Raw genomic sequence first — 114,402 nt, 5'->3', positions numbered from 1 at the left:
CTTACAGGGCGACAGGGGTTCTTGATGGCCGGAAGCAGTTTCTTCGCGTTGTTCGACGATATCGCCACCATCCTGGATGACGTTTCCGTCATGACGAAGGTGGCCGCCAAGAAGACGGCGGGCGTGCTGGGCGACGACCTGGCGCTCAATGCCCAGCAGGTCAGCGGCGTGCCGGTCAACCGCGAGCTTCCCGTGGTCTGGGCGGTGGCCAAGGGCTCCTTCATCAACAAGCTGATCCTCGTGCCCGCGGCGCTGCTCATCAGCGCGTTCGCGCCTTGGGCCATCACGCCGCTCCTGATGCTGGGCGGCGCGTTCCTCTGCTACGAGGGCGTCGAGAAACTGGCGCACAAGTACCTGTCTCACGGCGAATCCCCCGAAGGCCACCACGCTGCGCGCGCCGAGGCGCTGCAGAACCAGTCCGTCGACATGGTGGCGTTCGAAAAGACCAAGATCAAAGGCGCGGTGCGCACCGACTTCATTCTGTCGGCGGAAATCATCGTCATCAGCCTGGGCGCCGTGGCCGGCGCCGACTTCACGCGGCAGGTCGCAGTGCTGTCCATCATTGCCATCGGGATGACGGTGGGCGTCTACGGCCTGGTTGCCGGCATCGTCAAGCTGGATGACCTGGGCCTGTACCTCAGCCAGAAATCGTCGCGCGCGCTGGCCTGGATGGGCGAGCGCATCGTGGCTGCGGCGCCTTATCTGATGAAGACGTTGTCGGTGGTGGGCACGGCCGCGATGTTCATGGTCGGCGGCGCCATCCTGACCCACGGCATCCCGCCGGTGCATGCGGCCGTCGAACACGCCGCTGCGGCGGTTGGCGGGGGCGGCGTCGTTCACGCGCTGGTGTCCACGCTGCTCAATGCCTTGTTCGGCATCGTCGCTGGCGTGGTGGTGCTGGGCGTGGTCAGCCTCGTCAAGCGCCTGTTCAAGAAGGGCTGACAGGCAGCGGGGTCCGGCGCGCCGGGCAGGCGGGCGTGACCGGGCAACGGGGGCGCCCGGAAGACCGCCACGCCGAAAAGGCCGTGGCGAACCGCTACCGCTACTTCTATCGACTGCTACTGCTACTTCTACCGACCGGGACCGCTACTGCTGCGGCGGGGCGCTCGCCGGCGAGCCCATCGCCTGGAACAACGCCGCCGTTTCCGTCATGCGGGCGTTGGCGTATTCCAGTTCACGCAGGCGCGCCGCCACGTAATGCTGCTCAGACGCGTACTGGGTGTAAGGCGCCAGCGCACCCAGCCGAACGCGCTTGGCCGTGTTCTGATAGGACAGCTCCGCCGAGCGCCGTGAGGCTTCGGCTGATGCCAGCGCCTGTCCGCCGGCATCCAGCCGTGACAGCGTGTCGGCCACGTCGCGGAACGCGGTCAGCACGGTTTGCTTGTACTGCAACACGGCAGCCTCGTAACGCGCCTTGGCGGCGCTGCGCTCGGCAAGCAACTGCCCGCCGTGGAAGATCGGCTGCGTCAGCGACGCGCCGATGGCCCAGATGGAACCGGCGCCCGACAAGGCATCCGCCCACGCAAACCCGCCCTTGCCCATGGAAGCCGTCAGCGACAGGCTCGGAAAGAGCTGCGCGGTCGCCAGGCCCACGTCCGCCGCGGCTGCCACCAGCGCCGCCTCGGCAACCAGCACGTCCGGGCGGGAAGCCAGGAGTTCCGACGGCACCACCACCGGCACCGTATCGGGCACGGCGATCGTGCTGAAGGCCAGATCCGGCGGCGCCTGATCGGGGCTGCGGCCCAGCAGCACGGCCAGCGCGTGACGCGTCGCATGCCACCGCGCGCGCAGGCCGGGCAGCGATGCCTCCAGCGTGGCGGCATCCTGATCCGCGTCCAGCGCGTCGTTCTGCGACGCCGCGCCCAGTTCGTACCGGCGCTGCGTATCGCGCGCGACCTGCCGCAACAGCACCACCTGCTTTTCCGTCAACGCCACCTGTTCGGCCAGCGAGGCCGAGGTGATCGCACCCGTGACGATGTTGGCCGCCAGCGAACGCCGCGCGGCTTCCAGCTGATAGGCCTGCTGTTCCACCTGCGCGGCGAGCGACGTGTTGGCAAAGCGCGCCGCGCCAAAGAGGTCCAGGTTGTAGCTGGCCTGCACCTGACCTGTGAAGACATTGAAGAGCGCAGTGGGCTGCGGCAGGTTGGGCATCGTCAGCGCACGGTTGCGCGTGGCGCTGACGCCCGCGTCCACCGTGGGCAGCAGCGACGAATTGACCTGTCCGCGCAATTGCTCGCGCGCACCGGCCAGATTGCGTTCGGCGGCGGCCAGGTCCGGGCTGTTGGCCAGGCCTTCTTCAACCAGCGCATTCAGCGCGTCGGACTGGTAACGCGTCCACCATTGCGGCACCGGATGCGCGCCGCGTTCGAAGCGCTGCGCCACGCCCTGCGCGGCGGCGCCGGCGGCAGGGGCGGCCTCGACCCCGTATTGCGCGGGTTCGGCCATCGCGGGCGGCCTGCTGTCCGGCCCAAAAGCGCAGGCGCCCAGCGCCAGCACCAGCGGCAGCGCGGCAAATCGCAGGCAAACGGAAGGGATGGTGTGTTGCATCGTCAGGCTCCTCGTTCCACCGTGTCGCCCGCGTTGGCGCCGGGCGGCACGCCTTCAGGTTCGTCGCGTTCATCGTGCTTCACGCGGAACCACGCGGCATACAGCGCCGGCAGGAAGAACAGCGTCAGCACCGTGGCGCTGGTGATGCCGCCCATCAGGGCCGTCGCCATGGGGCCGAAGAAGTTGCTGCGCAACAGCGGAATCAGCGCCAGCACGGCGGCGGCCGCCGTCAGCGTGATCGGCCGGAAACGCCGGACCGTGGCGCCGACGATGGCGTCCACGCGTTTATGGCCCGCGCTGATGTCCTGATCGATCTGATCCACCAGGATGACCGAGTTGCGCATGATGATGCCGAACATGGCAATCACGCCCAGCATCGCGACAAAGCCGAAGGGCTTGCCGAACAGCAGCAGGGCGGCGACCACGCCGATCAGACCCAGCGGCGCGGTCAGCACCACCATCAGCACGCGGGCGAAGCTTTGCAGTTGCACCATCAGCAGCGTCAGCACGGCCACCGCCATCAGCGGCATCTGCGCATTGATGGACGTCTGGCCCTTGGCGCTTTCCTCCACCGGGCCGCCGACTTCGATGCGGAAACCGACCGGCAGCTCGGCGCGCAGCGTGTCCAGCTTCTTGTCGATGGCGCGCGTGACGTCGATGCCTTGCGCGCCGCCAATCACGTCGGCCTGGACGGTGATCGTGGGTTGGCGGTCGCGTTCCCAGATGACGCCGTACTCCAGGTCGTACTTCACCTGGCCGATGCTGCCCAGCGGCACGGGACCGTTCGCCGTGGGCATTGCCAGCGTGGCAAGGCGGGCGGGGTCGACGCGCTCTTCGCGCGGGGCGCGCAGGCTGACGTTGATGAGCTTGTCGCGTTCGCGGTACTGCGTCACGGTGTAGCCGGACAGCGTCATCGCCAGGAAGTCGGAAATGTCGCTGGAGCTGATGCCCAGTTCGCGCGCCTTCTGCTGGTCGACTTCGAAGCGAACCGAGCGCTCGGAAGGCTCGTCCCAGTCGAACTGCACGTTGGCCGAACGTGTGTCGGCGCGGACTTCGGCGGCCACCTTCTCGGCCACCGCTCGCACGTCCGGGATCTTGTCGCCGCTGACGCGGAACTGCACCTGATAGCCGACCGGCGGCCCGTTCTCCAGCCGCGACAGACGGCTGCGGATGGCAGGGAAGGCGCTGCGCAGCATTGGTTCCATCCACTGCGCGAGCTTTTCGCGATCTTCCACCGAGTGTGTCGTGATGACGAGCTGGGCGAAGTTGGGCGTGGCCAACTGCTGGTCCAGCGGCAGGTAGAAGCGCGGGGCGCCCGTGCCCACAAAGCTGACCGAATGCGCGATTTCGGGGCGGCCCTCGATCGCCTTTTCCAGACGCTCGACCTGGCGCAGCGTCGCCGCAAACGACGCGCCTTCCTGCAGCCGCACGTCGACCAGCAGCTCGCTGCGGTCCGAGCTCGGAAAGAACTGCTGCGGCACGAACTTGAAGCCCGCCATGGCCACGGCAAAAACAATTGCCGTGCCGGTCAGCACCAGAAAGCGGCGGTCCACGCACCACGCCACCCAGCCGCGCAGGCGCTGGTAGAAGCGGGTGTTGTAGATGTCGTGTTCGTGGTCGTGCGGCAGATGCGCCTCGCGCTTGCGCTCGGGCAAGAGGCGGTAGCCCAGCAACGGAATCAGCACCACGGCCGCGAACCACGAGGTGATCAGCGCAATGGCGGACACCTGGAAGATCGAGCGCGTGTATTCGCCCGTGGCGGACTTGGCCAGCGCAATCGGCAGAAAGCCCGCCACGGTGACCAGCGTGCCGGTCAGCATCGGAAACGCGGTGCTGGTGTAGGCGAACGCGGCGGCGCGTGTGCGGTTCCAGCCTTGTTCCAGCTTCACCGACATCATCTCCACCGCAATGATGGCGTCGTCCACCAGCAGGCCCAGCGCCAGCACCAGCGTGCCCAGCGACACCTTGTGCAGGCCGATGCCGAACATCTCCATGAACAGCGCCGTGATGGCCAGCACCACGGGGATGGAAATCACCACCACCATGCCCGTGCGCAAGCCCAGCGACACCAGACTCACGGCCAGCACGATCGCCACGGCTTCCGCGACGGAGCGCAGGAATTCGTCGACTGAATGCGACACGGCCGTGGGCATGCTGGAGACTTCCTTCAGCGTGAGGCCCGCGGGCAGTTGCGCCTGCAATTCCTTGAACTTCGCGTCCAGCGACTTGCCCAGGCGCACCACGTCCTGGTTCGGCTGCATGGTGATGCCGATGCCCAGCACGGTTTCCCCGCTGAACCGCATCTGCTGCGCGGGCGGATCGTCATAGCCCCGATGAATGGTGGCGATGTCGCCCAGCCGGATCGACTTGTCGTTCACGCGGATCAGCGTGTCCGCCAGCGCCCGGCTGTTGGGAAACTGCCCCGAAGGCCGCACGAAGATGCGGTCGTCTGCCGTGGTCAGCGTGCCCGCGCCCTGCACGGCGTTCTGGCTGTTGATGGCCTGCGCGATCTGTTGCGGCGACACGCCCAGCCGGGTGAGCTGCGTGTTCGTGATCTCGATATAGATGTGTTCGGGCTGATCCCCGAAGTAATCCACCTTGGCCACGCCGGGCACGCGCAGCAGCACCGTGCGCAGCTTGTCCGCGTAGTCGTGCAGCTGCGCCGGCGAAAAGCCGTCGCCCTGCAAGGTGTAGATGTTGGTGTAGACGTCACCGAACTCGTCATTGAAGAACGGCCCCTGCACGCCTTGCGGCAGCGTGGCCCGCATGTCGCCCACCTTCTTGCGCACCTGGTACCACTGGTCGGCCACCGTGTTGGCGGGCGCCGAGTCCTTCATCGTGTAGAAGATCAGCGATTCGCCGGGCCGCGAGTAGCTGCGCAGGAAGTCCGTATTGGCGGTTTCCTGGAGTTTCTTGGCGATGCGGTCGGTGACCTGCTCCTGCACCTGCTGCGCGGTTGCGCCCGGCCACAGGGTCTGGATCACCATGACACGGAAGGTGAAGGGCGGGTCTTCGGACTGCGCCAGCCGCGAATACGACAGCACGCCGAACAGCGTGACGAGCGTGATGATGAAGATCACCAGCGGTTGATGCCGCAACGCCCAGGCCGACAGGTTGAACCGGCCTTCCTCGTGGCGATGGGCGTCCTGGCTGGCTTGCTTGCCCCCTTCCTGGCCGGGGGCGCTCATGACGCGAAGTCCTCGGGATGCAGCGGCGGCACCGGGCGCACCTTCTCGCCCGCCGACACGGTGTGCACGCCTTGCCACACCACGCGCTCGCCGGCCTGCAGGCCTTGCGACAGCGTGACGGTGCGCGCGTCGTATCGAAGCACCTGCACGCGGCGCAGTTCCAGCGTGTCGGCATCGGGCTTGACGATCCACACCGCGGGCTCCCGGCCTTCATGGAACAGGGCGGTGGCCGGCACGGTAAAGGTGGTCTGCCCGTTGGCCGAGCGGTTGTCGAAGCTGATGTTGGCCGTCATGCCCAGCCGGACGTCGGGCGAGGGCGATTCCAGCGTGAGCTTGGCGCGGTAGGTGCGGCTTTGCGGATCGGCGGCCGGTGCAATCTCGCGCAGCACTGCCGTGAAGGTCTGGCCGGGCAACGGACCCAGCGTGACGCTGGCGCGTTGGCCGATCGCCAATCCCGCCAGCACGCTTTCGGGCACGTCGCACAGTGCGTCGATGTCGCCCGACCAGGCCAGTTGGTAGACCGGGGTGCCCGCCGCCACGTTCTGTCCGGTGTCGGCCTGTTCTGCCGTGATCACGCCAGCGTGGTCGGCCGTGAGGGTGGTGTAGTTGAGCTGGTCGGCCGCCAGCGCCGCCTGCTGCGCGGCCTGGTCCCGCTGCGCAAGCGCGGAGGCATAGGCGTTGCGGGTTTGTTCAAGCTGCGTCGCGGCAATCAGGTTTTCACGTGCCTGGGCGCGGTCGCGGTCCAACTGCTGCCGCGCGTAGTCCAGCTGGTGCTGCGCCGCGGACAGCGAGGCGCGCGCCGCCGCGGCGTTCTTGGCCGCGTCGGCCGGATCCAGCTTGGCGAGGACCTGGCCGGGCGCGACGGTGTCGCCCAGCCGCACCTTGCGCTCGATGATCTTGCCGCCCACGCGGAACGACAGCGGCGTGCTGTAGCGGGCCTGGACTTCGCCGGGCAACGTCCAGGCGGGCAGGGCTTCGTCCGCCTGCGCGGGCATGGCGACCACGGGACGCGGCGCCGGGGCGGGCGCCTCCTCGCGGCCGCAGCCGGCCACGGCGGCAGCCAGGGCAAGCACGGCAGACAATGCCATCAGGCGTGTCCGGCGGTGGGGCAGGGAAACGGGAGGTAGCGGCGCTGCATCCGCAGCGGCGTGGCGCGCGGTGGAACGCGCGGCCGGGCCAAGACAATTCACGAAACACCTCGCGGCGCGGAAAAGGGCAGGAAAAGGGCGAGTCGGACTCGATACGGACTGGATTCTAATACAGTCATGTATCCGGATTCAATGTTGAATCTGAAACCGTCGCCGGTGCTAAACTCCGCCCATGTCAAAAGTGCGCCTAACCCGAGAGCAGAGCCGTGACCAGACGCGTCAGCGCCTGCTCGACGCTGCCCAGTCGATTTTTCTGTCCAAGGGTTTCGTGGCGGCCAGCGTCGAAGACATCGCCGAGCAGGCGGGCTACACGCGCGGGGCGTTCTACAGCAACTTCGGCAGCAAGTCCGAACTGTTTCTGCAACTGCTCAAGCGCGACCATGAAAACGTCATGGCCGACATGCGCGCCATCTTCGAAGCCGGCGAGACCCGGCAACAGATGGAAGCGCGCGTGCTCGATTACTACAGCACGCACTATCGCGAAAACGACTGTTTCCTGCTGTGGATGGAAGGCAAGCTGCAGGCCGCGCGCGATCCGGACTTCCGCGTGGGGTTCATCGCCTGTCTGCGCGAACTGCGCGCCGCCACCACCGAATACATCCGCCAGTTTTCGGCTCTCGTCGGCACACCGCTGCCGCTGCCGGCCGAGCAGCTTGCGCTGGGCCTCCTGGCTCTGTCCGACGGCATGCAGTTCAGCTATGCCTTCGATCCCCAGGCCGTCACGCCCGAGATGACCGAGGCCGTGCTGGCCGGGTTCTTCCGCCGCGTGGTCTTCGGCGACGCAACGCCCGAATAAGACCGTGGCGCCGATCTGATAACTTCCGATTCCTGACTCAGGTGATTGTCAGCTTGGGTGCGCCCGTGATAGTAATACCGGCGGTGCACCGGTCGTGCTGAGGGGGCCAGCGCCATGTTCCGCGACCCTCGGGCACAAGGAGTGCATCCATGACTTCGGAATCCCGATCCGGCACGACGATCCATCGGCCCGTCTTCTTTTCCGCAGCCCTATTCACCGTGCTGCTCGTCGCCTTTGCCATCATTGCGCCCAAGGCGGCGCAGGACCTGTTCGGCGCGATGCAGGCCTGGATCATCAGCAACGCCAGCTGGTTCTACATCCTGGTCGTCGCGATCATTCTGCTCTCGGTCGCGTTCCTGGCGATCAGCCGGTACGGCGACATCAAGCTGGGCCCGGACCACAGCGAGCCCGATTACCGTAATTTCACCTGGTTCGCCATGCTGTTCTCCGCCGGCATGGGCATCGGGCTGATGTTCTTCGGCGTGGCCGAGCCCGTCATGCACTTCGTGTCGCCACCGGTGGGCGAGGGCGGCACGGTCGAGGCGGCGCGCGAGTCCATGAAGATCACCTTCTTCCATTGGGGCCTGCACGCCTGGGCGATCTACGCGGCGGTGGCGTTGACGCTCGCGTTCTTCAGTTTCCGTCACGGCCTGCCGCTGACCCTGCGGTCCGCGCTGTATCCGCTGATCGGCAACCGCATCCATGGCCCGATCGGCCATGCGGTCGACATCTTCGCCATCATCGGCACCGTGCTGGGCGTGGCGACCTCGCTGGGCCTGGGCGTGGCGCAGATGAACAGCGGGCTGAATCACCTGTTCGGCATTCCGGTCGGCGTGGTGCCGCAGATCATCCTGATCGTCATCACCTGCAGCCTGGCGACGATGTCGGTGGCCAGCGGGCTGGACAAGGGCATCCGCATCCTGTCTGAAGCCAACATGGTGCTGGCCGTGATCCTGCTGCTGTTCGTGCTGATCGCCGGCCCCACGGTGTTCCTGTTCCAGACCTTTGTGCAGAACACCGGCGCCTACCTGTCCGACATCGTCAACAAGACCTTCAACCTGTACGCCTACGAGCCGACCGACTGGCTGGGCGGGTGGACGCTGTTTTATTGGGGCTGGTGGATCGCGTGGTCGCCGTTCGTGGGTCTGTTCATTGCCCGCATCTCGCGCGGCCGCACCATCCGCGAGTTCGTCTGCGGCGTGCTGCTGGTGCCCGCCGGCTTCACGCTGTTCTGGATGACGGTGTTTGGCGACACGGCCATCTACTACATCCTGGTGGGCGGCGACCAGGGCCTGGCGCAGGCAGTGGATAAGGACAGTTCCCTGGCGCTCTTCGCATTTCTTGAGTTATTGCCCTGGAGCAGCGTGATATCGGTCTTTGCGATTGCAATGGTGGCCGTGTTTTTCGTCACGTCCGCCGACTCGGGGGCGCTGGTCGTGGACCTGCTGGCCTCGGGCGGCGCGGACCGCACGCCGGTGTGGCAGCGGATCTTCTGGTCGCTGTCCATGGGGGCGGTGGCTATTGCGCTGCTGCTGGCCGACGGCCTGACCGCGCTGCAGACCGCCACCATCGCCAGCGCGCTGCCGTTCTCGATCATCCTGCTGCTGTCGCTATGGGGGCTGTTCAAGGCGCTCAAGCTTGACGCGACCAAGCGGGGCATCCGCTACCAGTCGCTGACGCTGTCGCGCCCCGCGCGCGGCGGCCAGTCCTGGGAACGGCGCCTGCGCAACATGGTCATGATGCCGCGCCGCGCCCACGTGCTGCGCTTCATCTCGGACGTGGTGCGGCCGGCCCTGGAAGACGTGGCCGATGAATTGCGCAAGCAGGGCTACGCGGTTGAGGTGCGTGAAGACGAAGACGACGGCGGCGCGATCCTGGAAGTCTCGCACGGCGAACATCTGGACTTTTCCTACGCCGTCCAGCCGCAGGCCTTCGTGCGGCCCAGCCTGACGCCAGACGAGGCGGCCGACGAAGACGAGCGCAAGTATTTCCGCGCAGAAGTCCATCTGCGCGAAGGCGGCCAGGACTACGACATCATGGGCTGGAGCCGCGACGCGGTGATCGGCGACATTCTGGATCAGTACGAGCGGCATCGCCATTACCTGCACATGGTGCGCGGGTGAGCCGATTGCGCTGATCCGCCCGTTCCGCATTCCTCTTAGGCCACGCGCATCGCGTGGCCTTTTTTTCGCCCATAGGCCGCCGCTATCCCCTTCATTGCTTTCGCTGCTTTGACGAATCCCCGCGATTCGTGGATTATCCAAGCAAATTCTTGTTTAAATAAAAAGTGAGCGAAAAATGAAGGCGAAGGCAGGAGCTTGGGCGGTTGTCGCCCTGGCCGTGGCGGCGGTGGCCGGCGGGGCGATGTACTGGAAATCCAAAGCAGCAACGCAGGGCGGCGGATGGTCGATGCCGCCCGCCAAGGTCGCGGTGGCCGCCGCGGTGCAGGCGGATTTTCCGGTCGTCCTGGCCGGCATCGGCTCGCTGGAGGCTACGCGCCAGGTGCTGGTGCCCGCCGAAGTCGATGGTCGTGTCGCGCAGATCCTGTTCACGCCGGGCGAGTCCGTGAAGGCCGGGCAGTTGCTCGTGCAACTGAACGACGCGCCCGAGCAGGGCGAGCTGGCGCGGCTGCAAGCGCAGGCGCGCAACGCGCGGGCCTTGCTGGACCGCACGCGCCGGCTGGTGCCGCTGCAGGCCGCGACGCGCGAACAGCTCGATCAGGCGCAGGCCGACCATGAGCAGGCCGCTGCCGACGTGCGGCGCGTGCAGGCGCTGATCGACCAGAAACGCATCAAGGCGCCGTTCGATGGGGTGCTGGGCGTGCGCCGCGTGAACCTGGGCCAGTTTGCCCGCGCTGGCGATCCGCTGGTGTCGCTGACGGATGCGTCCTCCGTGTACGCCAACCTCACGCTGCCCGAACAGGCGCTGGGCACGCTGCGCGTGGGCCAGCCGCTGGCTGTGACGGTGGACGCCCACGCCGGCCGTGTCTTCCAGGGCAAGGTCACGACCGTGGAGCCGCAGGTCGACCCGGGGACGCGCACGGTCCGTGTGCAGGCGTTGCTGGCCAATCCGGACGGCGCGCTGTCCGCCGGCATGTATGCGCAGGGCAGGATCAGCCTGCCCGACCGCCCGAACGTCATCACCGTGCCGGAGACGGCCGTGAGCTACAGCGCCTATGGCGATTCGGTCTATGTCGTGGCCGCGCCGGAATCCGGCACGGCCAGCGCGGCGCCCACCGTCCGCCAGGCCTATGTGAAGACCGGCGAACGCCTGCGGGGCCGCGTGGTGGTGACCGAAGGGCTCAAGGCCGGCGACCAGGTCGTCACGTCGGGCCAACTGCGCCTGCATAACGGCGCCGCCGTCGAAATCCTGCCGAACGACACCGTCGCGCTGACCGCGCCAGGGCAGACCGTGGCGCAAGCCCGGTAAGGCACGGAGGCTCCCATGAAGTTCACCGATCTTTTCGTGCGCCGCCCCGTGCTGGCGCTGGTGGTCAGCACGCTTATCCTGCTGCTGGGCATCAAGGCGCTGAGCGGGCTGCCCGTCCGGCAGTACCCGCTGACCGAAAGCACCACCATCACCATCACCACGCAGTACCCGGGCGCCTCGCCCGACCTGATGCAGGGCTTCGTGACGCAGCCGATCGCGCAGTCCGTCGCCACGGTCGAAGGCATCGATTACCTGTCGTCGTCGTCCACGCAGGGCCGCAGCGTGATTACCGTGCGGATGAAGCTGAACGCCGATTCCAACAAGGCCATGACCGAGGTGATGGCCAAGGTCAACGAGGTCAAGTACCGCCTGCCGCAGGACGTCTACGATCCGGTGCTGGTCAAGTCCGCGGGCGAGGCGACGGCCGTCGCCTACGTGGGCTTTTCCAGCACGAATCTGTCGCTGGCCGCGCTGACCGACTACCTGTCGCGCGTGGTGCAGCCGCAGCTCTCGTCCATCGACGGCGTCGCAAGTGTCGAGCTGTACGGCGGGCAGAAGCTGGCGATGCGCGTGTGGCTGGACCCGGACCGCATGGCGGCGCGCGGCATTTCCGCCGGCGAGCTGGCTGACGCGCTGCGCCAGAACAACGTGCAGGCGGCGCCCGGACAGGCAAAGGGCCTGTACGTGGTGTCCAACATCCAGGTCAACACCGATCTCGTCAATGTGGCCGAATTCCGCGACCTGGTCATCAAGCAGGAAGGCGGCGCCATTGTCCGGCTGGGCGACGTGGCCACGGTGGAACTGGGCGCGGCGTCCTCGGACTCAAGCGGTCTGATGGACGGCGAACCGGCCGTGTACTTCGGCCTGAACGCCACGCCCGTCGGCAATCCGCTGGTCATCGTGAAGCGCCTGAACGACCTGTTGCCCAACATCAAGCAGAATCTGCCGCCCGGCACCAGCGTGCAGGTGCCGTTCGAGTTGGCCCGCTTCATCAGCGCGTCCATCGACGGCGTGACGCAGACGCTGCTGGAGGCCATCGTCATCGTGGTGGCGGTGATCTTCCTGTGCCTGGGCTCGCTGCGCGCGGTGCTGATTCCGGTGGCGACCATACCGCTGTCGATGCTGGGCGGCGCGGCCATCATGGCCCTGTTCGGGTTCAGCGTGAACCTCTTGACGTTGCTGGCGATGGTGCTGGCCATCGGGCTGGTGGTGGACGACGCCATCGTCGTGGTCGAGAACGTGCACCGCCATATTGAAGAGGGCAAGTCGCCCGTGCGCGCGGCGCTGATCGGCGCGCGCGAGGTCGCGGGGCCGGTGATCGCCATGACCATCACGCTGGCGGCGGTCTATGCGCCGATCGGGCTGATGGGCGGACTGACCGGCTCGCTCTTCAAGGAGTTTGCGTTCACGCTGGCGGGGGCGGTGGTGGTGTCGGGCGTGATCGCGCTGACGCTGTCGCCGGTGATGAGCTCGTTTCTCTTGAACGGCCGGGTGGCCGACGGCTGGATGGCCCGCAAGGCGGAACACTTCTTCGGCCGCTTGGGCAATGCCTACGGCCGCGTGCTGGACGTGTCGCTCCATCATCGCTGGGTCACCGGCGTGCTGGCCGTGGCCGTATTGGCCAGCCTGCCGTTCCTGTACAACGCCGCGCAGCAGGAACTGGCGCCCGTCGAGGACCAATCCACGGTGCTCACCGCCATCAAGTCGCCGCAGCAGGCCAACATCGACTACGTCGAGAAGTTCGGCAAGAAGTGGGACGACGTCATGAAGACGCTGCCCGAGCAGAACGGACGCTGGCTGATCAATGGATCCGACGGCGTGTCCAACAGCATCGGCGGCGTGAACTTTGTTGACTGGCAGGACCGCAAGCGCTCGGCCGACGAGATCCAGGCCGACATGCAGGCGATGGCCAATGGCGTGGAAGGCAGCAACATCTTCGCGTTCCAGCTGCCGTCCCTGCCCGGCTCCACCGGCGGGCTGCCCGTGCAGATGGTGCTGATGAGCGCGTCGGACTATGCCGTGGCCTATGACGCCATGGAGAGCCTGAAGAAGGCCGCGCGCGAAAGCGGCCTTTTCATGGTGGTGGACAGCGACCTGGACTACACCAATCCGGTTGTGCAATTGAAGGTGGACCGCAGCAAGGCGAACAGCCTGGGCGTCACCATGAAGGCCATCGGCGACACGCTGGCGGTGCTGGTGGGCGAAAACTACGTCAACCGCTTCGGCATGGACGGGCGTTCGTATGACGTCATTCCGCAAAGCCTGCGTGAACAGCGCATCTCGCCGCAGGCGCTGGCGCAGTACCACGTGAAGAGCGCCTCGGGCGCGCAGGTGCCGCTGTCCAATCTGGTGTCGGTGTCGATGGGCGTGGAGCCCAACAAGCTCACGCAGTTCAACCAGTTGAACGCCGCCACGTTCCAGGCCATTCCCATGCCGGGCGTCACCATGGGCGACGCGGTGCGGTTCCTGACGCGTGAGGCGCAATCGCTGCCGGCAGGCTTCAGCTACGACTGGCAGTCCGACGCGCGCCAGTTCACGCAGGAAGGCTCGGCGCTGATGATCACCTTCATCTTTGCCATCATCGTCATCTACCTGGTGCTGGCCGCGCAGTACGAAAGCCTGCGCGATCCGTTCATCATCCTGGTGAGCGTGCCCATGTCGATCTGCGGTGCGCTGATTCCGTTGGCGCTGGGCATGGCCACCGTCAACATCTACACGCAGATCGGGCTGGTGACGCTGATCGGGCTGATCAGCAAACACGGCATCCTGATGGTGGAGTTTGCCAACGAAATGCAGGTCAGCCACGGGCTGGACCGGCGGGCCGCGATGGAGCAGGCCGCCCGCATCCGCCTGCGTCCCATCCTGATGACCACGGCCGCCATGGTCATGGGGCTGATCCCGCTGCTGTTCGCCACCGGCGCCGGCGCGCACAGCCGCTACAGCCTGGGGCTGGTCATCGTGGTGGGCCTGCTGGTCGGCACGCTGTTCACGCTGTTCGTGCTGCCCACCGTCTACACCGTGTTTGCCCGCGATCACCGGGCGGCCAACGACACGCCGCGTGCCCGTGAACTGGCGCAGGCTGACGCCGAGGACGCGCGCGCCGCGGCCTCGCATTGAGGAATCGAACATGAATAAGCTGCACCGCTATCCCCGGCTGAGCCGCAGTGCCGTCGTGCTGCTGGCTGCCCTGGCCTTGGCCGGCTGCGCCGTCGGGCCGGATTACCAACAGCCGAACCCGGCGCCTGTCGTCCTGGCCAGCCCCGAACAGGCGCTCTTTTCCACCGACCAGGTCCAGCGCGAATGGTGGAAGCAATTGCAGGACCCGCAGCTCGATCGCCTGATCGACATGGCGCTCGCCCGCAACCTGGATATCCGCATCGCCCAGGCGCGCCTTGCCGAATCGCGCGCGGTGCTGGACGAAAGGGAATTGGACAAGCTGCCCGCCGTGACCCTGGGCGGCGGTTACGCGCGCAGCCTGTCGCAGGCGAACCCCGGCGTCGCCGGCCAGCGCAATCTGGCCGAAAGCTATCGCGCGGGCTTCGACGCGACCTGGGAGCTGGATCTGTTTGGCCGGCTGCGCCGCGCGGCCGAGGGCGCGGCTGCCCGCAGCGAGGCGCAGGCGGCCGACCTGGCGCAGGCGCGCATCGTGGTGGCGGCCGAGGTCGCGCGCAACTATTTCGAGCTGCGCGGCGCCGAGCAGCGGCTGGCCGTGGCGCGCGCCAACCTCGCCAGCCAAGAGGACAGCCTTCGCGTGACCCAGGCCATGGTGTCGGCCGGCCGCGGCGACGAGGGCGACCTGGCCAGCGCGCGGGCGGAGCTGGAGACCGTGCAGGCCAGCATCCCTGTGCAGGAGACCGCGCGCCGGCTGGCGCTGTACCGGATCGCGGTGCTGGCGGCCCTGCGACCGGTCGAACTGGGTGCGCTGGATGCCGCGACGCCGCTCGCGCCGTTGACGGCGCGGCTGCCCATCGGCGATGTGGGCGCCTTGCTGTCGCGGCGTCCGGACGTGCTGGCCGCCGAGCGCAACCTGGCCGCCGCCAATGCCGACGTGGGCGTGGCGACGGCCGAGCTCTACCCGCGCATCGACCTGGGCGGATTCCTGGGCTTCGTTGCGCTACGCGGCGCGGACTTCGGCTCGGCGGCCAGCCGCGGGTTCAGCGTGGCGGCGGACGCCGGCTGGCCCGCCTTCCATCTGCCCACGGCGCTGGCCCGCAAGCGTGGCGCCCAGGCGCGCCTGGAAGGCGAGGCGGCGCGCTACGAGCAGGCGGTGCTGCGGGCGGTGCAGGAAGTGGAGGAGGCGCTGGCCGAGTACGGACAGACGCAGCAGCGCCTGGGCAGTCTGGTGCAGGCCGCCGCGCACAGCGGACGAGCCGTGGAACTGGCCCGGCTGCGCTACCGCGAAGGCAGCACGGCCTATTTGACCGTGCTGGACGCGCAGCGTACGCTTTTGCGCGCCCAGGACGCCGTGGCCGTCGCCGAAGCCGAGTCCTACACGCGCCTCATTGCGCTGTACAAGGCGCTGGGGGGCGGATGGCAGGCCCATCCCGCCGACGCGGTGGCGGTGAGCCAGCCCGGCGCCGGCTGACCACTGCGAGCCGTCCGTGGCACCATAGGAACCTTCTTCCGGAGCATCGATACCTCTCATGTCTGACAGCTTGTCCCACCCGGCCGCCGCGACCCCGCACCAGCCTGCGGACCGCGTGCTCATGACCCTGAAGACGCGCGGACCGCAATCCATCGCGGTCATCGCGCGCGCCATGGACGTGACGGCCGAGGCGGTGCGCCAGCAGATGACGCGCCTGCATGCCGACGGGCTGGTCGACTTCGAAAGCCAAAGCGCGGGCCGCGGCCGGCCCACCCAGATCTGGTTCCTGACCCAGGCCGGCCATGGGCGCTTCCCGGACACGCACGCCGAGATGACGGTGCAGATGATCGCGGCCGTGCGCCAGGTGTTCGGCGACGATGGCATCGACAAGCTGGTGCAAGTGCGCGAAGGCGCCATGCTCAATGTCTACCAGCAGGCGATGCAGGACGCGCCGGACTTGAAGGCGCGGCTCGCGCGCCTGGTCGACGTGCGCAGCGCCGAGGGCTACATGGCGGAACTGCGTGAAGACGGCGCGGATTTCGTCTTCATCGAGAACCATTGCCCCATCTGCTTCGCGGCCAAGGCCTGTATGGGCTTTTGCCGCAGCGAGCTGGAACTCTTCCGCAAGGTGCTGGGCGAGGGCGTGCAGGTCGACCGCGAAGAACACATCCTGGCCGGCGCGCGGCGTTGCGCCTACCGCGTCAGCCAGCGGCCATGACGCTCAAGCAGCTCGAGGCCTTCTACTGGGCCGCCACCTGCGCCAGTTTCGCCGTGGCGGCCGAGCGGCTGCATCTGTCGGTGTCTTCGCTGTCCAAGCGCATCACGGAACTGGAAGAGGGGCTGGGCCAGCCCCTCTTTGACCGCAGCGGCCACAAGGCCGTGCTGACCGACGCAGGCCAGCGCCTGCTGCCGCAAGCGCGCGGGCTGCTTGCCACGGCCGACCAGATCCGCGCCTCCATGACCGAAATGCCGGGTCTGCGAGGCCGTTGCCGCTTCGGCGTCGGCGAGCTGACGGCGCTGACCTGGCTGCCGGGGTTGATACGCGCCGTGCGCGCGGCCTACCCGGAGCTGGTGCTGGAGCCGTACGTGGACATCGGCCAGGTGCTGGAACAGCGCGTCGCGGACGGCGAACTGGACTTTGCCGTGATCGCCGGCCGGTCTTCCCGCGCCGGCATTGCGTCATCGCCCATCGGCGAGGCGCACTTCTCCTGGGTCGCCGCGCCCTCGGTGCTGCAACCGGCCGACACCGGCATGACGATGGCCTTGCTGGCCCGGCTGCCGCTCGTGACCCTGCCCGAAGGCGCGGGCACCACGCGCATCATCGACGACTGGCTCGGCGGACGCGAATCCGCGGGCGAGCGCCTGTGCTGCAACAACTGGGGCGCGATCGTCGGGCTGCTGATCGAGGGCACGGGCGTGGGGTTGCTGCCCAGCCATTGGGCCGAAAAGCTCCAGGCCGAAGGCAGCCTGCGCGTCCTGCACGGCGAGCCCGAACTGGCCGCCTTGCCCTATGCCTTCCAGTACCGGCGCGACGACGCCCGGCCGCTGGTCGCCATGCTGCGCGACACGGTCGCCGCGTCGGCCGATTTCTCGGCCCCTTGCCGCCTGCCCTGAGCCATTCGTCCGCAAGGCGGCCGCCACGGGCGTATAGTGGGCGGCGCGTCACCCGCCGGTCTATACAATCGCCGCGCGCCTGGCGCAGAATCCAACAACAAACAGCGTGCGCACGAGGGGGATGGGCCCGGCGATGCGGCGCGTCCCGGGGTCTGTTGCTCCCAGCCAGGCGGTGCCTCCGCGCACGAGACGACAGATCCTGACGGAATCGACGGAGATCATTCATGCGTAAACTTTGCCTCGCCATCGCCATGGCGGGAATGCTGGCCACCGGATTGGCGAACGCCCAGTCCACGCTGCGTATCGGGCTGCAGGACGACCCGGACGTGCTGGACCCGGCGCGCGCCCGCACCTTTGTCGGCCGCATCGTGTTCGCCTCGTTGTGCGACAGGCTGGTCGACATCACCCCAGATCTGAAGATCGTGCCGCAGCTTGCGCAATCCTGGACCGTCGGCCCGGACAACAAGAAGCTGACCTTCAAGCTGCGCACGGATGCCGTGTTTCACGATGGCACCCCCATCAACGCCGCCGCCGTCAAGGCCAACCTCGACCGCGCCCGCACGCTGCCCGACAGCAACCGCAAGAGCGAGCTGGCCACCGTTGCCAGCGTGGACGCGCCCGACGAGCACACCGTGGTGCTGAACCTGTCGGAGCCGGACGCCTCGCTGCTGTCGCAGCTGTCCGACCGCGCCGGCATGATGATTTCGCCCGCCAGCTTCGACAAGGACCCCGGCGGCAAGCCCGTGTGCTCGGGCCCGTACCAATTCAAGGAGCGCGTGCAGAACGATCGCATCGTGCTCGAGAAATTCCCCAAGTACTGGGATGCGGCCAATTACCACTTCGACCGCCTCGTCTACACGCCGATTCCGGACAACACCGTGCGCCTGAACAACCTGCGCGCCGGCGATCTGGACATCATCGAACGCGTGGCGCCCAGCGACGCCAAGGCCGTCAAGGATGACGCCAGCCTGCGACTGGCGCCCGTCACCGGCCTGGGCTTCCAGTCCATTTCCGTGAACCTGGCCAACGGCGCGCGCGCCGACCATCCGCTCGCCAAGGACAAGCGCGTGCGCCAGGCGCTGGATCTGGCCATCGATCGCGACGTCCTGAACCAGGTGATCGGCGAAGGCATGTTCCAGCCCGCCCACCAGCCGTTCCCGCCCGCCAGCTTTGCGTACAACAAGTCCTTCGACCGCCCGGGCCGCGACCCCAAGAAGGCGCAGGCGCTGCTGAAGGAAGCCGGCTACGACCGCGTGAAGGTCGAAATCACCTTCGGCAACAACACCACCATGCAGCAGGTCTTCGAGCTGGTGCAGGCCATGGGCGCCGAAGCAGGCTTCGACATCTCGCTGCGCCCAGTCGAGTTCGCCTCGCTGCAATCCTCGCTGGCCCGCGGCGACTTCCAGATCGGCCAGAGCGGCTGGTCGGGCCGGGTCGATCCCAGCGGCAACATCCACCAGTACCTGAGTTGCAAGGGCAACCTGAACGACGGCAAATTCTGCGACCCCGCCGTCGACAAACTGCTCAACGACGCCCGCGCCGAAGCCGACACGACCAAGCGCCGCGCCATGTACGACCAGGTCCTGGCCGCGATGCAGGACCAGCGTCCGATCATCTACCTGTTCTACCTGCCGTGGACGTTCGGCGTGCAGGCCAAGGTGGACGGCTTCGTCCCGTACCCCGACGGTCTGATCCGCCTGAAGGGCGTAAAGAAATAAGCCCACCCCGTACCCGCTGACGCGGGCCCCCTCAAGGGGGCGACACCAGCGGACCGGCGGAGCCGGATCCGCGGTGTCCCGGATGGCGTCACTTGCTGCTGTGGGGCGTCTCGGTGTCAGACACCCGAATCGGTCTTACATCCCAACATCAGGACCCACCATGTTTACGACTCGCCCGGAAATCCTCGGCACCTTCGGTGTCGTGACGTCCACCCATTGGCTGGCCAGCTCAGCCGGCATGTCGCTGCTGGAGCGCGGCGGCAATGCGTTCGATGCCTGCGTCGCCTCGGCGTTCGTGCTGCAGGTGGTCGAACCCCATCTGGTCGGCCCGGCCGGCGAAGTGCCGGCCGTGTTCTATTCGGCCCGCACCGGCAAGGTCGAGGTCTTGTGCGGGCAGGGCACCACGCCCGCCGCGGCCACGCTGGAACGCTACCGCGCCGAAGGCCTGAAGCTCATTCCCGGCAACGGCCTGCTCGCCACCGTGATCCCCGGCGCGTTCGATGCCTGGATGCTGCTGCTGCGCGACCACGGCACGATGCGCGTGCGGGACGTGCTCGAACCCGCCATCTATTACGCGGAACACGGCCATGCGCTGATGCCGCGCATCTCCAACACCATTGCCGGCCTGAAGGCCTTCTTCGAAACCCACTGGCCGACGACCGCCCAGGTCTACGTGCCGGGCGGGCAGGTGCCGCAGGCCCGCAAGCTGTTCCGCAATCCGGCATTGGCCCGCACCTGGACCCGCGTGCTGCAAGCCGCCGAAGGGGCCGGCGCCGACCGCGAGCGCCAGATCGAGGCCGCGCGCGACGCGTTCTACCGAGGTTTCATCGCCGACGAGATCGACCGCTTCGCCCGCAACACCGACGTCATGGACGAAAGCGGCGCCACCCATCGCGGCGTCATCACGGCCGACGACCTGGCCGGCTGGTCCGCCAGCTACGACGAGCCGCTGACCTACGACTATCACGGCTACACGGTCGCCAAGGCCGGCGCCTGGAGCCAGGGGCCGGTCTTCCTGCAGACGCTCGCCATCCTGAAAGACATGGACCTGGCGGGCGTCAGTCCCACCAGCGCCGAGTTCATCCACCGGGTGACCGAGGCCATGAAGCTCGCCTTTGCCGACCGCGAAGCCTATTACGGCGACCCGGCCTTCATCGACGTGCCGCTGGCCCATCTGCTGTCCGACGCGTACAACGCCGAACGCCGCCAACTGATCGGGGAGGGCGCGTCGCACGACCTGCTGCCCGGCCAGGTGCCCGGCTTCGAGGCGCAGGTCGCGCGCGTCATGGACACGCTCGAGCGCCTGTCGCCCGTCACCGCGCCCGGCAGCGCCACGAACGAACCGACCCTTGCCGACATGCGCGCGTCGGCCAAGCGCGGCGACACCACGCACGTGGACGTGATCGACCGCTGGGGCAACATGATCTCGGCCACGCCGTCCGGCGGCTGGTTCCAGTCCTCGCCCGTCATTCCGGAGTTGGGCTTCGGCCTGAACACCCGCGCCCAGATGTTCTGGCTGGAAGAAGGCCTGCCTGGCACGCTGGCGCCGGGCAAGCGCCCGCGCACCACGCTGACCCCGTCGCTCGCGCTGCGCGATGGCAAGCCGTACCTGGCCTTCGGCACGCCGGGCGGCGACCAGCAGGAACAATGGCAGCTGCTGTTCTTCCTGCGACACGTGCACCACGGCCTGAATCTGCAGGAAGCCATCGACCTGCCCATGTCGCACACTATGCACTTTCCCACGTCCTTCTACCCGCGCGACCGCAAGCCCGGTCATCTGGCGCTGGAGGCCAGCTTCGGCGCCGAGGTCATTGCGGCCCTGCGCCAGCGCGGCCACCAGATCGAAGAACTGCCCGAGTGGTCGGTCGGCCGGCTGACCGCCGCCTCGCGTGACGCGGACGGACTGCTGCATGCGGCCGCCACCCCGCGCCTGATGCAGGCGTACGCCGTCGGCCGTTGAACGGACGGCGCACGCTTTCTTACAAAGCGTGCGCCGTGCGGCGTCTTGCGGCGGTTTACCCGCTTAGGGTATGTTTGTCGCATGACGCCATCCGAGCAGAGCCCGGCAACAGCGGCTCGACCCCTCACGGGAACAGAACCCTTATTCATCGTCCTCAATAAAGGATCGGGACGCGGCGATGCGCAGGTCTTGCAGGACACCATCCGGACAATCCTCGACGAGGCCGGGCGGCGCTACGAACTCATGCCGGTCGGCGATCCGTCGCGGCTGATGGACGTGGCGCGCCAGGCGGTCAAGCGCGCCCAGGACGAGCAGGGCGTCGTCATCGCCGCGGGCGGCGACGGCACGCTCAATGCCGTTGCGTCCACGGTGCTCGGACAGGGCGTGCCGTTCGGCATCCTGCCGCAAGGCACCTTCAACTACTTCGGCCGCACCTACGGCATTTCGCAGGAAACCGAGGTGGCGCTGCGCGGCTTCCTGCAAGGCACCATCCGGCCCGTTCAGGTCGGCCTGCTGAACGGCCGACTGTTTCTCGTCAACGCCAGCCTCGGCCTGTATCCGCAACTGCTCGAAGACCGCGAGGCCTACAAGCAACGCTACGGGCGCAGGCGCTGGGTTGCGCTGTGGTCAGGCCTGGTCACGCTCTGGCGCCAACCGCGCCAGCTGGGGTTGCAGCTCGAATTCGAGGGCAAGTCGCGCAGTCTGCGGTCGCCGACGCTGGTCGTGGGCAACAACAAGCTGCAACTGGAACACATCGGCATCGAGCACGACGAGCTCGACCGCAATCGGCTGATCGCCATGGCGGCGCGGCCGGTGGGCACGCTGGCCCTGTACGGCCTGCTAGTGCGCGGTTTGCTCAGCCGGATGGGCGACGCCGAGAACGTCATCAGCTTCGCCTTCGACAAGCTGACGGTCGGTGTGCGCGGGCGCCGCCGGGTCAAGGTGGCGATGGACGGCGAGATATCCTGGATGGACACGCCGCTTGAATTCAAGGTGGCCAGCGATCGCCTGCCCCTGGTGGTGCCGGCGGACCCCGAGCTTCTGGACCGCTCATGACGCGTATCCTGCATTTGTCGGACACCCATTTCGGCACGGAGCGCAAGGCGGTCGTCGAAGCCGTGCTGGACCTGGCGCGGCAGTTGTCGCCCGATCTGGTGGTGCTCAGCGGCGACATCACCCAGCGTGCGCGCCGCAGCCAGTTCGCCGCCGCGCGCCGCTTCATCGAGCGTCTGGCCCTGCCCGTGCTGGCGGTGCCCGGCAATCACGACATCCCGCTGTACAACGTATTCGCACGCGCCCTCAATCCCTACGGCAACTACAAGCGCGCGCTGGGCCCGATCCTCGAGCCCGTGTTCGAAAACGATGGCGTGCTCGCCATCGGGGTGAACACCACGCGGCCAAAACGCCACAAGGATGGCGAGATCTCCGATGCCCAGATCGCTCGCGTCGCCCAGCGGCTGCGGCAAGCCCGGCCAGGCCAGTTGCGCCTCGTCGTGGCGCACCACCCGGTGCGCGCCAAGGTCGAATCGGACCTGTCCAATCTGCTGATCGGCCGGGAGCGTGCGCTGTCGGCCTGGGCCCAGGCGGGTGTCGACCTGGTGCTGGGCGGTCACATACACTTGCCCTACGTGCTGCCGCTGACCGCGCCCACCGGACCGGCTGGCTGGATCGTCCAGGCCGGGACGACCTGCTCGCACCGGGTGCGGGGCACCGTGCCCAACTCGCTGGGCGTGATCACCCGCTCTGAAGAGGAAGGCCAGCAGGTCTGCCACGTCGAGCGGTGGGATTACGCGGCGGGCGCGCATGCCTTCGCGCCGGTCGACAAGACGCTGGTCTCGTTGTAGCAGGGCGCGCGGCCCACGCGCACCTTTCTTTTTGATGGCGCATACATGACCGATGTCTACGCGGCATGGGCCGCAGCCCATGCCCTCTCTTTGTTTGTCGCGCTGCCGCTGGTCGCGGGCGGCGTGGCGCTGCTCTTCATGCGCTGCCACGGCCGCCTGTCCGGCAACGGCCGTGCCGCGCTCTTCGCCGCGACGGCGGGCATTTCCTTTGCGTTGTTTCTGGCGCTGGCCTTGGCCGTCGAAAGCCGCGGGACGATCGTGGCGTTCGACAGCGCGCTCGCCAATGCGCTCAGCATGTCCATGTCGACGTCCATGCTTTGGTTGCTGTCCTGGATCACGTATCTAGGTGACCGCAACTTGCTCACGGTCGTCGCCGTGTTGATGACGATTGCGCTGCTATGGCGCGGGTCGTGGCAGCTCGCGCTCTTCTGCGCGGTCGCGACCGGCCTGAACGGCGCGCTGAACTGGCTGTTCAAGCACACGTTCGAGCGCGTGCGGCCCGACCACGATCACGGCTACGCCATGGCGACCGGCTGGAGCTTCCCCAGCGGCCACTCGTCGGCGGCAATGGCTGTGTACGGCACGGCCTGCTACCTGATGTGGCGATTCGCGCCACCCGCGTGGCGTCTGCCCTGCGTGGCGTTCATGGCCGCGCTCATCATGGCCATCGGTCTCAGCCGCATTCTGCTGCAGGTGCATTTTGCGAGCGATGTCGTAGCCGGATTCGCGGTCAGCCTGGGATGGCTGGTCCTGTGCGTGGCGGCCGTCGAACGGCTGCACGTGTCAGGCAGGACGGTTCAGCGCGTCCAGTAGGCGCGCCTCGATGCCGTCCGCGGCGGGCGCCTGCATGGGCGCGCAGGTGTAGCGCCCGCCCGCGCAGGTGATGGCGCGGTCAAGCTGCCGCATCCGGTCGGCGGGTGGCGGGTCCAGATCGATGATCAGCTTGCCGGCAATGGGCGCAGTGACCTGTCCGTCGCTGAAGCGCTCCAGCGTGCGATCGATCTCGCGCTCCCGGGGCAGGGCCAGCACGATGGTGTCTGACTCCGCCAAGGCTTCGCGCGCCGAGGTCGCCAGCGTCGCGTTACCACGGAAATCTTCGCACCGCTCCGCCTCGATGTCATAGAGGGTCAGCGCAATGTCGGGCTCGGCGGCCAGCAGCCGCCGCGCGGCCATCGTGCCGATCCTGCCCATGCCGACGATGCTGACGCGCGGGCTCATGGCTTGGGTACCGACCACGTGCTCACGATATGCGCGACCGGCTCGTCCGAGCCTTCGCCGGTCAGCACGACTTCGCCCGCGGAAAGCCGGCCCACCTTGAGCAGCCGGGCATGCGCATGGATGGCGCCTGCCGGACTTTTGCGCAGGAAATTGATGGTCAGGCTGGCCGTGACCGCGTGGGCCTGCCCGGTGGCGCCCACGACTGCCGCATACATGGCCAGGTCGGCCAGTCCCATCAGCATCGGTCCGGCAACAATGCCGCCCAGCCGCTGGTGCGTGTCCCGGGCGGGCAGTACGGCGTGCGCCGTGCCGTGGCCGATGTGCAGCACATCGATCCCCAGCAGCATCGAGAACGGATGCTGGTCGGCAAGCAGCACGTGAAAGTCGGCAAGGCTGATCTGCGGCGCGTGCGCATCGGCGGCGAGGGCGGTTGCGGTCATCGTTGTTCCAGGGCGTGGCAATAGTTGTCCAGCAGCGCATCGGCCTGCTGGCCCAGCGACTTGAGGCGGCGGGTGTGCACCAGCAGCAACAGTCCCATCAAATAGGTGAACACGTTCATCTGCTCGGCCTGAACGGTCTCGTCCCGCCAGCCTTTCGTGCGCGACAGCGCCTGGCCGATCAGATCGATGCATTGCCGCAACCGGCCATTGAGCTTTTCGTCCATGTCCCGGCCGAGCCCCCGCGGGCCCAGTCCCTGGAACAGATACATCCCCAGCGAAAAATCCGTGCGCCGCTGCGCGTAGTAGGCAAAAAACGCCCCTATCACGCCGCGCGCGGCCGACTGCGGCGTCTCGGCATCGCCCGCCTGCGCCAGATGCGCGTGCAGCCGTTGCAGCGATCCGTCCAGCAGTTCCCCGTAAAGCGCCTCCTTGCCCGCAAACCAGGGATAAATGGCGCCCGTCGTGCAACCAGCCTCTTTGGCGATGGCCCGGATCGTCGTCTTTTCCAGACCATCCCGTTCAAACACGCGCTGCGCGGCGTCCAGGATGATCTGCCTGCGCAGGGCGCTCAGGCGTTCGTTGCGGTCGGCACGAGGGGATGGGGTGGGCATGGCGCTCGGCGGCTATACGGTGCCAACGATCATATCGACGATTTTTATTAATAACAACGTTATTCGCGCCGCACGTGATTACGATGATTTTCAGTGCCGGCATCATCCCGGCCGCTCCGGTTTAGCGCTGCATGGCAGCCGGAGCCACGAAGAAAGTAGCGTGACGAATGGGTTTTGGAATTGCCCGGAAAATTGGGGGCAGGGCCGAAAGTCGCGTGGTTGCGCGCTCGGGCAGTTCGGTAAGGGAAAGCCCTAGCGTTGCGCGGCAAGCATCAGCGGGATGTTGCAACTTCCCAACAAGCCTGTCGCAAACCTGCACTTTTCTGATGCCGACCATAGCCAGTCCCCCCGATTTTTGATGCAATAGCGTCAACTTCCCTTCGCGGAGTTAGGGGGGCGGCAGGCTGGTTTGCTGGATTGCTGCTCTTGTCACTCAAATCAACGGAGATTTCTTAAATGAAAAAGACTCTGCTCGCTGCCGCCCTGCTCGCCGGTTTCGCCGGTGTCGCCCAGGCAGAAACGTCTGTCACCCTGTACGGCATCATCGACACGGGCCTCGGCTACAACCGTATCAGCGGTGCTAGCGATGCCAAGAACGGCAGCCGCTTCGGCATGATCAACGGCGTCCAAAACGGTTCGCGCTGGGGTCTGCGTGGTTCGGAAGATCTGGGTGACGGCCTGCGCGCTGTTTTCCAACTGGAATCGGGCTTTGATTCGGGCAACGGCCGTTCGGCTCAAGATGGCCGTCTGTTCGGTCGCCAAGCTACCGTCGGTCTGGCCAGCGACAGCTGGGGTCAGCTGGACTTCGGCCGTCAAACCAACATCGCCTCGAAGTATTTCGGTTCGATCGACCCGTTCGGCGCCGGCTTCAACGTCGCCAACATCGGTACTGGCATGAGCGCTGCCAACACGCAACGCTACGACAACATGGTCATGTACCAAACCCCGTCGTTCAGCGGCTTCCAGTTTGGTGCTGGTTACTCGTTCTCGGCTGATAATGGCGGCAACACCTCGCCCACCGATCGCAGCGGCTTCAAGACTGCTGACAACCTGCGCGCTATCACCGCTGGTCTGCGTTATGTCAACGGTCCTCTGAATGTTGCTCTGGCGTATGACCAACTGAATGCTGCCAACACCCAAGGTGTTGATCGCAACGGCAATCCCCAGACCGATGCTACGCCCCGTTCGTACATGATCGGTGGTTCGTATGACTTCGAAGTCGTCAAGCTGGCTCTGGCTTACGCTCGCACTACCGACGGCTGGTTCGCTACTTCGAACCCGGCTGGCGCAACGGGCACCATCACCGTTGATGGTACCTTGCGCTCGATCGCCTTCGGTAACAACCAGTTCGCTGACGGCTTCAAGGCCAACTCGTACATGGTCGGTTTGTCGGCCCCGATCGGCGGCGCTTCGAACCTGTTTGGTTCGTGGCAGCGCGTTGATCCGTCGAACGACCGTCTGACGGGCGACGACGCCAACATGAACGTGTACTCGCTGGGTTACACGTACGACCTGTCCAAGCGCACCAACCTGTACGCTTACGGTTCGTACTCGACCAACTACGCGTTCAACGACGACGTCAAGGCCACTGCTGTTGGTCTGGGTGTGCGTCACCGCTTCTAATCCAATGCGGGGCGCAAGCCCTGTGTGGATTTAAAGCAAAAGCGAACGGGCCTCGGCCCGTTCGCATGAACCACCCTTTTCGGGGTGGTTTTTTTTCGTCTGCTGACTGAATTCAGGCATACTACGGCTTCGTGTCGTTCGAGCCGCACATGCTCGACATGCACCGACGAAAGCTGCAATTGTTCCATTTAAGGAATGCAGTCTTTCGCCTGCTATTCAAGCTACAGAGTTCAGCCGGAAGTAACCGCGCGAATGCTACAATCCTAAGGTTTGCGCATTTGACGGACGCCTGAATGAACCTGCAACAGTATTTTCCCGTCCTGCTGTTTATCGTAGTGGCCACCCTTATCGGGTTCGCGCTTCTAACGGCCGGCTCCCTCCTTGGCCCGCGGCGTCCTTACGCTGAGAAGCTCTCGCCTTACGAGTGCGGCTTCGAAGCGTTTGAAGATGCACGCATGAAGTTTGACGTGCGCTACTACCTCGTGGCGATTCTGTTCATTCTTTTCGACCTGGAAATCGCGTTCCTGTTCCCGTGGGCCATTGCCCAGGGCACCGTCGGACTCGTCGGTTTCTGGACGGTCATGGTTTTCCTCGCCGTGTTGACCGTCGGCTTCATCTACGAATGGAAAAAGGGCGCGCTGGATTGGGAGTGACCTTCGGGTTCATTTCACAGCACGTTATCAGAGACGAATATGGCTATAGACGGCATTCTCAAGCAAGGGTTCATCACCACCAGCGCCGACAAGTTCCTGAACTGGGCGAAGACCGGTTCGATGTGGCCCATGACCTTCGGTCTGGCCTGTTGCGCGGTTGAGATGATGCACGCGGGCGCAGCCCGCTATGACCTGGACCAATTCGGCATCATCTTCCGGCCCAGCCCGCGCCAGTCCGATCTTATGATCGTTGCCGGCACGCTGTGCAACAAGATGGCGCCCGCGCTGCGCAAGGTCTACGACCAGATGCCCGAGCCGCGCTGGGTGGTTTCCATGGGCTCCTGTGCCAATGGCGGCGGCTACTACCACTACTCGTATTCGGTGGTGCGTGGCTGTGATCGCATCGTACCGGTAGACGTCTACGTGCCGGGCTGCCCGCCCACGGCCGAGGCGCTGGTCTACGGCTTGCTGCAAATGCAGAACAAGATCCGTCTGACCAACACGATTGCGCGCTGATGCTTCGTCAGGTCCGACGGCAGGCCTCAGCCGCCTCGAACCTGCGAAACCAGCGTATCGGTTCACCTAAGCGTACAAGATGATGACCAGGCTCGAATCCCTGAAAAACAATTTGCAGACCACCCTCGGCGCGGACATTGCGCTGACCGAGGCGCTGGGCGAGCTGACGCTCGAAGTGCCCGCGGAGCAGTGGTTCTCCGTCTGCAACAAGCTGCGCACCGAAGCCGGCCTGCGCTTTGAAACCTGTATCGACCTCTGCGGCGTTGACTACCTGACCTGGGGCAACGGCACGCGCCAGATGCCCGAGGAAACCAACGTCCGCATCCACCGCTCGCGTTATGCCGTGGTGGCGCACCTGCTCTCCCTCGAGAACAACTGGCGGCTGCGCGTGCGCACGTGGGCGCCTGACGACGAGTTCCCGATGGTCGCCTCGCTGATGGAATGCTGGCCCACGGTCGGCTGGTTCGAGCGAGAAGCCTTCGATCTGTACGGCATCGTCTTCGAAGGCCATCCGGACCTGCGCCGCATCCTCACCGACTACGGCTTCATCGGCCATCCGTTCCGCAAGGACTTCCCGCTGTCGGGCACCGTCGAAATGCGCTACGACCCCGAGCAGCGACGCGTCATTTACCAGCCGGTCACGATCGATCCGCGCGAGATCACCCCGCGCGTGGTGCGCGAAGACACCTACGGCATGGGGCGTTGAATCATGGCAGACATCAAGAACTACACCCTGAACTTCGGTCCTCAACACCCGGCCGCGCACGGCGTGCTGCGCCTGGTGCTCGAGCTTGACGGCGAAGTCATCCAGCGCGCCGATCCGCACATCGGCCTGCTGCACCGCGCCACTGAAAAGCTGGCCGAACACAAGACCTACATCCAGGCGCTGCCCTACATGGACCGCCTGGACTACGTGTCCATGATGTGCAACGAGCACGCCTACGTCATGGCCATCGAAAAGCTGCTGGGCGTCGAAGCCCCGCTGCGCGCGCAGTACATCCGCGTGATGTTCGATGAAATCACGCGTCTGCTGAACCACCTGATGTCGCTGGGCTCGCACGCCCTGGACGTGGGCGCGATGGCGGTGTTCCTTTACGCCTTCCGTGAACGCGAAGACCTGATGGACTGCTACGAAGCGGTCTCGGGCGCGCGCATGCACGCGGCCTACTACCGGCCGGGTGGCGTCTATCGCGACCTGCCGGATTCCATGCCGCAGTACGGCGACTCCAGCAAGTTCCGTGGCGACAAGGAAATGCGCGTCATGAACGAAGCGCGTTCGGGTTCGCTGCTGGACTTCATCGAAGACTTCACCAACCGCTTCCCCGGCTGCGTCGACGAGTACGAAACCCTGCTCACCGACAACCGCATCTGGAAGCAGCGTCTGGTCGGCATCGGCGTGGTCGATCCCGAGCGCGCCAAGGCGCTGGGCTTCACCGGCCCGATGCTGCGTGGTTCGGGCGTCGCCTGGGACCTGCGCAAGACGCAGCCCTACGAAGTCTACGATCTGCTTGATTTCGACATCCCCGTGGGTGTCAACGGCGACTGCTACGACCGCTACCTGGTCCGCATCGCCGAGATGCGCCAAAGCAATCGCATCATCCGCCAGTGCGTGGAATGGCTGCGCAACAATCCCGGCCCGGTCATGATCGAGAACCACAAGATCGCCCCGCCGTCGCGTACCGCCATGAAGACCAACATGGAAGAGCTGATCCATCACTTCAAGCTCTTCACTGAAGGTTTCCACGTGCCCCCGGGCGAGGCGTTCGCCTCGGTGGAGCACCCGAAGGGCGAATTCGGCATCTATCTGGTGTCCGACGGCGCCAACAAGCCTTACCGCCTGAAGATTCGGGCGCCTGGCTTTGTCCACCTGCAAGCGCTGGATGAAATGTCGCGTGGCCACATGATCGCCGACGCCGTCACCATCATTGGCACGCAGGACATCGTTTTCGGCGAGATCGATCGCTGATCCGCCCAGACAGTCACGAGCACGCCCGCATAACCCGGATTCAAACTATGCTGCTTTCCGAACAGGCCTACCAGAAAATCGACCGTGAACTGGCCAAGTTCCCGGCCGACCAGCGGCAGTCCGCCATCATGGCCTCGCTTGCCATCGCGCAAGAAGAGAAGGGCTGGTTGGCTACCGAAGTCATCGAAGACGTGGCCAACTACATTGGCGTTCCGCCCATCGCGGTCCAGGAAGTCGCCACGTTCTACAACATGTTCGACGTCAAGCCCGTCGGCAAGAACAAGATCGCCGTCTGCACGAACCTGCCCTGTGCCTTGCGCGACGGCGACCGCGCCGGCGAATACCTCAAGCGCAAGCTGGGCGTCGACTATCGCCAGACCACCGAAGACGGCCAGTTCACGCTGGTCGAAGGCGAGTGCATGGGCGCCTGCGGCGACTCCCCCGTGCTGATCGTGAACAACAAGCATATGTGCGTGCGCATGACCGACGAGAAGCTGGACGCGCTGGTCGCGGCCCTCAAGCAGCAAGGAGAGTCGGCATGAACGCGCCTGACCTGTACAAGCAGTTCGCGCAGGGGCTGGATCCCAACCCTCTGAACGACCTGTCCAACTCGATGGCCCTGCACGGCCGCCACCTGCAGCCGCAGATCATGGCCGACGTCGACGGCGCCAACTGGCGCCTGGCCGACTACGTCAAGCGCGGCGGCTACGAAGCCCTGAAAAAGATCCTGACCACCGGCATGAAGCCGGAAGACGTGATCGCCGAAGTCAAGGCGTCGGGTCTGCGCGGCCGTGGCGGCGCGGGCTTCCCGACCGGCCTGAAGTGGAGCTTCATGCCGCGCGCCTTCCCGGGCCAGAAGTACCTCGTCTGCAACTCCGACGAAGGCGAGCCCGGCACGTTCAAGGACCGCGACATCCTGCGCTTCAATCCGCACATCGTGATTGAAGGCATGGCGATCGCGGCCTACGCCATGGGCATCAGCGTCGGCTACAACTACATCCACGGCGAAATCTTCGAAGTCTACGAGCGCTTCGAAGAAGCGCTGGAAGAGGCGCGTGCCGCCGGCTTCCTGGGCGACCGCCTGTTCGGTTCCGACTTCAGCTTCCAGCTTCACGCTTTCCACGGTTACGGCGCCTACATCTGCGGCGAAGAAACCGCGCTGCTGGAATCGCTGGAAGGCAAGAAGGGCCAGCCGCGCTTCAAGCCGCCGTTCCCGGCCAGCTTCGGCCTGTACGGCAAGCCCACCACCATCAACAACACGGAAACGTTCGCGGCGGTGCCGTGGATCATCCGCAACGGCGGCCAGGCCTACCTGGAAGTCGGCAAGCCGAACAACGGCGGCACCAAGCTGTTCTCGATCACCGGCGACGTCGAGCGTCCCGGCAACTACGAGATCCCGCTGGGCACCCCGTTCTCGACGCTGCTGGAACTGGCTGGCGGCATGCGCGGCGGCAAGAAGCTGAAGGCGGTCATCCCCGGCGGCTCGAGCGCCCCGGTCCTGCCCGCCGACATCATGATGGAATGCACGATGGACTATGACTCCATCGCCAAGGCCGGCTCGATGCTCGGCTCTGGCGCTGTGATCGTCATGGACGAGACGCGCTGCATGGTGAAGTCGCTGCTGCGTCTGTCGTACTTCTATTTCGAGGAAAGCTGCGGCCAGTGCACGCCGTGCCGCGAAGGCACCGGCTGGCTCTACCGCATGGTGCACCGCATCGAAAACGGTCAAGGCCGTCCGGAAGATCTGGAGCTGCTGGACAACGTGGCGCTCAACATCATGGGCCGCACCATCTGCGCCCTCGGTGACGCCGCCGCCATGCCCGTCCGTGGCTTCCTCAAGCATTTTCGCGACGAATTCGCGCACCACATCGAGCACAAGTCTTGTGTGGTCCCGCAATATCTGTAGGTCTCAGGAACAGCAATGGTTGAACTAACCGTCGACGGCAACAAGGTCGAAGTGCCCGAAGGCAGCATGGTCATGCATGCCGCCCAGAAAGTCGGGCTTTACGTGCCGCATTTCTGCTACCACAAGAAACTGTCCATCGCGGCCAACTGCCGGATGTGCCTGGTTGAAGTGGAAAAAGCGCCCAAGGCGCTGCCCGCCTGCGCCACGCCCGTGACCAACGGCATGGTCGTCCACACCTGCTCTGAGAAGGCTCGCGCCGCTCAGAAGTCGGTGATGGAATTCTTGCTCATCAATCACCCCCTCGACTGCCCGATCTGCGATCAGGGCGGCGAATGCCAGCTGCAGGATCTGGCCGTGGGCTACGGCGGCTCTTCCTCGCGTTACCAGGAAGAAAAGCGCGTCGTGTTCCACAAGGACCTGGGCCCGCTGGTTTCCGCCGAGGAAATGTCGCGCTGCATCCACTGCACCCGCTGCGTGCGCTTCGGCCAGGAAATCGCCGGCGTCATGGAACTGGGCATGCTGGGCCGTGGCGAGCACTCCGAAATCACCACCTTCGTGGGCCGTTCGATCGAGTCCGAACTGTCGGGCAACATGATCGACATCTGTCCGGTGGGCGCGCTGACCTCCAAGCCCTTCCGCTACAGCGCCCGTACCTGGGAACTGGCTCGCCGCCGTTCGGTCAGCCCGCACGACAGCCTGGGCGCCAACTTGGTCGTCCAGGTCAAGGGCGACCGCGTGATGCGCGTGGTCCCGTTCGAAGACGAAGCCGTCAACGAATGCTGGATCAGCGACCGCGACCGTTTCTCGTACGAAGGCCTGAACAGCGACGACCGCCTGTCCGCCCCGATGATCAAGGGCACCGACGGCAAGTGGCAGGAAGCCTCGTGGGCCGACGCCCTGCAAGCCGTGGCCCAAGGCCTGTCGCGTGTGCGTGACAGCTTCGGCGCCGGTCAGATCGGCGCGCTGGCGTCCGAATACGCCACCACCGAGGAATACGCGCTGCTGGGCCGCCTGGTCCGCTCGCTGGGTTCCGAGAACATCGACTTCCGTCTGCGCCAGACCGACCCGGCCTTCGACGCCGCGCTGACCGGCGCGCCGTGGCTGGGCATGCCCATCGCCGAACTCGACAACCTGGACCGCGTCCTGGTCGTCGGCTCGTTCCTGCGCAAGGATCATCCCCTGATGGCCCAGCGTCTGCGCCAAGCCGCCAAGCGTGGCACGCAGATCCTGATGGTCGACAGCGCCGCCGACGATCCCCTGATGCCCGTCACCGCGCGCATCACCGTGGCCCCGTCGGAACTGGCGCGCGCGCTGGCCGAAGTGGCCGTCGCGCTGGCCCAGGCCAAGGAACAGGCCGTGCCGGCCGAGTTCGCCTCGGTCGCGCCGGGCGAAAACGCCAAGCTCATCGCCGCCAGCCTTGCGTCCGGCGCCAACACCGCCGTGCTGATGGGCAACCTGGCTGTCGCCAGCGCTCAGGCCACCACGCTGGCCGCCAACGGCCGCGCCGTGGCTGACCTGTCCGGCGGCAAGTTCGGCTTCCTGACCTCGGGCGGCAACACGGTCGGCGGTTACCTCGCCGGCGCCATCCCGGGCAAGGGCGGCAAGACCGCCGCGGCCATGCTCGCCGAACCGCTCAAGGCCTACATCGTCCTGCACGCCGAACCGCTGCTCGACGCCGACAATGGCCAGCAAGCCATCGCCGCGCTGCGCGGCGCGCAGTTCGCCGTCGCGCTCACGCCTTACCGTTCGGCCGCCGCTGAATGGGCCGACGTGATGCTGCCGGTGTCGCCGTTCACGGAAACCTCGGGCACGTTCGTCAACGCCCAAGGTCTGGCGCAAAGCTTCAAGGGCACGGTCACGCCGTTCGGCCAGACCCGTCCGGGCTGGAAGGTTCTGCGCGTCCTGGGCAACGTCCTGCACCTGGCCGGCTTCGATGACGAGACCTCCGAGTCCGTGCGCGACGCCGTGCTGGCCAGCGGCGTCGAAGGCCGTCTGTCCAACGACGTCAAGGCCCCGCTGGGTCTGGGCCAGGCGCTCTCCGGCCTGGAACGCGTCGCCGATGTGCCGATCTACCGCACGGACGCCATGGTGCGCCGTTCGGAACCGCTGCAGGCCGCGCCGGCTTCGAAGAAGCCCGCCGCCGCCATGAACGGCCGCACCCTCACCAGCTTGGGCCTGACGGCCGGGGTCAAGGTGCGCGTGTCGGCCGGGCAGGGCGCCGTCGAACTGGAAACCGTGCAGGATGATGCCGTGGCCGATCGCGCCGTGCGCATTTCCGCCGCCTTCGAAACTACCGCTGCCCTGGGTGGCGCATTTGGTCAAATCAGCGTGGAGCGTGCCTGATGGAATGGCTCAATGTTCTTGAAAGCCACGGTCAGGCATTGCTGGGTCCGACGGTCTGGATGGTCCTCTGGACCCTCGTCAAGATCGTCATCATTGCGGTGCCCATCATCCTGTGCGTGGCCTACCTGACGTACTGGGAGCGCAAGATGATCGGCGCCATGCACGTGCGCATGGGCCCGAACCGCGTCGGTTTCAAGGGGCTGCTGCAGCCGTTTGCCGACGTCTTCAAGCTGCTGACCAAGGAAGTCGTGGTCCCCAGCCAAGCCAACAAGGTGCTGTTCATCGTGGCCCCCGTGGTCACGCTGATGCCGGCGCTGGCGGCCTGGGCTGTCGTGCCCTTCGGTCCCGACGTCGTGCTGGCCAACGTCAACGCCGGCCTGCTGTACATCATGGCCATCACGTCCATCGGCGTGTACGGCGTGATCGTCGCCGGCTGGGCATCCAACTCCAAGTACGCGTTCCTGGGCGCGCTGCGCGCCTCGGCCCAGATGCTGTCCTATGAACTGGCCATCGGCTTCGTGCTGGTGACGGTGCTGCTGGTGTCGGGCAGCCTGAACATGTCCGAGATCGTGCACGTGCAGAACCGCGGCTGGTTTGCCGAAAAGGGCCTGACGTTCATGTCCTGGAACTGGCTGCCGCTGCTGCCGCTGTTCGTGATCTACGTGATCTCGGCCGTTGCCGAAACCAACCGTCACCCGTTCGACGTCGTGGAAGGCGAATCCGAAATCGTGGCCGGCCACATGGTCGAATACTCGGGCATGGCATTCGCGCTGTTCTTCCTGGGCGAATACGCCAACATGATCCTGCTGTCGTGCATGGCATCGATCATGTTCCTGGGCGGCTGGGCTTCCCCGATCGATATCGCGCCGCTGACCTGGATTCCGGGTTGGATCTGGCTGGGTCTCAAGACGTTCTTCGTGGTCTCGTTGTTCGTGTGGTTCCGGGCCTCGTTCCCGCGCTACCGCTATGACCAGATCATGCGCTTGGGTTGGAAAATCTTCATCCCGCTGACCGGCGTCTGGCTGGTCGTGGTGGCGATCTGGATGCAGACGCCCTGGAACATTTGGCGCTAAGCGCCAAGCAGAGGCAGGATATGGAAGCGATCAAGGATTTCTTCGGCAGCCTGATGCTGACCGAGTTGCTCAAGGGCATGCGCCTCACGGGCAAGTATTTTTTCAAGCGCAAGGTCACCTTGCGCTACCCCCAGGAAAAGACCCCTGCGTCGCCGCGTTTCCGCGGCCTGCACGCGCTGCGCCGCTACCCCAACGGGGAAGAGCGCTGCATCGCGTGCAAGCTGTGCGAAGCCGTGTGCCCGGCGCTGGCGATCACGATCGAGTCCGACCAGCGCGACGACGGCACCCGCCGCACGACGCGCTACGACATCGATCTGACCAAATGCATTTTCTGCGGCTTCTGTGAGGAAAGCTGCCCCGTGGACTCCATCGTGGAAACGCACATCCACGAATACCACGGCGAAAAGCGCGGCGACCTGTATTTCACCAAAGACATGCTGCTCGCCGTGGGCGACCGCTACGAAGCCGACATCGCCCGCCGCCGGGCCGAAGACGCGCCTTACCGCTGAAGCCCAGGGTCTGATCCATGACTTTTACCACTGTCCTTTTCTACATACTGGCCGCCGTGCTGGTGATCGCGGCGTTCCGCGTGATCACCGCGCGCAGCGCGGTCACCGCCGTTCTGCATCTGATCCTGGCGTTCGCCAACGCGGCCATGCTGTGGATGCTGCTGGGCGCCGAGTTCCTGGCGCTGCTGCTGGTGCTGGTGTACGTGGGCGCCGTGATGGTGCTCTTCCTCTTTGTCGTGATGATGCTCGACATCCGCATGGACACCTTGCGCCAGGGCATGAAGACCTACCTGCCGCTCGGCCTGGTCATCGGCGTCGTGCTCGTGCTGGAAGTGTCCTTCGTGCTGGGCACCATCTGGTACGGTTCCGGTCCCCAGGCGCAACTGCCCGCCGACTACAACAACGCCCGCGCGCTCGGCGAAGCGATGTACACGCAATACATCTACGCCATTGAAGTCGGCGCTGCGTTGCTGCTGGTTGGCATGGTTGCCGCGATTGCGCTGACCCTGCGCCGCCGCCGCGACGTCAAGTACAACGACCCGGTCGCCGCTGTCCGCGTGCGTTCGAAGGACCGCTTCCGCATGGTGAGCATGCCCGCCCAGAGCGAGCGCGCCCAGGCCAAGCGTGACGCCTCGAACGGTGCCGCGCCCCAAGGAGAAAAACAATGACGCTGACGCTGGCCCACTATCTGATCCTTGGCGCGATCCTGTTCGCGATCGGGATCTTCGGCATCTTCCTGAACCGCCGCAACCTGATCATTCTCCTGATGTCCATCGAGCTCGTGCTCCTGGCCGTCAACATGAACTTCGTGGCGTTCTCCAGCTGGTTCGGCGACACCGCCGGCCAGGTGTTCGTGTTCTTCATCCTGACGGTGGCCGCCGCTGAAGCGGCGATCGGCCTGGCCATTTTGGTGCTGCTGTTCCGCAACCTGAACACGATCAACGTTGACGAACTCGATCGCCTGAAGGGCTGACGGGGTATTGGAAGAAAATGTCTAGCTCACCCAATCTCTACCTGCTCATCGCGCTGGCGCCGCTGGCCGGAGCAATTCTCGCGGGCCTCTTCGGCACCGGGTTCCTTGGCCGGCCCATCGGCCGCCGCGCCTCGCACGTCATCACCATCCTGGGCGTGCTCATCTCCGCCATCGGTTCGGTGGTGGTGCTGGGCGACGTGCTGAACGGCCTGCGTTTCGACGGCGCCGTCTACACCTGGAGCCTCATCGGCCAGACCAAGCTGGAAATCGGCTTCCTGATCGATCCGCTGTCGGCCATGATGATGGTCGTGGTGACTTCCGTGTCGCTGATGGTGCACATCTACACCATCGGCTACATGGCTGACGATCCCGGCTACCAGCGCTTCTTCTCGTACATCTCGCTGTTCACGTTCTCCATGCTGATGCTGGTGATGTCGAACAACATGGTGCAGCTGTTCTTCGGCTGGGAAGCGGTGGGTCTGGTGTCCTACCTCCTGATCGGTTTCTGGTACACCCGTCCGACGGCGATCTTCGCCAACATGAAGGCGTTCCTGATCAACCGCGTCGGCGACTTCGGCTTCGTGCTCGGCATCGGCCTGCTGTTCGCCTACGCCGGCACCATGCACTACGGTGAAGTCTTCGCGCAGGCCGACAAGCTGGCCGGCATGACGCTGCCCGGTTCCGACTGGATGCTGCTGACCGTGGCGTGTATCTGCCTGTTCATCGGCGCCATGGGTAAATCGGCCCAGGTTCCGCTGCACGCCTGGCTGCCCGACTCGATGGAAGGCCCGACCCCGATCTCCGCGCTGATCCACGCCGCCACCATGGTGACGGCCGGCATCTTCATGGTCGCGCGTTTCTCGCCGCTGTTCGAACTGTCGGACACCGCGCTGTCGTTCATCATCGTGATCGGCGCCATCGGCGCGCTGTTCCTGGGCATCCTGGGCATCATCCAGAACGACATCAAGCGCGTCGTCGCGTACTCCACGCTGTCGCAGCTGGGTTACATGACCGTGGCACTGGGTGCGTCGGCCTACTCGGTCGCGATCTTCCACCTGATGACCCACGCGTTCTTCAAGGCGCTGCTGTTCCTGGGCGCGGGTTCGGTCATCATCGGCATGCACCACGACCAGGACATCCGCAACATGGGCGGCCTGCGCAAGTACATGCCCATCACCTGGATCACCTTCCTGCTGGGTACGCTGGCGCTTGTCGGCACGCCGTTCTTCTCGGGTTTCTACTCGAAGGAAAACATCATTGAAGCCGCCGGCCAGGCCAACGTCTGGGGCGCGAGCTTTGCCTACTATGCCGTCCTGATCGGCGTGTTCGTCACCTCGCTGTACTCGTTCCGCGTGTACTTCCTGGTCTTCCACGGCAAGGAACGCTTCGACACCAGCGATCACGGTCACGGCCACGGTCATGATGCGCATGGCCATGACGACCATGGTCACGACGACCACGGCCACGGCCATCACGGCGGCAAGCCGCACGAGTCGCCCTGGGTGGTTACGCTGCCGCTGATCCTGCTGGCGATTCCGTCGGTGTTCATCGGCGCCTGGGCGGTCGATCCCATGCTGTTCGGCAAGTTCTTCGACGGCGTCATCAAGGTCCTGCCGCAGCAGCATCCCGCGATGCACGTGCTGAGCGAGGAATGGCACGGCTGGGTCGCCTATGGCCTGCATGCCTTCCAGACCCTGCCGTTCTGGCTGGTCGTGGCTGGTTTCGTGATCTCCTGGTACTGCTACCTGATCAACCCGAAGGTGCCGGCCGCCATCAAGGCCAACCTGTCGGGCGTGAACAAGATCCTCGAGAACAAGTACTACGTGGATTGGGTGAACGAGCAGGTCATTGCGCGTGGTCTGCGCTGCCTGGGCCGTGGCCTGTGGCAGACCGGTGACCGCGGCATCATCGACGGCATCCTGATCAACGGCAGTGCCCGCGTCGTGGGCTGGGTGGCAGCCATCAGCCGCCACCTGCAGTCCGGCTTCATCTATCACTACGCGTTCGCAATGATCATCGGCGTCATGGCGCTGGTGACTTTCTTTGTGCTGATTCCCCAATGATGGCAAGCGAGATGGCATCCAACACTTTTCCCTGGCTCACGCTTGCGATCTTTGTCCCGATCGTATTCGGCCTGCTGGTGCTGGCGGTGGGCCGTGACGACCGTCCCGGCCTGACGCGCGGCCTGTCGCTCGTCGGCTCGATCGCCGGCTTCCTGGTCACGATTCCGCTCTACACCGGTTTTGATTCCTCCACGGCCGCCATGCAGTTCGTGGAGAAGGCCTCCTGGATCGAAGCCTTCAACGTCAATTACCACCTGGGCATCGACGGCATCTCGATGTGGTTCGTGCTCCTGACCGCGTTCATCACCATCATCGTGGTGCTGGCCGGCTGGGAAGTCATCACGAGCCGCGTCGCGCAATACATGGCCGCCTTCCTGATCCTGTCGGGTCTGATGGTGGGCGTGTTCTGCGCGCTGGACGGCATGCTGTTCTACGTGTTCTTCGAAGCCACGCTGATCCCGATGTACATCATCATCGGCGTCTGGGGCGGCGGAAACCGCGTGTACGCGGCGTTCAAGTTCTTCCTGTACACCCTGATGGGTTCGCTGCTGACGCTGATCGCGTTCGTGTACCTCTGGAATGTGTCGGGCGGTTCGTTCGACATCCTGACCTGGCAGCAGACCAAGCTGGGCTACACGCCGCAGATCCTGATCTTTGTGGCGCTGCTGGCTGCGTTTGCCGTCAAGGTGCCGATGTGGCCGGTCCATACGTGGTTGCCGGACGCCCACGTTGAAGCCCCGACGGGCGGCTCCATCGTGCTGGCCGCGATCATGCTGAAGCTGGGCGCCTACGGTTTCCTGCGCTTCTCGCTGCCCATCGCGCCTGACGCCTCGCACAGCCTGGCCGGCATGATGATCACGCTGTCGCTGATCGCCGTGATCTACATCGGTCTGGTCGCGATCGTCCAGGAAGACATGAAGAAGCTGGTGGCCTATTCGTCGGTCGCCCACATGGGCTTCGTCACGCTGGGCTTCTTCATCTTCAACACGGCCGGCGTCGAAGGCGCCATCGTGCAGATGATCTCGCACGGCTTCGTGTCGGGCGCCATGTTCATGTGTATTGGCGTGCTCTATGACCGCATGCACTCGCGCCGCATCGCCGACTACGGCGGCGTGGTCAACGTGATGCCGCGTTTTGCCACGTTCTTCATCCTGTTCTCGATGGCCAACAGCGGCCTGCCGGCCACCAGCGGCTTCGTCGGCGAATTCATGGTGATCATGGGCGCGGTCGAGCACAATTTCTGGATCGGCCTGCTGGCAGCCACTGCCCTGATCCTGGGCGCGGCGTACTCGCTGTGGATGGTCAAGCGCGTCGTCCTGGGCGACGTCGCCAACGACCACGTGCGCGAGCTGACCGATATCAATCGCCGCGAATTCGTGATTCTTGGCGTGATGGCGATCGCCGTGTTGTACATGGGGATCTATCCCAAGCCCTTCACCGACGTGATGCACGTGTCGGTCGAGGCCCTGCTGCAACACGTTGCCGTCTCGAAACTGTAAGACAAGACAATGATGCAATCCCAAATCGATTTCGCCCTGGCGACACCGGAAATCCTTCTGCTGATTTTCGGCCTGGCTATTTTGCTCATCGACGCGGTCAGCAATCACCCCGAGCGCAAGCCGACGTTCCTGCTGACCATGCTTGCCCTGGGCGTGCTGACCGTCGTGTCGGCCGTGCAGTGGAAGAACGGCGTGGCTGGCTCGACGTTCAACGGTCTGTACGTCACGGACGAGCTGTCGCACCTGCTCAAGATCGCCTCGTATCTTGCCGTCGGCGTAACGCTGATCTATGGCCGCGTGTATGCGCAGGTCCGCGACATGATGCGCGGCGGCGAACTGTACGTGCTGACGCTGTTCGCGCTGCTGGGTCAGATGGTCATGATTTCCTCCGGGAATCTGATCTCGATCTACCTGGGCCTGGAACTGATGTCGCTGGCGCTGTACGCGCTGATCGCCCTGCGCCGTGACAACGTCGTGGCCACCGAAGCCGCCATGAAATACTTCGTGCTGGGCGCGCTGGCCTCGGGTTTCCTGCTGTACGGCATGTCCATGATCTACGGCGCCACGGGTCACCTCGACCTGACCGAAGTGTCCAACGTTATCGCCGCCGGCAAGGCCGAGAAGATGGCGCTGGTGTTCGGCATCGTGTTCCTGGTGTCGGGTCTCGCGTTCAAGCTGGGCGCCGTGCCGTTCCACATGTGGGTGCCGGACGTCTACCAGGGCTCGCCGACCGCCGTCACGCTGATCCTGGGCGGCGCGCCCAAGCTGGCCGCCTTTGCGATCACGCTGCGTCTGCTGGTTGATGGTCTGCACGGCCTGGCCACGGACTGGCAGCCGATGCTGATGATTCTGGCAGTGCTGTCCCTGGCCATCGGCAACCTGACCGCCATCGCACAGACCAACTTCAAGCGCATGCTGGCTTACTCGACCATCTCGCACATGGGCTTCGTGCTCCTGGGCCTGATGTCGGGTTCGGTGGCCGGCAAGCCGGAACTGTCGTCGGCCGCCTACGGCGCCTCGCTGTTCTACATGCTGACCTACGTGCTGACCACGCTTGCCAGCTTCGGCATCGTGCTGCTGCTGTCGCGTCAGGGCTTCGAGTGCGAGCACATCGACGACCTGAAGGGCCTGAACCGCCGCAGCCCGTGGCATGCCGCCATCGTGCTGCTGCTGATGTTCTCGCTGGCCGGCATCCCGCCGCTGGTGGGCTTCTACGCCAAGCTGGCCGTGCTGCAGTCGCTGGTTGCCGCGGGCCATGTCACGCTGGCGGTGGTGGCGGTGCTGTTCTCGCTGATCGGCGCGTTCTACTACCTGCGCGTGGTCAAGGTCGTCTACTTTGACGAGCCGGCGGCCGACGCTGCCCCGATGGTGGCCACGGCCGGCCAACGCGGCGTGCTGTCGATCAACGGTGCCCTGATCCTGGTGCTGGGCCTGTTGCCCGGCGGCTTGATGGCGCTGTGCGTGCAAGCCATCCGCTCGTCGCTGACCCTCTAACGGACGGAGTGCAGCCATGAACCAGACGCTGGCGGTATGGCTGTTGATCGCGCTGGCGCTTGTCAGCGCGAATCTTCCCTTCCTGACCGAGCGCGTCTTTGCCGTGCTGCCCTGGAAGCAGGGCGGGGCGGTGGTGGTCAAACCGTTCTGGATGCGCCTGATCGAAGTGCTGGTGTTCTACGCCATCGTCGGCGCGCTGGGATTTGCCTTCGAGTCCACGCTGGGCAACCGTTTCGCCCAGACCTGGGAGTTCTACGCGATTACGCTCAGCCTGTTTCTGGTGCTGGCGTATCCCGGGTTTGTGTACCGGTATCTCTTCAAGCGGCATCCGCGTCTGCGGACCTGACGACGCAGCAGCCTGCCTGCACATGGACGCACCAAGACGCCCCGATCGGGGCGTTTTTTATGTGTGCTGCAACCTCCGAGTCGACTTTGCCTCGCGCAGAATACGGCCGCAATCCGCCCCTTTTTTGATCTCCGATCCGTTCTGGATTTTGAGCAAGATCAAAGCTGTTGTTTTTTTATCCTTTTGATTTGGAAGGGGCTTTCATTCAGGTTTCATTCAGCGCCTCCGTTCAGAATCGCAAACAACAAAAAACAAGAATCGTTGTTATTTACGTTCTGGAGAAGTCCGCTTGAAGCCCCAAGATTCGTATTCGCTGAATACGCTCGCCACCTCGCTGGCCGCCGCCATTGCCGCGCCCGCGTTGTTCGTCAGCCCCTATGCCGCAGCCCAGTCCGCCGACACCGGCGTGACGCAGTTGTCGCCTGTCCGCGTCGAGGGCGAAAGCTCGTCCTATCAGACCTCGACCGCGCAGTCGCCCAAGATGACCGCGCCTTTGCTGGACACGCCGCGCACAGTGCAGGTTGTGCCGCAGCAGGTGATCCAGGATCAGGCCGCGTCGACGTTGCAGGACGTGCTGCGCAACTCGCCGGGCATCACGTTCGGCGCCGGCGAAGGTGGCCGTCCGGGCGGCGACTTGCCGATCATCCGCGGCCAGAATTCCGCCGGCAGCATTTTCCTGGACGGCATCCGCGACAGCAGCACCCAGGTGCGCGATACGTTCAATCTGGAGCAGGTCGAAATCATCAAGGGGCCGGACTCGGTGTATTCGGGCCGGGGCGGCGCGGGCGGCAGCATCAACATGGTCAGCAAGGCGCCCAAGACCACGGACTTCACCGAAGCCACGGCGCAGATCGGCACGGACAACAACTACCGTGCCACCATCGACAGCAACTGGCGCCTGGGCGACAAGGCGGCGTTCCGCCTGAACGTGATGGGCAACAAGGGCGACACGCCGGGCCGCGATGACGCCGTGGATTTCGAGCGCTGGGGCGTTGCGCCGTCGCTGATGCTGGGCGTGGGCACGCCGACCCGCATCACGCTGAGCTATTACCACTACCAAGACGACAGCATGCCCGACTACTCCATTCCGTATGACCCGAAGTCGGGCCAGCCGGTGACGGAGACGATGGGCGTGAGCCGCAAGTCGTTCTACGGCCTGACCGGGCGCGACTTCATGAAGACGCGCGATGACGTCGCCACGGTGGACTTCCAGCACGACTTTTCCGACAAGCTGCAACTGCGTAACGTGACGCGCTATGGCCGCGGCACGACCGACTTTGCAGCGACCAATCCCGACGACAGCAAGGGCAACATCCCGAACGGCCTGGTGTACCGTGCGCTCAAGTCCGGCTACTACGTCACCAAGACCTTCGCCAACCAGACGGACCTGACGGGTGAATTCGAGACCGGCAGCCTGAAGCACTCGTTCGACCTGGGATTTGAGTACAGCAACATCAAGCAGGACAAGGACAGCTACACCCAGACGATCGCCCGAGGCCCGATGGACTGCAAGGTCAGCGCAACCGACCTGTCGAACCCGGCGCTGTGCACGTCGCTGTGGGATCCGAATCCCCACGACGACTACACCGGCAAGCTGACGCGCAACAACAACCCCGCCGTCTACAACACGGACACGCTGGCGCTGTACGGCTTTGACACCATCAAGTTCAACGAGCAATGGCAAGCGAGCCTGGGCGCGCGCTGGGACAACTACCGCACCAGCGGCAGCAACATCGCGCGCGGCCGCAGCGATCCGGCCAGCACGCCCGCGTTCTACAGCACGAGCCGCGAGGACAACCTCTTTAACTACCAGGTCGGCCTGGCGTACAAGCCGGTGCCCAACGGCACTATTTACGCCACGTACGGCACCTCGTCCACGCCGTCCGCCATTGCCGGCGGCGCGATCAGCGATGCGACGTCACTGTCGACGTCTTCGCTGGAACCTGAAAAGAGCCGCACGGTGGAGCTGGGCACGAAGTGGCAGGTGTTCGACGACAAGTTGACGCTGTCGGCCGCGGCGTTCCAGGACATCCGCAAGAACACCAGCGTGGCCGTGTCCGCGACCGAAGTGGCGCAGGTGGGCGAAGCCAAGGTGCGCGGCATCGAACTGGGATTCTCGGGCGCCATCACGCCCAAGTGGAACGTGTTCGGCGGCTACACCTTCATGGACAGCGAAATGACCAAGGGCGCGTACAACAGCGGCGCCGTCGGCCAGGACCTGCCCAACACGCCGCGCAACGCCTTCAGCCTGTGGACGACCTACAAGGTCCTGCCCAAGCTGACGGTCGGCGGCGGCGCGTATTACGTCGACAAGGTGTACGGCAACTCGGACGCCACGAAGAACGCCGACGGTACGCCCAAGGCGCGCTGGGTGCCTTCGTACTGGCGCTTCGACGCGATGGCCGGCTACGAATTCAACGAGCACTTCTCGGCGCAGTTGAACGTGCTGAACATCTTTGATGAGACGTACTACACGAAGGCCTACGCCGCGCACTATGCGGCGCTGGGCACGGGCCGGGCGGCGCTGCTGTCGCTGCGCGTGCGGTACTGATCAAGGGGCGCCGCGTCCGCGGCGCCGACTTGCATGAAAAAAGCCACCTCATTTATTGAGGTGGCTTTTGCTTTGGGAAAGGGGGCCGGTGTCTGACACCCTGTCGCAGGATCAGCTTTCGAACCAGTTCAGCACGCCGTCCAATCCCGAGACATTGAGCGCATAGCGCGTCTGCTGACGCACCAGCGGCTTGGCGTGGTAGGCCACCGGGAAGCCGGCGTTGGCCAGCATCTTCAGGTCGTTGGCGCCGTCGCCCATGGCGATGATCTGATCCGTCGAGGCGCCGTGCGTGCGCGCGAACTCGCGCAGGTGCGTGGCCTTGGCGTCGGCGTCCAGGATGTCGCCCAGCACGCGGCCGGTCAGCACGCCATTTTCGATCTCGAGCGTGTTGGCATGAGCGCTGTCCAGGTTCAGGCGGGCGCGCAGGCGCTCGGTGAAGAAGGTGAAGCCGCCCGACACCAGCAGCACCTTGATGCCGGCGGCCTGGGCCGTGGTGATCAGACGCTCGGCGCCCGGATTCAGGCGCAGCTTTTCCTCGTAGACCTCGTCCAGCGCGCCAGCGGGCGCGCCCTTGAGCAGCGCAACCCGGCGGCGCAGGCTTTCCGCGAAATCCTTGATCTCGCCGCGCATGGCGGCTTCGGTGATCTCCGACACCTTGTCCTTCACGCCCACCACGCCCGCGATCTCGTCGATGCACTCGATGTTGATCAAGGTCGAATCCATGTCCATGGCCAGGATCTTGCAGTTGGCCAGCTTCAGACCGGCGGGCACGAAGGCAGCGTCGACGCCGCGCGCTTCGGCCCAGGCGCCCACCACGGCGCGCGTCTCGTCGTCGTGTTGCACGTCGAGCAGGCGGGCGGCGGTGTTGCTGATGCGCGCCACGCCCTGGGCCTGGGCCAGCGCGGCAAGCTGCTCCGCATGTTCGATGGCGAGGCCGGGGGATTGGACGACGAGATTGTGGGTAGTCATGGCGGATGGGTAAGGGTGTCGGGAATTACTTCAGGGCGCGCAGAACGGCGCGCACGGCGTCGGCACGGGCCGGGAGTTGAGGCGCCTTGATCTCGACGCGCAACTTGTCCTGCCCGGCCAGCTTGATGTGCCGCTGCCGCTGGACGAGCTCGATGATGCGGGCCGGATCGACCGAGGTCTTGGGGCCGAACTGGATCAGCGCCTGCGCTTCGCTGGCATCGATCTTGACGATGCCCAGCGGTTGGGCGGCGAGGCGCAGGCGGTGCGTGGCCAGCAGCGTCTGCGCCGCCTCCGGCAGTTTGCCGAAACGGTCGATCAGTTCTTCCTGGATGTGGATCAGGTCGTCTTCGTCCGCCGCGTGCGCCAACCGCTTGTAGATGGCCAGGCGCGCGTGCACGTCGGCGCAATAGTCGGACGGCAGCAGCGCCGGCGCGTGCAGATTGACTTCGCACGCCAGGTTGAAGGGCGCGTCCAGGTCGGGCTCTTCTCCCGCGCGCAGGGCGCGCACGGCCTCGTTGAGCATCTCGTTGTACATCGAGAAGCCGACTTCCTGGATGTTGCCCGACTGCGAGTCGCCCAGGACTTCGCCGGTGCCGCGGATTTCGAGGTCGTGCATGGCCAGGTAAAAGCCCGAGCCCAGCTCTTCCATGGCCTGGATGGCTTCCAGCCGCTTCTTGGCGTTGCTGGTGATCGCGTCCTCGCCCGGGGTCAGCAGGTAGGCGTAGGCCTGGTGGTGCGATCGCCCGACGCGGCCGCGCAGCTGGTGCAGTTGCGCCAGACCGAAGCGGTCAGCGCGGTGGATCACGATGGTGTTGGCGCTGGGCACGTCGATGCCGGTTTCGATGATGGTGGTGCACAGCAGCACGTTGTAGCGCTGCTGGTAGAAGCCCTTCATCACCTGTTCGAGTTCGCGCTCGGGCATCTGGCCGTGCGCGACGGCGATCCGGGCCTCGGGCACCAGCTCTTCCAGGCGCGCGCGGCGGTTATGGATGGTTTCGACCTCGTTGTGCAGGAAGTAGCACTGGCCGCCGCGCTTTAGCTCGCGCAGCAGGGCTTCGCGCAGCGTGCTGCCGTCCTCGCGCCGCACGAAGGTCTTGATGGCCAGGCGCTTTTGCGGCGCCGTGGCAATGACGGAGAAGTCGCGGATGCCTTCGAGTGACATGCCGAGCGTGCGCGGGATGGGCGTCGCGGTCAGTGTCAGCACGTCGACTTCGGCGCGCAGCGACTTGAGCGCTTCTTTCTGGCGCACGCCGAAACGATGTTCCTCGTCGATGATGACCAGGCCCAGGCGCTTGAATTTCACGTCCTTAGACAGGATCTTGTGCGTGCCGATGACGATGTCGACCCGGCCGTCGTTGATGCCTTCGATGGCGCTGGAGACTTCCTTGGCCGAGCGGAAGCGCGATAGTTCCACGACGCGCACGGGCCAGTCGGCAAAGCGGTCGGTAAAAGTCTGCGCGTGCTGTTCGGCGAGCAGGGTGGTGGGGCACAGCAGCGCCACCTGTTTGCCGTTGGCGACGGCCAGGAAGGCGGCGCGCAGCGCGACTTCGGTCTTGCCGAAACCGACGTCGCCGCAGACGAGCCGGTCCATGGGGCGGCCGGAGGTCATGTCGCTGATCACGGCCTGGATGGCGGCGGCCTGGTCGGCCGTCTCTTCGAAGCCGAAGCCCTCGGCAAACGCCTCGTAATCGTTCAGCGGCAGGTTGAACGCAAAGCCTTCGCGTGCGGCGCGCTGCGCATACAGCGCCAGCAATTCGGCGGCGGTGTCGCGAACCTGTTTGGCGGCCTTGCGGCGCGCCTTGTCCCATTGGCCTGAACCCAGCTGGTGCAACGGTGCGGCTTCCGGGTCGGCGCCGCTGTAGCGCGCGATCACGTGCAGTTGCGACACGGGCACGTACAGCGTGCTGCCGTTGGCGTATTCAAGATGAAGGAACTCCATCTCGCCTTCGCCCATGTCCATGTTGACCAGGCCGTGATAGCGGCCGATGCCGTGCTGGGCGTGGACGACGGGGTCGCCCTCGCGCAGCTCGGACAGGTCGCGCACCATGGCTTCGACGTTGCTGGCGCGTTCCTGGTCGCGCTTGCCGCGGCGGCCGGTGGTCGCCAGTCCGGGGTAGAGATCGTTCTCGGTCAGGAAGGCCAGGTTGGCGCCGGGCAGTTCGAACCCGATGCCCAGCGGCGAGGCGACGATGCCAAAATGCGCGTCCGACGCCAGGAAGCCCTCGATGGTGTCAGGCTGCGCATCAGGCGTGACGCCGAACTCGTTCAGCATCTGCACCAGTGTCTCGCGCCGGCCGGCCGAATCGGCGCACAGCAGCACGCGGGTGTGCCGCTTTTCTACCAGCGTGCGCAGCTTGGCGATGGGATCTTCGGCGCGCCGCGCCACGCTGACGTCGGGCGCGGCCCGGAAGTCCGGATGCGGCTGGCCCGCAGTCAGCGACAGGCGGCGGAATGCCTTGAGGCGGCCATAGAGCGATTCGCTGTCCAGGAACAGGGCGGACGGCGGCAGCACGGGGCGTTCGCGGTCGCTTTTCAGGAAGCCGTAGCGGCTGGTCGTGTCCTGGTTGAAGCGCTGGATCGCGTCGTCGATGTCGCCGACGGTGACCATGACCGTGCCGTCGGCCACGTAGTCGAACAGCGTGGCGGTTTCTTCAAAGAAGAGCGGCAGGTAGTACTCGACGCCGGCAAACGGGATGCCGTTGCCGATGTCTTTATAGGGCAGGGCGCGGGAAGGATCGCCTTCGAAGACTTCGCGAAAGCGCGCCCGGAAGCGGTTGCGCGAGTCTTCGTCCATCGGGAATTCGCGGCCGGGCAGAAGCTGCACCTCGCGCACGGGGTACAGGCTGCGCTGGGTGTCGACGTCGAAACTGCGGATGGTTTCGATCTCGTCGTCGAACAGGTCCAGCCGGTACGGCACCACCGAGCCCATCGGGAACAGATCGATCAGGCCACCCCGCAGGCAGAATTCGCCCGGCGAGGTTACCTGGGTGACGTGGTTGTAATTGGCCAGCGTCAGTTGGGCGCGCAGCGCCGCTTCGTTCAGCCTGTCCTTCTGCTTGAACGAGAACGTGTAGGCGGCCAGGAACGAGGGCGGTGCGACGCGGTACAGCGCCGTGGTGATGGGCACCGTCAGCACGTCCACCGTCTTCATCATCAGCGCGTGCAGCGTGTTCAGGCGCTCGGAGATCAGGTCCTGGTGCGGCGAGAATGCGTCGTAGGGCAGCGTTTCCCAGTCGGGCAGCTGCCGCACGCGCAGGCTGGGCGCAAACAGCTGGATTTCCTCGGCCAGCCGCTGCGCTTCAAGGGGCTCGGCGGTCAGGATGACCAGCGGCGCGCTGGCCTGGCGCGCCAGATCGGCCAGCAGCCAGGCGTCGCCGGAGCCCGGCGGCCGGGGCTGCGCATAGCGCGTGCCGGGCTTCAGCGCGGACAGGGTGGGGACCGTGGCGGGGACGGGCGGTGCGGCCGTGGCGGAGGAGGAAGGGGCGGGCATCAGGCTGGAAGCGGACATCAAGCGAACGATTATAAAATCTCCGCACCATGTCTGACTCAATCATCGCAATCGTGCCCGCCGCCGGCGTCGGCGCCCGCGCCAGCCGGCCCGGGCACGAGGCCGTTCCGAAGCAATACCGTCCATTGGCCGGACAGCCCATGCTGCGCCACGCGGTAAGCGCGCTGCTGGCCGATGAACGCGTGTCGCAGGTGCGCGTGGCGGTCACGCCGGGCGACGGCTGGGTCGACGCCGCGCTGGCGGGCTTGCCGCGCACCGTCTGGCGTGCCTGCGGCGGCGCCACGCGCGCCGATACGGTCGCGGGCGCGCTGGCCGACAGCGAGGTCACGGACGATGCCTGGGTGCTGGTTCATGACGCGGCCCGCCCGGGCTTGCCCGCCGCGGCGCTGGGGCGGCTGATCGACGCGTGCCTGGCGGACCCGGTCGGCGGGCTGCTGGCACTGCCGGTGGCCGACACGGTCAAGGGCGGCCACGATCGCGTGGAGCGCACGCTAGACCGCAATGGCCTTTGGCTGGCGCAGACGCCGCAGATGTTTCGCGCGGGCGTGCTGCGCGATGCGCTGACCGCCGCGTCCGTGAACGGCATCGCCGTCACCGACGAGGCCTCGGCCATCGAGGCCGCCGGCTATGCGCCGCTGCTGGTCACCGGTTCAACGCGCAACTTCAAGGTGACGTGGCCGGACGATTTTGAACTGATGGAAAAATGGCTATGAGCATTCCTTTTCGCGTCGGGCAGGGCTTTGACGTGCATGCGCTGGTCGAAGGCCGGCCGCTGATTATCGGCGGGGTCACGATTCCCCATACCCACGGCCTCTTGGGCCATTCCGATGCGGACGTGCTGCTGCACGCGATCACCGACGCGCTGCTGGGCGCGGCGGGCCTGGGCGACATCGGCCGGCACTTTCCGGATACCGATCCGGCGTTCAAGGGCGCCGACAGCCGTGTGCTGCTGCGCGAGGCCATGGCGCGCGTGCGCAAAGCGGGGTGGACACCGGTCAATATCGACGCCACGCTGCACGCCCAAGCGCCCAAGATCGGCCCGCACGCCCCTGCCATGGTGAAGAACATCGCCGACGACACCGGCCTGGCCGAATCCGAGGTCAACATCAAGGCCAAGACCAACGAGGGCCTGGGTTATCTGGGCCGCAAGGAAGGCATCGCGGCCACCGTAGTCGCCTTGCTGGCGCGCGCGGACCCCTGACCCGCGGGCCGCGCTGCGTGGCGTTCGCGCCACGCTTATCCGGTATTTCAAAGCCGCCCGAGCCGCCAGGCCGGGCGGCTTTTACGTTGGCATACATCTTTAACAAATGAATAAGCGGACCGCATTGTTCTGACTTACGCTGCGCGACTTGAAATCTGACTAATCAGGGACACTCAGATGCGATTACGTGGCGCGGGGCTACTTTTTGTGCTGGCCGCTTTTGCTACCTCCGCCCACGCGGCCTACGAGAAGCAGCTCGGTCCACTGGCCGGCACGGTCAAGCAGCAGCTTTTGCAAGGCTGGCATGTCGGCGAGCAGGACGGCTGGTTCACCCTGCGCAACAGCGATGTCCCGGGCGGCGAGCAGACGTTCTACATCAATCCGGGACCCGCCCCGGAAAGCGGACGCATCACCGACGTCAACGTGATGGTCAACTCGAAGAGTCCCAAGGCGTCCATCGGCATTGCGCTGAACAACAACGCGCGCAAGGGCCTGTGCCTGCTGGAGATCCGGGCGGACCGCAACATTTTGCTGTTCTGTCTGGAAGGCCAGAAGCGCCGCGATATCGCGTCCGTTCCCAACGTCGCCAAACTGGACGGCACCGACCGCATCCGCGTGGTGGAGGTGCCGGGCGCCGCGCGTTTCCTGGTCAATGGTCAGAAGATCGGCGATATCGAGGACGAGGCCGCGCTGGGCAGCGAGATCGGCATCATGGCCTATGACGAAGGCACGTTCGGCATTGCGGATTTCATGATCGTCTCGGACGTGGCCGGCAAGCCGGTCGGGGTGGGAGCGCAAGGGACCGCCGGACAGGGCAGCGCCGGACGGGGTAGTGCCGGGCAAGGTAGTGCCGGCGCGCCGCGCGTGCCGTCGGCGGCGTCGCCCCCCGCCCAAGCCCCCGCCGACAACAGCCCGGAGCTGGCCGGCGCCGGCCCATATCCCCGTTTCGGCGGGGACACCTTGCGCATCGTCGCGGTCTACATCGGCATCATGCGCAGCATCTTCCTGCACGAGTTCGGACACGCCCTGATCGGCGAGCTGGAACTGCCGTCGACGGGCGCGGAAGAAGACGCGGTCGACATGTATTCGGCCTTGCGGATCGTCGAGCCCACCATCTACCCGTCCGACAACGAGGACGTGAACTTCATGGCCCGCGAGGCTGCCACGTATGCGGCCCTGCAGTGGTACTACAGCGGCATGCTGGCGGAAAAGCGGGGCGCGTCGGCGAACTCGGCCTGGCAGGACGAGCACACCGGCGACCTGAAGCGCTTCCGCAACATGCTCTGCATCATGTATGGCGGCAATCCCGCCGTCTTCGAGAACGTGGTCAAGCACGTCGGGTTCGAGGACCGGACCAAGGCGCGTTGCACCGACGAATTCAACAAGCAGAACCGGGCCTGGCGCCACCTGTTGGCGCCCCATACCCGCGTGGGCACCTGGACGCCGGACGGCCAGCAACCGGCCAACGCGCCCGGCGCGCCGGTCAACGTAGTGCTGGAACCCTCCAAGCGCAAGATCGGCAACCTGTTCGCGACGGCCATGTCCAACGCCGTCACCAACAGCGTCAAGGATCTGGGCAACACCTACGTCCTGCCGCGGCCGATCAATGTGACGTTCAAGGACTGCGGCCAGTTGAACGCCTGGTACAACCCGCGCGAGGGCTCGATCACGATGTGCTACGAGCTGATCGAGAACATCGCGGTGATGATTTCCGACATCGAAATGGGCACGGTCGGTGGCGAGGTCGTCGCCAACAAGGGTGGCGCGTCGCAGACGGCGCCGCGGCAAGCACCTGCGGCGGGGCAGGGCATGCCCGCGCTGCCCGCCGGCGCTTTCGACGAGCTGAAGGACTTCGGCGTGCCGCCGACCAGCCTGCTGTTCTCGTCCCCCTACCGGGGGCCGACGCCTGTCAAGCACACACGCGCCGATGTCATCACCACGGCCGACCTGGTCAAGCTGATCAATAACGAGAAGAACATCCTGATCATCGACACCAGCGCGGGGCGGGACACGCTGCCCATCGCCTATCCGCTGCCCGATGCCGGGTCGGACGGCAGCGTCGCGGACCATCTGCAAGGCGCGCTGGACGACTGGCTGAAGAAGAAGACCGGCGGGCAGCGCAACGCGCCCATCGTGTTCATGGGCGCGGGCATGAATGACCGCTCGGCCTACAACGGCGCGTTGCGCGCCGGGTCGCTCGGCTGGCGCGCCTACTGGTATCGCGGCGGCATGGAGGCCTGGACCGCCAACGGCCTGCCCACTGCGCCGGTGAAACCCGCCGCGGGCAAGTAATCCGGCGGTGACTTGCCGGGCTGCGGCAACGGGCCCGGCGCCGGCCAGAACCGCGTCATCGGAAACGACGCAGCGGCGCCGCCAAAAGAAAAGCCCGCCTGCATGATGCAGGCGGGCTTTTTTGCGGTCGGCGAATCGCTTACTTGCCTTGGGCAGCCAGCGCCAGCGCGGCGGCGTTGACGACGGCGGCGATACGGCCGGCATCGCGCAGCTGTTCGGTCGACAGGCCGTCGTTTTTCAGGTTTTCATAATGCGAGGCCACGCAGAAGTGGCACTTGCCGATGATGGAGGCCACCAGGGCGAATAGCTCGAAGCGCTTCTTGTCCACGCCGCCATGGGTGGCGTAGGCATTCATGCGCAGCTGGGCCGGCAGGCTTTTGAGCTGGGCGTCGCCGGTCATCTCCACGTAGGGATACCAGGTGTTGTTCATGCCCATGAGGGCGGAAGCGGTCAGGGCGGCGTTGGCGTCGCCTTCGGACAGGCCGCTCTTGAAGGCTTCAACCAGCACCGGGCTGCGCGCGGCATAGGCGGCGGACAGGGCGGCGCCCACGGCGTCTTCGGGAGCCAGCGTCGAGCGGGCGATCACGGCGTCCAGATTCAGGCGGATGTCCTTGGCCCAATCCGGCAGCTGTTCCTTAATGGTAGTAAGAAATTCCATAGTTTTTACCTATAATCTAGCGCAGTTAAAGCCCGGCGCGGGCCCCTGCAGGGCAGGGTCCGGACCGGGCTGGAAATTACAGCGTGGCGCCGCCAACCGTACGGTTGCACGGGCACAGTTCGTCGGTTTGCAGACCGTCGAGCAGACGCAGAACTTCTTCCGGATTACGGCCGACGTTCAGGTTGTTCACCGAAACGTGCTGGATCGTGTTGTCCGGGTCAACGATGAAGGTGGCGCGCAGCGCAACGCCAGCACCCTTTTCACGCACGCCCAATTGGTCGATCAGGGCGCCGGTGGTGTCGCCGAATTGGTAGTGACCCAGCTTGTTCAGATCCGGGTGCTCACGGCGCCAGGCCAGCTTGACGAATTCGTTGTCGGTCGAACCGCCCAGCAGGACGGCGTCGCGGTCTTCGAAATCCTTGGCCAGCTTGTTGAAGCCGACGATTTCGGTCGGGCACACAAACGTGAAGTCTTTCGGGTAGAAGTAGATCACCTTCCACTTGCCGGGGAACGAGCTTTCGGTGATGTCTTCGAACGCCGACACGCCGTTTTCTTCGTGCTGATTGAAGCCGGGCTTGACGCCGGTGACCTTGAAGGGTTCGAGTTTGTCGCCAACAGTTTTCATGTTTACTCCCGTAGTTGTTGGGTGGAGATGAGGCCAGGCCTCAAAACCATAAATTCTACGCTATGGATTAGCGTTGTCTAATTGATAATTCCTAAACTTGGCTTTGGGCAGCTCTATCCTCGCGGTCAGTCCGCCGCCTTCTCGGGGCAGCATCCGGAGCGACCCGCCAACGTGTTTGAGCAGGCGTTCGACGATGGCCAGACCCAGTCCCGCGCCGCTGACGCCGGTGCGCGCCGCCTCGCCGCGGGAGAACGGGCGAAGCAGGCGATCCACGTCTTCGGGCGCGATGCCGGGGCCGCGATCGGAGACCTCGATGACGATCATGCTGCCTTCGGCCTGCAGTGTCATGTTCAGGTGCGCCATGCCGTCATCGGGCGAGCGCCCGTAGCGGCGCGCGTTCTCGATCAGGTTGCTGACGATACGCTTCAGGTCCAGCGCGGTGATGCGGGCGCGCAGGCCAGGTTCCAACGCCGCGTCCAGCTCGCCGCCCAGCGAGGCGGTGTGGCTGCGTTCGCGTTCGTACAGTTCGGCCAGCACGGCGGAAATGTCGGTGGCGAGCTGCGGCAAGGTGCCGGCGGGACGGGCGTACTCCATGAGCTGCCCGATGCTGTGGTCGATCTGGCCCAGGTCTTCGTCGATGGCCTGCCGCGCGTCTTCCGATACGCCGCTCAGCTCGATTTCCAGACGCATCCGGGCAAGTGGCGTGCGCAGGTCATGTGAGATGCCCGCCAGCATGAGCTCGCGGTCGGCCTCCGCCTGGCGCAAGTCCTTGGCCATGCGGTTGAACGACGCGTTCAGGTCGCGGATCTCGAGCGGGCCTTGTTCGGGCAGGGCCGCGGGCGTTTCGCCGCGCGACAGCACCTGTGCGGCCCGCGCCAACCTGGACAGCGGCCGGTTGACGAAGCCCACGCTGACCGCCGCGCCGACCAATGACAGCAATAGCGCCGTGGCGCCCCAGCCCAGCCACTCGATTCCGCCTGTAAGACCGATCTGCTCACGCTCGAACACCAGCCAGTACAGATCTTTTTCTATCTGGAAACTGACCCAGAAGCCAGGTACCTGGTTCACGCCCCAGGCAATCTGCGTCTCCGGGCCGAAGCGCGTGCGGATATGCTGCGCCACACGCTGCCAGTAGTCGTCGTCGGGGAGGGCTTCGGCGAAGTCGGTGACCTCGCGCGGATAGACCTGGATGCCTTCATTGGTAGCCAGGTCGAGGAGGAGCTTGCTGCGTTCGCCGTTATGCGAATAGATCAGCGCGGTGCGCGTGATATTGACGGCCGTGATCACCCGCTGCGCCATTTGATTGGCGCGCGGTCCCAGCTCCATGCTGAAAAATACTTGAAGCCACGCGCCCAGGCTGACGAGCATCAGCGCGGCGAGCAAAAGGAACGTGCGGCCGAACAAGCCGAGCCGCAAACGTGATGTCAGGTTCCTGAATGTTCTGCGCAAGCGCGGCACGACGCTGCGCTCCTGCACCGGGCGGGCCAGCCGATCAGCTACCACCGTCCGGAACGAACACGTACCCCAGACCCCAGACGGTCTGGATGAATACGGGCTTGGACGGGTTCGGCTCGATCAGCTTGCGCAGACGCGAGATCTGGACGTCGAGGCTGCGATCGAAGGCTTCGTATTCGCGGCCGCGGGCCAGTTCCATGAGCTTGTCGCGCGACAGGGGAATCTTCGGATGGCGCGCAAAGACCTTGAGCACCGAAAATTCACCCGTGGTGATGGGCACCTGTTCGCCGTTGCGCGTGAGCGTACGGGTGGACAGATTCAGCACGTAGGGGCCGAAGACGATGGACTCGTTTTCCTGGCTGGGCGCGCCGGGGTGTTCCTCGGTGCCGCGGCGGCGCAGAATCGCATTGATGCGCGCCAGCAGTTCGCGGGGATTGAACGGCTTGGACAGGTAATCGTCCGCGCCCATCTCAAGCCCGACGATGCGGTCGATTTCTTCCGCCTTGGCCGTGAGCATGATGATGGGGGTATTGTCGTGGCCACCGCGCAGCCGGCGGCAGATGGACAGGCCATCTTCGCCGGGCAGCATCAGGTCCAGCACGAGCAGGTCAAAATGCTCTCGTTGCCAGAGTTTGCCCATCTCTTTCGCGTCTTCGGCAACGAAAACGTTGAAACCCTGTTCGGACAAGTACCGGCGAAGCAGATCGCGCAAGCGCGGATCGTCGTCAACGACGAGGATTTTTCGGGTGGGGGTGGTGTTTTGCGTATTCATGGCCGGAAATGTAACAGTGACAAGAACCGGGGGCTAGAGGGCGTTCACAAGATATTACACATTGCGATCCCTGGTTGAAATCCCCCTTACACACGGGGGTAACAGCGGCTTATTTCGTACAATCTGCATCTATGGAACTAAACCTGCTGGCACTGGAAACTTCGTCGTCACGTTGTGGCGTGGCCCTTTTACGGGCGGTCGACGGCCGTCTGGAGATCAGCGTCCGCGAACACGAAGGATCCCAGGAACACGCCGAGCGCCTACTGCCTATGGCCGATGCGCTGCTCGCCGAGGCCGGCATCACGCCGTCCGGGTTGCATGCCGTGGCGTTCGGGCAGGGGCCTGGCGGCTTCACGGGGCTGCGCGTGGCATGCGGCGTCGCCCAGGGCATGGCCCTGGGGCTGGGGATCCCGGTGTTGCCTATTGTTTCGCACCAGGCCGTGGCCGCCGACGTCGATGGCACCCCCGCCGACGCTGTCGTCGTGGCCCTGGACGCCCGCATGAACGAGGTCTATCTGGCAGTCTACCGTCGCGGCGACGCCGCGGGCGAGGAATCTGTCTGGGAAACGCTCCAAGCCCCGATGCTGATTGCCGCCGCCGAGGTCGTGCCCTGGACGGCGCACCATCTGCCCAACTGGTCGGCCCGCGCCGGGCAGCCGCTGACGCCGCTACTGGCTGGCGATGCCTGGGAAGCCTATGCCGCCGACATGGCCGCGCCCGCCGAATGGCGCCGGGCCACCGAAGCCCAGCGGTCGCAGGCGGCCAGCGTGGCGCGGCTTGCCCGCCAGGGCTGGCTGCGCGGCGAAACGCTGGCGCCCGAGCTGGCCGCGCCGCTCTATGTGCGCGACAAGGTGGCGTTCACCACCGCCGAGCGCCTGCGCGGCGAGGGCGGCAATCCCAAGGCGCAGCCGTCGCTTGCCGCGCCGGTCCCGCAGCCCATGACAGATGCCGATCTGGACGAGGTCGTGGCGCTGGAGGCGCAAGTGCAGGCCTTCCCCTGGACCCGCGGAAACTTCGCGGACGCGCTGGCGTCGGGCTATGGCGCCTGGACGTTGCGGCGGGAGGGCAAGCTGGCGGGCTTCTGCATTCTGATGTTTGCGCCGGACGTGGCGCATCTGCTGGTGATCGCGGTGGCCCAAGACCTGCATCGGCAGGGACTGGGCGGCGTGCTGCTCGACTGGTGCGAGCAGCAGGCGCGCGAACGCGGCCTCGAAGGCCTGCTCCTGGAAGTGAGACCGTCCAACACGTCCGCCATCAGTTTCTATAAGGGCCACGGCTATCTGCAGATCGGCATGCGCCGGGCCTACTACCCGGCCGAGAAGGGCGGTCGCGAGGACGCCATCGTCATGCAGAAGCGCTTCGGCGAACCCGACGGAGCACCGGCATGAGCCCGATGGACGCCGCGCCGCGCCCGGCGCCGCCCCGCATCAACCCGTTGCAGCGCATCTGGTTGCGCGAGCTTGGCATGGAGCGGCTATGGCTGCGCACGCCGCCTGCCGTGCCGGTCGCCAAGGCGGGGCCAGTAGCGTCTGGCGCCGCGCCCGGGCAGACGCCGGCTGCCGAGTCTCCTGGCGGTCCGAATACCGCACCCCATTCCCCGATTGATGCGCCGACTCCCGTCGAAGCGCGGCGCGACGCCCCGGCGGCTGCTCCGGTGGACGCCGCCGAGCCGGTCGCCCCGCCCGCCGTGGCGCGCACCGCCCCGGCAGAGCCGGCTTCTGGCCGCGCATCGGCTATTCCGGCTTCGATCCTGAACCGCACCGGCCCCCCGCCGCGTCCCGCGCCGAAGGTCGAGGTCCAGGAAGAGGCGCCGCCGCCCATTCCGGTGGCCGAGGCCGTCAAGGATGCCAATCTGGAGCAGTTGGCGGCGCAGGTCGTGGCGTGCGCCGCGTGCGGCCTGTGCAAGGGACGCCGTCACGCGGTGGTCGGGCAGGGCGCCCAGCCCACCCGCTGGCTCGTCGTGGGCGAAGCGCCGGGCGAACAGGAAGACCGCCAGGGCCAGCCTTTCGTGGGACGGTCCGGGCAGTTGCTGGACGCGATGTTGGCGGCGGTCGGCATGAGCCGCGAGCGCGACGTTTTCATCACCAACGTCATCAAGTGCCGTCCCCCGGGCAACCGCAATCCCAAGCCCGAGGAAATCGCGGCCTGCAGCCCGTACCTGATGCGGCAGATTGCGCTGCTGAAACCCGAGCGCATCCTGGTGCTGGGCCGGTTCGCGGCGCAGACGCTGCTGGGCACCGACGCCACCATCGGCAACCTGCGCGGCCGCGTCCATCATCTGAAGACGGACGAAGGCGTGCAGATCCCGGTCATCGTGAGCTACCACCCCGCCTACCTGCTGCGCAGCCCGTCCGAGAAGGCGCGGGCCTGGCAGGACCTGAAGCTGGCCGCCCGCGAGCTATAGGGCGCAGGGGTCAAAGAAAAACCGGGCAATTGCCCGGTTTTTTGTTGCTGCATCAAGCACTTGGCGCGATTGTCCTAGTGCGTCGAATCCAACGCGCGGCCGTGGCCTTCCTGGCCGATCTGGTCATGCAGGTCGGGGTTGGCCTGCATGTTGCGCTTGCTCCAGCGCATGAACACCACCATCAGCACGGCCACCACGGTGCCGAAGATGACGATGATCACGTTGATCGGCAGTTCCAGCCACAGCAGCAGCGTGTACATCGCCACCATGAGCAGGATGTTGAGCTGTTCGTTGAAGTTCTGCACGGCGATCGAATGGCCGGCCGACAGCAACACGTGACCGCGGTGCTGGAGCAGGGCGTTCATGGGCACCACGAAGAAACCGGCCAGGCCGCCCGTCAGCAGCAGGAGAAGATAGACGCTCCAGGGCTGGTAGACCAGCGGCATCAGCAGCACGACGAGACCCATCATGGCGCCTACCGGCAGCACGGCGAGCGCGCGGCGCAGCGGAATGCGCCCGGCCAGGATCGACCCCACCACCGTGCCCAGTGCGGCCACGCCCATCAGCATCGAGGCCTTGTCGAGCTGGTAACCCAGATGGCTGCGGCCCCATTCGATGACGATCAGCTGCAGGGTGGCGCCGGCGCCCCAGAAGAGCGTGGTGACAGCGAGGGAAATCTGGCCCAGCTTGTCCTTCCACAGCACGCAGACGTAGCCCCAGAACGTGCGGATCAGGCGAACGGGGTTCTTCTGCTGCGGCGGATAGCGCACGTGCGTGCGCGGAATCATCAGGTTGCACAGCGCGGCCAGCAGGTACACGAAGGCGATGACCAGGATGGCTGCTTCGGCCGGCGTGTGGACCAGGCTGCCGATGAAGGAGTGGCTAAGCAGGGCGGTGGACACCGACGAGGAAATCAGGAGGCCGCCCAGGACCGTGCCCAGGATGATGGAGAAGACGGTCAGGCCCTCGATCCAGCTATTGCCCTTGACCAGCATGGTCGGCGGCAGCATTTCCGTCACGATGCCGTACTTGGCGGGGGAGTAGGCGGCGGCGCCGATGCCCACCACGCCGTAGGCGGCGCAGACCAGCCAGGTCTGGTATTCGGGGGCGACGCCAATGCTGGCGTACGAGAACATCAGCAGACAGCCCGCCACCTTCAGGGCATTGGTGGAGAACATCACGCGGCCCTTGGGGTAGGAGTCCGCGATGGCGCCGACGAATGCGGCCAGCACGACATAGGCCAACGCGAACGACCACTTCATCATGGGGGCCAGCCAGTCAGGGCCGTGCAACTCCTGAATCAAGGCGATCGCTGCGATGAACAACGCGTTGTCCGCCAATGACGAGAAGGCCTGCGCCGCCATGACCAGATAGAAACCACGTTTCAAGAATGTCCCCGTTCTTCGGCCAGAGCCTGGCCAGTCCGCGTGAAAATTATGTGTCGTGCCAAAAAGTGTCAGGGAGTATAGCCGGAGCGTTGCGGCCAGCCATTGCGCGTTTGCCCGCGGGTTGTCCGGCCCCAACGTCTGGGTAAAGACCGCCTGCGGTATCATACGACCCATATGAGAGCCGGCCCTTCTTGGGCCGGTTTGCAATCTGTGCGGCAGGTCCGTTAACGCCTTTCGTTCAACCCACCCCGTCGTCATCGTACTGTGCGCCTTACTCAGCTCAAACTCGCCGGCTTCAAGTCCTTCGTCGATCCCACCGTCATCCCCGTGCCCAGCCAGCTGGTCGGCGTGGTGGGGCCCAATGGCTGCGGCAAGTCGAACATCATCGACGCCGTGCGCTGGGTGCTGGGCGAGGCCAAGGCGTCGGAACTGCGCGGCGAGTCCATGCAGGACGTCATTTTCAACGGGTCGGGCAACCGCAAGCCTGCCGCCCGGGCGTCGGTCGAAATGGTGTTCGACAACAGCGAGGGGCGCGCCGCCGGCCAGTGGAGCACCTACGCCGAAATCGCGGTGCGCCGGGTCCTGACCCGGGACGGCACCAGCAGCTATTTCGTCAACAACCAGCAGGTCCGCCGCCGCGACATCCACGACATCTTCCTGGGCACCGGCCTGGGCGCCCGTGGCTACGCCATCATCGGGCAGGGCATGATCAACCGCCTGATCGAAGCCCGCCCCGAAGAACTGCGCGTCTTCCTGGAAGAGGCGGCCGGCGTGTCGCGCTACAAGGAACGCCGCCGCGAGACCGAAAACCGCCTGTCCGACACGCGCGAGAACCTGACCCGCGTCGAAGACATCCTGCGCGAACTGAACAGCCAGCTTGAAAAGCTGGAAGCCCAGGCCGAAGTGGCCACGCGTTACCGCGAGCTTCAGGCCGACGGCGAAAAGAAGCAGCATTCGCTGTGGTTCCTGAAGGAAACCGGGGCGCGCGAAGAACGCGCCAAGAAGACGCAGGAAATGGCGCAGGCCCAGAACGAACTGGAGGCCGCCATTGCCGGACTGCGCGCGGGCGAGGCCGCGCTGGAATCCCGGCGCCAGGCCCACTACGCCGCCAGCGACGCCGTCCACACCGCCCAGGGCGCGCTGTACGAGGCCAATGCCCAGGTCAGCCGCCTCGAAGCCGAGATCCGGCACGTGGTCGATTCCCGCAACCGCCTGCAGGCGCGCCGCGACCAGCTCCAGCAGCAGATCGCGGAATGGACCAGCCAGCGCGAACACTGCACTGAACAGATCGCCCAGGCCGAAGACGACCTGGCCGCCGCCGCCGCCCGCACCGAAGAAGCGCGCGCCACCGCTGAGGACGCGCAGGCCGGCCTGCCCTCGGTCGAGCAGCGCGTGCGCGAAGCCGCCGCCGGCCGCGACGAGATGCGCGCGGCGCTCGCCCGCGTCGAGCAGAACCTGGCGCTGGTCGCGCAGACGCAGCGCGACGCCGACCGGCAGATGCAGACCCTGGACCAGCGCCGGGAGCGCCTGCAACAGGAACTGCGCGAACTGCACAGCCCCGATCCCGAACGCCTGGAACAGTTGGCCGGCGACCGCGCCGCGGGCGAAGACCAGCTTGAAGCCGCCCAGGAAGAACTGGCCACCCTGGAAGGCCGCGTGCCCGAGGCCGACGCCGAGCGCAGCCGCGCCCAGGGCGCCGCGCAGACCGAAGCCCAGAACCTGGCCCGCCTGGAAGCCCGCCTGTCCGCGCTCGTGAAGCTGCAGGAAGACGTGCAGAAGCAGGGCGCGCTGGAACCATGGCTGGCCAAGCACGAACTGGCCGGGCTGTCGCGCCTGTGGCAAAAGCTGCACGTCGAGCCGGGCTGGGAAACGGCCCTGGAATCGGCGCTGCGCGAACGCATGGCGTCGATGGAAGTGCGCAACCTGGACTGGGCGCGCGCCTTTGCCGACGACGCACCGCCCGCGCGGCTGGCGTTCTACCAATTGCCCGTCGCGGCGCCCGCGCCCACGGCGCCTGCCGGCTTCACGCCGCTGGCCAGCCTGCTGCGCATCACCGACCCTGACCTGCGCACGCTGCTCAACGAATGGCTGGCCGGCGTCTATACGGCCAATGACCTGACCCAGGCCCTGGCCTTGCGCGCGACCCTGCCCGCCGGCGCCGCCTGCGTGGTCAAGGCCGGTCACCTGATCGACGCGCACAGTGTGCGGTTCTACGCGCCCGATTCCGAACAGGCCGGCCTGCTGGCCCGCCAGCAGGAAATCGAAAACCTGCAACGCGAAATCAAGGCCCAGCAACTGATCGCCGACCAGGCCCGCGCCGCAGTCGCCCGCGCGGAAGCGGCGTGGCAGCAGGTGTCGCAGGCCATCTCCCCGGCGCGCACCCGCGTGGCCGAGGTCACGCGCCGCGTGCACGACATCCAGCTGGAACACTCGCGGCTGCAGCAACAGGCCGAACAGTCCGGCGAGCGCGCCTCGCGCCTGCGCCAGGACCTGGAAGAAATCAAGGCGCACGAGGAAGATCTGCGAGCCACCCGCGAAGAGGCCGAGGCCCGCTTCGAGGCGTTGGACGAAGAGCTGGCCGAGCATCAATCCAAGTTTGCCGACGCTGAAATGGATGGCGAGACGCTGGCGGCGCAAGCCGAGGCGGCCCGCACCCGCCTGCGCGAACTCGAACGCGCCGCCCAGGAAGCTGAATTCGCGGAACGCGGCATCCAGGTGCGCATCACCGACCTGCAACGCAACCAGCAACTGGCCGCCGACCAGAGCCAGCGCGGCGCGGTGGAACTTGAACAACTGATGGGCGACCTGACCGAGCTGGACGCATCCGCGTCGCAGGCCGGCCTGCAGGATGCCCTTGAAGCGCGCGCCGAACGCGAGGAAGCGCTGTCGCGCGCCCGCCAGGAACTCGAAAACCTGGCCGCGCTGCTGCGCGGCGCCGACGAAGACCGCCAGCAACAGGAGCAGACCCTGGAGCCGCGCCGCGCGCGCATCATGGAACTGCAACTGCAGGAGCAGGCCGCGCGCCTGGCCGAAGAGCAGTTCACCGAACAGCTCAATGCACGCGAAGTCGACCGCGAGGAGCTCGCCCAATTCCTGGCCAACCAGCCCGACGAATGGCGCCGCGCAAGCTGGCTGCAACAGGAAGTTGGCCGCATCTCGCGCCAGATCGAAGCGCTGGGTTCGGTCAACCTGGCCGCGCTCGACGAACTGAACACCTCGCGCGAACGCAAGGGCTTCCTCGATTCGCAGCACGCCGACCTGATGACCGCCATCGAGACCCTCGAAGACGCCATCCGCAAGATCGACCGCGAGACGCGCGAACTGCTGCAAGAGACGTTCAACATCGTCAACGGCCACTTCGGCGAGCTTTTCCCCAAGCTTTTTGGCGGGGGCGAAGCCAAGCTCAGCATGACGGGCGAGGAAATCCTCGATGCCGGCGTGCAGGTGATGGCGCAGCCGCCGGGCAAGCGCAACAGCACGATCCATCTGCTGTCGGGCGGCGAAAAGGCGCTGACCGCGACTGCGCTGGTGTTCGCGCTGTTCAAGCTGAACCCCGCGCCGTTCTGCCTGCTGGACGAGGTGGACGCGCCGCTGGATGACGCCAACACCGAACGTTACGCGAACCTGGTCGCCAACATGAGCGAGCAGACGCAGTTCCTCTTCATCTCGCACAACAAGATCGCGATGCAGATGGCAAAGCAATTGATCGGCGTAACCATGCAAGAGCAAGGGGTTTCGCGTATCGTTGCGGTAGACATAGATTCGGCCGTCCAGATGATGGCCTCCGAAGCGGCATAAACCCAATATTGAGAAAGGCGCCGCCTTCCAGGCGCGGGATTTACACATGAGTGATTTGCAGATCGGGCTGATTGCCCTGGGCGTCTTGCTGATACTGCTGGTGTTGGGATTCAACTGGTGGCAGGACCGTCGCGTCCGTCGCAAGATGCAGAGCCACTTCCCCACCTCCGAACAGGATCCGCTGCTGGGCGCGGGTGTGGCGGGCGCCAGCGCCGCCACGGCCGGTGCTTCCCGGCGCGAACCTGGCATGGGCGGCGATTCTGCGCGCGTCCAGCCCGGCCAGCCCGCGCCGGTGGATCCCGGCAGCGATGCCGACGACGCCGAAGAACCCGATCCCGCCTGCGAAGTGGTCATCGAAGTCAACTTCGCCGAGCCCGTGCGCGGCGCGGATCTGTTGCCGTATATGCAAAGCCTGCGCAACGTGGGCCGCAAGCCCGTGCGTGTGTTCGCCGAAACCGACCAGCGCCGCCACCGCGCGCGCGTCCATGCCGGCGAGTCCTATGCGTCCATGCAGCTTGCCGTGCTGCTGGCCAATCGCAGCGGTCCGCTGACCGCGATCGAATGGTCGCAGGCCTGGGCCCGCGCCCAGGACATGGCCGAACGCTTCGACGCCACCATTGAAGGTCCCGACCAGCAGGCCGTGCTGGAGCAGGGCGCCCGCCTGGACGACACCTGCGCGGCGCTGGACACCCAGGTCGGCCTGACCCTGCTGCTGGGCTCGGCCCAGCCGGCGGCCGAAGTCATGGCCGTGGCGCGCGACGTCGGATTTGTCGCCGACGGCAACCGACTGGCCTGGCCTAACGAAAACGGCGTGGCCCGCTTTACGTTGGCCCGTGCGGACGGGGCTGCTTTCGATGCGGGCATGGGCGGCATCGAGCGCCTGTACCTGCTGCTGGACGTGCCTTGCAGCCCGGCCGACACCCGCGCGTTTGGCCGCATGGTCGACGTGGGCCGCGACCTGGCCTCGCGCCTGCGCGCTGAACTCGTCGACGATCAGGGCAAGCCCCTGGCCGACGGCTCCGAGACCGTCATCGACGAGCGCCTGCAGGTCCTGTTCGGCCAGCTTGAACAAGCGGGCCTGCCCGCCGGCAGCGAGCGCGCCCAGCGCGTGTTTGCCTGATGGCCAGCGGGTCCGGCGAGAATCCGGCGCAAGCCGCCGCGCGGCTGCGCGCCGAGATCGAGCAGCACAACGTCCGCTATTACGTCTACGACGAGCCCTCCGTCTCGGATGCCGAGTACGACGGGCTGATGCGGGATTTGCAGGCCCTGGAGGCCGAGCACCCGGAACTGGTGACACCGGAATCCCCCACGCAACGCGTGGGCGCGGCGCCGGTGTCCGCGTTTGGCAGCGTGCGCCACGTGGTGCCGATGCTGTCGCTAAACAACGCGTTTTCCGAAGAGGAAGTCGCCGCCTTCGACCGCCGTGTTACCGACACGCTGCGCGGGGCCGGCCTGCTGGGTCCGGCGCAGCAGCCGGACTACTTCTGTGAACTCAAGCTCGACGGCCTGGCGATCAGCCTGCGCTACGAGGGCGGCCGTCTGGTGCAGGCCGCCACGCGGGGCGACGGCCAGACGGGCGAGGACGTCACGTCCAACATCCGCACGATCAAGGCGATTCCGCTGCAACTGAAGGGCGCGGCCCCGAAGGTGCTGGAGGTGCGCGGCGAGGTGCTGATGAATCGCGCCGACTTCGAAAAGCTGAATGCGGCGCAGGCCAAGCGCGACGAAAAGATTTTCGTGAATCCCCGCAACGCCGCGGCGGGCAGCCTGCGCCAGCTTGATCCTCGCATTACCGCCAAGCGGCCGCTGCGTTTCTTTGCCTACGGTTGGGGCGAAGTCCAGGGCCTGCCCGGTTCGCAAAGCGGGCTGTTCGACGAAGCCTCGGCCGGCGCGGACCAGGCCTCGCAACTGCCCGAAAAATCCCACGGCGCCATGCTGGAATGGCTGGCCTCGTTAGGGCTGCCGGTCAATGTCGTGCACAACCACCGGGCAAGCGGCGCCGAAGGCCTGATGGCGTTCTACGCCAAGGTCGGCGCCTTGCGCGCGAATCTGCCCTACGACATCGACGGCGTGGTCTACAAGGTGGACTCGCTGCCGGCGCAGAAGGTGCTGGGTTTCGTGGCGCGCGCGCCGCGCTTTGCATTGGCGCACAAGTTTGCCGCCGAAGAGGCCACCACGACGCTGGTGGACATCGAAGTGCAGGTGGGCCGCACGGGCGCCATCACCCCGGTTGCGCGGCTCAAGCCCGTGTTCGTGGGCGGCGTCACCGTCACCAACGCCACGCTGCACAACGAAGACGAGATCCGCCGCAAGGACGTGCGCATCGGCGACACGGTCATCGTGCGGCGTGCGGGCGACGTGATTCCCGAGGTGCTGGGCCCGGTCCCGGAAAAGCGGCCCGAGGACGCACGCGAATTCGTCATGCCGACGGAATGCCCGGTCTGCGGATCGGCCATTGAACGCCTGGAAGGCGAAACCATCGCGCGCTGCACCGGGGGCCTTTTCTGCGGCGCCCAGCGCAAGCAGACGCTGTGGCATGCCGCCAGCCGCAAGGCGCTGGATATCGAAGGCCTGGGCGAAAAGCTCGTGGACCAGCTGGTGGACAGCGGTCGCGTCAAGACGCTGGCCGACCTGTACAGCCTGCGTCCGCTGGAACTCGTGGGCCTGGACCGCATGGGCCAGAAGTCCGCCGACAATCTGGTGGCCGCCATCGAAAAGGCGCGCTCGCCGAATCTGTCCCGCCTGCTGTTCGCGCTAGGGATCCGGCACGTGGGCGAGACCACCGCCCGCGACGTTGCACGGCACTTCGGCAGCATCGACGCCATCATGGATGCGGATGAAGACGCCTTGTCGTCGGTGCCCGACGTGGGGCCTGTCGTGGCCGCGTCGATCCGCCATTTCTTTGCCGAACAGCACAACCGCGACGTGATCGGGCAGCTCAAGGCGCAGGGCGTGAACCCGGTGGCCGAAGCCGCGCCGCAAGCCGACACGCTGGCCGGCAAGACCTTCGTGCTGACGGGCACGCTGCCGAACTGGACGCGCGAAGAGGCCTCGATGCACATCCAGGCGGCCGGCGGCAAGGTCAGCGGCTCGGTGTCCAAGAAGACCGCCTACCTGGTGGCGGGCGAGGATTCGGGTAGCAAGCTGACCAAGGCGCAGGAACTGGGCGTGCCGGTACTGGATGAAGACGGGCTGAAGGCGCTGTTGGGCGTGTCCTAGCCTGGACGCTGCCGTGGTTGAACGAAGGGCTGCACGCCATCGGCGCGCAGCCCTTTTTGTTGCTGGCTTCGGGCCGGTGTCGGACTATCGGGGAAGATCGTCTTCAGCCTGCGGCGCCGTCTTGAGGGGAGGCTGGCATCTGAGCACCTTGCCGAGCGCGCAAAAAAAAACTGCCCGCGTTCGGCGGGCAGTATTCTGAGCAGAGCGGGCCTTATTGAATCTTGGCCTTTTCGCGCAGTTGCTTCTGGTAGTCGGCCAGGGTTTGCTGGCGCAGCATTTCTTCCAGTTGCGGACGCACTTGATCCATCGGCGGGAATTCGACCGGACGGGTGTCGTCGACCATGATGATGTGCCAGCCGAATTGGGTCTGGACCGGCTTGTCGACCAGTTGGCCCTTCTTCAGTTGCGTCACGGCTTGCGCGAACGGTTGCACGTAGTTGGTCGGGGGAGCCCAACCCAGATCGCCACCCTTTTCGGCGCTGCCGGGGTCCTTGGAGTTCTTCTTGGCCAGTTCGTCGAACTTGCCCTTGTTTTTCTGCAACTGTGCCAGCAGGTCGTTCGCCTTCTTCTCGTCTTCGACGAGGATGTGGCGGACCTTGTATTCCATCTTGCCGGCCTGTTCCTTCTTGATCTTTTCGTATTCGGCGGTGACTTGGGCGTCGGTGACCGGGTGCTTGGCCAGGTAGTCGGCCATCAGCGCGCGAACCAGGATGCCTTGGCGGGCCAGCTCGATTTCGGTCTGGACGTCAGCCTGCTTGGCGATGCCGCTGGATTCGGCGGCCTGCACGAAGATCTGACGGTTGATCATTTCCTGCTTGACCTGTTCGCGCAGTTGCGGCGAATCGGTGGCGCCCTGGCCGACCAGGAGCTTGACGAATTGATCCAGGCTCTTTTGCGGGATGGCTTTACCGTTGACGGTAGCCACGTTTTGCGCAAAAGCAGGCACGGCGATGACGCAGGCCGCAGCCAGCATGACGATGCGTTTCATGAATATCCTTTGACTTTCTATTTGGGAGCCTGGGCGTCAAGCGCAAGCGCATGAATCGGATAGGGGATCAAATCTTGCAAATGATGATACACCAGCCGGTGTCGCGCAACGGCGGAGAGCCCCGCAAAGCAAGGCGCTACGATGATTACGCGATAGTGGCCGGCGCCGTTTTTACTGCCTTCGTGGCCGGCATGCAAATGGGAGTCGTCCAGGATGTCCAGACTGACGGGCTCCAGGGCGGCAAGACGTTCCCGGATCAGGGCGATGCGGTCGGTGTTTTCTGACATGAGTTCAGGGTTTGCCGGGCGGCGTGGCGCCCGGATTGGCCGGCGTGTTTTCTTCGGTCTGGATGTGCTTGCCCAGCCACAGCGACTGGCCAATGACGAAGACGATCATCAGTCCCATCAGGCCGAAGGCCTTGAAACTGACCCACTGCGACTCGGTGAAGTGGCCCGAGAACGCGACATACAGATTGAGCGCGCCCGCAATCAGGAAGAAGGCGGCCCAGATCAGGTTGAGCTTGTCCCACGCCGCATCCGGCAGCTGGATCTGCTTTTCCATCAGGCGGCGGATCAGGTTGCGCTTGAACAACAGGCGGGCAAAGACCAGCGCGCCGCCAAACATCCAGTACAGCACCGTGGGCTTCCATTTGATGAAGACGTCGCTGTGCAGCCAGATGGTTGCGCCGCCAAACACCAGGATGACCGTCAGGTTGATCCAGTGCATGGCTTCGGTGGGGCGGCCGGTGGCCTTGAGCCAGACGATCTGCGCCACGGCAGCCGCCATGGCGACGCCCGTGGCCGTGAAGATGTCCGTGTACCTGTAGGCGATGAAGAACAGGAGCAGCGGAAAGAGGTCGAACAGGAACTTCTTCATCAGTCTTCTAGGGGCTCAAACGTCATCGACAGGGAATTGATGCAGTAGCGCAGGCCGGTGGGCTCGGGGCCGTCGGGAAAGACGTGGCCCAGGTGCGCGTCGCAGACGTTGCACAGGACTTCGGTGCGCACCATGCCGTGCGTGGTGTCGCGTTCTTCGCGGACGAGTTCGGGGTCCAGCGCCTGGAAGTAGCTGGGCCAGCCGCAGCCGGCGTCGAATTTGGTGTCGGATGCGAACAGCGCCGTGCCACAGCCGACGCAACGGTAGATGCCAGGGGTGAACGTATCCCAGTAACGCCCGGTGAATGCGCGTTCGGTACCTTTTTGACGGGTGACCACGTATTCTTCGGGGGAAAGCTGGGCGCGCCATTCGGCGTCGGTTTTGCGTACTTTTTCCATATGAGCTCTTGGAGTCGCGATGCCCGAAATGGTTCGGGCATAATCCCGCCCCATGTTAATCGAGTTTGACCAGGCGGTAGTGTCGACGCCCCAGGCGGAAGTGTTGCGCGGGGTGAGCGTCACCCTGGCCGAACGCCGCATCGGCATCGTGGGCCCCAACGGCGCCGGCAAGAGCACGCTGGCGCGCCTGGTCAACGGCCTGGTGATGCCGTCTTCCGGCAGCGTCCGCGTGGACGGGCTGGATACGCGCCAGGATCTGAAAGCCGTGCGTGCGCGCGTCGGCTTCGTGTTCCAGAACCCCGAAAACCAGATCGTCTTTCCCATCGTGCGCGAAGACCTGGCCTTTGGCCTGAAGCGCCTGGCGCCCGACCGCCAGCAGCGCGAGGCGCGCATCGACAGTCAACTGGCGCGCCTGGGCGTGGGGCACCTGGCCGACCGCAGCAGCCACACGCTGTCCGGCGGTGAGCGCCAGCTGGTGGCGCTGGCCGCCGTGCTGGTCATGGAGCCGGCCCTCATCGTCTTTGACGAACCCACCACCCAGCTCGACCTGCGCAATCGCAACCGGGTGCGCGCCGCCATCGATGGGCTGCCCCACGACGCCATCGTCGTCAGCCACGACCTGGAATTGCTCGAAGACTTCGACCGGGTGCTGGTCGTGCGCGACGGCGTGATCGCGGCCGACGACACGCCCGCCGCGGCGTTGCGCTGGTACCGGGAACACTGCGGATGATGGAGCCCCTGTACGTTGCGGGCAACACGCCGCTGCATCGGCTGCCAGCGTGGGTGAAACTGCTGGCGCTGATGGCGGCCGGCGCGGGTCTGTTCGTGCTGCGCGATCCGCTCTGGCTGGCGTTTGCCTTTGGCTTCTCGGTGGCGCTGGTCTGGTCCACGGGCGTCGCCGCCGCGGCCGTCTGGCGTCAGGTGCGCGGACTGCTCTGGGTGCTGCTGGCCGTCGCGCTCTTCACCGGCTGGTTTCAGGGGCCGCTTGAGGCGCTGGCGGTCGTGCTGCGCGTGGCGGCGATGGTGGGTCTGGCCCAGGCCGTCACGCTGGCCACCCGCACGTCGGACCTGATTGCCGTCTGCGAGCGGACATTGCGGCCGCTGGAACGCACCGGGCTGGTCGATGCCGAAAAGGTGGCGCTGGCGCTCGCGCTGACGCTGCGCTTCGTGCCCGAGATCTGGCGCAATTTCCAGGAAATCCGCGAGGCGCAGGCTGCGCGCGGGCTGGGGGCGAATCCGGTCGCGCTGATCGTGCCGCTGATCGTGCTGACGTTGAAGCGGGCCCAGGAAGTCTCTGAAGCGATCGACGCGCGCAGCGTCTGAAGGCCGCGCGCCCTGAACTCATTCAAAAGGGGAAACCATGAAATCGAACAATACGGTGCTGGTGGCGCTGTTTGCGGCGCTGATCGTCGTGCTGAGCCTGATGCCGCCCATTCCGATGCCCGGCATTCCGGTGCCCATCACCTTGCAGACGCTCGGCGTCATGCTGGCCGGCGCCATGCTTGGCCCCGTGCGCGGCGCGCTGGCGTGCCTGCTGTATCTGGCGCTCGCGGCGATCGGCCTGCCGGTGCTGCCGGGCGGGCGCGGCGGGCTGGGAGCGTTTTTTGGCCCGACCGGCGGCTTTCTCATCGGCATGGTGGCCGGCGCATTCGTGACGGGCTGGTTGGCGCGCCGCCTGGCCGCGCGCGGAACCGGCACGTGGGTGGGGCTGGCGGGGTATGTGGCGGCCTGCGTCGTTGGCGGCGTTGCGGTGGTGTATGCCTTCGGTGTGCCCTGGCTGTCGGCGGTGACGAAGATGGGCATGGCGAAGGCCGCCGGCGCGGTCGTGGTGTTCCTGCCGGGTGACCTCGTCAAGGCCGTGGTGGCGGCGTGGGTCGCTTCGCGCGTCGAGCGGGTGTGGCCCATGCTTGGCCGTTGATCACGGCGGGCCGCAGACCGTACGGCGAAAGACCCCAATCGCCCCAAGGGAATCCCCCAACATGACGCCTGCGACCCTTTCAAGTACAAGTTCGCCATTAACAAATGCGTTCGCCAAATCACGATTTCCGTAGCACATCAGGGAATTACCGTAGTTGCGCTACGTCATCTGATACTGTTTTAACCATATAATATTTTTTTCTGTATAACTTTAAACAGGCTCGCTTCGCCTCGTTCGAGGCACATAAGAGCCAACCACAGGAGACAAAAACATGCGCAAGCACTTCGGCTTGTCCGCGGCCGCCGCCGCTGTAGCCCTGACTCTGCCGCTTCTGGCGAGCGCACAGGTCAAGGTTGGCGTGACGGTGTCCAGCACCGGCCCCGCCGCCTCGCTGGGCATCCCCGAGCGCAACACCGTGGCCTTGCTGCCCAAGGAAGTTGCCGGCCAGAAGATCGAATGGATCGTGCTGGACGACGCCACGGACACCACGCAGGCCGTCAAGAACTCGCGCAAGCTGGCTTCCGACGACAAGGTCGACGTGCTGATCGGCACGTCCATCACGCCGGGCTCGCTGGCAATGGTCGACGTGGCTGCCGAAGCCAAGGTGCCGATGATCAGCGTGGCCGCCAGCGCCAAGATCGTCGAACCCGTGGACGACAAGCGCCGCTGGGTCTTCAAGACCCCGCAGAACGACGCGCTGATGGCTGGCGCCCTGGCCGACGCGATGGCCAAGTCCAAGGTCAAGACGCTGGGCTTCATCGGCTTTGCCGACGCCTACGGCGACGGCTGGCTCGACGTGATGCAGAAGGCCGCCAAGGCCAAGGGCATCGAGATCGTCGCTATCGAAAAGTATGGCCGCACCGACACCAGCGTGACGGGCCAGGTGCTCAAGCTGGTCGGCGCCAAGCCCGACGCCATCCTGATCGCCGGCGCCGGCACCCCGTCCGCGCTGCCGCAAAAGGAACTGAAGGCCCGCAACTACGGCGGAACCATCTATCAAACCCACGGCGCCGCCAACAACGACGTGCTGCGCGTGTGCGGCAAGGACTGCAACGGCATGTACCTGCCGGCCGGCCCGCTGCTGGTCGCGGCGCAACTGCCCGACAGCAATCCGGTCAAGAAGTCGGCGCTGGCCTACGTGGAAACCTACGAGAAGGCCAACGGCGCCGGTTCGACCAACACGTTCGGCGGCCACATGTGGGATGCCGGCCAACTGGTCGTCGCCGCGCTGCCCGTGGCGCTGAAGTCGGGCGCCAAGCCCGGCACGCCTGAGTTCCGTGTCGCGATGCGCGACGCGCTGGAAGGCGTGAAGGACCTGGCCGTGTCGCAAGGCGTGTTCAACATGTCGCCCACGGACCACGCCGGCTTTGACGAGCGCTCGCGCGTCATCGTCAAGGTGGAAAACGGCAAGTGGGTCTACCAGCCCGATCTGTAAATCCCCTGGATCGCCCGAGCGCGGGCCGCCCGATGACGGGCGCCCGATCGCGCGGGGGGCGGCTCTCCGCCCGCCGCGCCGCGCCCGGCAGGACTTCGCACCGGCCTTTCCGGCCGGTGTGTCGTATCAGTGTTCCGGATGGGGTCGGGACACCAAGAAACCACAAGGTAGTTGTTAGATGGATTCCTCAATTGCGCTGATCCTGCTGCAAGACGGTGTCGTCAACGGCGCCATCTATGCCCTCCTGGGCATGGCTCTGGTGCTGGTTTTCGCCGTCACGCGCGTCATTTTCATTCCCCAGGGCGAGTTTGTGGCGTTCGGCGCCCTGACCCTGGCCATGCTGGTGGACGGCAAAGTGCCGGGCACCGCCTATCTGCTGCCGTTGCTGGGCCTGGTGTGCCTGGCGCTTGAGCTGGTGCGCGCCGTGCGCACGCGCAGCGCCGCGGCCCTGCCCAAGACCATCGCCACGTGCGTCGTGCTGCCGCTGGCGCTGTTCTGGTTGACCAAGAGCTACACCGGTCCCGAGAACTCGCTGTGGCTGAACATGCTGCTGACGCTGTTCCTGGTGATTCCGATGGGTCCGATGGTCTATCGCATCGTCTACCAGCCGCTCGCCGAAGCCACCGTGCTGGTGCTGCTGATCGTATCGGTCGCCGTGCACTTTGCGCTCATGGGCCTGGCGCTCGTGTTCTTTGGCGCCGAAGGCTGGCGCACCCCGGCATTCGTGAGCGGGCAGGTCGACCTGGGCTTCATGACGTGGTCCGCGCAGAGCCTGTTCGTGGTCGCCACGTGCGCGCTGCTCATCATTGCCTTGTGGGTTTTCTTCGGCAAGACGCTGTATGGCCGCGCGCTGCGCGCCACCGCCGTCAACCGCCGTGGCGCGCGCCTGGTGGGCATCAGCACCAACATGTCGGGCTCGCTGACGTTCACGCTGGCCGTGGGCATCGGCGCCATGTCCGGCATGCTGATCGCGCCCATCACCACGGTCTATTACGACACCGGCTTCCTGATCGGCCTGAAGGGCTTCGTCGGCGCCATCATCGGCGGCCTGGCCAGCTATCCCATCGCCGCGGCCGGCTCGCTGCTGGTCGGCGTGCTGGAATCCTTCTCGTCGTTCTGGGCCAGCGCATACAAGGAAGTGATCGTCTTCACCCTGATCATCCCGGTTCTGGTCTGGCGTTCGTTCAGCACCCATCACGCGGACGAAGAGGAATAAGCCATGAACCGCATTCTGCTTGCCGTTTTTCTCGTCGTCCTGGCGGGCCTGCCGATGGTGTCGGCCACGCCCGAGTTCTGGGTGACGCAACTGAACTACATCGGCCTGGCCAGCCTGGTCGTGCTGGGCCTCGTGCTGCTGACCGGCGTCGGCGGCCTGACGTCCTTCGGCCAGGCGGCGTTCGTCGGCCTGGGCGCCTACACCACGGCCTACCTGACGACGCAGTACGACGTGTCGCCCTGGCTGGCGCTGCCTGCGGGTCTGATCCTGACCGCCGTCGTGGCCTATCTGCTGGGCGCGATCACGCTGCGCCTGTCGGGCCACTACCTGCCGCTGGGCACCATCGCCTGGGGCCTGTCGCTGTATTACCTGTTCGGCAATATCGACTGGCTGGGCAAGCATGACGGCATCGCCGGCATCGAGCCCATCAGCATCTTCGGTATCTCGCTGGCCAACGGCCGCCACATCTATTACCTGATCTGGGTCTGCGTCCTGTTGGCGCTGTGGGCCACGCGCAACCTGCTCAACTCGCGTCCCGGCCGCGCCATCCGCGCGCTCAAGAGCGGGGCGGGCATGGCGGAGTCCATGGGCGTCAACACCGCTGCCTACAAGATCGTCATCTTCGTGTGGGCGGCGTTGCTGGCCTGCGTGTCGGGCTGGCTGTATGCGCACATGCAGCGCGCCGTCAGCCCCAGCCCGTTTGGCCTGAACTACGGCATCGAGTACCTGTTCATGGCGGTGGTCGGCGGCGCGGGTTACGTGTGGGGCGCCTTGCTGGGCTCCAGCGTCATCCTGGTGATGAAGGATCAGTTGCAGAACCTCCTGCCCAGGCTGCTGGACACGAATGCCAACTTCGAGATGATCGTCTTCGGCGTGCTGTTGATCCTGATGCTGCAATACGCGCGCAACGGTCTGTGGCCGATCCTGGCGGGCTGGTGGGGCAGCATCACCGGCGCCAACGGCTCGCGCCGCAATCTGGCGCCGCCCGCCGCGGCCCCGGCCCTGCCGACGCGCGAGCGTCCGCAGCCTGGCCAGGTCGTGCTGGAAGTGGATGCCATCCGCAAGGAATTCGGCGGCCTGGTGGCGGTGAACGACATCACCTTCAAGGTCAGCTCGGGCGAGATCATGGGCCTCATCGGTCCCAACGGCGCGGGCAAGAGCACGACCTTTAACCTGATCAGTGGCGTGCTGCCGGTGACGCGCGGCCAGGTCACGTTCATGGGGCAGCGCATCGACAACCGCTCGGCGCGCGAGATCGCCAAGATGGGCGTGGGCCGCACGTTCCAGCACGTGCAGCTGCTGCCGGGCATGACGGTGCTGGAAAACGTGGCGCTGGGCGCGCACCTGCGTTCGGACGTGGGCGTGCTGTCGGGCGCGCTGCATTCGGACCGCGCCCGCGAGGCGCAGCTCCTGCATGAAGCGGCCGAGCAGCTCAAGCGCGTGGGCCTTGGCGAATACCTGTACGAACAGGCAGGCAACCTGGCCCTGGGCCAGCAGCGCATCCTGGAAATCGCCCGCGCGCTGGCGTGCGATCCCGTGCTGCTGCTGCTGGACGAACCGGCCGCCGGCCTGCGCTACAAGGAAAAGCAGGACCTGGCGCGCGTGCTGGAACAGCTGCGCGCGGAAGGCATGAGCATTCTGCTCGTTGAACACGACATGGATTTTGTGATGCGCCTGACCAACCACCTCGTGGTGATGGATTTCGGCACGAAGCTGGCCGAAGGCGTGCCGGCCGACGTGCAAAAGAACCCGGCGGTGCTTGAAGCCTATCTGGGCGGCATCGACGACGACCTGCCCGAAGCGGACCAGGCCAAGCCCGTGTCGGCGGGGGGCGTGTGATGAGCACAACGAATTCCCCCGTTCTTGAAGTCAGCAACCTGTCGGCCCGCTACGGCAAGGTCGGCGCACTTGCCGGCGCCACGCTCAGCGTGCCGGCCGGCAGCATTGTCACCGTGATCGGCGCCAACGGCGCCGGCAAGTCCACGATGCTCAACGCCATCATGGGTTCGCTGCCGCAGACCGGCCACGCCGCCGGCACCGTGCATTACGCCGGGTCGGACGTGTCGGGCTGGATGGTCGAACGCCGCGTGGCGGCGGGCATGTCGCTGGTGCCCGAGCGCCGCGAGCTGTTCGGCACCATGTCCGTCGAAGACAACCTGCTGCTGGGCGGCTTCCGGCGGTATCGTGCCCGCGAAAGCGGCTGGCGCGACACGCTGAATGAAGTGTTCGATCTGTTCCCGCGGCTGCGCGAGCGCCGCGCCCAGCAGGCCGGCACCTTGTCCGGCGGCGAGCGCCAGATGCTGGCCGTGGGCCGCGCGCTCATGGCCAAGCCGACGCTGCTGATGCTGGACGAGCCCAGCCTGGGTCTGGCGCCGCGCATCGTGCGCGAGATCTTCCACATCATCGCGCGCCTGCGCGAGACCGGCGTGGCGATCCTGCTGGTCGAACAGAACGCCCGCGCGGCCTTGCAGGTGGCCGATTACGGCTATGTGCTGGAAACCGGCGAGGTCATCCTGCACGGCCCGGCGCGCGAATTGGCTGGCGATCCGAAGGTGATCGAGAGCTATCTGGGTCTGGGCAAGGGCGCCGAGGCGGCCTGAATTACCCACCCGATGGGACAAAAAAACGCCGGCGGCCGATAAGGCCCCGGCGTTTTGCGTTGGCGCGGCTGCTGACGCAAGCTGGCCAGTTCCGGCAAATCAACGACGCGTACTTTCCGCGTATTCCATGTACAGCTGATGCGCACGGCGCGCGATCGGGCCGTATTCCAGCGGGCGGTCTTCAACGCGGTTCACGTGCACCACCTTGCCGTAGTTGCCCGACGAAAACACTTCGTCGGCCGCTTCGACGTCGGCGCGCGTCAGGCTGCGTTCCTGCACTTCAATGCCGTCGGCCTTCAGCAGCGCCAGCACGCGGCGGCGCGTGATGCCGTTCAGGAAGGTGCCGTTGTCCACGGGCGTGGAGACGACGCCGTCCTTGGCCAGCCACAGGTTGCTGGTGGCGAATTCGGCCAGGTTGCCTGCGCCGTCCAGCATGATGGCGTTGTCAAAGCCCTTTTCGGCGGCTTCGCGGATGGCGCGCTGGCCGTTGGGGTACAGGCACGAGGCCTTGGCGTCGGTGGGCGCCATGTTGGGCCACGAGCGCGCAAAGCTGGAGAAGCAGGCGGAAAAGCCCTGGTCGCCCGGCATCGGCACCTTGAACACGTGCAGCACGAATTGCGTTTTTTCGGCGTCGGGCAGCAGGAAGCCATCGGCGCAGAAGAACATCGGCTTGATGTAGAGCTCGGAGCCCTCGGGGAAGCGCGCCACGGCCTGCAGGCACAGGTCCTGGATTTCTTCCCAGGCCAGTTGCGGCTTCATCAGCATCTTTTCCGCCGAGCGCACGACGCGCTGGCAATGCAGGTCCAGGTCGGGCGTCAGACCGCGGAATGCGCGTGCGCCGTCGAAGACCATGCTGGCCATCCAGAAGGCGTGGTCGGCCGGGCCGAGCAGTTTGGGGTTTTCAGTGGTCCAGTGACCGTTGTGCCAGAACAAGGCATCCATGATTGTTTTCCTTGGCTTAAATCGGGTTGGCGATCGGGCGCGGAGCGGGTCCGGAACGCCGAATCGCCAGAATACATGAGCGGGGCTGTTATTCCTTGGCCAGCGCTGCCTGCACGCGGTCGGCGACATCCGCAGGCACCCACTGCCGCCACACAGGCGCGTACTGCTTGAGGAAGTAACGCGCGGCGTCCTCGGGTTCCTTGCCTTCGTTTTCCAGCCAGCCCAAAGTGGCATCGATGGCGTCGTCCGGCACCGTCAGCTTGGTCAGGAACTCGGTCACGCGCGGCGCCTGTTTGGCGAATTCAGCATTCATGCCGGTGACGACCGGGTTGGGCTTGAACTGCGTGGCCACGGGATTGGCGCACTTGGGGTCGGTCATGCACGTGTAGGCAGCCTGGTCGAACGCAGGCAGTTCCAGCTTGACCAGGTCCAGCGCGCCAACCAGCGACGTGGGCGTCCAGTAGTAGAAGACGATATCGCGCTTGCGCTTGTAGGCCGACACGATCGCCGCCTTTTGCGCGGCGCCGGAGCCGGGGGCGAACAGGGAGTAATCCTTGTCCAGCTTCAGGGCGCGCAGCAGGTTGTCGTTCAGTGTGCCGCAGGCCCAACCCGCCGGGCAGCCATAGATGCGGCCGCGGCCCGGGTCTTCGGGGTCGGCAAACACTTCCTTGAAACGCGCCAGGTCGGCGGCGGACTTGAGCTCGGGATGCCGTTCCACGGTGTAGCGGGGCACATACCAGCCTTCGCCTGCGTCGTAGACGTGGCCCACGCCCAGCACCTTGCCGCTGGCCAGCGCCTTCTTCCACGCGCCTTCGATCTGGCCGGGCCAGACTTCGGGCGTGATGTCGACGTCGCCACGCTGCAAGGCGGCCAGCATGGGCAGGGTTTCGCCGATTTCGACAGATGTCCTGCAGCCGTAGCCGTGTTCGAGCACGTAGCGCTCGATGCCGGCAAGCACCAGGTTGGATTCCCAGTTCAGGCCGCTGAAACGGATGGGCCGGTCGACTTCGCATACCGGGGCGGCGGGGGCGGCCTGGGCCGCGGCGGGGGACAGCAGGGCGGCGGCCAGCGCGAGCGCGCCGAGGCCGGGAACGAGATGCGTGATGCGCATGGTCGGCACCTGTGTAGTGGGGTGCCTGCCATTGTACGAGGCGATGGCGCGCGCCCCAATGCAACGGGGCCGCGATGCGCGGCCCCGAGGGTCAATCCACCGAAGCGTCAGATCACGCGCGGGCGGTGCGGCGGCGGTTGAAGAGGGCGCCCAGCTCGCCCACGATGCCGCGCCGGAAGGCCAGCACGCAGATCACGAAGATCAGGCCGCTGACGATCGTGACCGATTCGCCCAGACGCAGGAACCATTCGACGCCGGTCAGGTTGGCCATCATCTGGCCGAAGTCGCCCACCTTGTTTTCCAGCAGCACCACGATGAACGCGCCCAGCACGGGGCCGGTCAGGGTGCCCAGGCCGCCGATCAGCGTCATCAGGATCACCAGCCCGGACATCTGCCAGGTGGCGTCCGACAGCGTGGCCGACACGAACACCAGCGTCTTGGTGGCGCCCGCCAGGCCGGCCAGCGCGGCCGACAGCACGAAGGCCACCAGCTTGAAGCGGTCCACGTCGTAACCCAGCGAAATCGCGCGCGGCTCGTTCTCGCGCAGCGCCTGCAGCACCTGGCCGAAGGGCGAGTTCACCGTGCGCCAGATGATGAAGTAGCCAATGATGAAGATGGCCATCACCAGGTAGTACAGGTTGATGTCCTTGGACAGGTCGACCAGTCCCAGCAAGGTGCCGCGCGGCACGCTCTGCAGGCCGTCTTCGCCGCCCGTGAACTTGGCCTGCAGGAAGAAGAAGAACACCATCTGCGACAGCGCCAACGTGATCATCGAGAAGTAGATGCCGCTGCGGCGGATGGCAAGCGCGCCCATGGCCAGCCCCAGCAGCGCCGCCACGGCCACGCCGAACAGCAGCCCCAGCTCGGTCGGCAGGCCCCAGACCTTCATGCTGTGCCCGGCCGCGTAGGCCGCGCTGCCCAGGAACGCGGCATGGCCGAAGGACAGCAGCCCCGTGAAGCCCAGCAGCAGGTTGAAGGCGCACGCAAAGAGGGCGTAGCACATGACCTTCATGGCGAAGATCGGATACACGCCGGCGAAGGGAAGCAAGGCCACCACGATGGCCAGGACCGCATAGCCCAGGAATTGACGATTCATTTTTCTTTTCCGAACAGCCCGGCCGGGCGGATCAACAGAACAATGGCCATGATGATGAAGACGACCGTGCTGGACGCTTCGGGCCAGAACACCTTGGTCAGGCCCTCGATCACGCCCAGGCCCAGCCCGGTGACGATGGCGCCGAAAATGGACCCCATGCCCCCGATCACGACCACCGCGAACACGACGATGATGAGGTTCGAGCCCATCAGCGGCGAAATCTGCAGCACCGGCGCGGCCAGCACGCCGGCAAAGCCCGCCAGCGCCACGCCGAAGCCGTAGGTCAGCGTGATCATGCGCGGCACGTTCACGCCGAAGGATTCCACGAGGCGCGGGTTCTCGGTGCCGGCGCGCAGCAGGGCGCCCAGGCGGGTGCGTTCAATGACGTACCACGTGGCGAAGCAGACGATGATCGACGCCGCCACGACCCAGCCGCGATAGTTCGGCAGGATCATGAAGCCCAGGTTGGTGGCGCCGCGTAGAGCCTCGGGCGTGGGATAGGGCTGGCCCGACACGCCGTAGAAGCTGCGGAACAGCCCCTCGATCAGCAGCGTCAGCCCGAAGGTGAGCAGCAGCCCATACAGGTGGTCGAGCTTGTAGAGATGCTTGAGCAGCAGTTTTTCAATGATGATGCCGAACAGCCCCACGATCAGCGGCGCCAGGATCAGCATGATCCAGTAGTTCAGGCCAAAGTACGAAAGCCCCATCCATGCGACGAAGGCGCCCAGCATGTAGAGGGCGCCGTGGGCGAAGTTGATGACGTTCAGCAGCCCGAAGATGACGGCAAGTCCGAGCGACAGCATTGCATAGAAGGAACCGTTGACCAGGCCCAGTAACAGCTGGCCGAACAAGGCCTGTATGGGGATGCCGAAAATGTCAGTCATCTTGGGAAAGTCCTGCGCGGTACGGAAGGAAGCGAGCTAGTCAGGAGGAATGCGGCCGGGCCATCGGCCCGGACCGCATCCGGGATCACAGGGGCCGGTTTATTTCTTGACCAGCTTGCAGGTGGACTCGGACAACTTGGTGTAGACCTCGTCGCCAGGCAGCGTCGCCACCACCTTGTAGTAGTCCCACGGGCCCTTGGATTCGGCCGGGGTCTTCACTTGCATCAGGTACATGTCGTGGACCATGCGGCCGTCTTCGCGCACGACGCCGCCTTGGGCAAAGAAGTCGTTCACCTTGTTCGACTTCATCCACTTCATCACGTCGTCGCCGTTATCCGAGCCGGTGGCCTTGACGGCGTTCAGGTAGAACATCGCCGACGAGTAATCGCCCGCCTGCAGCATGGACGGCTTGCGGCCGACCTTGGACTCGAACTTCTTGGACCAGGCGCGCGAGGCGTCGGATTGATCCCAGTACCAGCCGTCGGTCAGGTACATGCCCTTGGTGGCATCCAGGCCGAGCGAGTGCACGTCGTTGATGAACACCAGCAGGCCGGCCAGCTTCATGGTCTGCGTGACGCCGAATTCGTTGGCGGCCTTGACGGTGTTGATGGTGTCGCCGCCGGCATTGGCCATGCCCAGGATCTGGGCCTTGGACGATTGCGCCTGCAGCAGGAACGACGAGAAGTCCGAGGCGCCCAGCGGTGCGCGCACCTGGCCCTTCACTTCGCCGCCCGCGGCCTTGACGACCGCCATCGTGTCGCGCTCGAGCGCGTGGCCGAAGGCGTAGTCGGCAGTCAGGAAGAACCAGCTCTTGCCGCCGTCCTTCACCACAGCCGAACCCGTGCCGCGCGCCAGCGCCACGGTGTCGTAGGCGTAATGCACGGTGTAGGGCGAACATTGCGCATTGGTCAGGTCGGACGAGCCGGCGCCCACCGCGATGAAGGGCTTCTTCTTTTCAGCGGCAACCGCTGCCATGGCCAGACTGGTGGCCGAGTTGGTGCCGGCGATGATGACGTCGACCTTCTGCTGGTCGAACCATTCGCGGGCGCGTGCCGAGGCGACGTCGGCCTTGTTCTGGTGGTCCGCGGAGACGATTTCGATCTTCTTGCCGTTGACCGTGCCGCCGAAGTCCTCGACCGCCATGCGTACGGCTTCCAGGCCCGCCTTGCCGTCGATGTCGGAGTACACGCCCGACATGTCGGTGATGAAGCCGATGCGGATGACATCGTCGGAGATACCTTGAGCGTGGGCGGTTGCCCCCGCGAATCCCAGGCCCGCCATGGCCAGTGCAGCAGTGATGGTGTGCAGCTTCATGGGATGACTCCTCTTCCCTACAGTGTGATGTTTGCCGGGGTTCCGGCGGATGACACAGGTTGCTTTAGACGCCCAGCAGTTCGTTGAGCGTGTCCTGTTTTTCTGAAAGTTCGGCGGCTTCGAAGTGCTCAACGATCTGGCCGTGCTCCATGACGTAGAAGCGGTCGGCCAGCGGCGCGGCGAAGCGGAAATTCTGTTCCACCATGACGATGGTGTAGCCCCGCTGCTTGAGCGCGGTGATCATGCGGGCCAGCGCCTGCACGATGACGGGCGCGAGGCCTTCGGAGATTTCGTCCAGCAGCAGCAGGTTGGCGCCGGTGCGCAGGATGCGCGCGACGGCAAGCATTTGCTGTTCGCCGCCAGACAGGCGCGTGCCGGGGGAATTGCGGCGCTCCTGCAGGTTGGGGAACATGTCGTAGATCTCGGCCAGCGACATGCCGCCGCCCAGCGAGCCGACGACGGGCGGAAGCAGCAGGTTTTCTTCGCAGGACAGGCTGGCGAAGATGCCGCGTTCCTCGGGGCAATAGCCGACGCCCAGGTGGGCGATCTTGTAGGTAGGCAGGTCGATGGCTTCGGTGCCATGGATGCGCACCGAACCCTTGCGCGAGCCGGTCAGGCCCAGGATGGCGCGCAGCGTCGTGGTGCGGCCGGCCCCGTTGCGGCCCAGCAGCGTGACGACTTCGCCCTGTCCCACGCGCATGTCCACGCCGTGCAGGATATGCGATTCCCCGTACCAGGCATTCAGGCCCGAGATTTCGAGTGCGGGGGTGCTCATGCGTGCGCTCCTTGAAGTTCGCCGTCGGTCGTGCCCATGTAAGCCTGCATCACGGCCGGATGGCGGGAGACTTCGGCGTAGGAACCTTCGGCCAGCACCGAGCCGCGCGCCAGCACGGTGATGGTGTTGGCGATGGAGGACACGACGTTCATGTTGTGTTCCACCATGAGGATGGTGCGCCCCGCGCTCACGCGCTTGATCAGTTGCGTGACGCGGTCCACGTCTTCGTGGCCCATGCCCTGGGTGGGTTCGTCCAGCAGCATCAGCTCGGGCTCCATTGCCAGCGTGGTGGCGATCTCGAGCGCGCGCTTGCGGCCGTACGGCAGGTTGACCGTGGTTTCGTCGGCAAAGCCGCCCAGGTCCACCTGTTCAAGCAGCGCACGCGCGGGCTCGTTCAGGGCAGCCAGGCGCTTGTCGCTTTGCCAGAAGTGATAGGACAGGCCGGTCTTGCGCTGCAGGCCGATCCGCACGTTCTCGAGCACGGTCAGGTGCGGGAACACCGCCGAGATCTGGAACGACCGGATGATGCCGCGCCGTGCAATCTGCGCGGGGCGCTCGCCGGTGATGTCGATGCCATTGAACTTGATGCTGCCCGACGTGGGCGCCAGGAATTTGGTCAGCAGGTTGAAGCATGTGGTCTTGCCCGCGCCGTTAGGCCCGATCAAGGCATGAATCTCGCCCCGCTTGATACGCAAATCGACCCCGTTGACCGCGACGAAGCCGCGGAACTCCTTGGTGAGGCCTTTTGTCTCCAGGATTGTGTCATCCATGTTCGCTGCACCAGCGTTGTATTTATATGGTCTCTGCCTGGCGTCATTGCGTCAGGCCCCCGCAGGGTTCGAAAACTGTTTTCGTGCGTAGTTTTCTTATGAGTTGCCGGCGAGTATGCGGACGTCGCAATCAAAATTCCATGAGGGTTTGTCATAGGTTTTGCACTGCGGAAAGGGCAATTGTCGGCATGCCGACAATGCTGTCTGCATATGGGGAGAAAGGGAGCCCGATATGCAAATGCATTGCAGCAATTACGCGTTGATCGTCATCAAGATGTCATGCGGGAATAGGCGAGGGAAAACCCGGTTTTCACTCGCATGTTTCGCGGCCGCGTGCGCACGTCGGATGCTTTATGCAGGGGTTTTCTGCTTGAATTCGCAGAGATCGGAAATGCCGCATTGGGGGCATTTCGGTTTGCGCGCCACACAGACGTAGCGGCCGTGCAGAATCAGCCAGTGATGCGCGTCCAGCAGATATTCCTGCGGCACGAACTTCATCAGTTTCAGCTCGACTTCCAGCACGTTTTTTCCGGGCGCAATACCGGTGCGATTCGAGACGCGGAATATGTGCGTGTCCACTGCCATCGCCGCTTGCCCGAACGCGGTGTTGAGCACCACGTTGGCGGTCTTGCGGCCCACGCCGGGCAGGGCTTCAAGCGCCTCGCGCGTCTGCGGCACCTGGCCGCCATGCTGTTCGATCAGGATCTTGCTGGTGGCGATCGCGTTCTTTGCCTTCGTGCGGAAAAGGCCAATGGTCTTGATGTAGTCGGCCAGCCCTTCCTCGCCCAGCGCCGCGAGTGCCTCAGGGGTGCCGTATTGGGGAAAGAACTTGCGCGTGGCGATGTTGACCGACTTGTCCGTGGCCTGCGCCGACAGCAGCACGGCAATCAGCAACTGGAACGGCGTGTCGTATTCCAGTTCGGTGGTGGGGCTGGGGTTGGCCGCATGCAGGCGGGCAAAGATCTCTCGGCGTTTGGCGGCGTTCATGACTGCGTGGGATTGCGGCGGGCCCGGGCGCGGGCCAGTGCGGATTCGATGGCGGAGCGCTTGCGGTCTTCTTTTTGCGCGTCCTCCTTTTGCGCGTCCTCGGAAGCGGGCGCGGCGGGCGCGGGCGCTTCCGGGATGTCGGGCGCCATCAGGCGGGCGTTGTCGGCCGCCTGGCGCTCGGCGCGCGCCAGGTGGTTGCGATGGCGCTGGCGGCTGATTGCGGCGTCTTCGCTGGTCCACGCGCGCCCGGCCGGCACCATCTCGATGCAGTCCACCGGACAGGGCGCCACGCAAAGATCGCAGCCCGTGCACCAGTCGTCCAGCACGGTGTGCATGTGCTTGTTCGCGCCGACGATGGCGTCGACCGGACAGGCCTGGATGCACAGCGTACAGCCGATGCAATGCGATTCGTCGATGCGCGCGACCAGCAGCGGGCCGGGTTCGCCGCGTGACGGATCCAGCGGCAGGAGAGGCGTGCCGAGCAGCGCGGCCAGTGCGGCGACGCCATCGTCGCCGCCGGGCGGGCAGCGGTTGATCGGCGCGGCGCCCTCGGCGATGGCGTCGGCATACGGCCGGCAGCCGTCGTAACCGCATTTGGTGCATTGCGTCTGAGGCAGCAAGGCGTCAACGCGGTCGGCTAATGAGCGACAGGACATGTAAAGCCAGTAATGAAAAGGGGCCGCTGGGGCCCCGGGGTACGGATCAGGTTGCCGGCGGCCGGCGCGGGGCCGTCGTCAAGCCGATTGGCGGATGAACTCGGCAATTTTAGGACAGATCATTTCGCGCCACCGGCGCCCCGAGAAAATGCCGTAGTGGCCGCAGTTCGGCGCGGTGTAGTGCGACTTGCGGTCGGCCGGGATGTTCTTGCACAGCTTGATCGCGGCGCGCGTCTGGCCCTGGCCGGAAATGTCGTCCAGTTCGCCTTCGATGGTGAACAGCGCGACGCTCTTGATGTCGGCCGGGCGCACCAGCTTGCCGTCGACTTCCCAGGTGCCGTTGGGCAGGTCGAAGTCCTGGAACACCATGCGGATAGTGTCCAGGTAGAACTCGGCCGGCATGTCCAGCACGGCGTTGTATTCGTCGTAGAAGCGGCGGTGCGCTTCGGCGTCGCTGTCGTCGCCACGCAGCAGGTCCAGGTAGAAGTCGTAATGCGACTTCATGTGGCGGTCGGGATTCATGGCCATGAATCCCGCATGCTGCAGGAACCCCGGATACACGCGGCGTCCGGCGCCCGGATAGCGGGGCGGCACGGGGTGGATCACCTGGTTCTCGAACCACGAATAGGGTTTGGTGGTGGCCAGGCGATTGACCTGCGTGGGCGACTGGCGCGGGTCGATGGGGCCACCCATCATCACCATGCTGCGCGGCTGGCAGGGATCGTTGGCGGACGCCATCAGGGACACGGCGGCCAGCACCGGCACCGTGGGCTGACAGACGGAAATGACGTGCACGTCCGGGCCCAGATGGCGGATGAAGTCCTGCACGTAGCGCACGTAGTCGTTCAGATGGAACGGACCGGCTGCCAGCGGCACCATGCGCGCGTCGACCCAGTCGGTCACATAGACGTCGTGATCGGGCAGCAGGGCGCGCACGGTGTCGCGCAGCAGGGTGGCGTGGTGCCCGGAGAGCGGGGCGACCAGCAGGACCTTCGGATCGTTCTTGCCGGCCAAGCGTACGTCGCGCTGGAAGTGCACCAGGCGGCAGAAGGGCTTGTCCAGGGCAACGGCTTCGATCACGCGGGCGGACTTGCCGCCAATCTGGGTGGTGGGCAGATTCCAGGCGGGCTTCTGGTATTCCTTGCCGATACGGGTCATCAGCTCGTACCCGGCGGCCATCTGGCGGGAGATCGGGGTATAGGCGAGCGGGCTGTAGGGGCTGGAGAACAGCTGAGAACCGGCGTCCGTGAATGCAGCGAACGGAGTCAGGAAAGCGCGCTGCATTTCGTGCAATTGGTACAGCATTTCGGGGAAGTCCTTCTGGGTCGAGCGTGTGCCCCGATTATTGCTCCGGGGCGTAACGATATTTCCAATCAGCCTGAAGAATGTCCGGCAAACTGCCCTGTTTTGTTGCTAAAAAGCGACCCGTCATGTGTTACGCACCAGTTTAGGGCCGCGTTAATGCCTTGCGGTGATACCAAATGGTGGATTTACGGACTACGCCACGCGGTGGCGGATCACCAGTAGTTTTCAACCGCCAGGTTGCCCGGAATGCCGCGGCGCCCGGGCTTGAACCCACGATCACCCAGCAATTTGCGTGCCTCCGCCAGCATGGCGGGGTTGCCGCACAGCATGACCTTGGCGGTCTCGGGATCCAGCGGCTGGCCGGCCAGCTGCTCCAGGCGGCCGTCGGCGATCAGCGTGGTGATGCGCGCTTGCGGCATGCCGGGCACGGGTTCGCGCGTGGCGATGGGCAGGTAGATGAGCTTGCCGGGATTTGCGGCGAAGACGTCGGCCAGGGCCGGATCGCGGCGCCAGCCGTCGATTTCGTCGCGGTAGGCGAGTTCGGCTGCGGTGCGTACGCCATGCACCAGGATGATGCGGTTATACGCGCGCCAGACGGCGGGGTCGCGCAGGATGGACAGGTAGGCCGACAGGCCGGTGCCCGAGGCAAGCAGCCACAGGTCGCCGCCGGGCGCAAAGCGCTCCAGCGTCAAAAACCCGTAGGGGGCTTTTTCGACGTAGAGCGCGTCGCCGGGCTGCAAACGCGCCATGCGCGGGCTGAACAGGCCTTCGGGGACGACGATGGAATAGAACTCCAGGCCCGGCTCATGCGGGGCCGACACCATGGAGTAGGCGCGCCAGATCGTGGGCGGACCATCGGGGTCTTCAGCGCCGGGCAGGCCGACCCGGGCGAACTGGCCCGGCAGGAACGTGAAGGCTTCGTCCCGCGTCACGCGCACGGAGAACAGTTTGTCCGGCACCCAGGTGTGGACGCTGGTGATGGTCTGGCGCGTGTATTTGGAGTCGTCGGTCATCGGGACATCGCACGAAAGCGCCGGCCTGGCCGGCGCCCGTGGATTACTTTTCCAGGTATTGCAGCTTGTCCTGCTTGCCGTTCCAGTCGTCGGCGTCGGGCAGGGGCTTCTTGGCACGGCTGATGCTGGCGAATTCCGGAGAGAGTTCGGCATTCAGCGCGATGAAATTGAGTTGGTCCTGCGGCACGTCTTCTTCGGCGTAGATCGCGTTGGCGGGGCATTCGGGGATGCAGACCGCACAGTCGATGCATTCGTCCGGGTCGATCACGAGGAAGTTCGGACCCTCACGAAAACAGTCCACCGGGCACACGTCGACGCAATCGGTGTACTTGCACTTGATACAGTTTTCGGTGACTACGTGGGTCATTCAGGAACTCCGGGGCTCGGCGGCAGATGTGTCTTAATGGGCGGATTTTACCCAATGCCGCGCGGATGTGTCGGCAATACCCGTATTGACAGCGTGGCACTTCGTGCCGAAGGCCCTGTTCTTCATGCTATGGTGTCGCGAAACGAAACGCGCAATCATGATTATTACTTCGCTGCTCGACACCGACCTGTATAAATTCAGCATGATGCAAGTGGTGCTGCATCATTTCCCCGCTGCCCAGGTCGAGTACCGGTACAAATGCCGTACAAAGGGCGTGGATTTGCGCCCCTATATGGACGAAATCCGCCAGGAAGTGCATCAGCTTTGCCAATTGCGCTTCACGGACGACGAACTTAAATATCTGGGCAACTTGCGCTTTATCAAAAGCGACTTCGTTGATTTCCTTCGTCTGTTCCACATGCCCGAGCGCTGCATCCACATCAGCGAAGGCGAGGGACCCGGTGAAATCAGCATCGAGGTCAAGGGCCCGTGGCTGCACACGATCCTGTTCGAGATCCCTGTGCTGGCCATCGTCAACGAGGTCTATTTCCGCAACACGCGCAAGCATCCGGACTGGGAAGAAGGCCGCAAGCGCCTGCAGTCCAAGATGCACCTCGTGCTGGATGATCCCGCGCTGGCCGACTTCCGCGTGGCTGAATACGGCACGCGGCGCCGCTTCTCCAAGGCCTGGCACGAAGAGATCGTCACCACCCTGAAAGCCGAGATGGGGCCGCATTTCGCGGGTTCCAGCAACGTGCTGCTCGCCAAAGAGCACGACGTGCTGCCGTTGGGCACCATGGGCCACGAATACCTGCAGGCCTGCCAGGCGCTCGGTCCGCGCCTGCGTGATTCGCAGGTGTTCGCGCTGGAAGTGTGGGCCAAGGAATACCGCGGCGACCTCGGCATCGCGTTGTCCGACGTCTACGGCATGGATGCGTTCCTGCGCGACTTCGACATGTATTTCTGCAAGCTCTTTGACGGCGCGCGCCATGATTCCGGCGATCCCTTCATCTGGGGCGAGCGCCTGCTCGAACACTATCGCAAGAACCGCGTGGATCCGCGCGCCAAGACGCTGGTGTTCTCGGATTCGCTGACCTTCCCGCGCGCCATCGAGCTGGCGCGCCAGTTCTCGGGGCGCTGCAAAGTGTCCTTCGGCATTGGCACCAACCTCACCAACGACCTCGGCCACGAACCGCTGCAGATCGTCATGAAGATGGTCCGCTGCAACGGCCAGCCGGTGGCCAAGGTGTCGGATGCGCCCGAGAAGACGATGTGCGACGATCCCGCCTACCTGGCCTATCTGCGCCAGGTTTTCCAATTGCCGCCCGCCTGACGACGCCCGCGCGCCGCACGCGGGCAGCTTTGCCCAGTTCCACCCAAACCACTCGACTCTAGGGGAATTCTCATGAGCAGCATCAAGCGCTTTCACGTGACCAAGCGCCTGTCGGACATGGCCGTGTACAACGGCGTGGCCTACCTGGCAGGCCAGGTGCCGGACGATGCCACGCTGGACATCACCGGCCAGACCGAGCAAGTGCTCGCCACGATCGACCGCCTGCTGGCCGAAGCCGGCACCGACAAGACCAAGATCCTGATGGCCCAGATCTACGTGGCCAACATGAAGGAATTCGACGGCATGAACAAGGCCTGGGACGCATGGGTCGCCGACGGCAACTCGCCCCCCCGCGCCACCGTTGAAGCCCGCCTTGCCAACCCCGACTACAAGGTCGAGATCGTGGTGACGGCCGCGCTTTGATGAACGGTCAGGGCCGGCTGCGGCTGGCCTTGTGAAAAAGCCCTCTGGCGTGAGCCGAGGGCTTTTTTTGGCTCTGGTGTCAGACACCGGCAGTGCAGAACGCCGCCTCACGCGCCCATCAGCATCATCCCGGCCAGCAGGCCGCCCAGTTCCTCGCAGCGCGCCAGATCCGCAGTCGGCACCGTCTTGGCCGCCAGGATCTGCGCCGCCGTCTGCGCGCCCATGTTTACGATGACGGCCGGCGCCACCGCCGTCAGCCGCCAGCCGGTGCAGATGCGTTCGACCTGCCGGGCCGCGCCCGAGCCGTCGCTGCCCGCGCTGATCAGGGCGGCATAGGGCAGTCCCTGGATGCGGTCCAGCACCGCGTAGTAATTGCGGTCGAAGAACTCCTTCATCTCGCCGCTCAGGCTGGCAAGATTTTCGGGGGCGCAGAAGACAAACCCCTGGCTGGTCAGCAGGGTGTCGGCATCGGCGTCCTGCGCGCGCCGCAGCTCGATGCGCAGATCGTCATGCTGCTCCAGGGCAGCGGCCGCCGACGCCGCGCCGCGCGCCGCGGCCTGCGCCATCTGCTCGGCCGCGCCGGTGCGCGAATGCCAGACGATCAGCAACTGCTTCATGCAAATCGCTCCAGCGGATCCTGCCGGTAATAGGCCCGCAGCATGGCATACCACTCGGGCAGCGCTTGCTGCATGGGAAAGGGATCCACGAAAAAGTGTTCCGAACTGACCGCGAAGAACTCGCCTTCGTCCGTGGCGGCGTAGGGATCCATCGGCAACTGGCCGTACCAGGCGTCCGCTTCCTCGCTTTCGGGGTCCACGTCGTGCGGAATCGCCGCTTCCACGGCGTCGACCGCCGCGATGAAGCGGTCCAGGCTGTCGTCCAGCACCTGTCGCCACGCGCGCGGCTTGATGTCGGGATGCGCCGACAACGACGGCATGCCGTCCGCAAAGCCCGAGCGCAGGTCCAGCTTGTGGGCGAACTCGTGGATCACCACGTTGAAGCCGCCCGCGGACAGCTGCGTGTCTTCCCACGACAGGACCAGCGGCCCGCCTTCCCAGGCTTCGCCCGCCGCGTCCTCGATGTACTCGTGGACCACCCCGTCCTCATCCTCGCGCGTCCGGGGGATGCGAAAGCTCGCGGGATACACGATGATCTCGTCCCAGCCCTCGTACAGTTCGGGCGTGAGATTGAGGATGGGCAGGCAGGCCTGCGCGGCGATGGACAGCCGCATGAAGTCCGAGACCTCCAGCCCCTGCGCGCCATTGATCGTCTTGCTGGCAAGCAGCCAGGCGGCGCGCGCCTGCAATTGGGCGGCTTCGCTTTCGGTCAGCGCCGCCAGGAATGGGTAGGTGTCCAGCACCTGCCGCCAGAGTTCGGGCGGGATGCGGGCCTGCATCTCGGCGACCTCGGACGGGCGGGCGCCGCGGCCCTTCAGCCAGCGCAACATAAGCTTTGGTTCCTTCCATATGCCGGGATGCGGCAGTGTGTTCAGGGTGACTGAACCCTAGTGTAGAGTGTCGAAATATTCAACCCGATACCTGCGCTACGCCCCGTCATGTCCGCCCCGCCCGTTCCCGATGCGCCTTCGCCATTTGACGCTTCCTGGCGGCAGGAGGCCGGAGCGGGCCTGGATGCCGAGGGCCTGGCATTGCTGGACCGGGTCGCCTGCTGGGCCGAGCCTCGCTTCCAGGGCCAGAACGCCCTGACGGGTGAGCCGCTGGCCGGCCATGCCGCCGGCGTCGTCCGTATCCTGGCGGCCTTGCACACCGATGCCGCCACGCGCGCCGCCGCCCTCCTGGCCGCGCTGCCCACCGATCTGATGGCGCCCGCGCCCTCGTTGCGCAACGATCCCATCGCCGTCGCCTTCGGCGCGGAAATCGCGCGGCTGGTGCAGGGCGCCTACGCGTTGCTGCGCCTGGGCGTGGTGGCCCGGCAGGCGAGCGATGCGTCGGCCGAAAGCGGTTCGCAGAAGGAAATGCAGCGCAAGATGCTGCTGGCCATGGCCGCCGACCTGCGCATCGTGCTGATGCGCCTGGCGTCCCGGCTGCGCACGCTGCGCTGGCACGCCGAGAGCAAGGCGCCGTGCTCGCCCAGCTTCGCCCGCGAAACGCTGGACCTGTACGCGCCGCTCGCCAACCGGCTGGGTATCTGGCAGATCAAGTGGGAAATGGAAGACCTGTCCTTCCGCTTCCTCGAACCCGACAAGTACAAGCACATCGCCCGCCTGCTCGAAGAAAAGCGGGTCGAGCGCGAGGCCTTCATCGCGGGCGCCATCACGCGCCTGCAGCAGGCGCTGGCCAAGACCGGCATCGACGCCGAGGTCAGCGGCCGGCCCAAGCACATCTACAGCATCTGGAACAAGATGCGCGTCAAGCGTCTGGATTTTTCCCAGATGTACGACCTGCGGGCGCTGCGCGTCATCGTCGACGACGTGCGGGCCTGCTACACGGCGCTGGGCATGGTGCACGAGATGTGGACGCCGCTGTCCGACGAGTTCGACGACTACATCTCGCGGCCCAAGCCCAACGGCTACCGGTCGCTGCATACGGTGGTGGCCGACGACGACGGCCGTCCCTTCGAAGTGCAGATCCGCACGCGCGAGATGCACCAGTTCGCCGAATACGGGATGGCCGCGCATTGGCGCTACAAGGAAGCGGGCGCCAAGGGCGGGCAGGTCGCCGCCTCCAGTGAATACGACCGGCAGCTTGCGTGGATGCGCCAGCTGCTGGCCTGGAACACGGATGTCGAGGGTGGCGAAAACACGCCGCCCGAGCCCGCCAAGCCCGCCACGGGCCGGGCCGCTGCGGGCAAGAGCCGCGGCGCGGTGACGGCGCCGGCGCATACCGACGAACGCATCTACGTGCTGACGCCCCAGGCGCGCGTGATCGAACTGCCCGCCGGCGCCACGCCGGTGGACTTCGCCTATCACCTGCACACCGACCTGGGCCACCGCTGCCGCGGCGCGCGCGTCGATGGGCAGATGGTGCCGCTGCAGACGCACCTGTCCACCGGCCAGACCGTGGAGATCATCTCCGCCAAGTCCGGCGGCCCGTCGCGCGACTGGCTCAATCCCCAGCTTGGTTTTCTGGCCAGCCCGCGCGCCCGCGCCAAGGTACGGATGTGGTTCAACGCGATTGAACTGCAGCAGCGCATCACGCAGGGGCAGGCGCTTGTCGAAAAGGAATTGCAGCGCCTGGGCAAGACGGCCATCAATCTGGAGCAGCTGGCCCAGAACCTGGGTTTTGCGCGGGCCGACGACCTTTACGTCGCCGCCGCCAAGGAAGAATTCAGCCTGCGCCAGATCGACGCGGTGTTCCAGCAGCCGGCGCCCGCGGTCGAACCCACGCCGGCGGCCTTGCGGAACGCCAGCGCCGGCAGCGCCGAGAAAAGCGGCAAGAGCGGCGTGCTGGTGGTGGGGGTGGGGTCGCTGCTGACGCAGTTGGCCCGATGCTGCCGCCCGGCGCCGCCGGATGCAATCTCCGGCTTCGTGACGCGGGGGCGCGGCGTGTCCATCCATCGCCGCGACTGCCACAGCTATCTGGCGCTGGCCGCGCGCGAGCCCGAGCGCGTCATCGAAGTGGCGTGGGGCGAAACGGCCGACACCTTCTATCCGGTGGACATCAGCGTGCGCGCGCATGACCGCTCGGGCCTGTTGCGTGACCTGTCCGAAGTGTTTGCGCGCCTGCGTCTGAACGTCGTGGGCGTGAACACGCAGAGCAAGCAGTCGCTTGCCCATATGGTGTTCACGGTGGAGGTGCGCGGCGGTGAATCGCTGTCCCGCGCGCTGGATGCGCTGGCCGAAGTGCCAGGCGTGTCGTCGGCGATGCGCCGCTAGACGCAGTTTCCGGCAGCGAGAACCGCTGCCGGATCATTTCCCGCCATGCCCGCCGCTGGCGTGAAGGCCAGGCGGCAGCACGCGGCGGTTCAGGCCTCAGTGTTCCAGTTCTTCATGCGCGCGGTCGCGCATGTAGAACGCGGCGACCAGACCCAGCGCCACGCCAAACATCACGTAGTAGGCAGGCGCCATGGGCGAGCCGGTGGTCTTGATCAGCCAGGTCACGATGAACTGTGCGAAGCCGCCGAAGATCATCACGGCCACGTTATAGGCCAGCGACAGGCCCACCGAACGCACACGCGCCGGGAACAGCTCGGCCATCACCGTGCTGAACACGCCGAAGAACGCCGACACGAAAATGCAGACCACGACCTGCACGGTCAGCAGGCGGCCGATCGACGGGGCGTCCGACAGCCAGAAGTACAGCGGGTACAGCACGATCAGGTAGCCGATCAGCGAGCCGATCACGAGCGGACGGCGGCCGATGCGGTCGGACCAGGCGCCCATGAACGGGGTCAGCACCACCATCAGGGCCGCGCCGGCCATCTGCACCAGGAAGGTCTGGTTCAGCGGCAGCATCAGCACCTTGGTCGAATAGGTGACCAGATACGTAAACGTGATGTAGATCGACACCGTGGCCGTCACCACCAGGCCCACGCCGATCAGCGTCTCGCGGGTGTGGGTGCGCAGCATCTGGCCCAGCGACAGGCGCTTGACTTCGCCACGCTCGGCGGCCTGGCGGTCGGCTTCCTTCATCTGCTTGAAGGCGTCGGTTTCGTCGACGTTGCGGCGGATATAGATGGCGATCGGCACAATCACCAGGCCGAAGGCGAAGGGCAGGCGCCATGCCCAGTCGGCAATCTGCTGCTCGGTGAAGAACTCGGTGATGAGCGTGCCGCAAGCCGCGCCGATCAACAGGGCCAGCATCTGGCCCGCCATCTGCCACGAGCCATAGAAGCCGCGCTTGCCGTTGGGGGCCATTTCGATCAGCAGCGCCGTCGACGTGCCGAATTCGCCGCCGGCCGAGAAGCCTTGCAGGAGGCGCGCGATCAGGATGAAGATCGGGGCCAGGATGCCGGCCGCGTGGTAGGTCGGGGCCACCGTGATCAGCGCGATGGACACGGCCATCAGCGAGGTCACCAGCACCATGGCGGCCTTGCGGCCCTTGCGGTCGCCGTACAGGCCCAGGATGATGCCGCCCACCGGGCGCATGAAGAAGCCCACGCCGAAGATGGCAGTGGTCATCAGGATGGCGTTCAGTTCGCTGCCGGGGACGCTGGGGTCGGTGGGAAAGAACAATTTGGCGATGATCGGCGTCATGAACGCGAACACCAGGAAGTCATACCATTCGAGCGCGTTGCCTATTACCGCTGCCACGATGTTGCGTGTGGGGACTGCTTTGTGCTGCACGGGATCTCCTTGGGGGCTTTAATTTCCGGGCGACATTCTAGGCGGTGCCGCCCCGGCCGTCTTGCGCGTCGTCCGAAAAGCGGCCGATCGGAAGCTTGCGCCTCGTAAACCGGCCATCCGGACGGTGCTCGTCCGGGACGCGGCCGCCGCCTGGCTTTACACTGCGTCTTTTCCCCACGAGAGTAGTGACATGAACGCGCGCACCTGGCTGGAAACGCTGGTTGGCTTTGACACCACCAGCCGCAATTCCAATCTTGCCCTGATCGAAACCGTCCGTGACTGGCTCAAGGGCCAGGGCGTCGAGGCATGGCTGGCGCACAACCCCGAGCGCACCAAGGCCAACCTCTTTGCCACGCTGCCGGCGCAAGACGGCAACCAGCAGGGCGGCATCGTCCTGTCGGGCCACACCGACGTGGTGCCCGTGGATGGTCAGGACTGGAGCACGGACCCGTTCAAGCTCGTCGAAAAAGACGGCCTGCTCTATGGCCGCGGCGCCTGCGACATGAAGGGCTTCATCGCCGGATCGCTGGCCCTGGTGCCGGAATTCATGGCCATGCCGCGCAAGAAGCCGATCCACCTGGCGTTCTCCTACGACGAGGAAGTCGGCTGCGCCGGCGCGCCGTACATGCTGGCAGACCTGCACGAGCGCGGCATCCGTCCCGAGGGCTGCGTGGTGGGTGAGCCCACCGGCATGCAGGTGGTCGTGGCCCACAAGGGGATCAACCTCTTTCGCTGCAAGGTGCACGGCAAGGCGGCCCACTCGTCGCTCACACCGCGCGGCTGCAACGCCATCGAATACGCCGCCCGCCTGATCTGCCGCATCCGCGACCTGGCTGACAGCTTCAAGGCGAACGGCCCCTACGACCAGTTCTACGACGTGCCGTTCTCCACGATGACCACCAACCAGATCCGGGGCGGCATCGCGGTCAACACCATCCCCGAGCTGTGCGAATTCACCTACGAATTCCGCAACCTGCCGGGCATGCGTCCGGACGACATCCAGGCGGAAGTCGAAAAATACGTGCGCGAAGAGCTGCTGCCGAAGATGAAGGCTGAATTCGACGGCGCCACCATCGAGATCGAGACCGGCGCCGCCGCGCCCGCGCTGGAAGCCTCGGAAGAAGCCGCCATCACCCAGCTGGTGCGCGCCCTGACCGAAGACCGCGCCACGCGCAAGGTTGCCTACGGCACGGAAGCCGGCCTGTTCCAGGGCATCGGCATCCCCACGGTGGTCTGCGGCCCCGGCCATATCGAACAGGCCCACAAGCCCAACGAATACGTGGCCCTGGACCAGATGGCCGCGTGCGAAACCTTCCTGCGCCGCATGGGCCAGTCCCTCTGACGCGCGGGGCGCCCGGGAGCGGGCGGCACGCCGGTGCCGTCCGCGTCAGGTAAAATGCCGGGTTGCAAACCGGATTTGCGGCTGGCATTGGCCTGCCGCGATCCCGGGGGAGATGCTGTGGTGAAACCTTACGACTTTCCGGATGCCAAGGGCCATTTCGGGCCTTATGGCGGTGTTTTCGTGGCGGAAACGCTGATGCACGCGCTTGACGACCTGCGCGCGTCCTATGACCGTTACCGGGTCGATCCCGCCTTCCTCGAAGAGTTCAACTACGAGCTCAAGCATTTCGTGGGCCGGCCCAGCCCGGTCTACCATGCCCGGCGCTGGTCCGAACTCGTGGGCGGCGCCCAGATCTGGTTCAAGCGCGAAGACCTGAACCACACCGGCGCGCACAAGGTCAACAACTGCATCGGCCAGGCTCTGCTGGCCAAGCGCATGGGCAAGCCGCGCGTCATCGCCGAAACCGGCGCCGGCCAGCACGGCGTGGCCACCGCCACGGTCGCGGCCCGCTACGGCATGGAATGCGTGGTGTACATGGGCAGCGAAGACGTGCGCCGCCAGGCCTCCAACGTCTACCGCATGAAGCTTCTGGGCGCCACGGTGGTGCCCGTGAACTCCGGTTCGCGCACCCTGAAGGACGCGCTGAACGAAGCCATGCGCGACTGGGTCACCAACATCGAAAACACGTTCTACATCATCGGCACGGTGGCGGGTCCCGACCCCTATCCCCGCATGGTGCGCGACTTCCAGACCGTCATCGGCAACGAATGTCTGACGCAGATGCCCGAGGCCATCGGCCGCCAGCCCGACTACGTCGTGGCGGCGGTGGGCGGCGGCTCCAATGCCATGGGCATCTTCCATCCCTACATCCCCTACGAAAACGTGCGCCTGATCGGCGTCGAAGCGGCGGGCGAGGGCATGGACAGCGGCAAGCACGCCGCATCGCTGGCCGCGGGCCAGGTGGGCGTGCTGCACGGCAACCGCACCTACGTCATGCAGAACGCCGACGGCCAAGTTCAAGAAACGCATTCGGTCTCGGCCGGCCTGGACTACCCCGGCGTCGGTCCGGAACACGCCTGGCTCAAGGATTCGGCCCGTGCCGAGTACGTCGGCATCACCGACGACGAAGCCCTGAAGGCCTTCCACGACTGCTGCCGCATCGAAGGCATCATGCCCGCGCTGGAGTCGTCGCACGCCATCGCCCAAGCCGTCAAGATGGCCGCCACGCTACCGCGCGACGCCGTCATCCTGGTCAATCTGTCTGGCCGCGGCGACAAGGACATGCACACCGTCGCCGAACGCGCCGGCATCGAGCTCTGAACATGACAACCCGCACCGATCGCATTGCCGCGGCTTTCGCGCGCACCGCAGAATCCGGCCGCGCAGCGGCCCTGATTCCCTACATCGCCGCCGGCGATCCTTCCCCCGCCGCCACGGTGCCGCTGATGCACGCGCTGGTTGACGCCGGCGCCGACGTCATCGAACTGGGCGTGCCGTTCTCGGATCCCATGGCCGACGGCCCGGTCATCCAGCGCGCCGCAGACCGCGCCATCGGACAAGGCGTGGGCCTGGCCCGCGTACTGGAGCTGGTGGCCGACTTCCGCCAGCGCGACACCGAGACGCCCGTGGTCCTGATGGGCTACGCCAATCCCATCGAACGCATGGGCCAGGCCGAATTCGCCAGCCGTGCCGCGCAGGCCGGCGTGGACGGCGTGCTGGTCGTGGACTACCCGCCCGAAGAAGTCATCGAGTTCGCCGCCACCCTGGGCGAACACGGCATTGCGCCCATCTTCCTCTTGGCGCCCACCTCCACTGAAGACCGCATCAAGGCCGTCGCGGCCGTGGCACGCGGCTATGTGTACTACGTGTCGCTCAAGGGCGTGACGGGCGCTGGCTCGCTGAACACCGACGACGTCGCCGATCGCGTGGCCGTGATTCGCCGCCACGTGCGCGACATCCCGGTTGGCGTGGGCTTCGGCATCCGCGACGCCGAAAGCGCCCAGCGCGTGGCGCGCGCCGCCGATGCGGTCGTCATCGGCAGCAAACTGATTGAAACCATGGAGCAGGCGGTCGCCAACGCACCGGCTGCCCAGCAAACCGACGCCGCAGTCGCCGCCGCCAGCGGCTGGCTGCGCACCATCCGGCAGGCGCTGGATCAAGTAAAACGAGAGAACGCGTCGGCCTGAGCGGCCGGGTCGCGATCTCAAACGGGATGAATACTCAATGAGCTGGATCGATAAACTCCTGCCGCCTCGCATCAACAAAACCAGCGACAGCGGCGCCCGCCGCGTGCCCGAAGGCCTTTGGGTGAAATGCCCGTCGTGCGAATCGGTGCTGTATAGCGAAGACCTGGCAGCCAACCTCCACGTCTGCCCCAAGTGCGACCACCACATGCGGATCGGGGCTCGCGCCCGCATCGATTCGCTGCTGGACATGGAAGGCCGAGTTGAAATCGGCCAGAACACGCGTTCGGTCGACACCCTGAAGTTCAAGGACACGCGCAAGTACCCCGAGCGTCTGCAAGAGGCCGTCAAGGCAACGGGCGAAAGCGACGCGCTGGTCGTCATGAGCGGCTCGATCCGCGGCGTGCCCGCCACGCTGGCCTGCTTCGAATTCGAATTCATGGGGGGCTCGATGGGCTCGGTGGTGGGCGAGCGCTTTGCGCGCGGCGCTCAAGCGGCCCTCGACAACAAGACCCCGTTCATCTGCGTGGCCGCCTCGGGCGGCGCGCGCATGCAGGAAAGCCTGCTGTCGCTCATGCAGATGGCCAAGACCAACGCCATGCTGACCCGCCTGTCGGCCGCCGGCCTGCCGTTCATCAGCGTCCTCACCGATCCCACCATGGGCGGCGTGTCGGCCAGCTTTGCCTTCATGGGCGACGTGGTCATCGCCGAACCCAAGGCCCTGATCGGCTTTGCCGGTCCGCGCGTGATCGAACAGACCGTGCGTGAAAAGCTGCCCGAAGGCTTCCAGCGCGCCGAGTTCCTGCTGCAGAAGGGCGCCATCGACATGGTTGTCGACCGCCGCCAATTGCGCGAGGAAATCGCCCGCCTGCTGGCGCTGCTGACCAACCAGCCGGCGGACGTGGTCACCGCCTGATCGGGCCGACATTGCCGGGCTGCCGCTTGCGGCTGCATCGGCATCAATAGACATGCCGCCGGTCGCTTCTCGCGCCTGGCGGCATTTTGTTTTTCCGCAGCAGGGTGAACCCCTGGGCACGAGACTTGCTCCAGCCGCCTAGCGCAATTTCACCTGCGTGAATCCCGCGATTTTCGGAACAGTCTTTTTCACGGCGCTTTGTTGCCATATTGCGACATGCGCGCAGCGTGTTGGTCCGGATTTTGCTAATGTTCCCCGTTAGTCCAGAAATAGATGGAGTTGATCCCATGCAGTCGACGAAGAAGAAAATGCTGACGCGCCTTGCCGGCCTTGCCCTGGCAGGGGTTGCCACCTTTGCTAGCGCCCAGTCGTCCGAGGGCACCCAAGGTGGCGTCAGCCTGCACTATGGCATTGGCGACCACTACAAGCGCCTGACCCTGAACTACGAGACTGCCTCGCTCTGGACCTATCAATTCGGCGGCAACTGGGGTCGTCTGGACCTGACGCCCGAATTCGGCGCGTCGTATTGGCAAGCCGATGGCTCGCGTTCGCCGGGCCACGTCTGGCAGTTCAGCGCCATCCCGATGTTCCGCTGGTGGACCGGCGAACGCTTCTACATCGAAGCGGGTATCGGCGCCACGCTGTTCTCCAGCACGCGCTTTGCCGACGAGAACATCAGCACGGCCTTCCAGTTCGGCGACCACGTCGGCGTGGGCTTCCTGGTCACGCCGAACAACCGTATCGGCGTGCGCTATTCGCACTTCTCGAACGCCAGCATCAAGCGCCCGAACCCGGGCCTGGACGTGGTGCAGCTCACCTACACGTACCAGTTCTGATCGCATGGCGCCGACTCAGCGCGTGCTCGCGTGAGCGCGCGCCCCGCTCGCATCTTGAAAACCACCCATCTGGGTGGTTTTTTTTGTCCTGCCGGTGTGCGTGTCCCGCGCGTGCGTCGTCGCAGAAACGACAAAAAAATTATGTTTTGACTGCGTGTCCACGTACTTGTTGGTGTTGAGTGCAATGGCCAGAATGCCCTGGCAGCACCCAAAACCACAACGAGCCGTCGCTCGGGCTTCCGATCCGCCGCTGCGCGCGCGGGCACGGCCAGATCCGGCAGGCGGCACATGGAGACTCAGATGAAGCACCCCTGTACGCAGGCGCGCCGCTTGGCGCGCATGGCCGGCGCCGCTGGCCTGGCCCTAGCCCTGGCCACCGCCTCGTCCGCCGTCCTGGCCGACGACTTCCCGAACAAGCCCTTGCGTATGGTCGTCGGCTTCGCGCCGGGCGGCGGCGCGGATATCGTGGCCCGGCTGGTCGGCGCCAAGATGGCCGAGAGCCTGGGCCAGCAGGTCGTGGTGGAAAACCGCGCGGGCGCCACGGGCACGATTGCGGCCGACAACGTCGCGCGTTCCCCCGCGGATGGCTATTCATTGTTCCTGGGATCGCAATCCACCATGGTGGTGGCGCCGTCGCTGTTCCCCACGCTGCCGTTCAAGCCCGAGACCGATTTCGAGCCGGTATCGCAGGTCGTGACCATGCCGCTGATCCTTGTGGTCAATCCGGCGCTGATCGACGTCAAGAGCGTCGGTGAACTCACCGAGCACATCCGGAAGGCCGGCAACGGTGCGCTGAGCTACGCGTCGTCCGGGCAGGGCGGTCCGCAGCACATCGCGGGCGAGCTGTACGCGCACCGGGTCGGCACGAAGGTCACGCACGTGCCGTACAAGGGCGAGTCCGCAGCCATCGCCGACGTGTTGGGCGGTCATGTGCCTTACATGTTCGCGAACCTGCCGGTGGCGCTGCCGCACATCGCCTCGGGCAAGGTCCGTCCGCTGGCCATCACCAGCCTCAAACGCGATCCGAAGGCGCCGGAGATTCCGACGCTGGCCGAATCCGGCTTCAAGGACTTCGAGGTGTCGACCTGGTACGGCGTCTTTGCGCCGGCCAAGACGCCCAAGCCCGTGGTCGACAAGCTCTCCGCATCGATCCGCACCGCGCTCGAGCAGCGCGACATGCAGGCCAAGCTGAGCGAGCAGGGCTTCACCGTGGTCGGCAGCGACTCGGCCGACTTCAGCCGCTTCGTCGGCGCCGAACTGCCGCGCTGGTCGGTGCTAATCCGCGATATCGGCATCAAGCCGGAATAGCCTGGACGCTTCGCCTGGGCGCTCCTCAGCCGGGTTGCCCCTCAGCCGGGTACCCCTTAGCCGGGCGCCCCTAGCCGGGCGCCCCTAGCCGGGCGCCCCTTCATCCATCCGAGACAACGACATGATCGACTTCACCGAAAAACGCGCCGCCGGCCCCGTCATCCGGCTGCATTCCGCCGATAACGTCGTGGTGGCGCGCGTGCCTATCGGCATCGGCACCGCCGTGCCTGCCGAGGGCCTGGTCAGCCGCAGCCAGGTGCCCGCCGGGCACAAGATCGCGGCGCGCGACCTGCGCGCGGGCGAACCCATCCTGAAATACAACGTGTGCATCGGCTTTGCCGCGACGGACATTCCCGCCGGCACCTACGTGCATTCGCACAACATGGACTTCCAGGAGTTCGACCGCGACTACGCACATGCTCGTGACTATGTGCCGACGCCCGTGCTGCCTGAATCGGCGCAGGCGCAATTTCAAGGCATCGTGCGGGCGAACGGTCAGGTGGGCACGCGCAACTACATCGGCATCCTTGCCACGGTGAATTGTTCGGCCACGGTGGTGCACCGCATTGCGTCCGCCTTCACGGACGAGGTGATGGCCGCCTATCCCAACGTGGATGGCGTCGTCGCGCTAAGCCACGGCATGGGCTGCGGCATGGAAATGTCCGGCGAGCCCATGGACCTCCTGCGGCGCACGATGGGCGGGTACGCCTGTCATGCGAACTTCGCGGGCGTGCTGATCGTTGGCCTGGGCTGTGAACGCAATCAGCTCGATGCGCTGCTCAAGGACCAGGGCCTGGAAGCGGGCGCGCGGCTGCAGACGTTCATCATGCAGGAGACCGGCGGCACCCGCAAAACGATCGAAGCCGGCGTCGCCGCAGTGAAGACAATGTTGCCCGCCGCCAACGACGTGCGCCGCGAGCCGGTGTCCGCGCGTCACCTGAAGATCGGCCTGCAGTGCGGCGGGTCGGATGGCTTCTCGTCGATCACCGCCAATCCTGCGCTGGGCGCGGCCATGGACATCCTGGTGCGTCACGGGGGCACGGCGATCCTGTCCGAGACGCCGGAAATCTACGGCGTCGAACATACGCTGACTTCACGGGCGCGCAGCCGGGAAGTGGGCGAGAAGCTGGTCCAGCGCATCCGCTGGTGGAAGGAAGAGTATTCCCCGGGCCGCGACGTGCAGATCAACGGCAAGGTCAGTCCCGGCAACCAGATGGGCGGGCTGGCCAATATCTTCGAGAAGTCGCTGGGCTCGTCGATGAAGGGCGGCACCACAGCGCTGATGGAGGTCTATCGCTACGCGGAGCCGGTCCGGCAGCCCGGCATGGTGTTCATGGACACGCCGGGGTTTGATCCCGTGTCGGCAACGGGGCAGATCGCCGGCGGCGCCAACATGATCTGCTTCACGACAGGCCGCGGTTCGATGTTCGGCGCCAAGCCGGTGCCGTCGATCAAACTTGCCACCAACACGCCGATGTACGAGCGGCTGACCGAAGACATGGACGTCAATTGCGGCGACATTCTGGACGGCACCGCCACGCTGCAGGAGGTGGCGCAGCGCATCTTCGAAGAGATCCTGCGCGTGGCCTCGGGCGCGCGCAGCAAGAGCGAGTTGCTGGGGTTGGGCGATCACGAGTTCGTGCCCTGGAACATCGGCGTCGTGAGCTGACCGCTTCCGGAAAGCAGACAGCGGACGGCCAGTCGGTGACCGTCCGCGCCCGGGCCCAGACGCTCAGGCGTCGGACAACGAGTCGGCGCCGGGCATGTCGAAGCCGTTGGCCTGCAATGCGGTCTTCAGTGCGTCCGTCTGCGCGGCATTCAGCTCGACCAGGGGCGGACGCACCGTGGCCCACGCCGCATCGCCCGACTTCCAGGCAATGGCGGCCTTCATCGCGGGAATCATCGGGAATTGCTGGAACACGTTGCGCGTGGCGTTCAGCCCGGCCTGGCGCTCGTCGGCATCCGCCTCCTGCCAGCGCTGCTGCAGCGCCACGATGGGACCCGGATTGACGTTGCCCGTGGCCGTGATGCAGCCCACGCCGCCTGCGCGCAGGGTCTGCAGCAGGAATGCCTCGCTGCCCGCATACACCTGGAATCCGCGCGGCGTGAAACGCTCGATCATCGCCGCCGTGTTGGCCCAGTCGCCGCCACTGTCCTTTACGCCCGCCACGATGCCGGGATAGCGGGTCAGCAGGCGGTCGATCAGGTCCAGGCTGAGCGGCACCTGGCTGACGGGCGGGATGTGATACAGGTACAGGCGCAGCTTGTCGTCACCCACGCCTTCGATCAGCTCGGCAAAGTAGCGGAACAGGCCTTCGTCGCTGACGCCCTTGTAGTAGAAGGGCGGCAGCACCAGCACGCCCATGCTCCCGCTGCGCACGGCATGCTGCGTCAACGCAATGGCGTCGGGCAGCGCGCACGCGCCCGTGCCGGGCATCAGCGCAGACGGCTCCACGCCCGCTTCCAGCAGGGCATCGAGCAGCGTGTGCTTTTCCGAGAGCGACAGCGAATTCGCTTCGGAGTTGGTGCCGAAAATGGCCAGTCCGACGGACTGCTCTCGCAGCCAGCGGCAGTGCTTCACGTAGCGCCCCAAGGCCGGGCGGTAGCGTTCATCGAACGGCGTCAGGACCGGCGAAAAGACGCCGGGAATGCGGGCAGGGGTCGTCATGTCTCTACTCGTTATTGGATGGGTGAAAAGGACGCGCCGCGGCCGCGCGGCTGCGATTTCCGATTCTGGCACCGATCCGCCCACCGAACATCTGCTGTTTAATGGGTTCAATCCATAAAATTGTTGTGGTTTGCCGCAGAGCGCGCCACACGTCCAAAAGAAGGGGAGACCGTGGATACGCGATATGTGCAGAGCTTTGTGTCGGTCATTGAAAGCGGCTCGCTGGCCGAGGCGGCGCGGCGGCTGGATCTGACGCCCGCCGCCATCGCCGCGCGCGTGCGCACGCTGGAAGAAGAACTGGGCGCCACGCTGGTCAAGCGCGTCGGCCGCAGCGTCAAGGCGACCGAAGCCGGCCTGAAGGTGCTGGAGCGCGCCCGCAGCGTGCTGCGCGAGGTGCGCGATCTGCGCGCCAGCGCCACGGACGATGCGCCGCTGGGCGAGCTGCGCCTGGGCGTCTCGGCCTCGGCACTGACTGGCATCATGCCCATCGTGCTGGCCCGCCTGTATCGGCGGATGCCCAAGCTGGCGGTCTTCATGGAACCCGGCACTTCCAACCATCTGTACCACCGCGTCATCAACGGCGACCTGGACGCGGCGTTCATCGTCAAGCCGCAGTTCAACCTGTCCAAGGGCTATGCGTGGAAGCTGGTGACCGAGGAGCCGCTGGTGGTGCTCGCGCCGCCCGATACGCCGGGCAACGATGCGCATGAACTGATGCGCACCCAGCCCTTCATCCGCTACGACCGCAACGTCTGGGGCGGGCGTCTGGCCGACCAGTACCTGCGCCAGCACGGCATCGCGCCCCGCGAGCGGCTGGAGGTCGATGGGCTGATGGGCATTGCCTGCATGGTCTCCGAAGGCTTGGGCGTGTCGCTGGTGCCCGACTGGGCGCCGGACTCGCTCGACAGCCGCCGCGTCAAGCGGGTGCTTCTGCCCGGGCGTGCGCCGCTGCGCCGGATGGGCATCCTGTGGGCGCGCCACATGCCGCATTCGGCGCTGGCGGAAGCCTTTGTGGAAGAGGCGGGCCGGGCGCTGGATCCGCAATCGCGCCGCTCCGTGGGCGACTGACGTATCGGTTGCGGCACGCCGCCCGCACATACTGAGGCCACAAAAAAACACCCCGCAAACCGTTTCCGGTGTGCGGGGTGTTTTGCCTGTCAGGGCCAGGCCCTGACGGCCGTGCGGCTTAGTGGCGCGTTTCGACCTGAACCAGCGGCTCGTTCGAGACGGGCGTCACCGGCTTGCGTTCGCGGCCCAGGCGGACCGGCGCGTACGAGGCGGCAATGCGCTGCTGCGTTTGCGCGTGGCGTTCCGGATCGGTTTCCACCCACTTCAGGCCGGCGGCATTGACCACGTCGTGCAAGGCTTGCGCCTTGGCGGCCGGGGCAACGGCAGGGACCACGATGGGCTGTTGCGCGCTGGCCGGCGCGACCGGCGCGGGGGGCGGTGCGACGGGAGCAGCGGCCACTGCCGGCGTCTGGACCACCGGTTCAGCGGCGGGCGCTTCCACCGGCGTCTGCACCGGCGCAGCGGGGACCGAAGCCTCGCTGGCGGGTTGCACGGCGACAGGCGGGGTCGCTTGCGGCGCGGTCTGCACGGGTTGAGTGGCAGTCTCAGCTGTGGGCTGGGCTACGGGCTCAACGGCGGGCTTCACCGCGGGTTCGACGGCGGGCGCCACCACCGGCTCGGCAGCGGCCTGGACGGGCTCAGCCTTGGGGGCTTGAACCGGTTCGACCGGCGTTTGCTCGGGCTGGGCGGCGGTCTGCACGGGCTGGGCCGGGGCTTGAACCTGCTGCGCGGCGGCAGGAGCAGTTTGCTCGGCGGCCGATTGAACCGGCTCAGCAGCCTGGGCGGCGACGCCTTCGGCTTGCTGTTCGCCGGCGTCTTCGGCGCCGTCTTCCTGCAGCTCGTCGCTACCGGGCAGACCGGCTTCGTCCTGGCTGCGGCGGCCACGGCGGCTGCGGCGGCGGCGGCGCTTGCGCTCGGGATCGGCGGCGCCTTCGGCGCCTTCAGCGCCCGGGAACGCATCGGCGGACTGTTCGTCGGCGTCAGCATTGTCCAGGGCTTCGGCGGCGGGCTTGGCATCCGACTTGGCGTCAGGCAGCGCGGTGGCGACCGTCTGGGCCAGCGCGGCGACCATGCTTTCCTGTTCGCTCATCGGCGCGTCGGATTGGCCTTCCTCGCGGCGGTTACGGCCACGGCCACGGCGGCGATTGCGGCCTGCGCCGGTGTCTTCACCGTTGAGTTCGGGCGTCTGTTCCGGACGGGCGGATGCCAGGGCTGCCTGGGTGGCCGCCTGGGTGTCGCGCTCGCCGCGGCCTTCGCCACGATTGTTGCGTTCGCCGCGTTCGCCATCCGAGCGGCGGTTGCCGCGGACGTGGTGACGGCCGCCTTCGGTGGCCTCGGCGCCTTCGCCACGGCCTTCGCCGCGGCGGTTGCGGTTGCGGTCGGAGCCGTGGCGTTCGCCGCGGCGTTCCTGGCCGTCATGGCTGCTGCGGCCCTTGCCACGCGACGAGCCCGCGCGCTTGGCGGTTTCTTCGGCGACTACGGGGGCGGGCTTGGCGGGTTCGGAGCCGCCGGTCAGCCAGCTGACCAGACGCTTGAACAGGCCGCCCAGACCGGCGCCTGCCGCGGGCGCGGCGGGTGCGGCGGCCGGCGCTGCGGGCGTCGAGACGGGGGCGGGCTGCGACGGCGTGATGCCCTTGACCAGGGCTTCCGGACGCGACTTGATTTCGCTTTCGCGCGGCTGCCAGGGCGCATCCGTGGCCGGCGCTTCCACCAGTTCGAAGCTGGTCTTCAGCTCTTCCAGGCGGGGATCGTCGTGGCGCAGGCGCTCGATGTGATGGTGCGGCGTTTCCAGATGCTTGTTGGGGATCAGCATCAGGTTGACCTTCAGGCGGGCTTCCATCTTGGTGATGTCGGCACGCTTTTCATTCAACAGGTACGTGGCCACGTCGACGGGCACCTGGGCGTGGACTGCCGCGGTGTTTTCCTTCATGGCTTCTTCCTGCAGCAGACGCAGGACGTGCAGGGCGCTGGATTCGGCGTCGCGGATCACGCCGGTGCCGTTGCAGCGCGGGCAGGTGATGTGCGAGCCTTCGTTCAGGGCCGGACGCAGGCGCTGGCGCGACAGTTCCATCAGGCCGAAACGCGAGATCTTGCCCATCTGGACGCGGGCGCGGTCGAAATGGAGGGCATCACGCAGGCGCTGTTCGACGGCGCGCTGGTTCTTGCTGTCTTCCATGTCGATGAAGTCGATGACGATCAGGCCACCCAGGTCGCGCAGGCGCAACTGGCGGGCCACTTCGTCGGCCGCTTCCGAGTTGGTGCGCAGCGCGGTTTCTTCGATGTCGGCGCCGCGGGTCGAGCGGGCCGAGTTCACGTCCACGGAAACCAGGGCTTCGGTGTGGTCGATCACGATGGCGCCGCCCGAGGGCAGTTGCACCGTGCGCGAGTAGGCCGTTTCGATCTGGTGTTCGATCTGGAAGCGCGAGAAGAGGGGGATGTCGTCACGGTAGCGTTTGACGCGCTGGACGTTGTCCGGCATCACCACGCTCATGAAGGCGGTGGCTTGGTCGGCGATCTCGTCGGTGTCGATCAGGATCTCGCCGATTTCGGGCGAGAAGTAATCGCGGATCGCGCGGATGACCAGGCTGGATTCGAGATAGATCAGGATGGGCGCGGAGTTGTCGCGCGCGGCGCCGTCGATGGCGGTCCAGAGCTGCAGCAGATAGGACAGGTCCCATTGCAGTTCTTCGACGTTGCGGCCGATGCCTGCGGTGCGGGCGATGATGCTCATGCCCTGGGGCAGGTCGAGCTGTTCCATCGTGTCGCGCAGTTCCTGGCGATCCTCGCCCTCGACGCGGCGCGAAACACCACCGCCGCGGGGGTTGTTGGGCATCAGGACCAGGTAGCGGCCAGCCAGCGAGATGAACGTGGTCAGGGCTGCGCCCTTGTTGCCGCGTTCTTCCTTTTCGACCTGGACGATCAGTTCCTGGCCTTCGCGCAGGGCGTCCTGGATGCGGGCGGTACGGACATCGACGCCTTCCTTGAAGAAGCTGCGCGCAACTTCCTTGAAGGGCAGAAAGCCGTGACGGTCTTCGCCGTAGTTGACGAAGCAAGCTTCGAGGCCGGGTTCGATCCGGGTGATGACACCTTTGTAGATATTGCCTTTGCGCTGTTCGCGGCCGGCAGTCTCGATGTCAAGGTCGATGAGTTTTTGCCCATCGACGATAGCGACGCGTAATTCTTCCTGATGCGTCGCATTGAACAGCATGCGCTTCATGAGAGGGTTTCTCCGTTGTCATGACGCGCCGATATCGGCGCGTGACCTCGGGCCACTCGGGCTGCGGCTGAAGCGGGCAAGAAGGTGCGGACCGTACCTGGGCGGCGCCCAGGCGTATCCGCCGCGGGTCAGGCGGGCACGTCGTGCCGTGGGGCACGGGGTTCTGTCAGCAGGAGGGTCAGCTTCACTGAATGTGGTTTGACGGAAAAAATGCTGTGAACGGCAGCTGCGGTCGGATTGGTTGCCCACACGCAGCTGGTGCTTTAAATATGCGACGATTCTTGCAGTGCTTCAGAGCCGCTTGCGGCATGCAACGGACCTGCCGGAACAGCGGGCAAGATGAATGCCACACCACTATTCCGCAGGGCTCGGTTGCGCCGGCGACCAAGAGACCCAGGGGTTGAATGAGCAGGCAGTACAATGGCGGCCCGCGCGCTCGACGGAGTTGCGTGTTGGTTGCATCTCTACGCCAGGCGGCTAGTTCAGCCCCTTAAGGCTGTCCCGATTATATGTCGCTTTCCGCAATGCGCAAAGAAACTTCCTCCCCCGTATCCGCCTCTAAAGCAGCCCCCGCCGTCCGCATGGTTGAAGTGGGCGCCGAGCATGCCGGCCAGCGTCTGGACAACTTCCTCATGCGGCTGTGCAAGGGGGTGCCCAAGACGCACATCTACAAGGCGATCCGCGGCGGCGAAGTCCGCGTCAACAAGGGACGCATCCAGGTGGATTACCGGGTTGAGGAAGGCGACGTCGTCCGCATTCCGCCCCTGCGCCTGCCTGATCCCGGCAAGCCCCGGCCCGTTCCCGCCGCCGAATTCCCGATCGTCTTCGAAGACGACGCCATGCTCGTGGTGGATAAACCCGCTGGCGTTGCCGTCCACGGTGGCAGCGGCGTGTCGTTTGGCGTAATCGAACAGCTGCGCGCCGCGCGCCCGCAGGCCAAGTTTTTGGAACTGGTGCACCGGCTGGACCGCGAAACTTCCGGGTTGTTGATGGTCGCCAAGAAGCGCAGCGCGCTGCTGGCGCTGCACGCCATGCTGCGCGAGGGCCGGAGCGACAAGCATTATTTCGCGCTGGTCGAGGGCGACTGGGTCAACGACCGCCAGCACATCAAGCTGTCCCTGACCAAATGGACCACGCAGTCCGGCGAGCGCCGCGTCAAGGTGGATCCGGACGGGCAGACGGCGCACACGATTGTCACGCTCAAACAGCGTTTTGGCGGTTACAGTCTGGTCGACGCCGAGCTGCGCACCGGACGCACCCACCAGATCCGGGTTCATCTGGCATCCAGCGGCTTTCCCATCATCGGGGACGACAAATACGGCCACGACGACGTACGTGCGCAATTTGCGCGGCAGGGCTTCAACCGCATGTTCCTGCACGCTCACAGCCTCACCTTGCCTCACCCGCTGACGGGTGAGGTCATGACACTGACCGCCGAGCTGCCGCCAGCTTGCCGGAACATCCTGAAAACACTGGAGTCTGCCTGATATGTCGTATTCGCTGGTCGTCTTTGACTGGGATGGCACCCTGATGGATTCCACGCACAGCATCGTGGCCGCCATTCAGGGCGCTTGCCGCGATCTGGATCTGGCGGTGCCGTCCGCGTCCGAGGCAAGCTGGGTCATCGGCCTTTCGCTCGAAAGCGCGTTGCGCCGTGCCGTCCCCGAATTGACGCAGGCCATGCTGCCTCGCTTCCTTGAGCGCTACCGCACGCACTACCTGCTGCGCGATCCGGAATTGCGCCTGTTCGAGGGCATCAACGAGTTGCTGACCGACCTGGCCAGCCAGAACGTGCGGCTCGCTGTCGCCACGGGCAAGAGCCGCGTCGGCCTGACGCGCGCGCTGGCCGCGACCGGCCTGGGCCCGCTGTTTGACGCGACCCGCACCGCCGACGAGACCTTCAGCAAGCCGCATCCGGCCATGCTGCACGAACTGATGCAGGAACTGGACGTGGATCCGTCGCGGGTCATCATGGTGGGCGATACCTCGCACGATCTGCAGATGGCCTGCAACGCGGGTGTGCACGGCCTGGGGGTCACCTACGGTGCGCACACCCTGAAGGAGCTTGAGGGATGTGCCCCGCAAGCAGTGCTGGACACCGTTCCGCTCGTGCGCGAATGGCTTATGCCGCGCGTGAGTGCCGGCGCGTAGGCTCTGGCTGATGAAGGCCGGCAGGAACGTCCGCCGGTCCGGCGGGTCTATCCGAAAGGCGCTGCGCGTGCTTCGCAAGACCGCTGCGGAATAAGATAGCCCCGTCCAGCGTCCATGGTTGACGCGGGCGCGCGCTCACGGAGCGCGGCGCCATACCGGAGATTACGATGCTGATACGCAAGCCCGACGACTTTTTGCCGTCCGAGATCACTTCCGAGGCCGTGTGGCAGTCGCGCCGCGCACTCATGTTGCGCGCCGGCGCTGCCGCTGCTGCCGTCGGGCTGCCCGGCTGGGCTACGCGCGCCGCCCACGCGCAGGACGCCGGCGCGCTGCCGGGCAAGTCCAACCCTGCGTTCAGCATCATGGACAAGCAGACGTCCCTGGCTGACATCACGTCGTACAACAATTACTACGAGTTCGGCGTAGATAAGGGCGAACCGGCCAAAAATGCTGGCAAGTTGCAGACCCGGCCGTGGACCGTGAGCGTCGAGGGCGAGGTCAACAAGCCGCGCACGTTCACCATCGAAGAGTTGCTCAAGCTCGCGCCCATGGAAGACCGCGTCTACCGCCTGCGCTGCGTCGAGGGCTGGTCCATGGTCATTCCGTGGGTTGGGTATTCGCTGTCCGAGGTGCTCAAGCAGGTGGAGCCGAATGGCAACGCCAAGTACGTCGAATTTGTCACTGCCGTTCAGCGGGAAAATATGCCGGGCGTGCGTGCTGCCATCCTGGAGTGGCCGTATGTGGAGGGGTTGCGCCTGGACGAAGCCATGCATCCGCTGGCGATGCTGGTCTTTGGCGTCTATGGGCGCGTGCTGCCCAACCAGAACGGCGCGCCGCTGCGGTTGGCCGTGCCGTGGAAGTATGGATTCAAGTCCGGCAAATCGCTGGTGAAGATCCGGCTGGTGGAAAAGCCGCCCGTCACGTCCTGGGTCAAGTCGGCCCCGCACGAATACGGCTTCTACGCCAATGTGAACCCTAACGTCGCGCATCCTCGCTGGAGCCAGGCCACCGAGCGCCGCATCGGCGAGGACGGCCTGTTCACGCCCAAGCGCAAGACGCTCATGTTCAACGGCTACGGCGATCAGGTGGCGTCGCTTTATCAGGGCATGGACCTGAAGGCCAATTACTGAGGCGCTGATCCGTGTCCGTTGCTCCTCGCGCTGCCTCGGCTGCGGCACACAGGAAGGCGCAGCTCTCGGCCCGGACGATCGGGCGCTTCAAGCCGCTGCTCTTTCTGCTGGGCCTGGCGCCGTTCGCGCGGTGGATATGGCTGGGGATGCACGACGGCCTCACGGCCAATCCCGTTGAATTCCTGACGCGATCGTCTGGCACCTGGGCACTGGTATCCCTGCTGGTCACCCTGGCCATCACGCCGCTGCGCCGTCTGACGGGGCAGCCCGCGCTGGTACGCGTTCGGCGCATGTGCGGATTGTTCGCGTTCTTCTACGCGGCGCTGCATTTCATGGCGTGGGTATGGTGGGACCGTGGCTTCGATCCCGCAGAAATGGTGCGTGACATCGTCGAACGTCCCTTCATCATGGTGGGATTTTCGGCCTTCGTGCTGATGACCGCTCTGGCTGCCACGTCGACGCAGTGGGCGATGCGGCGTTTGGGCAAGCGCTGGCAGACGCTGCACCGGGCCATCTATGCCATCGGCCTGCTGGCGATTCTGCACTACTGGTGGCACAAGGCGGGCAAGAATGACCTGTCCGAGCCCGCGATCTACGCCGCGGTGCTGGCCGTGCTGCTGGGTTGGCGCGTCGTCGCCTGGTGGCGCGGGCGGGCATAGTCCGCTTGCGCGCTGGGGCGCCGCAGCTACTGCATGGCCAGCATGATGGCCGCGGTTTCCGCGTCAGGCTGGCCGTCGTGCAGGGTAGGGCGGTAGTGCATCTGGAACGCGGCCAGCGTGTTGATCGTTGCGCGGTCCAAAGTGCCGTCCTGCGGACTGGCGTAGCCAAGCCGCTGCAGCTGCTTCTGAAACCATGCGACATCCGGCACACCTTCGATCTGCAGGCGCGCCAGATGCTGGGCCGCGCCTGCCTCGTTGTACCAGCGCCCGATACCCGCGTCAGCCAGCGTCTTCCAGGGGAACAGCGGGCCGGGATCCACCTTGCGCTGCGGCGCGATGTCGCTGTGGCCCACGACGTTCTCCGGCACGATGTTGTGCCGGCGGATGATGTCGCGCAGCAGGATGGTCAGCGCCCGGACCTGGCGGTCGTCATAGGGGTGCCAGACGCGCTCCCCGTTGCTGCCTTCGGTCCAGCCCGGATTGACGATCTCGATGCCGATCGAGGTGCTGTTCATTGCGATGTTGCCGTACCAGGAACTGGCCCCTGCGTGCCATGCGGCGCGGTTTTCGTCGACCAGCCGATAGGCGCGGCCATCCAGGTCCAGCAGGTAATGCGCGCTGACCTTGCCCTTGGAAAGCAGGCGCAGCGACTCGGCGTCGTTGACCGTGGTGTAGTGCAGGACCACGGATCGCACCCGGCTGCTCTGGCTGACGGCGGTGATCGAGGTGTCCAGGTCCAGGCCGGCGGGCCCGCGCGCCGCGCAGCCGGCCAGCACCGCCGCGGCCAGCAGCGTGGAAAATAGGCGGATCATGGTCAGCGCGCCAGGTACAGGAACAGCGTCGGCAGCTTGTCCAGCTGGGGCGCCGGCAACTTCTTCCAGTCGGCCACCGTATGGGTGACCACCCATTCGTCTGCCGTCGTCATCGAGCGCGCCACGCACAGCTTGGTGTCGCCCTTCAAGGTGGCGATCAGCGTGGCAAACATCGCCGCGTTGCGGTACGGGGTCTCGATCAACAGCTGCGTCTGGTTGTGGCGGGCCGAGTGCTGCTCCCAGGCGCGCAGTTGCTTGGCGCGCTCGCCGGGTTCCACCGGGGCATAACCATGAAAGGCGAAACGCTGCCCGTCCAGGCCGCTGGCCATCAAGCCCAGCAGAATCGAAGAGGGGCCTACCCAGGGTTTGACAGCGATCCCCATGCGGTGCGCTGCGTCCACGACCTTGGCGCCGGGGTCCGCGACGGCGGGGCAGCCTGCCTCGGAAACCAGGCCGATCTCCGCGCCGCGCTTTGCGGAGTCGAGCCACGCCTTGATCTGCGCGGCGTCGGCCTTATCAGTGAGGGTGTGGATGGTGATTTCCTGTAGCGGCCGGGTGGTGCCGATGAGCTTCAGGAAGGCGCGGGCGGTCTTGGCGTTCTCGGCGATGTAGGTGTCCAGCCGGCCGGCCAGCGCGCGCACGTCGGCGGGCAGCCAGCGCTCGGGCGGCGCGTCGCCCAGGCTGACGGGAATCAGGTGCAGGGCGCCGGTCATGCGGATGCTCCGGGGGCGTCGAGCGGATCCAGTCCGAAAGTTGCCAGCATGCGTGTCAACTCGATCAGCGGCAGGCCTATGATGGCGGTTGGATCGTCGCTTTGAATGCTTTCCATCAGGGCAATGCCCAGGCTTTCCGCCTTGGCGCTGCCTGCGGTATCGTAAGGCTCTTCGGCGCGCAGGTAGGCGTCGATGGCACGGTCGGACAGTTGGCGGAACCGGCAGCGCGTCACAATGTCGGCCTTTTCGACGCGTTGGCCGTCGGTCACGGCCAGCGCGCTGTGAAACTCCACCAGTCTGCCCGACAGCGCGCGCAGTTGCGCCTGGGCCCGCGTGAAATCGCCCGGCTTGCCGATGGGGGCGCCGTCCACAGTGGCAACCTGGTCAGAGCCGATCACGATGCTGCCCGGATGTTTTTCCGCCACCACCATCGCCTTGGCGACGGACAGGCGCAGCGCCAGCACCTCGGGGGTTTCGCCGGGTTGTGGCGTTTCGTCTACATCGGGGGAAATTGCGGAAAAGGGCAGGCGCAGGCGCGACAACAGTTCTTTGCGGTATCGCGAGCTGGACGCGAGGATCAAGCTAGGTTTGTGGGGCATGCGGCATTTGACGGTAATACGTAAGTCACAGTATTATCTAACGTTTTGCGGCATTTTTGCAGGAACATCAACATGACACCGAAGGGAAAGCCTGGCGATGCGAGTCGCCGCGCGGACGGATCGGCCGGTGCTGGTGTGAATGCGGCGGACTCTGACGTCAAGCGCATCGACGCCTTCGCCTTTGCCCGTTTGGGTAAAAGCGCGCAGGGCAGCATCGCCTTGGTGCGTCTTGCCCGCGTGGTCGAT

Annotated in this window: 98 protein-coding genes (1 of these 98 cut by a window edge); 61 read left to right on the top strand and 37 right to left on the bottom strand. The window is 65.7% G+C overall.

Features of this window, described 5'->3' with window-relative positions; translation table 11 throughout:
- Positions 1-24: 24 nt before the first annotated feature.
- A complete protein-coding gene (locus B3098_RS07790; RefSeq protein WP_286894362.1) occupies positions 25-942 on the top strand; it encodes a DUF808 domain-containing protein in 918 nt (305 codons plus the stop codon).
- A 144-nt stretch (positions 943-1,086) separates the two neighbouring features.
- On the opposite strand, the gene B3098_RS07785 is transcribed toward B3098_RS07790, so the two are convergent.
- Genes B3098_RS07785 through B3098_RS07775 form a run of 3 tightly spaced genes read right to left on the bottom strand, consistent with a single transcriptional unit; the run spans position 1,087 to position 6,823 of the window.
- Positions 1,087-2,547, bottom strand: coding sequence for an efflux transporter outer membrane subunit (locus tag B3098_RS07785; RefSeq protein ID WP_286894360.1), 1,461 nt, complete (start codon positions 2,545-2,547; stop codon positions 1,087-1,089).
- Positions 2,548-2,549: 2 nt separating this feature from the next.
- On the bottom strand, positions 2,550-5,735 hold the full coding sequence (locus tag B3098_RS07780; RefSeq protein WP_286894359.1) for an efflux RND transporter permease subunit: 3,186 nt from the start codon (positions 5,733-5,735) through the stop codon (positions 2,550-2,552).
- Positions 5,732-6,823: an efflux RND transporter periplasmic adaptor subunit gene (locus B3098_RS07775; protein WP_175137293.1), complete on the bottom strand. Its 1,092-nt coding sequence runs from the start codon at positions 6,821-6,823 to the stop codon at positions 5,732-5,734. Before B3098_RS07775 ends, B3098_RS07780 begins: the two co-directional genes overlap by 4 nt.
- A gap of 232 nt (positions 6,824-7,055) precedes the next feature.
- Between B3098_RS07775 and B3098_RS07770 the strand changes: the two genes are divergently transcribed.
- The 12 genes from B3098_RS07770 (at position 7,056) to B3098_RS07715 (ending at position 23,642) form a co-directional block, all read left to right on the top strand.
- Entirely contained in the window at positions 7,056-7,679 is a 624-nt protein-coding gene (locus tag B3098_RS07770) for a TetR/AcrR family transcriptional regulator (RefSeq protein WP_175137294.1), read from the top strand.
- A gap of 149 nt (positions 7,680-7,828) precedes the next feature.
- Positions 7,829-9,802, top strand: coding sequence for a BCCT family transporter (locus tag B3098_RS07765; protein WP_175137295.1), 1,974 nt, complete (start codon positions 7,829-7,831; stop codon positions 9,800-9,802).
- A gap of 175 nt (positions 9,803-9,977) precedes the next feature.
- The gene (locus tag B3098_RS07760) at positions 9,978-11,108 is read left to right on the top strand and encodes an efflux RND transporter periplasmic adaptor subunit (protein WP_286894357.1); all 1,131 of its coding nucleotides are present in this window, start codon (positions 9,978-9,980) and stop codon (positions 11,106-11,108) included.
- A 15-nt stretch (positions 11,109-11,123) separates the two neighbouring features.
- Positions 11,124-14,225, top strand: coding sequence for a MexW/MexI family multidrug efflux RND transporter permease subunit (locus B3098_RS07755; RefSeq protein ID WP_286894356.1), 3,102 nt, complete (start codon positions 11,124-11,126; stop codon positions 14,223-14,225).
- 10 nt (positions 14,226-14,235) lie between these two features.
- Positions 14,236-15,693, top strand: a complete 1,458-nt coding sequence (locus B3098_RS07750) for an efflux transporter outer membrane subunit (protein WP_286894354.1) — start codon at positions 14,236-14,238, stop codon at positions 15,691-15,693.
- 58 nt (positions 15,694-15,751) lie between these two features.
- Positions 15,752-16,411 carry a helix-turn-helix transcriptional regulator gene (locus tag B3098_RS07745; RefSeq protein WP_279971835.1) on the top strand — a complete coding sequence of 220 codons (660 nt, stop codon included), beginning with the start codon at positions 15,752-15,754 and terminating at the stop codon, positions 16,409-16,411.
- Positions 16,408-17,307 carry a LysR family transcriptional regulator gene (locus B3098_RS07740; RefSeq protein WP_175123026.1) on the top strand — a complete coding sequence of 300 codons (900 nt, stop codon included), beginning with the start codon at positions 16,408-16,410 and terminating at the stop codon, positions 17,305-17,307. Before B3098_RS07745 ends, B3098_RS07740 begins: the two co-directional genes overlap by 4 nt.
- A gap of 224 nt (positions 17,308-17,531) precedes the next feature.
- On the top strand, positions 17,532-19,025 hold the full coding sequence (locus B3098_RS07735; RefSeq protein ID WP_286894352.1) for an ABC transporter substrate-binding protein: 1,494 nt from the start codon (positions 17,532-17,534) through the stop codon (positions 19,023-19,025).
- 160 nt (positions 19,026-19,185) lie between these two features.
- Positions 19,186-20,985 carry a gamma-glutamyltransferase family protein gene (locus tag B3098_RS07730; RefSeq protein WP_286894350.1) on the top strand — a complete coding sequence of 600 codons (1,800 nt, stop codon included), beginning with the start codon at positions 19,186-19,188 and terminating at the stop codon, positions 20,983-20,985.
- 81 nt (positions 20,986-21,066) lie between these two features.
- Positions 21,067-22,041 carry a diacylglycerol/lipid kinase family protein gene (locus B3098_RS07725; RefSeq protein ID WP_286894348.1) on the top strand — a complete coding sequence of 325 codons (975 nt, stop codon included), beginning with the start codon at positions 21,067-21,069 and terminating at the stop codon, positions 22,039-22,041.
- Positions 22,038-22,829 (top strand): metallophosphoesterase family protein, encoded by a 792-nt coding sequence (locus B3098_RS07720; RefSeq protein WP_175123022.1) that lies wholly within the window; start codon positions 22,038-22,040, stop codon positions 22,827-22,829. The genes B3098_RS07725 and B3098_RS07720 overlap by 4 nt, the downstream gene beginning before the upstream one ends.
- 45 nt (positions 22,830-22,874) lie before the next feature.
- Positions 22,875-23,642, top strand: a complete 768-nt coding sequence (locus B3098_RS07715) for a phosphatase PAP2 family protein (protein ID WP_175137303.1) — start codon at positions 22,875-22,877, stop codon at positions 23,640-23,642.
- On the opposite strand, the gene B3098_RS07710 is transcribed toward B3098_RS07715, so the two are convergent.
- The 3 genes from B3098_RS07710 to B3098_RS07700 are packed head-to-tail and all read right to left on the bottom strand — an operon-like array spanning position 23,613 to position 25,098.
- Positions 23,613-24,047: an NAD(P)-binding domain-containing protein gene (locus tag B3098_RS07710; RefSeq protein WP_175137304.1), complete on the bottom strand. Its 435-nt coding sequence runs from the start codon at positions 24,045-24,047 to the stop codon at positions 23,613-23,615. The genes B3098_RS07715 and B3098_RS07710 overlap by 30 nt on opposite strands.
- The gene (locus tag B3098_RS07705) at positions 24,044-24,487 is read right to left on the bottom strand and encodes a PaaI family thioesterase (RefSeq protein WP_279971828.1); all 444 of its coding nucleotides are present in this window, start codon (positions 24,485-24,487) and stop codon (positions 24,044-24,046) included. The genes B3098_RS07710 and B3098_RS07705 overlap by 4 nt, the downstream gene beginning before the upstream one ends.
- Positions 24,484-25,098 (bottom strand): TetR/AcrR family transcriptional regulator, encoded by a 615-nt coding sequence (locus B3098_RS07700; protein WP_279971827.1) that lies wholly within the window; start codon positions 25,096-25,098, stop codon positions 24,484-24,486. Before B3098_RS07700 ends, B3098_RS07705 begins: the two co-directional genes overlap by 4 nt.
- A 456-nt stretch (positions 25,099-25,554) precedes the next feature.
- On the opposite strand from B3098_RS07700, the gene B3098_RS07695 reads away from it, so the two are divergent.
- The 17 genes from B3098_RS07695 (at position 25,555) to B3098_RS07615 (ending at position 44,613) form a co-directional block, all read left to right on the top strand.
- The gene (locus tag B3098_RS07695) at positions 25,555-26,721 is read left to right on the top strand and encodes a porin (protein WP_279971826.1); all 1,167 of its coding nucleotides are present in this window, start codon (positions 25,555-25,557) and stop codon (positions 26,719-26,721) included.
- Positions 26,722-27,014: 293 nt separating this feature from the next.
- Positions 27,015-27,374: an NADH-quinone oxidoreductase subunit A gene (locus B3098_RS07690; RefSeq protein WP_006217959.1), complete on the top strand. Its 360-nt coding sequence runs from the start codon at positions 27,015-27,017 to the stop codon at positions 27,372-27,374.
- A gap of 39 nt (positions 27,375-27,413) precedes the next feature.
- Complete coding sequence (locus tag B3098_RS07685; protein ID WP_006217960.1) at positions 27,414-27,890, top strand: NuoB/complex I 20 kDa subunit family protein; 477 nt, start codon at positions 27,414-27,416, stop codon at positions 27,888-27,890.
- Between the two features lie 79 nt (positions 27,891-27,969).
- The gene (locus B3098_RS07680; protein ID WP_175123016.1) at positions 27,970-28,596 is read left to right on the top strand and encodes an NADH-quinone oxidoreductase subunit C; all 627 of its coding nucleotides are present in this window, start codon (positions 27,970-27,972) and stop codon (positions 28,594-28,596) included.
- Positions 28,597-28,599: 3 nt separating this feature from the next.
- Entirely contained in the window at positions 28,600-29,856 is a 1,257-nt protein-coding gene (locus B3098_RS07675; protein WP_175123015.1) for an NADH-quinone oxidoreductase subunit D, read from the top strand.
- A gap of 47 nt (positions 29,857-29,903) precedes the next feature.
- Positions 29,904-30,398, top strand: coding sequence for an NADH-quinone oxidoreductase subunit NuoE (nuoE, locus tag B3098_RS07670; protein WP_056321718.1), 495 nt, complete (start codon positions 29,904-29,906; stop codon positions 30,396-30,398).
- On the top strand, positions 30,395-31,762 hold the full coding sequence (nuoF, locus tag B3098_RS07665; RefSeq protein WP_175123014.1) for an NADH-quinone oxidoreductase subunit NuoF: 1,368 nt from the start codon (positions 30,395-30,397) through the stop codon (positions 31,760-31,762). Before nuoE ends, nuoF begins: the two co-directional genes overlap by 4 nt.
- A gap of 15 nt (positions 31,763-31,777) precedes the next feature.
- Entirely contained in the window at positions 31,778-34,105 is a 2,328-nt protein-coding gene (gene nuoG, locus B3098_RS07660; RefSeq protein ID WP_286894339.1) for an NADH-quinone oxidoreductase subunit NuoG, read from the top strand.
- A complete protein-coding gene (nuoH, locus tag B3098_RS07655) occupies positions 34,105-35,178 on the top strand; it encodes an NADH-quinone oxidoreductase subunit NuoH (RefSeq protein WP_175123012.1) in 1,074 nt (357 codons plus the stop codon). The genes nuoG and nuoH overlap by 1 nt, the downstream gene beginning before the upstream one ends.
- Before the next feature lie 20 nt (positions 35,179-35,198).
- Positions 35,199-35,687, top strand: coding sequence for an NADH-quinone oxidoreductase subunit NuoI (gene nuoI, locus B3098_RS07650; RefSeq protein ID WP_008161196.1), 489 nt, complete (start codon positions 35,199-35,201; stop codon positions 35,685-35,687).
- A gap of 17 nt (positions 35,688-35,704) precedes the next feature.
- Positions 35,705-36,355 (top strand): NADH-quinone oxidoreductase subunit J, encoded by a 651-nt coding sequence (locus B3098_RS07645; RefSeq protein WP_175123011.1) that lies wholly within the window; start codon positions 35,705-35,707, stop codon positions 36,353-36,355.
- Complete coding sequence (gene nuoK, locus B3098_RS07640; RefSeq protein WP_006217969.1) at positions 36,352-36,660, top strand: NADH-quinone oxidoreductase subunit NuoK; 309 nt, start codon at positions 36,352-36,354, stop codon at positions 36,658-36,660. Before B3098_RS07645 ends, nuoK begins: the two co-directional genes overlap by 4 nt.
- 17 nt (positions 36,661-36,677) lie before the next feature.
- On the top strand, positions 36,678-38,723 hold the full coding sequence (gene nuoL, locus B3098_RS07635; protein WP_286894321.1) for an NADH-quinone oxidoreductase subunit L: 2,046 nt from the start codon (positions 36,678-36,680) through the stop codon (positions 38,721-38,723).
- Complete coding sequence (locus B3098_RS07630) at positions 38,720-40,222, top strand: NADH-quinone oxidoreductase subunit M (RefSeq protein WP_175123009.1); 1,503 nt, start codon at positions 38,720-38,722, stop codon at positions 40,220-40,222. The genes nuoL and B3098_RS07630 overlap by 4 nt, the downstream gene beginning before the upstream one ends.
- Before the next feature lie 9 nt (positions 40,223-40,231).
- On the top strand, positions 40,232-41,716 hold the full coding sequence (nuoN, locus tag B3098_RS07625) for an NADH-quinone oxidoreductase subunit NuoN (protein ID WP_175123008.1): 1,485 nt from the start codon (positions 40,232-40,234) through the stop codon (positions 41,714-41,716).
- Positions 41,717-41,732: 16 nt separating this feature from the next.
- Positions 41,733-42,062 carry a DUF2818 family protein gene (locus B3098_RS07620; protein WP_286894319.1) on the top strand — a complete coding sequence of 110 codons (330 nt, stop codon included), beginning with the start codon at positions 41,733-41,735 and terminating at the stop codon, positions 42,060-42,062.
- 289 nt (positions 42,063-42,351) lie between these two features.
- The gene (locus B3098_RS07615) at positions 42,352-44,613 is read left to right on the top strand and encodes a TonB-dependent receptor (RefSeq protein WP_175123007.1); all 2,262 of its coding nucleotides are present in this window, start codon (positions 42,352-42,354) and stop codon (positions 44,611-44,613) included.
- A 111-nt stretch (positions 44,614-44,724) separates the two neighbouring features.
- Here B3098_RS07615 and serB read toward each other — a convergent pair whose 3' ends face one another.
- Both serB and mfd read right to left on the bottom strand, forming a co-directional pair.
- Positions 44,725-45,582, bottom strand: coding sequence for a phosphoserine phosphatase SerB (gene serB, locus B3098_RS07610; protein WP_286894317.1), 858 nt, complete (start codon positions 45,580-45,582; stop codon positions 44,725-44,727).
- Between the two features lie 25 nt (positions 45,583-45,607).
- Entirely contained in the window at positions 45,608-49,090 is a 3,483-nt protein-coding gene (mfd, locus tag B3098_RS07605; protein ID WP_286894315.1) for a transcription-repair coupling factor, read from the bottom strand.
- 29 nt (positions 49,091-49,119) lie between these two features.
- Between mfd and ispD the strand changes: the two genes are divergently transcribed.
- From ispD to B3098_RS07590, 3 genes are all read left to right on the top strand, one after another.
- Positions 49,120-49,803, top strand: a complete 684-nt coding sequence (gene ispD / locus B3098_RS07600; protein WP_279971819.1) for a 2-C-methyl-D-erythritol 4-phosphate cytidylyltransferase — start codon at positions 49,120-49,122, stop codon at positions 49,801-49,803.
- Positions 49,800-50,291, top strand: a complete 492-nt coding sequence (gene ispF, locus B3098_RS07595; protein ID WP_175137314.1) for a 2-C-methyl-D-erythritol 2,4-cyclodiphosphate synthase — start codon at positions 49,800-49,802, stop codon at positions 50,289-50,291. Before ispD ends, ispF begins: the two co-directional genes overlap by 4 nt.
- Positions 50,292-50,468: 177 nt before the next feature.
- Positions 50,469-52,583, top strand: coding sequence for a DUF4344 domain-containing metallopeptidase (locus tag B3098_RS07590; protein WP_286894311.1), 2,115 nt, complete (start codon positions 50,469-50,471; stop codon positions 52,581-52,583).
- A 139-nt stretch (positions 52,584-52,722) separates the two neighbouring features.
- On the opposite strand, the gene B3098_RS07585 is transcribed toward B3098_RS07590, so the two are convergent.
- The 4 genes from B3098_RS07585 to ompR form a co-directional block, all read right to left on the bottom strand.
- Positions 52,723-53,241: a carboxymuconolactone decarboxylase family protein gene (locus B3098_RS07585; RefSeq protein ID WP_013392160.1), complete on the bottom strand. Its 519-nt coding sequence runs from the start codon at positions 53,239-53,241 to the stop codon at positions 52,723-52,725.
- A 76-nt stretch (positions 53,242-53,317) separates the two neighbouring features.
- Positions 53,318-53,866 carry a peroxiredoxin gene (locus B3098_RS07580; RefSeq protein ID WP_006217982.1) on the bottom strand — a complete coding sequence of 183 codons (549 nt, stop codon included), beginning with the start codon at positions 53,864-53,866 and terminating at the stop codon, positions 53,318-53,320.
- 60 nt (positions 53,867-53,926) lie between these two features.
- Positions 53,927-55,354, bottom strand: coding sequence for an ATP-binding protein (locus B3098_RS07575; RefSeq protein ID WP_286894707.1), 1,428 nt, complete (start codon positions 55,352-55,354; stop codon positions 53,927-53,929).
- A gap of 4 nt (positions 55,355-55,358) precedes the next feature.
- Positions 55,359-56,093, bottom strand: a complete 735-nt coding sequence (gene ompR, locus B3098_RS07570; protein WP_053246610.1) for a two-component system response regulator OmpR — start codon at positions 56,091-56,093, stop codon at positions 55,359-55,361.
- Between the two features lie 131 nt (positions 56,094-56,224).
- Between ompR and tsaB the strand changes: the two genes are divergently transcribed.
- Positions 56,225-57,481 carry a tRNA (adenosine(37)-N6)-threonylcarbamoyltransferase complex dimerization subunit type 1 TsaB gene (tsaB, locus tag B3098_RS07565; protein ID WP_286894304.1) on the top strand — a complete coding sequence of 419 codons (1,257 nt, stop codon included), beginning with the start codon at positions 56,225-56,227 and terminating at the stop codon, positions 57,479-57,481.
- Complete coding sequence (locus tag B3098_RS07560; RefSeq protein ID WP_286894302.1) at positions 57,478-58,497, top strand: uracil-DNA glycosylase; 1,020 nt, start codon at positions 57,478-57,480, stop codon at positions 58,495-58,497. Before tsaB ends, B3098_RS07560 begins: the two co-directional genes overlap by 4 nt.
- 74 nt (positions 58,498-58,571) lie before the next feature.
- Here B3098_RS07560 and lplT read toward each other — a convergent pair whose 3' ends face one another.
- On the bottom strand, positions 58,572-59,885 hold the full coding sequence (lplT, locus tag B3098_RS07555; protein WP_175137318.1) for a lysophospholipid transporter LplT: 1,314 nt from the start codon (positions 59,883-59,885) through the stop codon (positions 58,572-58,574).
- A 264-nt stretch (positions 59,886-60,149) separates the two neighbouring features.
- Here lplT and smc point away from each other — a divergent pair, with 264 nt between their 5' ends.
- The 3 genes from smc to ligA are packed head-to-tail and all read left to right on the top strand — an operon-like array spanning position 60,150 to position 66,902.
- Positions 60,150-63,683 carry a chromosome segregation protein SMC gene (gene smc / locus B3098_RS07550; RefSeq protein ID WP_175137319.1) on the top strand — a complete coding sequence of 1,178 codons (3,534 nt, stop codon included), beginning with the start codon at positions 60,150-60,152 and terminating at the stop codon, positions 63,681-63,683.
- Between the two features lie 46 nt (positions 63,684-63,729).
- Positions 63,730-64,803 carry a cell division protein ZipA C-terminal FtsZ-binding domain-containing protein gene (locus tag B3098_RS07545; RefSeq protein WP_286894300.1) on the top strand — a complete coding sequence of 358 codons (1,074 nt, stop codon included), beginning with the start codon at positions 63,730-63,732 and terminating at the stop codon, positions 64,801-64,803.
- Positions 64,803-66,902: an NAD-dependent DNA ligase LigA gene (gene ligA, locus B3098_RS07540; protein WP_286894298.1), complete on the top strand. Its 2,100-nt coding sequence runs from the start codon at positions 64,803-64,805 to the stop codon at positions 66,900-66,902. Before B3098_RS07545 ends, ligA begins: the two co-directional genes overlap by 1 nt.
- Positions 66,903-67,113: 211 nt before the next feature.
- On the opposite strand, the gene B3098_RS07535 is transcribed toward ligA, so the two are convergent.
- The 4 genes from B3098_RS07535 to msrB are packed head-to-tail and all read right to left on the bottom strand — an operon-like array spanning position 67,114 to position 69,164.
- A complete protein-coding gene (locus tag B3098_RS07535; protein ID WP_175122995.1) occupies positions 67,114-67,890 on the bottom strand; it encodes a peptidylprolyl isomerase in 777 nt (258 codons plus the stop codon).
- Positions 67,891-67,907: 17 nt separating this feature from the next.
- Positions 67,908-68,177 carry a BolA family protein gene (locus B3098_RS07530; protein ID WP_175122994.1) on the bottom strand — a complete coding sequence of 90 codons (270 nt, stop codon included), beginning with the start codon at positions 68,175-68,177 and terminating at the stop codon, positions 67,908-67,910.
- Positions 68,178-68,181: 4 nt separating this feature from the next.
- Entirely contained in the window at positions 68,182-68,766 is a 585-nt protein-coding gene (locus B3098_RS07525) for a septation protein A (RefSeq protein ID WP_175122993.1), read from the bottom strand.
- Positions 68,766-69,164, bottom strand: a complete 399-nt coding sequence (gene msrB / locus B3098_RS07520) for a peptide-methionine (R)-S-oxide reductase MsrB (protein WP_056568221.1) — start codon at positions 69,162-69,164, stop codon at positions 68,766-68,768. Before msrB ends, B3098_RS07525 begins: the two co-directional genes overlap by 1 nt.
- A gap of 52 nt (positions 69,165-69,216) precedes the next feature.
- Between msrB and B3098_RS07515 the strand changes: the two genes are divergently transcribed.
- The 7 genes from B3098_RS07515 to B3098_RS07485 all read left to right on the top strand — a co-directional run bounded on the left by B3098_RS07515 (position 69,217) and on the right by B3098_RS07485 (position 76,333).
- Complete coding sequence (locus tag B3098_RS07515) at positions 69,217-69,894, top strand: energy-coupling factor ABC transporter ATP-binding protein (protein ID WP_279971804.1); 678 nt, start codon at positions 69,217-69,219, stop codon at positions 69,892-69,894.
- The gene (locus B3098_RS07510; protein ID WP_286894294.1) at positions 69,891-70,487 is read left to right on the top strand and encodes an energy-coupling factor transporter transmembrane component T family protein; all 597 of its coding nucleotides are present in this window, start codon (positions 69,891-69,893) and stop codon (positions 70,485-70,487) included. Before B3098_RS07515 ends, B3098_RS07510 begins: the two co-directional genes overlap by 4 nt.
- Positions 70,488-70,524: 37 nt before the next feature.
- The gene (locus tag B3098_RS07505; protein ID WP_175122990.1) at positions 70,525-71,082 is read left to right on the top strand and encodes a biotin transporter BioY; all 558 of its coding nucleotides are present in this window, start codon (positions 70,525-70,527) and stop codon (positions 71,080-71,082) included.
- 271 nt (positions 71,083-71,353) lie between these two features.
- The gene (locus B3098_RS07500; RefSeq protein ID WP_218345246.1) at positions 71,354-72,517 is read left to right on the top strand and encodes an ABC transporter substrate-binding protein; all 1,164 of its coding nucleotides are present in this window, start codon (positions 71,354-71,356) and stop codon (positions 72,515-72,517) included.
- A 178-nt stretch (positions 72,518-72,695) separates the two neighbouring features.
- Positions 72,696-73,733 (top strand): branched-chain amino acid ABC transporter permease, encoded by a 1,038-nt coding sequence (locus B3098_RS07495; protein ID WP_105237747.1) that lies wholly within the window; start codon positions 72,696-72,698, stop codon positions 73,731-73,733.
- Positions 73,734-73,736: 3 nt separating this feature from the next.
- Entirely contained in the window at positions 73,737-75,572 is a 1,836-nt protein-coding gene (locus tag B3098_RS07490; RefSeq protein WP_286894290.1) for an ABC transporter permease subunit, read from the top strand.
- Positions 75,572-76,333 carry an ABC transporter ATP-binding protein gene (locus tag B3098_RS07485; protein ID WP_175122987.1) on the top strand — a complete coding sequence of 254 codons (762 nt, stop codon included), beginning with the start codon at positions 75,572-75,574 and terminating at the stop codon, positions 76,331-76,333. The genes B3098_RS07490 and B3098_RS07485 overlap by 1 nt, the downstream gene beginning before the upstream one ends.
- A gap of 99 nt (positions 76,334-76,432) precedes the next feature.
- Here B3098_RS07485 and B3098_RS07480 read toward each other — a convergent pair whose 3' ends face one another.
- From B3098_RS07480 to fdxA, 12 genes are all read right to left on the bottom strand, one after another.
- Positions 76,433-77,275 (bottom strand): branched-chain amino acid aminotransferase, encoded by an 843-nt coding sequence (locus B3098_RS07480; protein WP_175122986.1) that lies wholly within the window; start codon positions 77,273-77,275, stop codon positions 76,433-76,435.
- A gap of 88 nt (positions 77,276-77,363) precedes the next feature.
- Positions 77,364-78,386, bottom strand: coding sequence for an ABC transporter substrate-binding protein (locus B3098_RS07475; RefSeq protein ID WP_286894288.1), 1,023 nt, complete (start codon positions 78,384-78,386; stop codon positions 77,364-77,366).
- Between the two features lie 112 nt (positions 78,387-78,498).
- Positions 78,499-79,482, bottom strand: coding sequence for a branched-chain amino acid ABC transporter permease (locus tag B3098_RS07470; protein ID WP_175122984.1), 984 nt, complete (start codon positions 79,480-79,482; stop codon positions 78,499-78,501).
- Positions 79,479-80,366, bottom strand: a complete 888-nt coding sequence (locus B3098_RS07465; protein ID WP_175122983.1) for a branched-chain amino acid ABC transporter permease — start codon at positions 80,364-80,366, stop codon at positions 79,479-79,481. The genes B3098_RS07470 and B3098_RS07465 overlap by 4 nt, the downstream gene beginning before the upstream one ends.
- 99 nt (positions 80,367-80,465) lie before the next feature.
- Positions 80,466-81,680: an ABC transporter substrate-binding protein gene (locus B3098_RS07460; protein WP_056568137.1), complete on the bottom strand. Its 1,215-nt coding sequence runs from the start codon at positions 81,678-81,680 to the stop codon at positions 80,466-80,468.
- 64 nt (positions 81,681-81,744) lie between these two features.
- Positions 81,745-82,455 (bottom strand): ABC transporter ATP-binding protein, encoded by a 711-nt coding sequence (locus tag B3098_RS07455; protein WP_062840538.1) that lies wholly within the window; start codon positions 82,453-82,455, stop codon positions 81,745-81,747.
- Positions 82,452-83,225, bottom strand: a complete 774-nt coding sequence (locus tag B3098_RS07450; RefSeq protein ID WP_175122982.1) for an ABC transporter ATP-binding protein — start codon at positions 83,223-83,225, stop codon at positions 82,452-82,454. The genes B3098_RS07455 and B3098_RS07450 overlap by 4 nt, the downstream gene beginning before the upstream one ends.
- Positions 83,226-83,576: 351 nt before the next feature.
- Entirely contained in the window at positions 83,577-84,212 is a 636-nt protein-coding gene (gene nth / locus B3098_RS07445) for an endonuclease III (protein WP_286894286.1), read from the bottom strand.
- Positions 84,209-84,868: an electron transport complex subunit RsxB gene (gene rsxB / locus B3098_RS07440; RefSeq protein ID WP_286894284.1), complete on the bottom strand. Its 660-nt coding sequence runs from the start codon at positions 84,866-84,868 to the stop codon at positions 84,209-84,211. Before rsxB ends, nth begins: the two co-directional genes overlap by 4 nt.
- 78 nt (positions 84,869-84,946) lie before the next feature.
- Positions 84,947-86,173 (bottom strand): polyhydroxyalkanoate depolymerase, encoded by a 1,227-nt coding sequence (locus tag B3098_RS07435; protein WP_286894282.1) that lies wholly within the window; start codon positions 86,171-86,173, stop codon positions 84,947-84,949.
- Positions 86,174-86,385: 212 nt separating this feature from the next.
- Positions 86,386-87,186: a ferredoxin--NADP reductase gene (locus B3098_RS07430; RefSeq protein ID WP_279971789.1), complete on the bottom strand. Its 801-nt coding sequence runs from the start codon at positions 87,184-87,186 to the stop codon at positions 86,386-86,388.
- A 43-nt stretch (positions 87,187-87,229) separates the two neighbouring features.
- Positions 87,230-87,553, bottom strand: coding sequence for a ferredoxin FdxA (gene fdxA / locus B3098_RS07425; RefSeq protein WP_006218015.1), 324 nt, complete (start codon positions 87,551-87,553; stop codon positions 87,230-87,232).
- Between the two features lie 157 nt (positions 87,554-87,710).
- Between fdxA and pncB the strand changes: the two genes are divergently transcribed.
- Positions 87,711-88,886 carry a nicotinate phosphoribosyltransferase gene (gene pncB / locus B3098_RS07420; RefSeq protein WP_175122977.1) on the top strand — a complete coding sequence of 392 codons (1,176 nt, stop codon included), beginning with the start codon at positions 87,711-87,713 and terminating at the stop codon, positions 88,884-88,886.
- 72 nt (positions 88,887-88,958) lie between these two features.
- Positions 88,959-89,309: a RidA family protein gene (locus B3098_RS07415; RefSeq protein ID WP_056321843.1), complete on the top strand. Its 351-nt coding sequence runs from the start codon at positions 88,959-88,961 to the stop codon at positions 89,307-89,309.
- A 107-nt stretch (positions 89,310-89,416) separates the two neighbouring features.
- On the opposite strand, the gene B3098_RS07410 is transcribed toward B3098_RS07415, so the two are convergent.
- Positions 89,417-89,926 carry an NAD(P)H-dependent oxidoreductase gene (locus B3098_RS07410; RefSeq protein ID WP_286894275.1) on the bottom strand — a complete coding sequence of 170 codons (510 nt, stop codon included), beginning with the start codon at positions 89,924-89,926 and terminating at the stop codon, positions 89,417-89,419.
- Complete coding sequence (locus tag B3098_RS07405) at positions 89,923-90,756, bottom strand: zinc-dependent peptidase (protein ID WP_286894274.1); 834 nt, start codon at positions 90,754-90,756, stop codon at positions 89,923-89,925. Before B3098_RS07405 ends, B3098_RS07410 begins: the two co-directional genes overlap by 4 nt.
- Before the next feature lie 108 nt (positions 90,757-90,864).
- Between B3098_RS07405 and B3098_RS07400 the strand changes: the two genes are divergently transcribed.
- Positions 90,865-93,144 carry a RelA/SpoT family protein gene (locus tag B3098_RS07400; protein WP_286894273.1) on the top strand — a complete coding sequence of 760 codons (2,280 nt, stop codon included), beginning with the start codon at positions 90,865-90,867 and terminating at the stop codon, positions 93,142-93,144.
- A 96-nt stretch (positions 93,145-93,240) separates the two neighbouring features.
- Here the strand turns inward: B3098_RS07400 and B3098_RS07395 are convergent, their stop codons facing one another.
- Positions 93,241-94,554 (bottom strand): MFS transporter, encoded by a 1,314-nt coding sequence (locus tag B3098_RS07395; RefSeq protein ID WP_175122973.1) that lies wholly within the window; start codon positions 94,552-94,554, stop codon positions 93,241-93,243.
- Positions 94,555-94,744: 190 nt separating this feature from the next.
- On the opposite strand from B3098_RS07395, the gene argE reads away from it, so the two are divergent.
- From argE to B3098_RS07360, 7 genes are all read left to right on the top strand, one after another.
- Positions 94,745-95,896, top strand: coding sequence for an acetylornithine deacetylase (gene argE / locus B3098_RS07390; RefSeq protein WP_279971780.1), 1,152 nt, complete (start codon positions 94,745-94,747; stop codon positions 95,894-95,896).
- A gap of 120 nt (positions 95,897-96,016) precedes the next feature.
- The gene (trpB, locus tag B3098_RS07385) at positions 96,017-97,216 is read left to right on the top strand and encodes a tryptophan synthase subunit beta (RefSeq protein WP_175122971.1); all 1,200 of its coding nucleotides are present in this window, start codon (positions 96,017-96,019) and stop codon (positions 97,214-97,216) included.
- A gap of 2 nt (positions 97,217-97,218) precedes the next feature.
- Positions 97,219-98,082: a tryptophan synthase subunit alpha gene (gene trpA / locus B3098_RS07380; protein ID WP_286894271.1), complete on the top strand. Its 864-nt coding sequence runs from the start codon at positions 97,219-97,221 to the stop codon at positions 98,080-98,082.
- 37 nt (positions 98,083-98,119) lie between these two features.
- Positions 98,120-98,995 (top strand): acetyl-CoA carboxylase, carboxyltransferase subunit beta, encoded by an 876-nt coding sequence (gene accD, locus B3098_RS07375; RefSeq protein ID WP_175122969.1) that lies wholly within the window; start codon positions 98,120-98,122, stop codon positions 98,993-98,995.
- 287 nt (positions 98,996-99,282) lie between these two features.
- Positions 99,283-99,831: an acyloxyacyl hydrolase gene (locus B3098_RS07370; RefSeq protein WP_063956455.1), complete on the top strand. Its 549-nt coding sequence runs from the start codon at positions 99,283-99,285 to the stop codon at positions 99,829-99,831.
- Positions 99,832-100,131: 300 nt separating this feature from the next.
- A complete protein-coding gene (locus tag B3098_RS07365) occupies positions 100,132-101,139 on the top strand; it encodes a Bug family tripartite tricarboxylate transporter substrate binding protein (RefSeq protein ID WP_175122968.1) in 1,008 nt (335 codons plus the stop codon).
- Between the two features lie 121 nt (positions 101,140-101,260).
- The gene (locus B3098_RS07360; protein WP_286894260.1) at positions 101,261-102,808 is read left to right on the top strand and encodes a UxaA family hydrolase; all 1,548 of its coding nucleotides are present in this window, start codon (positions 101,261-101,263) and stop codon (positions 102,806-102,808) included.
- 63 nt (positions 102,809-102,871) lie between these two features.
- On the opposite strand, the gene B3098_RS07355 is transcribed toward B3098_RS07360, so the two are convergent.
- Positions 102,872-103,807, bottom strand: coding sequence for a dihydrodipicolinate synthase family protein (locus B3098_RS07355; RefSeq protein ID WP_175122966.1), 936 nt, complete (start codon positions 103,805-103,807; stop codon positions 102,872-102,874).
- A 171-nt stretch (positions 103,808-103,978) separates the two neighbouring features.
- Between B3098_RS07355 and B3098_RS07350 the strand changes: the two genes are divergently transcribed.
- A complete protein-coding gene (locus B3098_RS07350; RefSeq protein WP_175184242.1) occupies positions 103,979-104,875 on the top strand; it encodes a LysR family transcriptional regulator in 897 nt (298 codons plus the stop codon).
- Between the two features lie 118 nt (positions 104,876-104,993).
- On the opposite strand, the gene B3098_RS07345 is transcribed toward B3098_RS07350, so the two are convergent.
- Complete coding sequence (locus B3098_RS07345) at positions 104,994-108,092, bottom strand: Rne/Rng family ribonuclease (protein WP_286894257.1); 3,099 nt, start codon at positions 108,090-108,092, stop codon at positions 104,994-104,996.
- Between the two features lie 524 nt (positions 108,093-108,616).
- Between B3098_RS07345 and B3098_RS07340 the strand changes: the two genes are divergently transcribed.
- The 4 genes from B3098_RS07340 (at position 108,617) to msrQ (ending at position 112,032) form a co-directional block, all read left to right on the top strand.
- Positions 108,617-109,579 carry an RluA family pseudouridine synthase gene (locus B3098_RS07340; protein ID WP_376784642.1) on the top strand — a complete coding sequence of 321 codons (963 nt, stop codon included), beginning with the start codon at positions 108,617-108,619 and terminating at the stop codon, positions 109,577-109,579.
- 1 nt (position 109,580) lies between these two features.
- Positions 109,581-110,243, top strand: a complete 663-nt coding sequence (locus B3098_RS07335; RefSeq protein WP_175122962.1) for an HAD family hydrolase — start codon at positions 109,581-109,583, stop codon at positions 110,241-110,243.
- Between the two features lie 167 nt (positions 110,244-110,410).
- Positions 110,411-111,373 carry a protein-methionine-sulfoxide reductase catalytic subunit MsrP gene (msrP, locus tag B3098_RS07330; protein ID WP_286894255.1) on the top strand — a complete coding sequence of 321 codons (963 nt, stop codon included), beginning with the start codon at positions 110,411-110,413 and terminating at the stop codon, positions 111,371-111,373.
- An 11-nt stretch (positions 111,374-111,384) separates the two neighbouring features.
- On the top strand, positions 111,385-112,032 hold the full coding sequence (gene msrQ, locus B3098_RS07325) for a protein-methionine-sulfoxide reductase heme-binding subunit MsrQ (RefSeq protein WP_286894253.1): 648 nt from the start codon (positions 111,385-111,387) through the stop codon (positions 112,030-112,032).
- A 26-nt stretch (positions 112,033-112,058) separates the two neighbouring features.
- Here the strand turns inward: msrQ and B3098_RS07320 are convergent, their stop codons facing one another.
- From B3098_RS07320 to B3098_RS07310, 3 genes are read right to left on the bottom strand one after another with little or no spacing between them, the layout of a single operon-like run.
- Positions 112,059-112,844, bottom strand: a complete 786-nt coding sequence (locus B3098_RS07320) for an N-acetylmuramoyl-L-alanine amidase (protein WP_286894251.1) — start codon at positions 112,842-112,844, stop codon at positions 112,059-112,061.
- Between the two features lie 2 nt (positions 112,845-112,846).
- Entirely contained in the window at positions 112,847-113,557 is a 711-nt protein-coding gene (locus B3098_RS07315; RefSeq protein WP_286894249.1) for an SAM-dependent methyltransferase, read from the bottom strand.
- Positions 113,554-114,156: a Maf-like protein gene (locus B3098_RS07310; protein WP_286894248.1), complete on the bottom strand. Its 603-nt coding sequence runs from the start codon at positions 114,154-114,156 to the stop codon at positions 113,554-113,556. The genes B3098_RS07315 and B3098_RS07310 overlap by 4 nt, the downstream gene beginning before the upstream one ends.
- Before the next feature lie 72 nt (positions 114,157-114,228).
- Here B3098_RS07310 and B3098_RS07305 point away from each other — a divergent pair, with 72 nt between their 5' ends.
- A protein-coding gene (locus B3098_RS07305) for a YceD family protein (protein WP_286894245.1) crosses the window boundary here: on the top strand, positions 114,229-114,402 show its start. Its footprint extends 501 nt past the window's final position; 174 of the gene's 675 nt are visible here — the first part of the coding sequence; it begins with the start codon at positions 114,229-114,231; its stop codon lies beyond the right edge, outside the window.

Source organism: Achromobacter sp. UBA2119, assembly GCF_002331005.1.
Lineage (GTDB): Bacteria > Pseudomonadota > Gammaproteobacteria > Burkholderiales > Burkholderiaceae_B > Achromobacter > Achromobacter animicus.
Note: the sequence above shows the minus strand (reverse complement) of the source record. Positions and strands in the feature narration are given on the sequence as shown.

What these genes read in the sequence shown, in the direction of transcription:
- B3098_RS07415 (WP_056321843.1), top strand. Translation starts at nt 88,959, where the DNA reads ATGAGCAGCATCAAGCGCTTTCACGTGACCAAGCGCCTGTCGGACATG.
- tsaB (WP_286894304.1), top strand. Translation starts at nt 56,225, where the DNA reads ATGGAACTAAACCTGCTGGCACTGGAAACTTCGTCGTCACGTTGTGGC.
- nuoG (WP_286894339.1), top strand. Translation starts at nt 31,778, where the DNA reads ATGGTTGAACTAACCGTCGACGGCAACAAGGTCGAAGTGCCCGAAGGC.
- B3098_RS07405 (WP_286894274.1), bottom strand. Translation starts at nt 90,756, where the DNA reads ATGTTGCGCTGGCTGAAGGGCCGCGGCGCCCGCCCGTCCGAGGTCGCC.
- B3098_RS07525 (WP_175122993.1), bottom strand. Translation starts at nt 68,766, where the DNA reads ATGAAGAAGTTCCTGTTCGACCTCTTTCCGCTGCTCCTGTTCTTCATC.
- B3098_RS07340 (WP_376784642.1), top strand. Translation starts at nt 108,617, where the DNA reads ATGCGCAAAGAAACTTCCTCCCCCGTATCCGCCTCTAAAGCAGCCCCC.
- B3098_RS07430 (WP_279971789.1), bottom strand. Translation starts at nt 87,186, where the DNA reads ATGACCGACGACTCCAAATACACGCGCCAGACCATCACCAGCGTCCAC.
- pncB (WP_175122977.1), top strand. Translation starts at nt 87,711, where the DNA reads ATGATTATTACTTCGCTGCTCGACACCGACCTGTATAAATTCAGCATG.
- B3098_RS07435 (WP_286894282.1), bottom strand. Translation starts at nt 86,173, where the DNA reads ATGCTGTACCAATTGCACGAAATGCAGCGCGCTTTCCTGACTCCGTTC.
- B3098_RS07515 (WP_279971804.1), top strand. Translation starts at nt 69,217, where the DNA reads ATGTTAATCGAGTTTGACCAGGCGGTAGTGTCGACGCCCCAGGCGGAA.
- B3098_RS07355 (WP_175122966.1), bottom strand. Translation starts at nt 103,807, where the DNA reads ATGACGACCCCTGCCCGCATTCCCGGCGTCTTTTCGCCGGTCCTGACG.
- rsxB (WP_286894284.1), bottom strand. Translation starts at nt 84,868, where the DNA reads ATGTCCTGTCGCTCATTAGCCGACCGCGTTGACGCCTTGCTGCCTCAG.
- nuoK (WP_006217969.1), top strand. Translation starts at nt 36,352, where the DNA reads ATGACGCTGACGCTGGCCCACTATCTGATCCTTGGCGCGATCCTGTTC.
- nuoI (WP_008161196.1), top strand. Translation starts at nt 35,199, where the DNA reads ATGGAAGCGATCAAGGATTTCTTCGGCAGCCTGATGCTGACCGAGTTG.
- B3098_RS07475 (WP_286894288.1), bottom strand. Translation starts at nt 78,386, where the DNA reads ATGCGCATCACGCATCTCGTTCCCGGCCTCGGCGCGCTCGCGCTGGCC.
- msrB (WP_056568221.1), bottom strand. Translation starts at nt 69,164, where the DNA reads ATGGAAAAAGTACGCAAAACCGACGCCGAATGGCGCGCCCAGCTTTCC.
- B3098_RS07315 (WP_286894249.1), bottom strand. Translation starts at nt 113,557, where the DNA reads ATGACCGGCGCCCTGCACCTGATTCCCGTCAGCCTGGGCGACGCGCCG.
- B3098_RS07335 (WP_175122962.1), top strand. Translation starts at nt 109,581, where the DNA reads ATGTCGTATTCGCTGGTCGTCTTTGACTGGGATGGCACCCTGATGGAT.
- B3098_RS07310 (WP_286894248.1), bottom strand. Translation starts at nt 114,156, where the DNA reads ATGCCCCACAAACCTAGCTTGATCCTCGCGTCCAGCTCGCGATACCGC.
- B3098_RS07345 (WP_286894257.1), bottom strand. Translation starts at nt 108,092, where the DNA reads ATGAAGCGCATGCTGTTCAATGCGACGCATCAGGAAGAATTACGCGTC.
- B3098_RS07645 (WP_175123011.1), top strand. Translation starts at nt 35,705, where the DNA reads ATGACTTTTACCACTGTCCTTTTCTACATACTGGCCGCCGTGCTGGTG.
- nth (WP_286894286.1), bottom strand. Translation starts at nt 84,212, where the DNA reads ATGAACGCCGCCAAACGCCGAGAGATCTTTGCCCGCCTGCATGCGGCC.
- ligA (WP_286894298.1), top strand. Translation starts at nt 64,803, where the DNA reads ATGGCCAGCGGGTCCGGCGAGAATCCGGCGCAAGCCGCCGCGCGGCTG.
- B3098_RS07765 (WP_175137295.1), top strand. Translation starts at nt 7,829, where the DNA reads ATGACTTCGGAATCCCGATCCGGCACGACGATCCATCGGCCCGTCTTC.
- B3098_RS07760 (WP_286894357.1), top strand. Translation starts at nt 9,978, where the DNA reads ATGAAGGCGAAGGCAGGAGCTTGGGCGGTTGTCGCCCTGGCCGTGGCG.
- argE (WP_279971780.1), top strand. Translation starts at nt 94,745, where the DNA reads ATGAACGCGCGCACCTGGCTGGAAACGCTGGTTGGCTTTGACACCACC.
- B3098_RS07480 (WP_175122986.1), bottom strand. Translation starts at nt 77,275, where the DNA reads ATGGATGCCTTGTTCTGGCACAACGGTCACTGGACCACTGAAAACCCC.
- B3098_RS07750 (WP_286894354.1), top strand. Translation starts at nt 14,236, where the DNA reads ATGAATAAGCTGCACCGCTATCCCCGGCTGAGCCGCAGTGCCGTCGTG.
- B3098_RS07460 (WP_056568137.1), bottom strand. Translation starts at nt 81,680, where the DNA reads ATGAAGCTGCACACCATCACTGCTGCACTGGCCATGGCGGGCCTGGGA.
- B3098_RS07755 (WP_286894356.1), top strand. Translation starts at nt 11,124, where the DNA reads ATGAAGTTCACCGATCTTTTCGTGCGCCGCCCCGTGCTGGCGCTGGTG.
- B3098_RS07675 (WP_175123015.1), top strand. Translation starts at nt 28,600, where the DNA reads ATGGCAGACATCAAGAACTACACCCTGAACTTCGGTCCTCAACACCCG.
- B3098_RS07410 (WP_286894275.1), bottom strand. Translation starts at nt 89,926, where the DNA reads ATGAAGCAGTTGCTGATCGTCTGGCATTCGCGCACCGGCGCGGCCGAG.
- B3098_RS07400 (WP_286894273.1), top strand. Translation starts at nt 90,865, where the DNA reads ATGTCCGCCCCGCCCGTTCCCGATGCGCCTTCGCCATTTGACGCTTCC.
- B3098_RS07545 (WP_286894300.1), top strand. Translation starts at nt 63,730, where the DNA reads ATGAGTGATTTGCAGATCGGGCTGATTGCCCTGGGCGTCTTGCTGATA.
- B3098_RS07620 (WP_286894319.1), top strand. Translation starts at nt 41,733, where the DNA reads ATGAACCAGACGCTGGCGGTATGGCTGTTGATCGCGCTGGCGCTTGTC.
- B3098_RS07590 (WP_286894311.1), top strand. Translation starts at nt 50,469, where the DNA reads ATGCGATTACGTGGCGCGGGGCTACTTTTTGTGCTGGCCGCTTTTGCT.
- B3098_RS07685 (WP_006217960.1), top strand. Translation starts at nt 27,414, where the DNA reads ATGGCTATAGACGGCATTCTCAAGCAAGGGTTCATCACCACCAGCGCC.
- ompR (WP_053246610.1), bottom strand. Translation starts at nt 56,093, where the DNA reads ATGAATACGCAAAACACCACCCCCACCCGAAAAATCCTCGTCGTTGAC.
- B3098_RS07770 (WP_175137294.1), top strand. Translation starts at nt 7,056, where the DNA reads ATGTCAAAAGTGCGCCTAACCCGAGAGCAGAGCCGTGACCAGACGCGT.
- B3098_RS07780 (WP_286894359.1), bottom strand. Translation starts at nt 5,735, where the DNA reads ATGAGCGCCCCCGGCCAGGAAGGGGGCAAGCAAGCCAGCCAGGACGCC.
- msrP (WP_286894255.1), top strand. Translation starts at nt 110,411, where the DNA reads ATGCTGATACGCAAGCCCGACGACTTTTTGCCGTCCGAGATCACTTCC.
- B3098_RS07510 (WP_286894294.1), top strand. Translation starts at nt 69,891, where the DNA reads ATGATGGAGCCCCTGTACGTTGCGGGCAACACGCCGCTGCATCGGCTG.
- nuoH (WP_175123012.1), top strand. Translation starts at nt 34,105, where the DNA reads ATGGAATGGCTCAATGTTCTTGAAAGCCACGGTCAGGCATTGCTGGGT.
- B3098_RS07630 (WP_175123009.1), top strand. Translation starts at nt 38,720, where the DNA reads ATGATGGCAAGCGAGATGGCATCCAACACTTTTCCCTGGCTCACGCTT.
- B3098_RS07490 (WP_286894290.1), top strand. Translation starts at nt 73,737, where the DNA reads ATGAACCGCATTCTGCTTGCCGTTTTTCTCGTCGTCCTGGCGGGCCTG.
- B3098_RS07790 (WP_286894362.1), top strand. Translation starts at nt 25, where the DNA reads ATGGCCGGAAGCAGTTTCTTCGCGTTGTTCGACGATATCGCCACCATC.
- B3098_RS07530 (WP_175122994.1), bottom strand. Translation starts at nt 68,177, where the DNA reads ATGTCAGAAAACACCGACCGCATCGCCCTGATCCGGGAACGTCTTGCC.
- nuoL (WP_286894321.1), top strand. Translation starts at nt 36,678, where the DNA reads ATGTCTAGCTCACCCAATCTCTACCTGCTCATCGCGCTGGCGCCGCTG.
- B3098_RS07535 (WP_175122995.1), bottom strand. Translation starts at nt 67,890, where the DNA reads ATGAAACGCATCGTCATGCTGGCTGCGGCCTGCGTCATCGCCGTGCCT.
- B3098_RS07785 (WP_286894360.1), bottom strand. Translation starts at nt 2,547, where the DNA reads ATGCAACACACCATCCCTTCCGTTTGCCTGCGATTTGCCGCGCTGCCG.
- B3098_RS07720 (WP_175123022.1), top strand. Translation starts at nt 22,038, where the DNA reads ATGACGCGTATCCTGCATTTGTCGGACACCCATTTCGGCACGGAGCGC.
- B3098_RS07455 (WP_062840538.1), bottom strand. Translation starts at nt 82,455, where the DNA reads ATGAGCACCCCCGCACTCGAAATCTCGGGCCTGAATGCCTGGTACGGG.
- ispF (WP_175137314.1), top strand. Translation starts at nt 49,800, where the DNA reads ATGAGCATTCCTTTTCGCGTCGGGCAGGGCTTTGACGTGCATGCGCTG.
- B3098_RS07495 (WP_105237747.1), top strand. Translation starts at nt 72,696, where the DNA reads ATGGATTCCTCAATTGCGCTGATCCTGCTGCAAGACGGTGTCGTCAAC.
- ispD (WP_279971819.1), top strand. Translation starts at nt 49,120, where the DNA reads ATGTCTGACTCAATCATCGCAATCGTGCCCGCCGCCGGCGTCGGCGCC.
- B3098_RS07730 (WP_286894350.1), top strand. Translation starts at nt 19,186, where the DNA reads ATGTTTACGACTCGCCCGGAAATCCTCGGCACCTTCGGTGTCGTGACG.
- nuoN (WP_175123008.1), top strand. Translation starts at nt 40,232, where the DNA reads ATGATGCAATCCCAAATCGATTTCGCCCTGGCGACACCGGAAATCCTT.
- B3098_RS07695 (WP_279971826.1), top strand. Translation starts at nt 25,555, where the DNA reads ATGAAAAAGACTCTGCTCGCTGCCGCCCTGCTCGCCGGTTTCGCCGGT.
- B3098_RS07370 (WP_063956455.1), top strand. Translation starts at nt 99,283, where the DNA reads ATGCAGTCGACGAAGAAGAAAATGCTGACGCGCCTTGCCGGCCTTGCC.
- B3098_RS07775 (WP_175137293.1), bottom strand. Translation starts at nt 6,823, where the DNA reads ATGGCATTGTCTGCCGTGCTTGCCCTGGCTGCCGCCGTGGCCGGCTGC.
- B3098_RS07560 (WP_286894302.1), top strand. Translation starts at nt 57,478, where the DNA reads ATGAGCCCGATGGACGCCGCGCCGCGCCCGGCGCCGCCCCGCATCAAC.
- nuoE (WP_056321718.1), top strand. Translation starts at nt 29,904, where the DNA reads ATGCTGCTTTCCGAACAGGCCTACCAGAAAATCGACCGTGAACTGGCC.
- B3098_RS07735 (WP_286894352.1), top strand. Translation starts at nt 17,532, where the DNA reads ATGCGTAAACTTTGCCTCGCCATCGCCATGGCGGGAATGCTGGCCACC.
- B3098_RS07745 (WP_279971835.1), top strand. Translation starts at nt 15,752, where the DNA reads ATGTCTGACAGCTTGTCCCACCCGGCCGCCGCGACCCCGCACCAGCCT.
- B3098_RS07500 (WP_218345246.1), top strand. Translation starts at nt 71,354, where the DNA reads ATGCGCAAGCACTTCGGCTTGTCCGCGGCCGCCGCCGCTGTAGCCCTG.
- accD (WP_175122969.1), top strand. Translation starts at nt 98,120, where the DNA reads ATGAGCTGGATCGATAAACTCCTGCCGCCTCGCATCAACAAAACCAGC.
- B3098_RS07450 (WP_175122982.1), bottom strand. Translation starts at nt 83,225, where the DNA reads ATGGATGACACAATCCTGGAGACAAAAGGCCTCACCAAGGAGTTCCGC.
- B3098_RS07360 (WP_286894260.1), top strand. Translation starts at nt 101,261, where the DNA reads ATGATCGACTTCACCGAAAAACGCGCCGCCGGCCCCGTCATCCGGCTG.
- B3098_RS07690 (WP_006217959.1), top strand. Translation starts at nt 27,015, where the DNA reads ATGAACCTGCAACAGTATTTTCCCGTCCTGCTGTTTATCGTAGTGGCC.
- B3098_RS07700 (WP_279971827.1), bottom strand. Translation starts at nt 25,098, where the DNA reads ATGCCCACCCCATCCCCTCGTGCCGACCGCAACGAACGCCTGAGCGCC.
- B3098_RS07715 (WP_175137303.1), top strand. Translation starts at nt 22,875, where the DNA reads ATGACCGATGTCTACGCGGCATGGGCCGCAGCCCATGCCCTCTCTTTG.
- B3098_RS07725 (WP_286894348.1), top strand. Translation starts at nt 21,067, where the DNA reads ATGACGCCATCCGAGCAGAGCCCGGCAACAGCGGCTCGACCCCTCACG.
- trpA (WP_286894271.1), top strand. Translation starts at nt 97,219, where the DNA reads ATGACAACCCGCACCGATCGCATTGCCGCGGCTTTCGCGCGCACCGCA.
- B3098_RS07320 (WP_286894251.1), bottom strand. Translation starts at nt 112,844, where the DNA reads ATGATCCGCCTATTTTCCACGCTGCTGGCCGCGGCGGTGCTGGCCGGC.
- nuoF (WP_175123014.1), top strand. Translation starts at nt 30,395, where the DNA reads ATGAACGCGCCTGACCTGTACAAGCAGTTCGCGCAGGGGCTGGATCCC.
- fdxA (WP_006218015.1), bottom strand. Translation starts at nt 87,553, where the DNA reads ATGACCCACGTAGTCACCGAAAACTGTATCAAGTGCAAGTACACCGAT.
- B3098_RS07465 (WP_175122983.1), bottom strand. Translation starts at nt 80,366, where the DNA reads ATGACTGACATTTTCGGCATCCCCATACAGGCCTTGTTCGGCCAGCTG.
- B3098_RS07580 (WP_006217982.1), bottom strand. Translation starts at nt 53,866, where the DNA reads ATGAAAACTGTTGGCGACAAACTCGAACCCTTCAAGGTCACCGGCGTC.
- serB (WP_286894317.1), bottom strand. Translation starts at nt 45,582, where the DNA reads ATGACTACCCACAATCTCGTCGTCCAATCCCCCGGCCTCGCCATCGAA.
- B3098_RS07585 (WP_013392160.1), bottom strand. Translation starts at nt 53,241, where the DNA reads ATGGAATTTCTTACTACCATTAAGGAACAGCTGCCGGATTGGGCCAAG.
- B3098_RS07710 (WP_175137304.1), bottom strand. Translation starts at nt 24,047, where the DNA reads ATGAGCCCGCGCGTCAGCATCGTCGGCATGGGCAGGATCGGCACGATG.
- mfd (WP_286894315.1), bottom strand. Translation starts at nt 49,090, where the DNA reads ATGTCCGCTTCCAGCCTGATGCCCGCCCCTTCCTCCTCCGCCACGGCC.
- B3098_RS07365 (WP_175122968.1), top strand. Translation starts at nt 100,132, where the DNA reads ATGAAGCACCCCTGTACGCAGGCGCGCCGCTTGGCGCGCATGGCCGGC.
- B3098_RS07505 (WP_175122990.1), top strand. Translation starts at nt 70,525, where the DNA reads ATGAAATCGAACAATACGGTGCTGGTGGCGCTGTTTGCGGCGCTGATC.
- B3098_RS07485 (WP_175122987.1), top strand. Translation starts at nt 75,572, where the DNA reads ATGAGCACAACGAATTCCCCCGTTCTTGAAGTCAGCAACCTGTCGGCC.
- B3098_RS07470 (WP_175122984.1), bottom strand. Translation starts at nt 79,482, where the DNA reads ATGAATCGTCAATTCCTGGGCTATGCGGTCCTGGCCATCGTGGTGGCC.
- B3098_RS07740 (WP_175123026.1), top strand. Translation starts at nt 16,408, where the DNA reads ATGACGCTCAAGCAGCTCGAGGCCTTCTACTGGGCCGCCACCTGCGCC.
- B3098_RS07680 (WP_175123016.1), top strand. Translation starts at nt 27,970, where the DNA reads ATGATGACCAGGCTCGAATCCCTGAAAAACAATTTGCAGACCACCCTC.
- B3098_RS07705 (WP_279971828.1), bottom strand. Translation starts at nt 24,487, where the DNA reads ATGACCGCAACCGCCCTCGCCGCCGATGCGCACGCGCCGCAGATCAGC.